Raw genomic sequence first — 112368 nt, forward strand, 5'->3', positions numbered from 1 at the left:
GGTCCTTCTTCACCGTGTCGCCGACGGCGACCAACACTTCGATCACCGGCACATCGCTGTAATCGCCGATGTCGGGAACCTTGACTTCAATCGTGGCCATGGTGGGTTTTCCTCGTGCCCGCCCGGCGGCGCCGGCGGGCTGTCACTGCATCTGTTCACGCGGCCGCGCCAGGGGCTGCGGCCGCACGGTGGGGGCGAAGCGGTGCCTTACAGCAGCACGCGGCGCATGTCGGCCAGTACCTGCGACAGGTACGTGGTGAAGCGTGCGGCCAGTGCGCCGTCGATGACGCGGTGGTCGTAGCTCAGCGACAGCGGCAGCATCAGCTTCGGTGCGAATTCCTTGCCGTTCCAGACCGGCTGGATGGACGACTTGGAGACGCCGAGGATGGCCACTTCCGGTGCGTTGACGATCGGGGTGAACGCGGTGCCGCCGATGCCGCCCAACGAGCTGATCGAGAAGCAGCCGCCGCTCATGTCCGCCGGGCCCAGCTTGCCGTCGCGTGCCTTCTTGGCCAGTTCGCCGGTTTCCTGCGCGATCTGCACCACACCCTTCTTGTCCACGTCGCGGATGACCGGCACGACCAGGCCGTTCGGCGTGTCGGCGGCGAAACCGATGTGGAAGTACTTCTTCAGGGTCAGGTTTTCACCGCTGGCATCGAGCGAGGCGTTGAATTCCGGGAACTTCTTCAGCGCTGCGGCGCTGGCCTTGATCAGGAAGGCGAGCATGGTCAGCTTGATGCCGGCCTTCTCGTTCTCCTTGTTCAACGCCACGCGCAGGCCTTCCAGGTCGGTGATGTCGGCCTGCTCGAACTGGGTGACGTGCGGGATCATGGCCCAGTTGCGGGCCAGGTTCGCACCGGAGATCTTCTTGATGCGCGACAGCGGCTGGACTTCGGTCTCGCCGAACTTGCTGAAGTCGACCTTCGGCCACGGCAGCAGGTTCAGGCCACCACCAGCGGCGACGGCGCCACCGGCAGCGGCCGGCACGCCACCGCTGAGCGCGGCCTTGACGAACTTCTGTACGTCACCCTTGGTGATGCGGCCACCCTTCTCGGTGCCGTTGATCTGCAGCAGGTCCACGCCCAGCTCGCGGGCGAACACGCGCACCGCCGGGGTGGCGTACGGCACCTTGGCCGGCAGCACGCCATCGGCATTGAACTGCACCGGCGGGCTGGACGGGGTACCGGCCGAGGCGATCTCGCGGGCCGCCAGCTTGTCCGGCTGCGCCGGCACAGCGACCGGCTCGACCTTGGTGGCGGTCTCTGCGGCCGCCGGAGCGGCAGCAGCAGCGGCCTTGGTCGGCGCCGGCGCGGCAGCGCCCTCGGCTTCGATGATGGCAACCACGTCGCCTTGCGACAGATTGTCGCCCACCTTGACCTTGATCTCCTTGACCACGCCGGCCACAGACGACGGCACTTCCATGGTGGCCTTGTCGCTTTCCAGCGTGACCAGGCCCTGGTCCTTCTTGACCGTATCGCCCACGGCGACCAGCACTTCGATGACCGGAATGCCGGCGTAGTCGCCGATGTCCGGCACCAGGGCTTCAACCGCACCACCGCTGGCAGCCGGAGCGGCCGGCGCAGCTGCGGCCGGCGCGCTCTGGGTGGCGGCAGCCGGGGCAGCGGCCTTGGCCGGTGCCGGTGCCGGTGCGGCCGGCTTGGCGGCTTCGGCTTCGCCTTCGGCCACTTCGATCAGGGCCACGACCTTGCCTTCGGACAGGCTGTCGCCCACTTTGACCTTGAGCTCCTTGACCACGCCCGCCACCGAGGACGGCACTTCCATGGTCGCCTTGTCGCTTTCCAGCGTCACCAGGCCCTGGTCCTTCTTGACCGTGTCGCCGACGGCGACAAGCACCTCGATTACCGGGATATCGCTGTAGTCACCGATATCGGGGACAAGTGCTTCCTTGATTTCGGCCATGGGGATAACTCCGGCAATCTGGTGTAGGGAAACGTCTATTGTGCGGCCAGCGGGGTCCAGCGCCAACCGTTACAGGTGTTTTCAGTACGCACGCAGCCGGGACAGGCTGTTGCCCATGGGTCGGGTGCGCGACCAGTCGGTAGCGTATTGTCCAGGCGATGTCCGCTTCATGTCGCCCGCGCGTCGGCCACCGGCTGCCAGGCCTGGCGCAGGCGCGGCAACGACCACGCCGCATTGGCAGGGCTGGTCGACGGCAGCGCGACCACCTTCGGCGGGGCCTCCAGCCGCGGCAACACCCAGCGCTGGAATGCCTGCAATGACGCGCCGCCATTGCAGCCGATCAGCGTCAGCTCAGGCAACGTGGCGATCAGTTCCGGCAGTGCATTGGCCACTTCCGTGCCACGCACGATGTCCGCATCCAGGCTGCCGCGCCGCTCGCAGCGCCCGATCACATCCCACAGGCCGATGCCTGCGGCCTTCAACGCCTGCAGCCGTTGCGCATAGGGCAGATCCGCGTCGAAACCGCAGATATCGGCCATCAGCGGCCAGAAGCGGTTGCGAGGATGCGCGTAGTAGCGCTGCTCCTGCAGGGATGCCACGCCTGGCATCGAGCCCAGCAGCAGCACCCGGCATCCCACGTTCACCTGCGCTGGCAGGCCAATGCACAACGTTGCTGCGCTCACATCTTCTCCAACTGCATGAATGTCGGCGAGAGCAGAAAACGCCATGAATAAAGGCATTCCGCACCCGTCGCTGAACAAGGAAAACTATTTTTTAACGTGCGTCGGATTCGATTCATGTTGGGGCGACTACGGTGTGCTCGCCCCGCAACCGGGGGCCCAAAACAAGAAACATTAGGAGATACCCCCATGCGCTCCATCCGTATCCTGAGTCTCGCCCTGCTGACCTCCGCCGCCTTCGCGCCGGCCGCTTTCGCCCAGGACAGCAGCACCACCGATACCGCTTCGGGCAAGCATTTTGCCGTTGTTGGCGGCATCTCGCTGCTGGAGCCGAAGAACGACCCGATCACCGGCGTGAAGAAGACCGACGGTGGCCCGGCGCCGACCGTCAGCTTCAGCTACTACATCAACGACAACTGGGCCGTTGAGCTGTGGGGCGCTGCCGACAAGTTCGACAACAAGTTCAAGGGCCCGAACAACGCCCGCCTGGGTTCGGTCGAGCAGCAGCCGGTCGCGCTGAGCGGCCAGTACCACTTCGGCCAGGCTGACAACGTGTTCCGCCCGTTCGTGGGCGTGGGCTACTACCAGTCGAGCTTCAGCAACGAGAAGCTGGGCAACGGCGCTGACACCGACATCCGCTTCAAGGATGCCAAGGGCGTGATCGGCACCGTCGGCGTCGACATGAACATCAACTCCACCTGGTTCGCCCGCGCTGACGCCCGCTACATGCGCGCCCGCCCGGACATCAAGGTCGGCGGCGAGAAGATCGGCGAAGCCAAGATGGATCCGTGGACCGTCGGCTTCGGCATCGGCGCCCGCTTCTGATCCAGGCAGCACCTGCTTCACTGATGCAACGCGACGGGCCCTTCGGGGCCCGTCGTCGTTTCCGTCACCCGCGTTCCGCGTGTAGAGCCGAGCCCATGCTCGGCTGCTTTTTTGTAGAGTCGAGCCAAGCCCCCTATTCCGAGTCGAGCGGCGGGCTCCGCGCGCATTGCGATGCGTTACGTTCAATGGCGCCCACGGTCAAGGGTGGCGCGGCTCGGCTCTACAGACACAGGACGCGGAGACACGATGGACGACGTCGACCTGCTGGTGATCGGTGGCGGCATCAATGGCGCCGGCATCGCCCGTGACGCCAGCGGTCGCGGCCTGCGCGTGCTGCTGTGCGAACAGCATGACCTGGCCGCGCACACCTCCAGCGCCAGCAGCAAGCTGATCCACGGCGGCCTGCGCTACCTGGAGCAGGGCGAGTTCGGGCTGGTGCGCAAGGCGCTGGGCGAACGCGAGGTGGTGCGCCGGCAGGCGCCCCATCTGGTCCATCCGCTGCGCTTCGTCCTGCCGTGGGAACCGCACCTGCGCCCGCGCTGGATGCTGCGCGCGGGGCTGTGGCTGTACGACCATCTGGGCCGGCGCAGCCCCGCCTTCCCCGCGTCACGCGCACTGGAACTGCAACACGATCCGCTCGGCCAGTGGCTCTCCCCGGCGCTGCGGCAGGCCTTCAGCTACGCCGATGCGCAGGTCGATGACGCGCGGCTGGTACTGCTCAACGCCCTGGATGCCGCGCAGCGGGGCGCACAGGTGCAGGTGCGCAGCCGCTGCATCGACCTGCACCCCGTGCAGGGCCGGTGGCGGGCCGTTCTGGAATCCGCCGATGGCCAGCGGCACCCCGTGAATGCCCGCGCCGTGGTCAATGCGGCGGGCCCGTGGGCCGGGGGCCTGCTGGAACGGATGCAGGCGCGCAGCGGCGGCCCTGCGCTGCGCCTGGTGCAGGGCAGCCACATCGTGCTGCGCAGGCCCTGGCCCGATGACAGCGCCTGCCTGCTGCAGCAGCCCGACGGGCGGGTGGTGTTCCTGCTGCCTTTCGCCCACGACCACCTGCTGGTGGGCACCACCGATACCGACTATCGCGGTGACCCGGCGCGCTGCAGCGTGCTGCCTTCCGAGGTGACCTACCTGTGCGAAGCGGCCAATCGCTACCTGCGTGACCCCATCGCCCCGGACGAGGTGGTCTGGGCGTTCGCCGGTGTCCGTCCATTGCTGGCCGACCCGGATCCGCGCGCAGCGCAGCTGAGCCGCGACTACCGCCTGCAGGTGCAGGTGGACCCGGCACCGGCGCTGCATGTACTGGGCGGCAAGCTGACCACCTACCGGGTGCTGGCCGAGGAGGCACTGGACCTGCTGCGCCCTGCCCTGCCACAGATGGGACCGGCCTGGACGGCGCGCGGAGACCCGCTGCCGGGCAGCGACTGGGGCGACGCCGCACAGGCGTGCTCGCGCCTGCTGGCGCTGGCACCGTGGTTGCCCGCAGGTATCGCGCGACGCTGGGCCGGGGCCTATGGCAGTCGCGGCGCGGAACTGCTGCAGGGTGTACACGGCCTGCACGATCTGGGCGAGGACTTCGGCGGTGGCCTGCATGCACGCGAAGTGGACTTCCTGCGCGAACGCGAGTGGGCGTGTGACACCGACGATATCCTGTGGCGCCGGAGCAAGCTGGGGTTGCGCCTGGATGCTGCGCAGGTGGCACGGCTGCAGGCATGGATGGAGGGTCGGATCCCTTTCCCACGGAAAGGGCTCTGACCCCCGTGATGCCACGTGTGCCAACCCAGGTTGGCAGCTACCAGGGCAGCCGCGCGCGACGCGATCGATGCATTAGGATTTCCCCATCGCCATTGGAGACGCTGCATGACGCCCCGCTACGTGCTGGCCATCGACCAGGGCACCACCAGTTCGCGCGCGATCCTGTTCGACCGCGCCGGCGACATCGTCGGCAGCGCGCAGCGCGAGTTCGCGCAGATCTTCCCGCAGCCCGGCTGGGTCGAGCATGACCCCCGCGAGATCCTTACCAGCGTCTATGCCACATTGACCGAACTGCTCAGCCGCGGGCAGATCGACCCACGCCATATCGCCGCGCTGGGCATCACCAACCAGCGCGAAACCACCGTGGTCTGGGACCGTGCCACCGGCCAGCCGATCCACAACGCCATCGTCTGGCAATCGCGGCAGAGCCACGCCATCTGCGAGCGGCTGAAATCGGAGGGGCATGAAGCACTGATCCGCGAGCGGACCGGGCTGCTGATCGACGCCTATTTCTCCGCGACCAAGGTGCGCTGGATCCTCGACCACGTGGATGGTGCGCAGCAGCGCGCCGAACGTGGTGAGCTGCTGTTCGGCACCATCGACAGCTGGCTGGTGTGGAACCTCAGCGGTGGCCAGGCACATGTGACTGACTACAGCAATGCGGCACGCACGCTGCTGTTCAACATCCACACGCTGGACTGGGATGACGACCTGCTGGCCCTGCTCGACATTCCGCGCGCGATGCTGCCGCAGGTGCGCGACTCCAGCGCGGTGTACGCACACACCCGGCCGCAGTTCTTCTTCGACCATCCGATCCCCATCGCCGGCATCGCCGGTGACCAGCAGGCGGCGCTGTTCGGCCAGGCTTGTTTCCAGCCGGGCATGGTCAAGAACACCTATGGCACCGGTTGCTTCATGTTGATGCACACCGGCGCGCAGGCGGTGCGGTCGCGCAACGGCCTGCTGACCACCATTGCCTGGGGCCTGGACGGCCGCGTGGAGTACGCGCTGGAGGGTTCGATCTTCATCGCCGGCTCGGTGGTGCAGTGGCTGCGCGATGGACTACGCATGATCGAACGCGCCAGCGACAGCCAGGCGCTGGCTGCGCAGGTGCCCGACAGTGGCGGCGCCTACCTGGTGCCGGCGTTCGTCGGCCTCGGCGCGCCCTATTGGCGCAGTGATGTGCGCGGTGCGATGTTCGGCCTGACCCGTGGCACCCGCAAGGCGCACTTCGTGCGCGCCGCGCTGGAAGCGATGGCCTACCAGACCCGCGATGTACTCGATGCGATGCAGTCCGATGCGGGTATCGCGCTGACCGAGCTGCGCGCTGATGGCGGTGCGATCGGCAACGACTTCCTGGCCGGTTTCCAGGCCGACATTCTCGGTGTGCCGCTGCTGCGGCCGCGACTGACCGAGACCACCGCGCTGGGTGCGGCCTATCTGGCCGGCCTGGCAGTGGGGTTCTGGAACAGCCGCGAACAGATCGCCGCGCAATGGGGCCTGGACCGGCGCTTCGAGCCACGGATGGAGGTGGCCCGGCGCGAGAAACTGTATGCGGGATGGCAGCAGGCGGTGGCCGCCACCCTCGCCTTCCACGTCGATTGAAATGGCAATGCCCTGCCCTGCTGCGGCACGTGGAGTGACACTGTAGAGCCGAGCCATGCTCGGCTGCTGCTGGCGGGATACCGCAAAAAGCAGAGCCGAGCATAGGCTCGGCTCTACAGGCGAATGGGCGCTGGCGTCAGAACGCCGGCAGCACCGCGCCCTTGTACTTGGTCTCGATGAACGCCTTCACCTGCGGGCTGGTCAGGGCCTTGGCCAGCTTCTGCACGCGGGCGTCGTCCTTGTTGTCCGGGCGCGCGACCAGGAAATTCACGTACGGCGAGTCCTTGCTCTCGATCGCCAGCGCATCCTGGGTCGGGTTGAGGCCTGCGTCCAGCGCGTAGTTGGTATTGATCAGGGCCAGGTCGACCTGGTCCAGCACGCGCGGCAGCATCGCCGAGTCCAGCTCGCGGAACTTCAGGTTCTTCGGATTGGCGATGATGTCGCGCTGGGTCGCCAGTGCGTTGGTCGGGTCCTTCAGCTCGATCACGCCGGCCTTGTGCAGCAGGATCAGCGCGCGGCTGTTGTTGCTCGGGTCGTTCGGGATCACCACGTCGGCGCCTTCGCGCAGCTCGGCCAGCGACTTGACCTTGCGCGAGTACGCACCGAACGGCTCGATGTGCACGCCGATCACCTTCACCAGGTCGGTCTTGCGGTCGCGGTTGTAGGCATCCAGGTAGGGCTCGGTCTGGAAGTAGTTCGCATCCACCTGCTTCTGCACCAGCTGGTCGTTGGGCTGCACGTAGTCATTGAACACCCGCACGTCCAGGTCCACGCCTTCCTGCTTGAGGATCGGCTTGACCACCTCGAGGATCTCGGCATGCGGCACGGCCGTGGCGGCCACCACCAGCTTCTGCGAGGGCTCGCCGGACTTGCCGCAGGCGGTCAGGGCCAGCGCAGCGGCGAGCAGGGGCAGCAACAGGGTCTTTTTCATGGGGGATTGAATTCTCGGGGGAGTGTCAGGAGTTTTCGTAGTTGCTCAGGGCCAGCTCAAGCAACGCCTTGGCCTGCTCGCGCAGCATCATGGGCTCGACGATCTCGGCATCCGAGCCGTAATGCAGCACATCCATCAGCAGCTCGCGCGAGACGCTGTACGGCACCTTCAGCTCATAGCGGCCGTCGGCCAGGAAGCGGCCCTGCTGCTTGGAATGCCAGTGCTCGTCGGCCACCCAGCGCGCGGCCTTGGCGCTGAACAGGATGGTCGCCCAGCCCTTCGGCGCGCCAGAGAAGATGCCGTAGCTGGCGCCGAGCTGCTCGTCCAGCTCGCTGTCGGCGACGTCGCGCGCGGTGCTGTCGACCACCCGCGCCTTGTGGATGCGGTCGACCGCGAAACTGCGCAGGGCGTCGCGGTCATGGTCCCAGGCATCCAGGTACCAGTTGTCGCGATAGTGGGTCAGGCGCTGCGGCGAGACGGTGCGCTTGGTCGGCTCGTCGGTGGAACGGGCACGGTACTCGAACGCCAGCTGGCGGCGCTCCAGCACGGCCGATGCGACGCTGCGGAAGCTGCCTTCGTCAAACTTGCGGCCACGGTGCGGAATCACCCGCACGCGGTCGACCGGCCAGCTGGACACGCCGGCCTGGGCCGCCAGCAGGCTCTCGATGCGTTGCTGCAGCGGTGCCAGCACCGACGACAGCACACCACCGCCGGTCCGCGCCAGCAGGTGCTGCGAGGCCAGCAGGGCATGCAGCTCCTCCGAGCTGAGCCACAGGCCGGGCAGCTCGAAACGGTCGCTCTCGTCAGCCTGGTAGCGGAAGCCCGCCTCGCCGTCGCCCTCGATCGGTGCCATCAGCGCATCGCGCAGGAAGGCCAGGTCGCGGTAGACGGTGGCGCGGGAACAACCGAGCTTGTCCTGCAGGGTCGCCACCGTCACCGGATAGCGCGCGGACTTGAGCAGACGATGCAGGGCGGTGATGCGTTCGTATCGGTCCATACCCCCGATTATGTCCGAGTCGCGGGTCTTGTGTGGGACGTTTGGGCTATCGTGGTCGCCCCCACCCTCATGGAATGCCCGATGCGCCGGTTGCCTGCCCTGTCCCTGCTGGCCTGCCTGCTGCTGGCCGCCTGTGATCGCGCGCCGGCGCCGGCCGGCGCCGAGCCCCCGGTACCCGTCGCCGATCCGACGCAGGCGGTGCTGGGCGCCAGCCAGCGTTTCGCGGCCCTGCGCAGCTTCCACGCCGAACTGGAGGTGCTGGGCGCACCACAGCCGGTGCGCAGCGCCATGGACTTCGTCGCGCCCGATCGTTTCCGGGTGGAGACGCCGGCGGGGCCGCAGACCATCATCGGCGACACCATGTTCCTGCAGGCCGACGGCGCGATCCGCCAGGTGCCGACCCCGCCCGGCCTGCTCGAGCAATGGCGCAACCCGCTGCCCGCCGATGCCCTGCCCGCCGAACTGAAGGCCGAAGATCTCGGCAGCCAGTCGCTGGACGGGGTGCAGACCCGGCACTACCGGCTGCGCGGTGCCCAGCCCGGCGAACGCCTGGAGTACTGGGTGGATGCCCAGGGCCTGCCACGCCAGATCGTACGCAGCGGCAGCAGCAATGGCCGCAGCTTCCAGCTGCGCCTGCGCTATTCGCGCTTCAACGACCCTGAGGTGCGCGTCGATCTGCCCTGAATAGGCGACCGCGCCAACGTTCGCTGAAGCGCGCATTGGATCGATTCGGACCGCCATCACGCTTCCAGTATCATCACCGGCTGTCAACCGTTCCGGAGAAGCCTCGATGTCCCTGCGCGTGTCCCTGCTGATCCCCCTGCTGCTGTGTGCGCCGCTCGCATACGCACAGGATGCCTCCGAACTGGCGGCGATGTCCTCGCCGTGGAGCGGCAGTGGTGGCGAGCTCGGGTTTGCCTCGGCACGCGGCAACAGCAGCACCGAGAGCTTCAACGGCCGCCTGCGCCTGCGCTACACCGACGGTGACTGGGTGCACAGCATGGACCTGTTCGGCCTGCGCTCCAGCTCCAAGGTGACCGAAACCAACGACGACGGCACCACCACCCGCCGCAACAACACCACCGCCAACCGCTACACCGGCAGTGCCGGCAGCGCGCTGCAGCTGGGCGAACACCGCCAGCTGACCGCGACGGTGCGTACGGAACGCGACGACTTCGCCACCTACGACCGCCAGAGCTCGTTCGGTCTGGGTTACGGCACCCGCCTGTGGAACACCGAGCGCTTCTCGTTCGACGCGCAGATCGGCCCCGGTGTGCGCCGCACCCACAGCACCGAGGACGACCGCACCCGCACCGGCCTGATCGGCCGTGGCCTGTTCGACATGAAGTATTCGCTGACTGACAACACCGACCTGGTCAACACGCTGCTGGTCGAATCCGGTTCGTACAACACCTTCGGCCAGAACGACTTCGGTGTCTCGGTGAGCATGAACGAGCACCTGGCACTGAAGGCCGGCTGGCAGGCGCGCTACAACAGTGACGTGGCCGAGGACAAGCGCAAGACCGATACGCTGACCACGATGAACGTGGTCTACAAGTTCAAGTAAGCAGAACGGGCGCCCAGGGCGCCCGTTCTTCTTCCGGTAGTGCCGGCCGCTGGCCGGCAACTGCATTCAACTGGGCACGCGGTTGCCGGCCAGCGGCCGGCACTACCGGCGGTAGCTCAGACGTTCAGCAGTTCGCCGGCACCGGCTTCCAGCAGCATCTTCGCCACGCGCTGGCCCAGCGCCTCCGGATCCCGGGCCGGTCCCACCGCCTCGGCGCGCACCGCACGACCATCGCTGGCACTGCCGACCAGGCCCTGCAGGTGCAGGTCGTCGCCCTGCCACTGCGCGATGGCCGCCACCGGCACGTGGCAGCTGCCATGCAGCGCGCGGTTCATCGCCCGCTCGGCTTCCACGCAGGCGCGGGTAGCGGCGTCATCAAGCCTGGCGAACAGCGCCATCAGGCGCGTATTGCCACCGTCGCACTCCACCGCCACCGCGCCCTGCGCCGGTGCCGGCAGCCACTGCGGCGGCTGCAGGCGCGCGACGATGCGCCCGCCCAGGCCCAGGCGCTCCAGGCCGGCCACGGCCAGCACGATGGCGTCGTAGCCACCATTGTCAAGCTTGGCCAGGCGGGTGTTGACGTTGCCGCGCAGGTCCAGCAATTCCAGATCCGGGCGCAGCGCGCGCAGCTGGGCCTGGCGGCGCAGCGATGAGGTGCCGACCCGCGCACCGATCGGCAGCGCGTCCAGCGAGGCGTACAGGTTGGAGACGAAACCATCGGCTGGATCGTGGCGGGTCAGCATCGCCGGCAGCGCGAAGGGTTCGTCCAGTTCCATCGGCACATCCTTCAGCGAGTGCACGGCGCAGTCGGCCTCACCGCGCAGCATGGCCAGCTCCAGCTCCTTCAGGAACAGGCCCTTGCCACCGATGGCGGCCAGCGAGCGGTCGAGCACCTCGTCACCGCGGGTGCTCATCGGCACCAGTTCCACATGCAGCCCGGGATGGGCCTGGCGCAGGCGGTTGGCGACGTGTTCGCTTTGCCAGAGGGCGAGCGGGCTCTTGCGGGTGGCGATGCGGACGGTTTCCATCCGGTCATTATCGCGCCTTCGGCGCGGATACGGCCAACGGCGGAGCCCCTCGTGGCTGGCGGCGGGGTCGTGAAAGCAACAGCCGCGCTTGGCCGGGCGGGGTGGGTTCGCGGGGGACGCCGTGAATCCGTCCGTGGAGGCTTGGCCGCGGCATCCATGCCGCGGACACCCCCGCGAACCCACCCCGCCCGGCCTCTGACAGTTTCCGTGTGCGCCAGCCACGGAAGATCAAAAAAAAGAGTGCAGAAGCAAAGGCAACAGCCGACGGCTTCCGGGGTCAGATCCCTTTTCCGCAGGAAAAGGGATCTGACCCCTCTCCCCCCACCCGATAACAACAATGCCTTTGCCGTCCGACGCGGGAAAAACGAGAGGGTTGGGCCGGGGCGGGGTGGCGGGACCGTTGGCGCCATGGATGGCGCCATCGAGCTTACATGGATGTACTTGCAGCGTGTCCCGCCGCCCCACCCCGGCCCGGCCCAGCACGTAGAAACAACGAGCCATGACCCGCTGTTGCTGTTGCTGTTGATTTCATAGCAGTCGCGGCCGCAGGCCGCGCGGGACCACTCACAGATGCCGCAGTTCCTGCTTCAGCGTCGCCACACAGCGGCGGCTGACTTCCAGCGGCTGCCTGCCATGCCGCAGCACCGCCTGCACCTGCCCGCCGGAGCCGCGGCGCAGCTCCACCAGCTCGTGCCGCGCCACCAGGCAGTTGCGATGGATGCGGATGAAGCGGCTGGCGAACTCTTCCTCCAGCGACTTCAGCGATTCCTCGATCAGGTCCTCGCCGCGCGCGTGGTGCACCACCACGTACTTCTCTTCGGCCTGCAGGTAGTGGATGTCGTCCAGCGGAATCAGCCGCAGGCTGCCGCGCAGGCGTGCGCACAGTACGCTGCGTGCCTGCTGCCCGCTGTGCGCCTGCGGCTGGCCATCGCGACCGGCCAGGAACGTGCGTGCCCGTGCAATCGCCGCTGCCAGGCGTTCGGCGCGCACCGGCTTCATCAGGTAATCGATGGCTGCCGCTTCGAAGGCCGACAGCGCATGCGCATCGTAGGCAGTGCAGAACACCACCGCCGGCCGCGGTTCGAAGCTGGCCAGGTGGCGGGCTGCTTCCAGGCCGTCCAGCCCAGGCATTGCGATGTCAAGCAGGACCAGGTCCGGCTGCAGCTCCGCGCACGCGTGCAGGGCCTGCTCGCCGTTGCCGGCCTCGGCCACCACGTCCACGCCGTCCTGTGCGGCCAACAGGCTGCGCAGGCGCTCACGCGCCAGTGGTTCGTCATCGGCGATGACTACCCTCACGATCGTCCCCTCACTGGATCGGCACTGTCACCTGGCAGGCATAGTAGCCCTCGCTCCAGCCAGCCGTCATCCGCGCGGCACTGCCAAAGCGCCAGGCCAGCCGATGGCCGATGCTGTGCTGGGCATGGCCAGCCCCCCGCGCCAGGGCCAGCCCGGGCGCCTGCGGATCAGGCGCGGGATTGCGCACGCGGATCTGCAGATCGTTGCCCTCGCGCAGCAGCTGCAGCTCGATGGTGCCGCCCTCGGGCAGGCGCGAAATGCCATGCAGCACGGCGTTTTCCACCAGCGGCTGCAGTACCAGCCTTGGCAATGGCAGGTCCCACGGCAGCGGCTCGTCACGCTGCCAGCGCACCTGCAGGCGTTCGCCCAGGCGCAGCGATTCGATCGACAGGTAGCGCTCGGCCAGTTCGCATTCGTCGCGCAGGGTGGAATCGCCCTCGCCTGCACCGAGCGCAGCACGGAACAGATCGGACAGGTCGAGCACGGCACGCTCGGCCACCGCCGGGTCCCGATGCAGCAGGCTGGCGATGAGGTTCATGCTGTTGAACAGGAAATGCGGGCGGATGCGCGCCTGCAGCGCATCGGCCTGGGCGCGTGCATTGGCCTGCACCTGCGCGGCCCAGCGGTCGCTGACATAGAAGTAGCGCAGCGCCAGCGCGGTGATCAGCGCGGTGGTGGCGGCGCTGCCGAGGGTGAAGCGCCAGAAGCTGATGCCGTTGGCGAAGCTGTCACCCAGCACCGCGTACAGCGCGTGCACGATGCCGGCGCAGACGACCGCGATCAGGGCCGCCAGTGCGATGGCAGCGACCGCCCCCATCACCTGCGGCAGCCTGGACAGCGCCTGCCGCAGCAGGCACAGGCTGGCGGTCACGGCCAGCGCCAGCCACAGCGCGAAGCCGCTGGCCGACAGCAGCTCGCCAACGGTCCAGTGGCGGCTGCCATCCGGGGCCAGGGCCAGCACCACCACCACCAGCTCGGCCAGGCCCAGCATCGCCGCCAGCCGCGGCAGGCGGCACAGTTCCGGCATCCACGGCGATGGGCTGGCCAGGGGCATGGCTCAGGCCGCGCCCAGCCGTTCCTGCAGCCAGTCACCCAGTGCCTGGATTTCCTCGGCACAGACCTGGTGGGCCATCGGGTAGCTGTGCCACGCCACGTCCAGGCCCAGCGTACGCAGCGCCTGTGCGCTGTGGGCCGCCACGGCCTGCGGAATCACCGGGTCGCCACTGCCATGGGCCATGAACACCGGCACCTGCACCGCGCCTTCAACGCGCGTGGCACTGTCGGCTTCGGGCAGATAGGTGGACAGGGCGATCACGCCGGCCAGCGGCGCGGTACGCGACAGCGCAGCAGTCAGGATGATCGCACCACCCTGCGAGAAGCCGGCCAGGAAGATCTTCTCCGCCGCGACGCCACGCTCGATCTCGCGCGCGATCAGCGCGTCCAGCTGCACCACCGATTCCTGCACGCCGGCCATGTCGGCACGCGACCGGAAGTCCATGCCGACGATGTCGTACCAGCCGCGCATGGGCACGCCGTTGTTGATCGTGATCGGCCGCACCGGTGCGTGCGGGAACACGAAGCGCAGCGCCGGCCAGTGCGGCCGCACCAGCTCCGGCACGATCGGCGCGAAATCATGGCCATCGGCGCCGAGGCCGTGCAGCCAGATCACCGACCACTGCGGCGAGGCGCCGGTTTCCTGTTCCACCGTTTGCAGCATGATGCGGCTCCTTCAAGTTCGAGCCGCATTATGCCGCTGGCGTGGGGCAATCAGTACAGCGGCGGTTGCTCGGCCGCTTCGCGCCGCAGCTGCGCGGCGCGGACCAGTACCGGTGGCGGGATGTTCTCTTCGGGAATGTCCAGCAGGCCCAGGCGATGCAGGAAGGCGCCCGGACCACGCGAGGAGGTCAGCGCCACCACCGGAATGGCCAACACCATGCCGATCACCACCGGCGCCATCCACGCCGCCAGCGACGGCGACACGGCCCAGGCCAGCACGCCCATGAAGGCGCCGAACACACCCAGGCCACCGTAGCCGCGGATCAGTGCCAGCCACGAGATGCCGCCGTCGTCACGCTGCTGCGCATCCCAGCCGGAATCGCGGCCGGACAACACTTCGGCCACGCCCCGCGACTGCACGTACATCACCACCGGCGCCATCAGCGCGGCCAGCACGGTTTCCACCAGCATCGACACGAAGGCACGGATCGCACCGCCGCAGCCACGGCGGTCGACCGGGTCCAGCAGCATCGCCAGGTAACCGAGCACCTTGGGCAGCAGCAGTACCGCCATGGTGGCGGCGAACAGGCGCACCACCTGCTCTTCGTCCTGTGCGCGCCAGTACACGCTGGGCGACAGGTGCAGCAGGGCATTGAAGTCGATGCCCTCCTGGAACAGCGGGATGGCGATGCCGATCAGCATCAGCATTGCCCACATCGGTGCGGTGAAATAGTGGCCGATGCCGATCAGCATGTGCGTGCGGCTGATCCAGTGCAGGCCGCGGCTGCCCACGACCTTGCCGTGCTGCAGGTTGCCCTGGCACCAGCGGCGGTCGCGTACCAGCAGATCGGTCAGCGTCGGCGGGCCCTCTTCATAGCTGCCACCGAGGTAGGGCACCATGTGCGCGGCCCAGCCGCCACGACGCATCAACGCTGCTTCGACGAAGTCATGGCTGAGCACGTGGCCGCCGAACGGCTTGCGCCCCGGCAGCGCCGGCAGGCCGGCGTGGTCGGCGAAGGCGCGGGTACGGATGATGGCGTTGTGGCCCCAGTAGTTGCTCTCGGCGCCATGCCACCAGGCCACGCCACGGGCGATCACCGGCCCGTACACGCGGCCACCGAACTGCTGCATGCGTGCGAACAGGGTGCGGCCGCCGATCACCGACGGCAGGGTCTGGATCAGGCCGACGTCGGCGTTGTGCTCCATGCCGGCCACCAGGCGCACGATGCTGTCGCCAGTCATCAGGCTGTCGGCGTCGAGGATCAGCATCTGCGGGTAGGCACCGCCGAAGCGACGGACCCAGTCGGCGATATTGCCGGCCTTGCGCCCGCTGTTGTCACCACGGCGGCGGTAGAACAGGCGGATCTGCCCGTCCGGCACCCGCTCGCGCAGCTCGCCGAACACCCGCTCCTCGGCAGCGGCGATGTCCTCGCGACGGGTATCGCTGAGCACGAAGAAATCGAATCGGCCGAGCTGGCCGGTGGCCGCCACCGACTCGTAGATCGCCTGCAGGCCCGCCAGCAGGCGGCGCGGGTCTTCGTTGTAGGTCGGCATCAGCAGCGCGGTGCGGCTGTGCACGGTCGGCAGCGGCTTGTCCGGGTCGATGCCGAGGCGATAGCCACGGTCGAACACGGCGGTCAGGAAGCCGGCCAGGGCGCTGGCGAAAGACAGCGCGATCCAGGCAAACAGGCCAACGAACAGCACCAGCAGGCAGGCTTCGAGCACGCTGATGCCATTGGCCGACAGCACCCGCCACATCATCCGCGTGGCCACGGCGGTCATGCCGAGCGTGCCACCGAAGATGTACAGCCGGCGCAGGCCGATCAGGCGCGGCGACGTGCGATGCCGCCGGACCTTCAGTGCACCTTCGCGCAGGGTCTGTTCGGGCATCTGCAACGGAGATTCAGCGGGCAGCAGCGCCCAGCCGGCGTCGAGCCGGGGCGCTTCTGCTTCCGCATGGATGGTCTGCACCCCCATCGCCGCCTACTCCGCGCCGTCGGCACGGCCGGCCATCCCGGCCGGGCTGCATGCACCAAGGTTCCCGGCGCGCTTTCCCGGCGCCCGCACTTGTCCAGACTGTGTCGGCTTCAGGCCGCACAGTCGATGTCTGTCACTACCGGAACCCACACGATCTCCAACGGGGCGGAATCGAAAATGCGGCCCAGTCTAGGGCGCTGAATGTAAGCCGGGTGCGAAGGCCTACGCCGGGATTTATCCCCATTCAGCAAATAGCAGGCGATCACGTCGGGGGATGGCCAGATGTCATTGCATCGCCCCGGGTACTGGATCGTATCAAACGCGAACGGTTATCATTTCATTAACCAGGCAGGTCACCGTCTTCGCACGGCCGCGACCCACCCAGCTGCGCCGGTCCACACCGCGCGCACCGACGACCCACGGAAGGGTGGCTGCCTGCTGTCTGCCTGCGCCTGCTGCTTCCACCGGGTCACCCCACCTCCCATGGAAGCCGCCATGTCCCCATCGTCCCGTTCCCGTTCCGCGCGCCTGCCGCGCACCCGTCTGGCCCATGCCCTGACCTCCGCCTGCCTGCTGGCCCTGCCAGGCCTGGCCGCTGCAGAGGCCGGCACCGATGCCTCCACCAAGGATCTGGATACCGTGGTGGTCACCGCCTCGGGCAGCCAGCAATGGATCAAGGATGCCCCGGCCAGCATCAGCGTGATCAGCCGTGAGGACATCGAGCGCCAGCCGGTTCCCGACTTGGCCACCCTGCTCAGCCGCGTGCCGGGCGTGACCGGCGGCCTCAGCGCCGTCGGCGAACAGTCCAAGATCAAGCTGCGCGGCATGCCGTCCAACTACACGCTGGTGCTGGTGGACGGCAAGCGCATGGGCAGCTCGGCCGCGACCAACTACCGCCCCGACCTCGGCCGCCAGGACCTGAACTGGATCTCGCCCGACCAGATCGAACGCATCGAAGTGGTGCGTGGGCCGATGTCCTCGCTGTACGGCTCCGACGCCATGGGCGGGGTGATCAACATCATCACCCGGCGCATCGGCGACGAATGGAACGGCAGCGCCACCCACAGCTACACCCGTCCCGGTGATGGCAAGCGCGGCGATACCCAGCAGATCGGCGCGACCTTCTCCGGCCCACTGGGAGAACGCTTCGGCCTGCGCATCGGTGCCAACAGCATGCGCCGTGATTCGGACCAGTCCAACCACGGTGTCTACGGCAATGCCTACGCCGGCGAGAAGGACCGCACTGTCGATGCGCTGCTGCAGTGGAAGCTGAGCGACGCACAGGAACTGTCGCTGGAAGCCGGCCATGGCGTGCAGCAGGCCTTCATCGATGCGTCGCTGGAAAAGCAGGACGAAGGCGCCTGGGGAGCCAGTGAGCTCAAGCGCAGCTCGCTGGCGCTCAACCACGATGGCACGTGGAGCTTCGGCACCTCCAGGCTCAGCGCGTACTGGACCGAATACAAGAACGACATCGGCGCCACCGGCCGCTCAGAGGCCACCGACACGATCATCGAAGGCAGCCTGACCACGCCGTTCACCCTGGGCGTTGAACACCAGTTTGCCGTGGGTGGGCAGTGGAAGCGCCAGGAACTGACCAACACCGATACCATCGGCCGCGCGCCGATCGACTACGCCGGCAACGCCGTCAGCGGCTCCAGCCTGGAAGTGGATACTTGGGCGCTCTTTGTCGAAGACGAACTGAAGCTGCACCGCACCCTGGCCCTGACCGTGGGCGCGCGCCTGGACCACCATGAGAAGTTCGGCGGCCACGTCAGCCCGCGTGCGTACCTGGTCTGGCATCCGGCCGAACAGTGGACCATCCGCGGTGGCGTCTCCAAGGGGTTCCGTGCGCCCAGCCTGACCGAGAATTCGGCCACCGCTGCCACCCAGTCCGGCGGCCGTGGCTGCACCTCGCTGATCCCGCTGGGTTATACCCGCGGCGGGTGCTACATGGCCGGCAACCCGGACCTGGATCCGGAAACCAGCACCAACCGCGAGATCGGCATCAGCTTCGACAATGACCTGATCGATGTTGGCGTGACCTACTTCCACACCGACTTCCGGAACAAGATCGAATACGCACCGCTGGGCCGCTTCAACGGCATCTGGTGGACGCGCATGAGCAACGTGCAGCGCGCGCGCACCAGCGGCATGGAAGGCAACTTCAACGTCCGCTTCGGCGAGCAGTGGCGCTGGCGCACCTCGGCAACCTGGATGAAGGAAGCCAGGAACCTGACCACCGGCCGCAACCTGATCGATACGCCGGAATTCTCCGGCTACTCGTCGCTGGACTGGACGCCGAATACGGTGTTCTCCGGCAGCCTGTCGGCGCAGTACACCGGCAGGCAGACCGGCACCGCCACGACCTTCCTCAAGGCCTACACCCTGTATGACCTGACCGTGGCATGGAGCGTCAACGAGGTGCTGACCCTGCGCGGTGGCGTCAGCAACCTGGCCGACAAGAAGCTGTATGCGGAAGGCTCCACCGACTACTTCGTCGCCGGGCGCAGCTACTTCCTCAGCATGACCGCGCGCTTCTGACCGGCGGCACGCGCCGTGATCGCGCTGGCGACATGCCAGCGCGATCGACGGTATTGCGGGTTACTCGCTTTCCAGCGCGGCCGGTGCCGCGTCCCGCGTGGCGGCCGTGCGCGCACGGTCCATCGCCACCGCCAGTTGCTGGCGTGCGAGCAGTTGTTGTGCCTGCACCACTTCAGGTGTCGGCAGGAGCACCGGTCCCGGTGCGTTTTCCGGTGTAGCAGGTGTGGTCATGCAACCTCCATGGACATCCCGCCGCCGCACGGGTCCAACCGGGGCGGCAGCGGAACTGCGCACCCTATCCTAAAAACAAGGCGGGCGGGTGACGGTGCGGCACCCGGCCGCAGCACGTGGAACACGGCACGCGTCACATTTTTGACGGCAGCCCTTGGATCCTGAATAGGACTTGCCTTATCATGAAAACGTTTTCTCACAGGGATGTTTCCCCCAAATGAATACCACTGACCTGTCCCAGTTCAGCCCGAAGTGGCAGTTCCGCTTCAACTTCTTCCGCCAGCATGGCGCGCCCAAGAATCCCGGTTTCAAGCAGGCCTGGAAGGCGCTGTCGTTCGGTGACCGCCTGAAGATCAACCTGAACTTCTTCGCGTTGTTCTTCGGTGCGATCTACCTGTTGATCCTGGGCATGTGGCGCAAGGCGCTGGTGGTCATCGGCATCAACATCGCGCTGGCCATCGTCAGCATGTTCCTTCCCGACGTCGTCGGGCGCATGCTGTTCATCGCGATGAATCTGCTGGTCGCCTCCAGCACCAACTACAGCTACTACCTGGAGAAGGTGGAAGGTCGCGCCAGCTGGAACCCGTTTGAAGGAATGTTCTAAGCCATCAGACCGGCGCAGGGATGCGCGGCAAGGATGCAACCGACGCCCGGCCCCCGCCGGGCGTCTTCATTTGCGCGATCAGGCCGCGCGGCGTGCCACGGCCGCCGGCTCGGCCTGCAGGCGGAAGCGCGACACCGCCACCGCCAGCTGCTCGGCCTGCTCCTCCATCGCGCGCGCGGCGGCACTGGCTTCCTCCACCAGCGCGGCGTTCTGCTGGGTGGTTTCGTCCATCTGCACCACAGTCTGGTTGACCTGCTCGATGCCCGCCGATTGTTCGCGCGACGCGGCCGAGATCTCGGCCATGATCTCGTTGACCCGACCGACCTGACCGACGATGTCCTGCATGGTGCGCCCCGCGCCGTGCACCAGCTGCGCACCGGCACCGACCTGGGCCACCGAGGCGTCGATCAGCTCCTTGATCTCCTTCGCAGCACCCGCCGAACGCTGCGCCAACGCGCGCACTTCACTGGCAACCACGGCGAAGCCACGGCCCTGCTCACCGGCGCGCGCCGCTTCCACTGCCGCGTTCAACGCCAGGATGTTGGTCTGGAACGCAATGCCATCGATCACCGAGATGATCTCGGCGATGCGCTGCGAAGACGCCTCGATCTGCTCCATGGTGTGCACCACCTGGCTGACCACCTGGCCGCCTTCGCTGGCCACGCCCGCCGCGGAACCGGCCAGCGCGTTGGCCTGCAGCGCGTGGTCGGCGTTCTGGCGCACGGTGGAGGTCAGTTCTTCCATCGACGCGGCGGTTTCTTCCAGGTTGGCAGCCTGCTGTTCGGTACGGCGCGACAGGTCGCTGTTGCCGGCGGCGATCTCGCCGGCGGCCAGGCGGATGCTGGCTGCCGACTGCTGGATCTGGCCGACGATCTGGGTCAGGTGCTGCACGGTGCTGTTGGCATCGTCGCGCATCACCGCAAATACCCCATGGAAGTCACCCTGCATGCGGGTACTGAGGTCACCGGCGGCGATCGCGCGCAGCAGCGTCGACAGTGCGGCCAGGTTGTGGTCGCTGACTTCCATCATGGTGTTGAGGGTCTCCACCATGCGGCGGAAATCGTGGTCGAAGCGCAGTGCATCACCGCGCACGGCGAAGTCACCGGCGGCGGCCGCAGCGGCAAGCTGCTGGATCTGCTCGTTGATCGCGGCCAGGTTGCGCTTGGTGGTCGCCATCGCAGCGGTGAACACCGCCTTCTCGCCCGGCAGCGCCTCCATGTCCACGCTGAGGTCGCCGACGGCATAGCGCTGCATCACTTCAACCAGGCGCTGGGTGACCGCGTTGCTGGAGGCCACCAGCTGGTTGCTGTCGGCCACCATGCGGCCGTACTCGCCCGGGAACGCCGCGGCATCCATGCGGTAGCTGAGTTCACCGGCATCGTGGCGGCGCGCCATTTCGGCCTGCGCAGCCATCACCGCCTGCAGCTGGCCGCGCATGCCCTGCATCGCGTCCAGCAGGCGCCCCACTTCGTCGTTGCTGCGCGCCGGCAGGGTGCTGTCCAGCTTGCCGGCGGCGACGTCACCGGCCACGCGCACCGCTTCGGCCAGCGGGCGGATCGCCAGGCGGCGCAGCAGTATGTAGACACCGGCGCTGAGGGTCAGCGCGGCGATCACGCCGACCAGCAGGGTCAGCCACAGCAGCTGGCGCGCTTCGGCCACGATCACCGCATGCGGCATCACCACGCCCAGCGCGAAGCGCTGCGGGGCATCGCCCACGCGCAGCGGCACATACACGCGCACGTTGCCGGCCGCATCGGGGCTGAAGGCCTCGAAGGGGCGGTCGGCGGCGATCTCGGCCAGCATGCTGCGGGTCAGTGCGTCGTTGCGAGGCTTGCCGATTTCGGCGGCATTGGCCGAGGCCAGCACCACGCCCTTCGGCGACAGCAGTTCGACGCGGCCGGCCCCCATCGGCTTCAGCGTGGCCAGGTGCTTCTGCAACGCTGCCAGCGAGAAGTCGACGGTGAAGACACCGAGGAACCTGTCGTTCTCGATGATCGGCGTGCTCAGCGTACTCATCAGCACCTGCTGCCCGGCGATGTCATACGCATACGGTTCGCTCACTTTCGGCAGCTTGTCGCGGCTGGGCACCATGTACCAGTCACCGGAACCGCTGGCGGTCTCGGTGTAATCGGTCATCACCGACTGCTGCGGCTTGCCCTCCTGCCAGGCCCAGTAGCTCATGTAGCGGCCGGTGGCATCGTGCGCCTCGGTGTTGACGAACTCGGCATCCTTGCCGTCGAAGGCATCGGCCTCCCACATGGTGCTCTTGCCCAGCCATTCGGGATGGGCGCGCAGCTGCTCGCCCAGCACCGCCGCCAGGCTGGCGCGGTCGGGCACGTCACCACGGGCGCGCTGGGCCAGCACGCTTTCAACCATGGCATCGTTGCTGGCAAAGGCGGTGCCCAGATCGGCCGCCACCTGGCGCGCCTCAGCGGTCGCCTCGCTGGTCATGGTCTGGCGTGAGGCGCTGATCAGGCTGGCGCTGGCCTGGCGATAGATCAGGAACGCGGTCAGGCCGAAGCACAGCAGCGCGATCGCGGCGGTGCCCAGCATCAGCTTGTGGGCGATGCTGCCCGGGCGGCGGGCAGCGGCGGAACGGGAAGAAGGCATGGGAGGGTCCGCAAGGCAGTTCAGGACGACCGGCACCACGAAGGCACCGCGCAGGCGCGCGATCCGTCGCGCAGGCCACCGGCCGCCGGGCGGGCCCGGCGCTGGAAGCGCACCGGGTTAGCGGCCGCCCGCCAACGAGGTTGAGGCGACCGGCCTGCACATTCCTGAATCTGCTCAGGGTCGGGTCAGCCACCCGCCCGTCGCGATGGCCTCACTCGGCCACGCGGTCCTTGATCCACTGCGCGCGCGGCAGTACCTCGATGCTGCCGACGGCATACTGCTGCAGCACGTCGTCCGGCCCGAAGCACGGTTGCCAGCCCAGCTCACTGCGCAGGCGGGCACTGTCGTAGACACGGTCGATGCTCAATGGCAGCGGCCAGCCACGGCGTTCGAACTCGGCCAGCAGCTGCGGCGCGCGACGGGCCAGCACGCTGCGCGGGTGGGTGGCCAGTTCCAGGCAGTCCTCGCGCCGGAACGGCGTCGGCGCACAAGCAAGGTAGCGGGCGAATCGGGCGCCTTCGTCGAGCAGCAGTGCAGCATGTGCGCTGGCCACATCGCGGGCGTCGATGCCGCGATGCAGGCGGAACATCGCCATGCGCTCGGGCGGTTCCGGGAAGCACCGGCCCATGCGCAGCACGCGAACGCTGAAGCCCGGCGTGGCGGCAGCTTCAGCCAGGGTCTCGGCCTGCAACTTGGTGCGGTGGTAGATCGTGCGCGGCAGCGGCTCGGTGTCTTCATCGATCCAACGGCAGCCACCGGCTACCACGGCATGGCCGTACAGGGCGGTGGTGCTGGTCAGCACGAAACGCCGTGCGCCGGCTTCGCGTGCGGCCTGCAGCAGGTGCGCGGTTGCCTCCACGTTGATCTGCTGGAATACCGCGTCCGGCACCAGGCCGACATGCGGAGCATGCAGGGCCGCGGTATGGATGACCGCGTCCACGCCCTGCACCGCACGCGTGACCGCCTGGCGATCGGTGACATCGGCAATGATGCGCGTGGTGGCGAACGGGCTGCGGTCCAGCCCCACCACTTCGTGGGCGGCCGCCAACGCACCGAAGATCGCGCGCCCGATGCGCCCGGAACTGCCGGTCAACAGAATCTTCATTGAGTCCATTCACTCGAAGCGCCCGGGAACTACCGGGATGCTTCGATTCTAGGCATGCATTCGCGCATCTGCGATAGGACAGCCATGCAATCGTGCGTTCATCTTGACGACTTCGCAGGCGCCAGCAGTTGCCGCGCGATGAACAGCGGATCGTCGCCGCCGGCCACATCAGGCCTCACGCCGGTGCCTTCCCAATTGCCGCCGGTGCGCAGATTGATCGGTTGCCGGTCGGGAATGCTGATCTGATAGCCATCGGGCAGCAACACAGGATCACCAAACATATGCGCGGCACCGCCACTGCGCGTGCCGACAATGCGCGCGCGGCCCAGGGCCTGCAGCGAATAGGCGACGAACTCGGCCGCCGAACCGGTACGCCGGTCGATCAGCACCACCAGCGGCTTCGGGTACACAGGCAGGCTGGCAGGCGGCAGCGGTACCGGCGTGCGCCGGCCACGCTGGTCCAGCTGCTGCACCGCGCCGATCTTCGCGTGCAGCAGCGTGCGCACCAGCAGGTCGGCACTTGCATCGTCGCCTCCCCCGTTCTGGCGCAGATCCAGCACCAGGCCATCGGTGTCGGCCAGCAGCGTGAAGGCCGCAGCGAACTTCGGCCGCGCCAGATCCAGCGGGTAAAAAGTACTCAACCGCAGGTAGCCAATGTTGCCTTCCAGCACCCGCACCTCGCGCACACCGGCACCATTGCTGCGGGCATCGGCACGCCAGGCCATCAACCAGTCGTCCTGGCCGGCAGCTGCGTCCACGCGCTCAACGTGGAAGTGGCCATCGAACATGTCCAGGTCCTGGTTCAGGCGTGCGCTGAACGCAGCAGGATCCGAACAGCTGTCCGCATACCGCTGCTGCGCCGACCAGCTGCGCAGGGCATCGGCGATGCGGGCGGCCTCCGCCTCGTCCAGGTACTGCGCCTGCACGGCGCTGGCGGCCGCCTGCAGCACCGCATCCTGCGCCGGGCAGGCCGTCGCCAGCAGCGCGCCGAGCATCCAGGAGACCGCCATCATCCACCCCGCATTGAGGATATATAAGCGCTTATATATCATCCCGCTCATGGATCTCCAACACGCCACACTGGGTACCCTGCTGCGCGCACTGCTGGACCAGCTGGACCCGGCCGTCGAGCAGGCCTACCGGCACCTCCACCTGGACTACCGGCCGCGCTACACGCCGGTGCTGCGCACGCTGATGGCGCAGGGCCCCTGCCGGATCAAGGACCTCGCGCTGGCCTGCGGGCTCAGCCATTCGGCGCTCAGCCAGACCGTGGCGGCGATGGTGCGCGATGGTTGGCTGCACACTGCCAATGGTGACGACGGGCGCGAACGCATCCTGCAGTTGAGCCCGCGCGCGCAGCGCGCGATGCCTGTGCTGCAGGCGCAATGGCAGGCCACCGCAGTGGCGGCACGCAGCCTCGATGCCGATCTGGGGCAGTCGTTGGAGCAGGTGCTGCGCAATGCACTGGTGGCGCTCGAACAACGGCCCTTCGCACAGCGCCTGCAGGACGCCCGCCGGCGCTGAGGCGTTACTGCTCTGCAGCCATCTCGATCTCGCTGAGGAAGGTCCAGCTGCCGTTGGCCACGCGCAGCTCCAGCGTGCGGCATTGCGCAGCCAGGGGGGCTGCATTGCCGAGCACGTACTCCTCTTCGGTCGAGCCCATCACGCCGGACTGGGTGAAGGGTGCCGACAGCGTGCCGATGGTTACGGCGGCAGTTCCGGGCTCGGCGCACATCACCTCCACCGAAGTCGGCGTGACGATGCCCCAGGCCGGGCGGGTCATCGTATGCAGGCCGATCCAGTCCACCCGTCGGCGCTGGCCCAGGTCGATGGTGATGCTGACGTTGCCGTGCACGCCTACCCAGCCCGCGTCCATCGGATTGCGCGGGTCGCCTACCCGGCGGTCGAACAGCTCATGGCCGCTGCCGTCGGGATAGCTGGTCGCCGGCGCCACGCTGTAGTGATAGGTGGTCTGCACCGGATCGACGAGGTACGAGGCACCCAACCCGTACAACCCGCGATAGGTGTTCATCATCCGCGGCGCCTCGCCGTAGCCCTGGCCGGGGCCGACCACTTCGGACATGTGGTACTGGTTGAGCCAGGCAACGCGCTTGCCAGCCGAACGCGCGCTCCACAACTGCTGGTTGATGCGCTGCACCGACGCCGACCGATATGCACCGGACAGGCCGTTACCGACATCAAGGAACAGCGGGCTGCCATGGTTGAACAGCTCGATGTCGGCCCACACAGCGCTGGCGCCCAGCTGCGCCGACAACGCCTGGTAGTACTGCTCGGTGGAATAGCCCGGTCGATCCCACTGGAACAGTTTCGCGTGCGACGCCGCGCCGATGCCGTCCTGCCAGATCTGCACGTCGACCCCCGTGGCAGAGCGAAACCGTAGCGCAGCACTGGCCACGCTGGCCGGGTCGACGCTGGAGGATGCCAGATAGGGCGCCACCATCACCGGCCTGGACGGCGTCGCCGCTTTCAGTGTCGAAACGATTGAACGATAGAACGACGCACGCTCGTCCGGTACCTGCGCGGGCTCATCGGTGATGTACCAGCCGGCGAATGCCGGATGCATCGCGTACTGCTGGGCCAGCTGCGCCATCGACTGCGCTGCGTCCTGCGCCACCGCTGCAGCGTTCGAGCCCTGCCAGAATGCCGCACACTGGCCCGAACTGTAGGTGGTGCCGACCACGACCTTCATCCCACGCGCTGCGGCCGCGTCCAGCACCGTGCCCAGCTTGGCCGGGAAGCCGGCGATCCATTCGAAATCCTGCGCGCTGCTGGCGCAGCCCACGCCGGCACGGGTGGCGCGGGTCTGGCCGATGATGAGCGTGTCGTTGCCCAGGTCCCGCAGTTCGTCGAGGAACAGCGGCAGCTGCGCCGCTGGCAGCTGCTCATCGGTGGACGAGTAACCGAAGTGAACGAAACTGCCGCTCAGCAGCGCAGTGTCCGCATGGGCCGGTGCAGCGCAGGCCAGCAGTACAAGCCATCCGAATCTGTCCATGGCGTCCTTTCCTGTCTGGGCGGTCATCCGCCATGCCGGTCCATCCTAGCCAAGCGGCGCTCATCGCGCAGCGGCGTAGTTGCGCCGTGAAAGCCGGTGCGGCGTGGCGTGAGGGCAGCACCGCCGGTGCGGACACTGCCTTAGCCGGGCACACGCAAGGATGAGCTCCCCTTCCATGCACCGGGAGCCTTCACATGGCTGACCAGCATCACGGCACCTCCCATCGCGGCTTCGCTTCGATGGACCGGGACAAGCAGCGCGCGATTGCCGCAAAGGGTGGACGCGCCGCGCATGCGTCCGGCAATGCACATGAGTTCAGCCCGGCCGAGGCACGCGTGGCAGGCCGCAAGGGCGGCGAGGCGATCAGCCGCAATCGCCAGCACATGGCAGCGATCGGCCGCGAAGGCGGGCACGCGCGCCACGCCAATGCACGGCAACAGCGGCAGCACGCGACCGAACCCGCGCCGACGAAGGAAGGGCCGCAACGCCAGCAGGGCTGACCGCAGCGTGCTCAGGCGCGCCTGCACTGGCGGTACAGGGCGAGCGCCGCCAACAGGGCCAGCACGCCGGCGACAGCCATCGCCCAGCCGAAACCGCTGGCCATCGCGCCGCGGTACCAGGCCAGTATCTGCGTCCCCGGCAGCAGTGACGACGGCTGCAGGATCAGCGTGCGCGCCTGTGCGGCCACTGCGGGCTGCCCTGCCGCCTGCGCGGTCGCAGTGAACTGGCGTACCGCGCGCAGGCCCATCAGGCTGCCCAGCAGCGCGATCCCAAGGCTCATGCCCGCCTGGCGCAGCGCGTTCATCGTGGCCGACGCAATGCCGGCACGCTCGGCCGGTACGCATGACATCACTGCCATGCCGGTCGCAGGTACCGCCAGCCCCATGCCAGTGCCGAGCAGCATCAGCAGTGCGCTGGCCTGGCCGTGCGCTGTAGTCGGCTCGAACGTGGCAATCGCACACAGCGCCATGCCTGTCATTGCATAGCCCGTCACCAGCGCGGCATGCAGCCCGAACCACGCCGCCAGACGGCCGAACAGCAGCGACACCACCGCCATCAGCACGAACTGCGGTACCAGCTGCGCACCGGCCTGCGCAGCCCCATGTCCCTGCGCCTGCTGGAAGAACAGCGACAGGAAGAACAGGCTCGCATAAGCGGTGAATCCAAGCACGAACGAGGCCAGGTTGAGCATGCCGAAACCCGGCTTCGCCAACAGGTCCAGCGGCAGCAGCGGCCGCGCCACGCGGCGCTCGACCCACGCAAACAGCGCCAGGCCGGATGCTGCGATGCCGAGCGCCAGCAGGGTCGAAGGTGCCAGCAGGCCGTGCTCGCCGATCGCGATCAGGCCGTAACTGAGTGCACCCAGCGCGACGATGCTGAGCAGCTGCCCGGCCGGGTCCAGCGCGGCGTGCTGCGGATGCCGTCGCTCAGGAATGCCCCAGGCCCCCAGCGCGAGTGCAAGCAGGCCCAGCGGCAGGTTGATCAGGAAGATGCTGGGCCAACCTGCGCGCTGCACCAGTTCGCCTCCCAGCAGCGGCCCCAGCACCAGCGCCAGCGCGCTGAACGCCGACCAGCCCCCGATCGCGCGTGCACGCTGGCGCGGATCAGGGAATGCATGGCTGAGGATCGGCATCGCACTCGGGATCAGCAGGGCGCCGGCCACCCCCTGCACCGCCCGCCCCGCCACCAGTGCGGAAAGACTGCCTGCGCAGGCACACAGCAGCGAGCCCACGGTGAAGGTCGCCACGCTGAGCAGCCACATGCGGCGGTGGCCATAGCGGTCACCCAGCGGCCCCGCCGACAGCATCACTGCGGACAGGGCGATGGCATAGGCGTTGATCACCCACTGCAGCCCGGCCATGTCGGTGTGCAGTGCCTGCTGCAGCGTCGGCAGCGCGACGTTGACGATGCTGATGTCCAGCGAGGCGAGGAAGGTGCCCAGGTAGGCCGCCAGCACCAGGGCCGGCCGTCGGAAGCGTTGCATGTGCGGATGCCGGGAGGGAGCGTGCGCGCATCGTAGTTTGCTGACTGACCGTCAGTCAATGACCGGCGGTCAGTCATTGCCGGAGGAAGCTAGAATGGCGACCGTCGCACCCGGACCCCGCCCCATGCAGATTCCCGCAGTCGCCAGGCCCCGCACCAAACCCGCTGAAACCCGCCAGGAAGAGCTGATGGACGCCGCGCAGGCGCTGTTCCTGTCACAGGGCGTGGAAGCGACCACCATCAGTGACATCGTGGCCGCCGCCGACGTGGCCAAGGGCACGTTCTATACCTACTTCGCCTCGCGCACCGAGATCCTGCAGGCGCTGGCGCAGCGCTACACGCTGCAGTTCATGGCCGAGGTCGACCATGCCGTTCAGCAGCAGCCTGCCCACGATGGCGTGGCGCGCCTGTGCGCCTGGATCCGCGCCAACATCGAGACCTATGTGCGCACGCACGCACTGCACGACGTCGTCTACGCCAACCATCACCACCACCAGCGCGGCAATGCCGAGCGCAACGCCATCCAGCAGCAGCTGCTCGACATCCTCGAGGCGGGCACCCGTGCAGGCCTGTGGCAGCTGCCGGCACCGCAGGTCACGGCCTCGCTGATCTATGCCGGCGTACATGGCGCCACCGATGACCTGATCGCTGCGCCCACGCAGGACGCCGACACCTTCATTGCGGCGGTGGTGGCCGATTGCCTGCGCATGGTCGGCGTGTCGCCGGCGCCGAAGCGTGGCGGCACCCGTCGCTGAAGCGCCCGCCGTCGCTCAGGCGTGGGCGAGGATGTTCAACAGCCGGCCGAACGGGTCGCGGACGAAGAAGCGCCGCACGCCCCAGGGCTCGTCGGCCGGCCCATAGTCCAGCGCGATGCCAGCCGCGTGCATGCGTTCCAGCACCTCCTGCAGGTTGTCCACTTCGATAGACAGGTCCGGCACCGGTGCGCCGGAACCCCCTTCGCTGGCGAAGCTGACCTGCGCCAGCGCACTGCCCTGCCCGCCATGGGTGACGATCCAGCCATGGTCCATCACCACCGGCATGCCGAGCAGCTCGCCATAGAATGCAGCGGCGCGGGCGGGATCAGACGTGGCGATGTTGGCGACGACACGCATGACGGCCATGTTCCACTCCACCAGGAAGAATGCGCCGAGAGTGCCCGACCCTGCGCACAAACAGAAGAGCCCCGTCATGGACGGGGCCCGTCATCAGCCGATCATGGCTGGGCTTACACCGCGCCGCAGCGCTCCATGACGCATCGATCGTATTCGTACTGGCATTCCATGGCATCACCCCCACCGGCTACACACGCCTGGTAGGCCTTCCAGCAGGGAAAATCGCAGGGCTGGACCGGTCCGGCCACGGCCACCGACCCACTGCAGGCCAACGCGAACACAGCACCGGCGATCACTTTCCTGAAAGTACGCATCGACATCACTCCTTGATAAGCCTGGTGAGCCCAGGCCGGGCCACCTTAGCGCTGCACCCGGGACGTTGGGTGAAGGCGGATGCGGCTGGACTCAGTGTTGCAGCATTCCCAGGACACGCAGTTGCCCGGCCAGCTCATCACTGTTGCGCCACGGCAGGATCGGCGAATTGCCGCGCTCGTCCGGCGGGGTGTCCGGCAGCGCGTCGGACCCGCCACCTGCCCCTGCAAGCGGCAGCAGCGGCCGCTTGTGCAGCCAAACCTCCGAGATCGTGCAGGCGCGCCCACCGCTGACGATGCAGGCATCACCGGCAAGGGCCATGATCAGGTTGCGCGCATCCCCCATGCCACAGGGCACCACCACCGTGGCCGGCCAGTCGGCCGGCGGCATGCTGCCTTCCGGGATGACGCTGGGCACCTGGCCACCAGCTGCGCGCTCGAACGCGTCGCTGCCAGGATCGGCACCGCCCAATATCGCCAACGGTGGTTTACGGAATGCGGTACGCATGGGCGGTTCCGAAGCCTCGGAAGGAAGGGTCACGTTGCCCTGCCCGCTGGAGCCGCACCATGCACCGATCACAAAACATTAACACGTTCATAAAATTCCCTTCACATTACTGGGGGATATCGCCATGCCTTGGCGTTAACGGCCTTGTTGTCCGTCAACCAAGGAAGTTGTCCGATGAATCACCCGCTGTACGGCCGTTCGTCCCGCTCCCTGTCGCATCGCCCGCTGGCGCTTGCCGTCGCCAGCTCGCTGCTGCTGGCCACCGCACTGCCAGCCATGGCCAGCGAATCACTCGAGGCCTGGCAGCAGCAGCGCCAGCTGCAGGCCGCGTGGGCGCAGCCCGCTGCCAGCACCGCACCTGCAACCACGGCCACGGCAGCTGCCGCCAGCAGCACCGCCGTTCTTGGCAATCCCGGCGATCCGGCCAGCTGGCGCAGCGACGAATTCAACGCCGATTGGGGCCTGGGCGCGATGGGCGCGGACTACGCCTATGCGCGCGGCCTGACCGGCAAGGGCGTACGCCTGGCGCTGTTCGACTCGGGCTCCGCACTGGCGCATCCGGAGTTTGCAGGACGCAATACCTCCAGCATCACCATCGGTGCCGACTGTGCGACGCCGGGCGTGGTCGCAGGGGCGGGCGCCTGCGGGCAGACCCGCGGCGAACAGCCCGGCTACAACTACTACGGACTGGGCGCCGGCGTTCCGGCCTCACTGGCGGCACGCCTGATCGCCGCCGGCCAGCCCTACGGCTTCAGCTACGCCGACCACGGCACGCATGTGCTTGGCACCATCGGCGCCAACCGCAATGGCACCGGCATGCATGGCGTGGCCTTTGGTGCGGATCTCACTGCCGCCCGCGTGTTCGGTGACACCTACTACGAGTGGCGCCTGGACCCGGACAGGTTCTATCGTCCGCGCGCGGTGTACCGCACCGATCCGGATGATGCCGCCACGCTGGACATGTATGCGCAGATCCAGGCGCAGGGTGTACGCGCCATCAATCACAGCTGGGGCATTTCCACGCGCAACATGACCGCCGCCGCGCTGGACCAGCAGTACGCCAGCATTGGTGCCGACTACGGCGTGTACGGCAGCATCTACGCCAACAACGGCGATGCCCCGGGCTCCACTCTCATCCAGGTGTGGTCGGCTGGCAACGGCAGCGGTGCGGTTGCCGGCATCACCGCCTCGATGCCGCGCTGGAAGCCCGAACTGGAACCGTACTGGCTGGCGGTCGCCAATGTCCGCCGGCCCGACGCCGCCGCAGGTGAAACCGACTACGTGATCGATGGCAGTTCCAGCATCTGCGGGGTTGCCGCCAACTGGTGCATCTCGGCCCCCGGTACCGATATCGTCAGCACCATCGTCTCCGGCGATATCCAGGGCCGCATCGAGAACACCTCCGCCTACGTGCGGCTGATCATCGACAGCGAGAACACCAACTACGTCTACGGCACCAAGACCGGCACGTCGATGGCCGCCCCCCATATCACCGGCGCCCTCGGCCTGCTGATGGAGCGCTTCCCGTACCTGGACAACGCCCAGGTCCGCGACGTGCTGTTGACCACCGCACGCGATCTCGGCGCGCCAGGCATCGATGCAATCTACGGCTGGGGCATGGTCGACCTGCGCAAGGCCATCGAGGGCTATGGCTCGCTGCGCGTGGACACCAACGTGGTGATGAACCAGAGGGCCGGCGGCCTGAAGGTCTGGGAAGGCGATGCGTGGGACAACTGGACCAACGACATCGGCGGCCCCGGCAAGCTGACCAAATCCGGTATCGGTTGGCTGCGCCTGAGCGGCAACAACAGCTTCAACGGCGCCGTGGTGCAGGACGGCATGCTGGAGTTGAACGGCGCCAACACGCTCACCTCGGCGGTCGAGGTCCAGGGTGGCCGGCTGCTGCTCAACGGCAGCCTGGTCTCCACCGCCCTGACCACCACCGGTGGCGTCAGCACGGTCAGCACCAGCGGCGTGCTGGATAACAGCAACCTGGTGGTCAACGGCGGCGTGGTGTCCTTCAACGGCACGCAGGCCGGTGGCACCACCACGGTCGGCGCCAATGGCCTGCTGAAGGGCGTCGGCACGCTCGGCAACACCCGCGTGGACGGCATCATCGCGCCGGGCAACTCGATCGGCACGCTGACCATCAACGGCAACTACGTGCAGGGCGCCACCGGCGTGTATGCGGCGGAGCTGGCACCGGGTAGTCGCAGTGACCAGCTGCACGTGACCGGCACCGCGACCCTCGGCGGCACCCTGGTCGCCCTGCCGGAACCGGGCGTGTATTACCTCGGCGAACAGTTCAACGTCCTGCGTGCCGACGGTGGCATCAGCGGCCAGTTCGCCAAGACCGACTTCAGTGCGTTCTCGCCCTTCCTGCAGTTCAGCCTGGCCTACGGTGCCAATGGCACGCGCATCGACGTTGCCCGTGGCGCTTCGCTGGCCACGGCTGCCAACACGCCCAACCAGCGTGCGGTGGCGGCCGCCGCCGACCTGCTGCCGATCGCCCAGGGCCTGCCCAAGCCGCTGACCCAGCTGTTCCCGCAGCAGGTCGGTGGCGTGCTCGATGGCCTCAGCGGCGAGCTGCAGCCGGCCACGGCCATCGCCCTGGTCGAGGGCAGCCGCTACGTGCGCGATGCCGCGTTGTCACGCCGTGCCGGCGCCACCGCGCCCGGCAGCGACGTGGGTGATGCGACGGGTGCATGGGTGCAGGCCATCGGTGGCAACAGCAGGCTGGACGGTGACTTCAACACCGCCCGCACCGAGGCCAACAGCAACGGCCTGCTGGTCGGCATCGACCGCGAGTTCTCCGGCTGGCAGGTCGGCGTGCTGGCCGGTACCGGCCGTACCGACGTCAAGCAGCAGGACCGCCGCGCCAAGTCGAAGATCGACAACACGCACTTTGGTGCCTATGCCAGCCACACCTGGGCCGGCTTCGGCCTGCGCGGTGGTGTGGCGTGGAGCAAGCACGAGGTGAAGAGCACGCGTGAAGTCGCCTTCGCAGGTTTCAGTGACAGCCTGAGCGCGCGTTACGACGCCCGCACCCGCCAGGCCTTCATCGAAGCTGGTTATCGCTTCGGTGGCCCCGAAGCCGGGCTGGAGCCGTACCTGCAGGTGGCGCGCGTGGAAGTGGACCTCAAGCGCATCAGCGAACGCGGTGGAGCAGCGGCGCTGCAGGGCAAGGTGGACGACACCGGGACCACGATCGCCACCGCCGGCGTGCGCTTCGACAAGGGGCTGAAGGCTTCGTTCCAGCAGGACAGCTGGCTGCACCTGCGCGGGGGCGTCGGCTATCGTCGTGCCTCGGGGGATCGCAGCCAGGTCGCCAACCTTGCGTTTGCCAATGGCAGCTCCACGTTCGCGGTCAACGGCGCGCCGATCGCCGACAACGCGGTGGTGGCCGAACTGGGCCTGTCGGCGTGGCTCACCTCGCGCCAGCAGCTGGAGCTGGGCTACAGCGGCCAGTTCGGCAGCGAGAGCCGTGACCATGGTGCGAATGCACGCTGGTCCGTGCGTTTCTGATCTGTGCCTGCAATGCGATGAAAACAGGAGGGGCGGCCGATCGGCCGCCCCTTCTGCTTGCGGGTGACGCTCTTTCAGCTCAGGCGCACAGCGCCTGCATGGCCTGCGCTGTGACCTCGACGATCTGCCCATCCACGATGTGGACGCTGCGACCCGCGCACGCCGCCAGCTCCTTGTCATGCGTCACCATGATGATGGTCATGCCGCCCTGGTTGAGCTCACGCAGAATCTCCATGACCCCTTGCGACATCTGCGAGTCCAGGTTTCCGGTCGGCTCGTCAGCCAGCAGCAGGGCCGGCGTACCCGCGATGGCGCGGGCGATCGCCACGCGCTGCTGCTGCCCGCCCGACAGTTCGCCGGGATAGTGCGACATGCGGCTGCCCAGTCCGACCTGGGCCAGTGCCGAGACCACACGCTGCCTGCATTCGGCTGCCGCCATGCCACGGTAGCGCAGGGGCACCTCCACATTGGCCTGGATGGTCAGATCCGGAATCAGGTTGAACGCCTGGAACACGAAGCCGATCTTCTCGTTGCGCAGCGCGCTGAGCGCCGCGTCGCGCATGCCGCCAACATCCACGCCACCGATCGCGTAGTGGCCGCCGGAAAAGCCCTCGAGCAGACCGAGGATGTTCAGCAGTGTGGACTTGCCGGAGCCGGAAGGGCCGGTAATCGAGAGGAAATCGCCCTCCTGCACCGACAGGTCGATGGAGCGCAATGCATGGGTCATGACTTCACCCACCTGGAACACTTTGCTGACGCCTTGCATCCTGAGCATGGGAATTCTCGCTTTCAGATGGAAGCAGCGACCGGCCAAGGCCGCTGCGGGACTCACAACGAACGGATGGCCGACACCGGCGCGATGGCCGCGGCACGCAGCGCCGGCAGCAGTACCGCCGCCTGGCCCAGCAGCAGCAGGATCACCGCACTCACCGGCAGGTACAGCAGTGGCAGGCGCGGCAGTTCGTAGAAGCGCATCAGGGTCAGGTTCATCGCGTAGGCCAGCAGAGCCCCGGCCGCGATGCCGATGGAGACAATCAGCAGGTTCTCGATCTGGAAATAGCGCATCACATCGGTGCGCGTGGCCCCCAGCGCGCGGCGGATGCCGATCTGCTTGCGACGTTGCTCCACCCAGTAACTGGCCAGTCCGACAATGCCCAGGGCAGTGGCAGCCAGCAGTGCGATGATGACACCGCCCAGCAGCCCCATCATGACCCGGTCACCTTCGAAATGCCGCTCGCGCAGTTCGGAGATCCGCCGGCTGCCCTCGACATCGAACACCACGTCCGGCGCGACACGGCGGATTGCCTGCTGCGCATCGCGCATTACGCGGTTCATGTCGCCGGCCTCGGCGCGCACCAGATAGCGGCCGGTCAGGCGCGGCCCCTGCGATGCGGGCACGATCACCGACCAGTCCGAGCCCTTGGCTTCACCGCGGCCGGGGCGGGATACGGCCATGTGCTCGACCACGCCGATCACCCGCAGCCGGGTGTCCATCGCCCACAGGCTCTTGCCCACGGCGTTTTCGCCGGGCCAGTAGCGTTGGGCCAGCTCCTGGGTGACCAGCGCCGGGGGATTGGCCGGCACCAGTTCATCGGTCGGTGCGAACTCGTCCGCACCGGGCATGCGCCCCCCCACCAGGTGCAACTGCAGCGCGTCCAGGGCCACGGCATCGGCCAGGTAGAAATCCAGAACACCGCCGGGCACCTGCTGGTCCTCGTCCAGGTTGACGCCGGCGCGTATGCCCGGGCTGCCGAACGGCATGGCACTGACCAGCCCGGCCGCCGTCACGCCGCTCAGCCCCCGCAATGCACCAACGACCCGCGCGTTGACATCGTTGGCGCGCTCGGCATCGATGCCGTCGAGCTGGATCACCCCCAGCCGTGACTCGTCCAGGCCACTGACCAGCTGCATTGCAGCGTTCCGCTCGATCATCAGGAAGATCGCGTTGCACAGCACGGCGCAGGCCAATGCGATCTCCATCGCGATGAGGAAGGTCGCCAGGCGGTGCCTGCGCAGGGCCGAAAGTACGATGCCGATCTGCATGGTGGTTCCTCTACAGAAGCTTCAGTTGGGCGATGGGCTGGACCGCACTGGCACGGATCGCGGGAATCAGGCTCGCCAGCAGGCTGGCCAGCACCGACAGCGCCAGGGTGAACAGCAGCATGGTGGTATCAAGCCGCGCCAGGTCCGCATAGGCCACCGGCTGGCTGCGCACCGCGCTCAGGCCGAGCCAGGTCAGCAACAGGCCCAGCGTGCCACCCAGTGCCCCCACCAGCGCGGCCTCGACCACGCACTGCAGGAAGATCGCCGCGCGGCTTGCGCCCAGTGCGCGACGCAAGCCGATCTCGCCGCTGTAGCGCAGGAACTTCGCCAGCAGCAGACCGACCACATTGGCAATGCAGATCCCGAGGAAGGCGAAGGCCAGGATGGCCTGCAGCTTCACGTCGCTGGGTACCACCTGGTTGAAGTCGAGCCACTGCATCAATGAGCGCAGCCGCGTGTTGTCGGCGTGGCTGATCCGGCCCAGGGCCTTCTGCTCAGCGGCATAGTTCTGCAGGAACCGCTGATAGGCGGCCACCTTGGCGGCGCTGTCCAGCTTGACCCACAGGTGTACCCAGACACACGGCGCGGTCTGCAGCCGGCCGCGCTCCTCCGGCGTGGACCAGCAGGTGAACGGCACGAAGTCGCCGTCATTGATCTCCAGGCTGGAGGTCAGCGGCATGAACAGATCATCGGCCGAGGCGAAGAAGCCCGACGTGTTGCCGCCGCTGAAGCGGCCGCCCCGCACCTTGTAGAACAGCGGCGAGGGTCGCCAGGGCGCGAGCACGCCCACGATGCGCATCGCGGTGTCCTTGACCCGCAGTGTCTGCCCCACACTGTCGCCCCCACCGAACATCTGCTCGTTGAGCTCCGACGAGATCACCACCACACGTGCGCGCGCGTCATCCTCCTCGCGCGACCACCAGCGTCCATGCGCCAGCGGCACCGCGAACATCGTCGCGAAGTCGGTGGTGGTGGAGATCGATGAGCGGATGACCGGTGGCGCGCTGCCCTGATCGGGCCGCAGCTTGACCGGATTGGCAACCACCAGTGTCTGCTGGTCCGCGCGCCCGGACGACCACAGGTCGAAGGCCGAGCGATAGTCCAGCACGTCGTACGGTTCGCGGCCCTTCGAGTTCGGATTGGCATCCAGCTGGGGGTAGTAGAGGTCACCGCTGCGCCCGGGCAAGGGATCGCCGGACAGCAGGTAGACCACGGTCAAGGTGGTCATGCTGGCTCCAATTCCCACCGCGATGGCCAGCACCATCAGGGCGGTGATGGCCTTGCTCCGCAGTGTATTGTGCAGCGCCACCTGCGCGCAGTAGACCAGTCTGCGCATGCCCGCACCCTTTTCTGCACCCTGTATCGACTTCATGTCATGCCTCTCCCCGGACGTGCACGGGCGTGACCCGTGCCGGTTGCCACATGGACCTGCCAAGTTCGTGTACGTGATCGAATCGGGCGCGGTAGGCCTCGGCGCCGTGCATGATCATCACCAGCATGCGGCCATGGCTGCGTGCGAAGATCGCGTCCATCGCAATCTCGCGGCTGGCCGTATCGAGGTTGGCGACCGGCTCATCAAGAATGTAGAGGTCGGCATCCTCGCCCAGCACCATCGCCAGGGCGATCTTCTGCTGCTGCCCTGCCGACAGGGTTTCCGGCAGGCTGTCGGCGATCCCGTCGCCGTCCATCCCCAGTCGCGCCAGCAGCACCGGATCGGCGCCGAGGTCGCGCACCTTCAGCGGAGGGAACTGCAGAGGAAGCGTGATGGCGCGGATACGCGCCGGTCGCAGCAGCTGGCCGGCGACGGGCTGGAAGTACCCGGCCAGGACGTTGGCCAGGGTCGTCTTGCCGCTGCCATTGTCGCCAATCACCAGTGCACGTTCACCGGGTGAAAGGGCCAGGGTGAAATCCGAAAACACGGGAGTAGCGCCGTACCCGTAGCCGATCGACGTCGCCAGCAGACCACCCTCGATGTGCGTGGCCGACGCCGCGGCTGCCGGCGCGGTCATGAACTCCGCCACCCGCACCACCACCACACCGTGGCTGTGCATCTCGGCAATGTTCTTGAAGATACCGATGAGCGTCGTGGCTGAGCGCCAGAAGGCGTTCATGAAGGCGATGAACGAACCCAGTGTCATCTGTTGGCGGAACACGAACAGTGCGCCGACGAAGATCGAGCAGACATCCGAGATCACCATCGTCAGGTCGCTCGCACCCTGCAGGGTCCTCACCACCCTGAAGCGCTGGTAGGTCGAATCCAGCACCTCGCGCAGGCTGCGGTCATGGGCCTGCACCGTCCTGGGGCCCAGGCCGAACGTACAGACCATCTTGAAGGCAGACACGGCCCGGGTCAGCAAAGAAACCAGTTCGGCCTCGCGGTCACGCTCCACCACGGTCAGCTCGCGGATGCGTCGGCCGACCAGCACGCTGACCGTGGTGGCGATGGGAATGATGGCCATCAGCACCAGGAACGCACGCCAGGAGATGATCAGCAGGGCTGCGATCAAGGCGACGAATGTCACCGCCTGGGTCAGGGTGGTGCGTGCGACCGACAGCATCGGCACCACGCCATCCTTCACGTCCGAGCGGATCCGCGCCACATAGTAGCCAGCCCCCTTCTGCACCACCTCGTCATAACTGCGGCCATAGTAGGCGGTCAGCAACGAGGTCCCGATCCGCTCCACGATGCGGTTATCCACGCGCTGCTGCCACAGCGCGCAGCTGTAGTTGCCCAGGTTGGTCACCAGGCACAGCAGCAGATATGCACCGGTAAGCAGCAGGAAGCGATTGAAATCCTGCCGGCTGGCGGCCTCGTCGAAGATCGCGCGGATCAGCAGCGGATGCAGCAGCCCGCCCAGTCCGCCGAACATCGCGGTGGTGGCGGCCACCGCAAGGTAGCGCCCGCGGAGGGGGCCGAGCAGGATCGCGAAGCTGGCGAGGATGGCGCGCACACTGTGCCGCTGCGCGGTCTGCTCGCGCTGAAGTGGCTGTCCGGCCGGGTGCGGGCGCGCATTCATGCAACCGCCGCCTGCCCCACCCCAACTCCGTCCACTTCCCGTACCACCGCGCCATGCACATCGAGTGCATCCAGGAAGAACTCATCCGGCGCCAGCGTGTCGTACCGATGCAGGGCGCGGATCACTCCGGCGATGCCGGTACCGTGGTCGAAGGAAATGCGGAACAGATTCTCGCCCGGCACCGCCGCCATTCCCTCCTCCTCCTCGAACAGATACAGATCGACGATGCCCTGGTACGGTCGCTCCGCCATCTGCAGGTACCTAGGGTCACCGGAGTAGAGATGGGCGTCGACAAACACATCCAGCATGCCCGACAGGCCATACAACAGGCCGCAGAAGCCGGAATACTTGCGATGGAAGTCATCCACCAGCCGATTCACGTCCTGCCACAGGCCGTAACGGATCGCGACCTTGGCGATGCCCGCAGTCCCCTGCTCCAGATAGGGTTCATAGGTGTTGACCTCTTCCGGTGAGCTGGGGAAGGTGGTCACTCCGGTCTCCAGCTCGAAGCCGTAGGAGAGATCGTGTCGCAGTGCCTGCTCGCCAAGCACGCGCCATGCCGGATCACCACTGAGCTGCGACAGCCTCAGCAGGAACAGCGCCACGCCGGCCTGGCCGTAACCCATGCCGATGCGGACGCCACCTTCGTCCTGCCAGTAGGCACCCCGCTCTCCGTGGTGGACGGTGTCTGCAAGCCGCCGCGCCAGCGACAGCGCCCTGTCGAGATGCCCGGGCAGGCCGGTCGCGTGATGCATGGCCAGGTGCGCCATTCCAATACCCGCCATGCCGTGATAGAGCGAGTGATGCGCATGCAACAGGTCACTGCCGTCAGCGCTGTCGAGCAGGCTGCGGGCCAGTTCCACCTCGCCACGCAGCAGCGCCGACCAGGCGATGCCGGCAAGGCCGGTGAGGAACCCCGGCGGTAGCGATGTGCGATCCAGGGCCTGCAGCTCCTGCGCATAGCGCTCCATCACCGCCGGCGACGGCTGATGACCCACCCCATGGAAGGCGTGGATCACACCGGTCGCCCCCAGACCAAGGCTCATCGTGTTGGTGGAGTGCGAGAACGGGTCAAGTGGGAACAGCGTCCGCTCCGGCTGCAGCCGGCTGTGTGCATCCATGAACGCGAGCAGCCGCCGGATACACTGGCGCGGCGCCGGTAACGGGCGCTGCGGCGACGAGAACGGCGCCTGCAGGGTCGCCGGCTGCTGCAGCAGCTGTGCGGCCTCTTCCAGGCCGATACGGTCGTCCACCAGCGCCTGGATGACCTCGGCCACTGGCGTATGCTGCCAGCCGATGTCCTCCATCATCACCGGCAGCACCTTCTCGAACAGGTCGGTGCGGATGTAGGCCATGGCCATCAGCGGGAACAGGCAGTAGAACATCACCACTGCGGTCGCATAGCGGTCATCCCTGAAACAGCTGGCGCGCTTGCGCCCCTTCATGATCCGGCGGAATCCGGGCGTGTGGATGTCATCCCACTCATCGCTGCCGTCCAGGAACGCGGCCTCCAGATCGATCAGGCGCACACGCATGTCGCTGCGGTCGACCATGATGTTGGACGGCGAGATGTCACCGATCACCACTCCCACCTTGTGTGCGCGGTCGACCGCGCGAAGCAGACCGGTGAAGATGGTCACGCACATCCCGTAGTAGTCACTACCATCGCGTGCGCTGGGACGGGCCTTCATCAGCGGCGAATGCTTGAGCATCAGCTCGCGAAGATCGAATGCATCCAGGCGCTCTTCCACCAGATAGCTGTTTTCCCAATCGGTGAATGCATCCAGGCAGCGCGGCGAGGCGCCCACCGGGCCCAGCAGTTCCAGATTGCGTCGTTCGCGTGCCAGGCGGCTGGTGGCGTCGAGCCCTTCCCCGTGCATTTCCACATGGGGCCGCGCCTCCTTGATGACCACTTCCTCCCCGGTAACCTGATCCAATGCCAGGTAGACCCCGCCCGTGTTGGAGAACCCAAGCGCGGCCTGCACCTGATAGCGGCCCTCCTTCAACGTCATCTCGCCGGGATCATCCTCGCTGGGGAACGGGTCGGTTTCCCAGGCAGGCACCTCGAAATAGGGATTGCGCAGGTCGGGAACATGGCTGCCGTCGGGCGCGACCAGCATCGGCACCTTCTGGCCGATGAAATCAAGCCGGTACACCTGGCGCATGCCGCCATAGCGGTAATACAGGCAGCGGCAGTCCTTGTAGCGTCGATCGGACAGGATGTACGAGCCATCTTCGTCCTTCAGCGCCCCATGCAACTGCTCGATGAAGCGCGTGAAGACCGCAAGGTCCAGCGGATAGAGCGTGATGAACTTGCCTGAGCCACCGCGTGGCCAACGCTTGGAGCTCATCATGCGCATCGTGTTCATGTCATTGGCGAACTTGAACTTCACGCGCTCGGCCAGGGCCATCCGGGTGACGGTGCGCAGCACCCGCTGGCAGTTCTCCTGCGTGGCTGAAACGTGGATCTTCCAGCCTTGCGGCGGCAGGTTGCCGGCGACCGGGTCGCCATGCGTCGCCAGGTGCGACCAGACACCGATGCGATGGATCGTCCACGCCATGCCGGCCGCCTCGATCTCCGCTTCAACGATACTGCGGAAATCTTCGCTGGGCCGGTACTGGTTGTAGCTCAATTCGTAGAACCGCTCGTCGCCCCCCACATAGGCGGCCTTGTCCATGTGGCGTGCTTCACGCAGTGATCGTTGACGCGCTGACATCGTCTCTCCCTGGTCGGTTCCACGGCTCGTTTGCCCGGTGCACACATCCGCGAACGCCTCGCAACGCCTCGCACATGCGCGATGGATGCATTGCGGGCGCTCCAGCCTGCAGGCATCGCAAAATGCGGAATGCGGATTCCCTGCCTGCTTCATTCGTAAGCACGGCGTGAAATTCGCCGGCTATCGCTGCAATGCAGCCGCCCGGAATGTCCCTGCAGATCGATGATTGCCACCGTACCTTGCCGCTACATTGCGCAGGCGATTCTCATTCCACAATTGACTTGACTCATTCCAATCGGCAATGCCATTTTCCATCCGCCACGTATAGACCGGGGTTCTTCAGCAACTGCAACAGGGCTTTGAGATTGCGTGGTGCAATCGCGCAGTGAATCATTTCATTGCGTAACGCGTGGGAGGCACGCATGCCTCCCGATCCCATGTACGACTAAGGAGAGTTGATATGAATCGCGTCCTGAATCTGCAGCGCCTGATGATCGAAAACCAGCAGGAAAACCTGGGCAACAGCTGCAGCAGCTCCGACAGCAACTGCTGCAACGGCTAAGCCTCTCCGGCTTGCCTGAGGTGGTGGTGCGCGCCCACCACCTCGACATCTGCCACAGCGTGATGCACCGCCACGTGGCAGGTCTCCATACGACGTAGAGATCGCTTGGCAGGCAGCCGTCCGCTGCCCGCGCTGCGCGTCCTGCATCTGCCAATGCCAGGACAGGCATCCCGGGGGGGGATGATCAGCCAGCTGCAGCACGTGCTGCAGCCGTGACCATTGCTCGGCCCCGCTGCGACCTCACCACCATGACGGACGCTACGCAGTGCGCCTGCACGCCCGCCGGATCCAGCAATCAGGAAAAGACGCAGCATGCGCATCCTCGTGGCCATGGACGACGCCGAACTTGCACAGGCGCTTCGCAACGTATTGCAGAGCCGCAACATGCTGGTGGACCTCGTGGCAACCTGGTCACTGGCCAAGGCCGCGGTACAGGCCGTGGAGTACCGCGCCCTCATTCTCGACCGCTGGCTGCCCGAAGGCGATTCACTGAAGCTGGTGCAGATCGTGCGCGGCTTGCGTACCTGGCTGCCCATTCTGCTGTTGGGGCGCCACAACCACGCTGCCGACTGCATCGCTTGCCTGGATGCCGGTGCCGATGACTACCTGCCCACGCCGTTCGAGTTCGACGAACTGGCCGCGCGGCTGCGCGCGATTACCCGGCGCCTCGACGCTGATGCCGGCCACATTCTGAGAATCGGCAATTTCACGTTCGATTTTTCCAACCGCATGGCATTGGTAGGCGGTGCGCCCCTGAGCCTGCCACGCAGCCAGCTGCTGCTGCTGGAAGCGCTTTGCGCCCGCCAGGGCCGGATCGTCCGCCATGAAGTGCTGAGTGCTGCCGTGCACCTGGCCGGCGCCGACGGCGGTACCACCGTGTTGGATCCGCACGTATCACGCCTGCGCCGTGCCCTGCGCTCGGCCAGTGTCAGCATCGAGTCCAAGCGTGGGCTGGGCTACATGCTGAACGACGACGCGGCCTGATCAAAGGCCATCGGCGCGGGCCGCAAATGCAACAGCCGGGGCGGTAAACCGCCCCGGCTGCCAGTCCCGCTGATTGGGCCGACCGCTGCGGTCAGGCGGCCTTCATTGCGTGCTTTCGCGCACGCATGACGTTGTGGCACTCCTGCACTTCCGGCAGCAGCTGGGTCACTTCCTGGCGCACGGCCGGCGGCAGCTCGTTGTCCTGCAGCACATCCTTGAACGCGCCCAGCAGGCGGTCCTCGGATTCTTCAAGTTCAGCCACGTAGCCATAGTTGGTGTCACCGAAAGCGGCTCGAACCTTGCCGTAGAACTGCTGCATCGAACCGACCACGGTGCCATGTTCGGCCGGCTTGCCACCGCTGGCGGCCACTGAGCCGCTCAACGCCGCCACGATGCGGCCCTTGACGCCAGCGATGCGGGTGAACAGTGCCGACAGCTCGGCATCCTTGACCTTGGTGGCCGCTTCTTCATAGAACGACTTGCCATCGCGGGCGATTTCGATCAGGTCGTTGAGGCGATGTTCGATGGTGGACTGGGTGCTCATGGCGTCGCTCCTGTGTGCTCGAAAGTCAGTGGAGAATGGCAGTGCATCTGCATTGCCTTCGACCCCACTGTGTGCAATCGCGTGTGCCAACCAGGTGAGCACGAATTGATGCACGCATCACCATGCGAAACACCTGCTGACTTCGTCATTTCAAACATCGTCGGCTTTCACGGAATCTGAGCGCGTTGCACGCGTTACCACGGTGCGGTGACGATGATCAGAGTGACCAGCAGCGCGATTGCCAGGATCACCAGCAGCACGTGCCATTGCTTCCAGGTGGGTCTCGGCTTTCCAGGCGTATTCATCGATGGGCTCCTGCGCGGGCGGGGAATGGGGTTGCCAGACTGAAGCGCAACGGCATCGCACAACGTCGACGTGAGGTGCACGTTTCGTGCAGACCTTGCTGGAATATCGGGCCGCATCGGCCTTCCGCACCCGTGCCTGGCGGCATATTCAGCAAGTACCACACCCGACACCGCCAGCAGGCTGCCACCCAGCACCCCATCCGCTGAGTGACTCACCCAGCAGCAGCACCGCCAGTGCGGTGGTCACGATCGGCACCAGGCTGAAGAATCCCGAAACGCGCGCCGCGCCCAACCGCGAAAGACCGGTCATCCAGCTGAGGGGCGCAAGGATCGATGCACACACCGCAGCGAAACCGAAACAGCCCACCGCGGTCAGGTTGTTCACTCCGGCAGCTGCAGCAGCAGCAGGATCAGCGACGCCGCCGTGGCCTGCAGGAACAGTGACTCCGGCACCGTCAGCGGAATCTTCCGGCGCCGCATCAGCACGATGCAGGCGGCAAATGCACGGCCGAATCCGTGGCCGAGATCGCGCAGCGGCCTCACATGAGCGTGCGCACGCTGGAGCGCATGGCGCGCAGTGAACTGGGCATGTCACTCGGCGACTGGCGTGGGCGTGTGAAGTTCGTGCGCGCCACCGAGGCGCTGTGCACACGCAAGCCGATCAGCCGCATCGCCGGGGAGCTTGGCTATTCAGGCGTCAGCGCGTTTGCCGAAATGTTCAAGCGGCACGCGCAGTGCACGCCCGATCAGTATCGGGAGCAGCATCGGGCCGGGTGAAGGCCGCATCGAGGGCTGTCGATTTCCCGCCCCGTCGCTCGTCGGAACAGGAAAGGCAGGCCCATCGGCCTGCAGGAGCGCTCCAATGCCACCGATCCTCACCGCCTTCGCCACCTCCCCCGACCGCGGCCAGGGCCTGGCCCGTGACATGCGCGTGCGCTGGGCGCTGGAGGAACTGGCCGTGGCCTATGACGTACAACTGCTCAGCTTCGCCGAGCTGAAGCAGCCCGCGCACCTGGCACGGAATCCGTTCGGGCAGATTCCCACGTGGCAGGAGGGCGACCGGACCCTGTTCGAATCCGGCGCCATCGCCCTGCACCTGGCCGAACAGCACCCCGGCCTGCTGCCGCGCGATCCGGACGCCCGCATGCGCGCGATCATGTGGGTGTTCGCTGCGCTGAACACGGTGGAGCCCCCCATCGTCGAGCGCTCCATGGCCTGGGTGCTTGAGCGCGAGCAACCCTGGTACGCGCAACGGCTGCCAATGCTCGATGAGCGGGTCCGGACGCGGCTGGCCCAACTATCGACGTGGTTGGCCAGGACAACGTGGCTGGACGGCGAATTCAGCGTGGGCGACCTGATGATGGTCTCGGTGCTGCTGCGCCTGAAGAGCAGCGGCCTGCTCGACGAGTACCCACAGGTCGCCACCTATGTGGCCCGGGCCACGCAGCGGCCCGACTACCAGCGTGCGTTTGCTGCGCAGCTGGCGGTTTTCCAGGACGCCTAGCGCTGCGCCTCCTCCCAGGTAACAAGGGGCCAGCAGTCACGCAGGCCCCATGCGTTACTTCAATCGACGCGATCTCCAGTTCAGGTAACCCCGCCAGCCAAAGGGAGCACTAAAAAGCGCAACCGCACCGCACGCCAGCAGGCCGTTGAACATCCAAGGGGTCAGCTCCGGGGAACCTGCCGACATGGATGGAAACACGAACCCGCATAGCAGTGCTCCCACAAAGGAAGTACCGAATATGACCGTGGAACCCAGGCCTGGTGAAACTCGCATCGATCTATTCCTCATCAGTTCCGGTTGCAGGTCACCTTGACCTCGGTGAGCCTGATCGTGCTGGTGCAGGTGACAGACTGATTGCCCGCCCCCGTCACCGGGACACCGATGTTGTTGAGCGCATTGACGAAGCTTCCCATATCGGTGGCATTCCCATTCGGGAATTCGAAGCGATGCGTAACGCCGCCTCGCCCCTCGCTCAACTGTGTAACGCTAAGCGGAATGGAGTTACCGAACCTGTCCTTGTAAAGGAGGGCGTTGGGCTCCCAGCGACGGTTGATCATGCTGTAGTTGTAGGAAGCGGTAGACCCGTCAGCATAGCGGATCTTCTGCGGCGCCCAGACATCGATGCCAAGCGAGTACGCGCCGGAAGCCAGGTAGATGTAAGTCTCGAAACGCTGCCCCAGATGCTGGCTGACCGCATCCCTTCTCTGCGGATTCTGGATGTCATCGTACACATTGGTCGGGTAGCCGGGCTCAGACAGGCTGATCACCGATTGAGCGACTATGCGCTTGAACTGAAGATAGTTGATCGCCGGTTGCTCGACCGGGAGCTCGTCGATGATGACGAAGGGTTCGCAATCCATCGCGCCGGGTTCCATTTTGTCGCAACGGATGCCGCCTTCACGATCACGCATGACGCTGAACTTTCGTGCCATGTTGCCCGATGGATTCAGTATGTAGAGGATCCTGTGCGACGGCATACTTCATGAGCATCGCGCGCCACACGCGATGTCACTACCACTTTGAAGGATTGAGAGCGCTTGCCATACCCGGCACTTCTCCCGCAGCGACGACACTGTCAGTGCAACCTGCGCCGGCAGGCGGCCTGCACCAGCATCAGCTGCGCCACCAGGACCAGCATCGCGCAGCCCGACAGCAGCCACGGATCGATGTACCACTGTTCGTTGAAACTGAAGTCGCCGGCGGAAATGCGCTTCCAACCGTTGAAGTGCTGCATCGCCGCCACCACGAACGCGAAGGCGCCCGCGCTGTACGACAGCCAGGGCACCACGATGCCGCCCGGGCGCGCGAACAGCGTCAGCAGGCCCAGCACGCCGATGACCGTGCGTTGCACGCGGCAATATGGGCAGACATAGGCCATCCCGCTCCATTCCACCGCCCAGGCCAGCAGGCTGACCAGCACGGCCGCGGCCGCGGCGGTATACAGCATCGTGGGCGTGATCGTCCTGCCTGCATCGTGTGCCATCCCGCGCTCCTTCGTTCAAAGACCCCGGCAGGGTAGCAGCGTGGCAGGTTCAATCCTTCTTGAAGACCGTGCGCTTGCCGATCGGGCTGCCCTTGCGCGCCGTCGGTCGCGCCAACCCGGGAATCAGGAAGTCGGTGACCTTGTGGCCCTTCTGGATCCTGGAAGCGAGCCAACGCGGCATGCGCCCGCGGCCGGACCAGGTCAGCCGCTTGTATTCCGGGTCTCGGTATTTGGCGGCCACTTTGCCGGTTCTGCGCCGTGCCGGTTTCCGGCTGGGTGCGCCCGCTTCGATGGCTTCATCGCCAAAGAGTTCTTCGAGGGTATATCCCGCTTCCGCCGCGGCGGCTTTCAGCATACGCCGCACCGCGCTGGCAGGACGGCGGTTGGAAATCAGCTGCTTCCGCTGTTCAGCGGCAACCACCAAGGCGCCCAGCTCCCGCAGGCTGAGCGATTCAATATCGATCGTCATGCTGGAAAGGTCTACTGCCGCGCGGCGCCTGTCAAGGCGGCTTGCCCCCGCGTAGACACGGGCTTCACTGCGGGTGGGCTCCGATCGCCTTCGTCGGCCATCCCCGAGGACATCCCTGTGAGCACCTCATCGCATTCGCTTGCCTACCTGCTTGCGCGCATCCTGCTGATGGCGCTGTTCCTGGTCGCCGGGCTGGGCAAGCTCGGCGATCTCAGCGGCACCCAGGCCTATATGGAAGCCATGGGCGTGCCCGGCATCCTGCTGTGGCCAACGGTCGCCTTCGAGATCGGCAGTGGCCTGTGCATCCTGCTCGGCTTCCAGACCCGGCTGGTGTCGATCGTGCTGGTGGGCTTCAGCCTGGTCACCGCTTTCATCTTCCACCACAACTTCGCCGACCAGACCCAGCAGATCATGTTCCTGAAGAACCTGGGGCTGGCCGGTGGGTTCCTGCTGCTGGCCTGCACCGGGGCCGGGCGCTACAGCATCGACGGGCGCGGTCGGCGCGGGTAAGCCTCGATTCGGAGTGTGCACGCGCTAGCGGCGAAGTTCGGCCTCTGGCGCCAGCGTGTGGATCACCTTGCCCTGTGCATCCAGGAACTCGATGGCACCGTAACCCTCGGCTGTGAGGGTCCGGCCACATTGAAGGCGCGCTTGTACTGCAGGCCATCGATGATCGGCGCCGGCGTCTTGACCTGGGTGATTCGCCAGCGTCGGACGCGAATGCCCGAACGCATTGCGATGCAGCCAGAACGAAGGACGCACAAGCACTGCGCATCATGCGATCTCCTGTCGGGATCGGAATAAACATCCGCACGCCCAGCATGCCTGTGGTCGACAACTCCGCGCGGTGACACCGGCATGCTGGCGATGGATCGACACCATCCCGTCAACCACGGCCCCCCGACGTCGGCCTTCCCCCTGTGCACGCCGCCGGATACGGAAATGATCCCGGCATGCGGACGGGGACATGCCGACAATGCCCTGGAACGCCTTGCGGAAGGCGCTCACGTCGTCGTATCCAACTCTCACCCGCGCGGCGTTGGATTACCTGTCCCGCTGCGAGTCCGCACCGTCACTCGAATTCTTAACTCTTCAGAATTCGACCAAGCCACCTTTGTCCCAGATGGCCCACAAAACAGCATGATGGCGCCCTACGGATTCAGGGATTTCGTTCATCTTCATGCGTGACATCGGACAGTTCTACGTAATCAGCGTCGAGGGAGTGACGCGGGCAGACGGCACCCTGCTGCAGGTCACCCGAATCGATTGCTCCTGCATCAAGTGTTCCTGGCAGTTCAGGGCCATTCCCAACCATGGCCTTGTCGATCTCGACGGTGCGGCTGCCCTCAGTTGCCCAACCTGTGGCAATCACCAGTCAGTCAGCCGCGCACGGCTTGAAGAGCTCAATCGACGCAGCGACGAATAGCCTGCACTTCAACCATCCATCAACACAGCACCGACACGACCGATACCCGGTGGGCCCTATCGTTCGTCAACAAGCACCCCCCGGCATTCCCATGAGTCATACCGGCATTTTTCAGATCACCGATCTCACCTACAAGGCTGGGGAGCAGGGCGACCTGGCCCGCGCACTGCAGATCGTCGCCACCTGCACCGCCTGCGGATCGACGAGCGTGTGGGACGAGCATGAGATGGAACACGTTGCCGGTGGAACCGTGCTGTCATGCCGTGGCTGTGGTGTCCGCCAGGCCATCAGCAACGCGCGCCTTTCTGGCTGCACTTCCGACATCCGCCATCCGCGCCGCTGAGCGGCGCGCAGTTCGTACTGCGTAGCCGCCGGCAGGGGCAGTCGTTCACTCGGCTTTTACAACGCTGCGACGTTTCAAGCGACAACGCGCACTGATGCATCTGCCTGCATCCAAGGGCCGCGCCAGCGCGTATGTAGGATGCCCGCGCCTTGCGGGCATCCTATAGAGGAACGCGCCGTGAAAGCCCTTCAGCGGATAGCCGCCACAGTCAGCTTCGCCGTACTCGTCTCAGCCACTTCAATGAGCTTCGCCGCCAGTACCGTGATGGTCGGCGGAGCGGAGATGTATCCCACCAGGACCATCGTCCAGAACGCCATCAACTCCAAGGACCACACGACCCTGGTCGCTGCGGTCAAGGCAGCGGGCCTGGTCGATACCCTCAATGGCGCCGGCCCCTTCACCGTCTTCGCGCCGACCAATGCAGCCTTCAGCAAGCTGCCCGCAGGTACGGTCGATACGCTGGTGAAACCTGAAAACAAGGCACAACTGACCAAGATCCTGACCTACCACGTGGTGCCAGGCAATTACAGTTCAGCGCAGCTGATGGCCGATGCCAGGAAGCACGGCGGCAAGGCCACGCTGAAGACCGTTGAAGGTGAATCCCTCACCGTCGCACTGCATGACGGCAAGCTGTGGGTCATCGATGCCAAGGGCGGCAAGGCGGGGATCAGCATTGCGGACGTCGGCCAGTCCAATGGCGTGATCCACGTGATCGACACGGTGTTGATGCCGAAGTAGTTGCAAGCAGCAGGACGTCCACATGAGCGGCAGCCGCATTGCGGCTGCCGCCGTCTCCTCCCATGAATCAGCATCGCGGTTGCGGGGCGATGACGCGCTACCTCATGTATCAGGAGCGTGCAGCGGCGTTGGGGCCTTGGTATCCCTGTCAGTCAGAAGGGGGCCTTGGATTCCAGGTGATTGCCTGACGTCGTAGATCTCGCATTCGGTTGGGTCCATCGGTTCCCAATGCTCGCTCGCCAGCTCAAAGAAGGCAGCGGGTACCTCCATGGGGAACGTTGCGCCTTTCTCGCGATTGCGCTGGCGGACGCGATCACGACGAATGCCATGCGGGGTATCCAGGAGATGCACCACCAGATCGTGGGCTGCCGACCACTCAAGAAAGGCACCGAGACCGAAACCCAAGTGCCACCTTCTTTCTGGCCCCATCAGAATTCGAATCAGGAACCAAGGAATTTTGAGGCTTCCAGAGGGCTTCCACGCGTCTCCACAGACCTTCCCGCTGCAAACCAAGCCGCTGATTCTTCCAAGCCGCGCGACCATCTTCGCTCATTATCGTCCACCTATTTCCGCTGACAGAAGGTCGCCGAGCGGTCGCCATTGGGCGCAATGAAGGGATGCTCAGAGACAACGAACTAGCCACCTTACCGATCGGCCAATAGGCCGCAGATCCAGCATCGCACGGTGTGGGCTGACCGGATGTACGAAGCTCGCGGGCGCCGGGCTGGAGCTCCACTACAGATACACCAAGGCCAACGATAAACACGACCGCGTCGCGGCCGCATCAGGAGGGAGGGCGCAACCTTCGCGATGAGATCGCAACTGCGGCGGCCGCCGCCCGGCGAACGAGCTAAAGAAGCCAAGTGCTACCGCGGCACGGAATGGCCATTTTGCCACTCATGCGCTTGCCACCCCAAGCAGGGCATTTGTCGCTTTAAGTCCAGTGATGCGTGACTGAGAACACGCAAGAAGCAAGTGCAGCCAGCTGCAACGAATTTCTGGTTGACATTGAATGTCAACCCGCAATATGAAATTCCGGGAATCGGGAGGCAGGGGATCAGGCCTGAAATCCGTTATCACCACGGCCGGAGGTCCAGTCCATTGCAAACCTCCGCCACGACAAGGGAAAGGAATCAGGTGAAGATGAGTAGGAGTCTCGTATATGGAATGGTCGTCATCGGCGCAATCGCAACCATTTCCTGGTTGGCCTGCAGACCATCCGACGTCACAGGAAACAAAGGAGATGGGGTTCCTCGCAGTGAAAGAGGCGCTTCGCCAACGGATGCCGCATCTGAATTAAGCATTCACCAATCCTCGCGTTCGCCGCCCCAATCCACCGAATCAAGGTTGGCTTTGGGTGGCAAGGCATTTCTGCTCAAGATCGATGCGCCTCACTACGAAGGCGATGCCTCGGAATACATTGACATACGCATCGCGGCTGCACGGTCGGGCAATGCCCAGTCGAGCTATGAGATCCACAACCGCATTGCCAGTTGCAAGCGGGCGCTTAACTCAGGTGATGCCGATGAGTACAAGGCCTACGCATCAGTTGGCCTGGGGGAGCAGTACTCAAGGAAGATCGAACAGGAGATTGACCACTGCCAAGGACTGATAGGGCGAACGGAACTCGGAGATGAGAATTGGCTCTCTCTTGCTGCCGCCCAAGGATCGGTCGAAGCGAGACTGATTTTCGCCAAAGACCCGAAAGCCATCATTGGCGACTTGACTGAGGCGCTCAAGGATCCGGAGCGAATAACCAATTATCGAAGGGATGCGATTGATTACCTAAATGAGTCGGTATCACTGGGAAGCGTCGACTCGATTGAAGCCCTTGCTGACATCCATGACAGAGGGATCATTACCGATAAATCCCCTGAAAAGAGCCTTGCATACTGGCTCGCATATCAGCGCGCGCAACCCAACAGCCATTCGGCGGCGTCCATTGCGAGGCTCTCCAAACTGTTACATCCCAACCAGATAGAGCGATCCAACGAGATGTCTGAGGCTATATACAGATCCTGCTGCTTGTAATCCAACAGAAATTTCCTACCCACCCAACGTGGCGCACGATGAAAGCAATGATTCCGAAGAAATGGTTGATTGCAACTCCCCTGGCCGCCGCAATCGCAGCCCTTCCCATGGCTTATGCGATTTGGCCCTTTGATCCTGCCCTCACCGTCTTTGGTCCAGTTAACTGTAGTACGTGTCAGTTGCAGGCTCGAATTCCAGACAACGCCACGAAGGCGTTCCTTAATAGATACAGAGATGTCGTAAACCAGCAAAGGAAGGGGGGGTTCGAATACTCAATACAGGCAGGCTCCAAGGTCATCGTCTGCAACTCGACGCACTGCGCCACCTATGAGTTGACGGACAGCTATGACTGGAATGGAACCAACCAAGAGCCCATTACGCGTCCGCCCTCCAGTGGTGGCGGCGCTGGCGGCGGCAGTGGAGGAGGTAGTGGTGGCACGGGCGGAGCCAATCTGGGTGGAGGCTGCCACGGTAACTGCGGCGGTAGCGGCAACGGAAGGGTAACGATCAAACCAATTACTCCTATTCGCCCGAAGTAGCATTGGAAGCGTAGAACAGATCAGGCAAGCGGGAACAGCACCTCCCGCTTGCATGAACAGCAACGTTCATTCTGCAACTGCGAGAAGTAGTAGAAGCGCGACTACCGGATCCCGCATCGAGCCGACCCGGATCTGCAGCAGTGGGCACCCAATGAATGGTCATCCCCAGGGGCCTGCCTCGACTGAAATATAGGCGCCGCATAGGCATTGAACGCGAAAGGCACTGCATAGCGGTGCCTTTGAAATGATGCAAGCCATTGGATGAATTGGTGGGCCCACCAGGATTCGAACCTGGAACCAAGGGATTATGAGTCCCCTGCTCTAACCGTTGAGCTATAGGCCCTGTAAGGGTTTCAGGCGGTTTTGCGCGGTCGCCGTTGAAATTTCGGTGTAATCGCGTCGCCGGAAAGCTGTTTCTGTAGGGCCGCCATAGCGTCCTGCATCGAAGCCGCGTGAGTGTACCTTTCGGCCATAGCTCTTGTCTTCCAGCCGCCCATTGCTTGGATGGTGGCCGCATCGAGCCCAGCATGCGCAGCGTTGGTGGCGGCGGTGTGCCGCATCGTGTGCGGGGTCACATGCTTGGCGATGCCCGCGCGCTGCACGCACCGGCCGAACACGGCGTTCATCTGATAGGCCCGGCCACTGCCCGCGCGCTGTGATGGGAACAGGTAGGCCTCAGCCTCCATGCCCTTGATGACTTTGCCCAGGTACTGCGCGAGCACCTGCGGCATCGGCTGCTCGCGCCGGCCAGCCTTGTCCTTGCCGATCCACAGAATCCTGCGTTGCACGTCCACGTCGCCAGCCCGCAGGTTGAGCGCTGCGCTGTGCCGCAGGCCGGTGTAGAGCGTCACCATCACAAACCGATGCGCCAATGGCGACACGTCCTCCTGCGCGGCCAGCAGCAGCCGCTGCGACTCTTCCGGCGTCAGGTACACCAGCTTTCCCTGCGGCTCGCGCTGGCGGGCCAGCAGCGGCGCGGCGTTGAGGATCTTCCGGCGCCGCATCGTGTTGAGCATGTGCAGCAGCGCAGAGCGCTCACGGTTGATCGTGCCCGGGCTGGCGCCCTCGCCCTTCCGGGTGGCCACGTAGGCGAGCCAGTCATCATCGGTCAGCCGGGCCACCGGCCGGCGCCCGAGGTGGGGCTTGATGTGATCGCGGAACCGCCGCTCCTTGGTGTCGATGTCCTTGCCGTCATGCCGGCGGAGATAGTCCAGGTAATCGTCAGCCGCCTGCGCGACCGTCTGCGAGGCGTTGCCTTTGCTCCCCTGCACCCCGTGGGACGCACTGCGTTTTGCGGCCTTGAGCGCGGCCACCACGTCCTCCGCCTGCGTACGGGTGTACCCCTCCGACTCCAGGCCCACCACCTGGTGATGCCGGCGCCTAGCCACCATCACGTTGACCGACCAGCGCCCATCGCCGCTTGCGGTGCGGGTGAAGGTGATCCCGTGTTCGCTGATCGACTGCCCGGGCTTCAGCGCGCGCTGTGCCGACCTGGTGAGCTTGACGTAGGCAGCCACTACTTAGCCTTCTTCACGTCCAGTTCGTGAGTGGTTTCAGCCAAGCGCAATTCGAGCAACGCCTTAAGCGTTTCCAGTTCTTGCATGCTCTTTTGCACCTTCTCCATGTTCTCCTGGACTTGGCGCGCATTGCGCTCAACAGCCTTTCGATAGGCCACCAGGTTGGCCGCAATGTCCTGTGCGAGACCGCCGTCCGCAGCCTCGCCGGCTGAGTACGCCTCGGTGAGTCGAAAAACAATCTCTGCCGACAACGAACGGCCGGAGCGCTCAGCTTCCTCTTCGACCTTCCGCATGAGATCGACCGGAAGCCGCAGTTTGAATTGGTGAAATTCGGGTGCCATGGGCGAATGATGGACCAAAATTGTCCTTGACGGCAACGGACAACAATGGTCCACTGCACTAGAGGGACAACAATGGTCCCTCAATGGACCATCCAACCATGAGACGCCAAATGACCACAAAAGAAACTGCAATCGCTCCGCCAGCCGCAAGACTCGACGCGGCCTCCGCAGCGGAATGGCTGGGGTTGAGCAAGAGCACGCTGGACAAGATGCGATGTGAGGGGCGCGGCCCGCGATACCTGCGGGTGGGCAAGCGCTGCTTTTACCGGCCCGCCGATCTGGACGCCTACCTGGAGGCCGCAGTTGTGGAGACGGCGGACAGCCGTGCGCTGCCCCGCTGAAAGAAAAACGGCCCACCCGGTTGCAGCCGGAGTGAGCCGTGAAAGCCACGTCCGAACCGACCAAGGAACGAACTGACCATGACGCCCATCGTACACCAACCCCTGCCGGCCGCAATCGGGCATTTCCCCGATGCGCTGCCGGACTTTTCTGACACCGCGCGCTGGGCCCAGGTGCTGGTACAGGACAACCTCAACGCCCCGCGCTATGAGCCGGGCGACCTGCTGCATGTGGACCTGCGCCGCAACTACTTCGCCGGCGACGCGTGCTATGCGGTGGAGATTGCTGGGCAGCAGTCGATTCGATTCATCCAAGCCCGCCCCGGCGGCTTGCACGTCTACACACGCAGCAATCCCGGCGCTGCCTACCCGATCCCTCCCGACCTGCTGGTAATCCTCGGGATGGTCATGTACGCCACCACGACGCGGAGGGTCGGATGAGCGCAACCATCATCCCCTTCCCTGCACACCGCATCGTACGGACTCCGCCGCTTTCCGCGCTGTCTGAGGCCCGCCTACAGGCACTCGCCGAGCGCCTGGCAGCTGCCATCGATCGCGCCCCACCCCGCCTACAGGAGCGCGCACCATGAGCCGCCGTCCTGCGGTTGAACCCATCGCATGCGACTGCTGCGGCAAGCCGCTGCTGCCGGTGTTCGGCACGTTCCATCGTGTGGAGCGGGAGTTCGGCTGGGCCTCCCTGCCCTACGTGCTGTGCGGTGACTGCGCCCTACAGCACAGGGGCAACCCGTCCGAGGCCCGCGTGCGCGAGTGGATCATGACGCGCGCGGCGCGCGCTGGGGCGGACTGGTTGCGCGCGGTCACCAACGTGGTCACGCCTCATGGCAGCTGAGAGGAACCGCCGCAAGATCACAGGCCGGCAGTCGAGCGACACGTTCGTTCGGTTGCCCCACTCGATGATGCGGCATCCAGCCTTCTTCGCGCTCAGCGGGGCAGCAATGAAGATGCTCCTGTTCTTGGCCGCGCAGTACAACGGGCGCAACAACGGCGACCTCAGCGCCACAAAGGCGATGGTAGAAGGCGCTGGCGTGTGTGCTGCGAGTAAGAGCAAGGAGCTGCTGGCCCAGCTGGAGGAGGCGGGGTTCATCGTGCAGACGCGACACGGCATCAAGAAGCAATGCCATCTGTACGCGCTCACCTGGGTAGGTATTGATCGCTGCCCCGGCAAGAACCTGGAGATCGCTGCGGGCCCACCACGCAACGACTGGCGAAAAACGCATCTTCAACACCCCTCAGGGGTGCAAACAGAATCGCAATCTCAACACCCCTCAGGGGACCACGTAACACCCCTGAGGGGTGCAAAAGCAGCATGAGCCAGTCGATAAACACCCGTGAGGGGTGCAAATACAGGCAAATCGCCCGTTTTTTACACCCCACAGGGGACCCCCTTATAGATATCTACCAAGCGGGAGCGCAGCGGACGCTTGGCGCTGTTGCTCCTGCGCTGTTGATTCACCCGCTCTCCGCCTCACTGCACCACCGAGCGAAAGGGAACGGGGCGCACCCCATGCGCCCGATGCACCCCATGCACCAGGTTCACCACCAGACATACGGTGATCGACATGGACCGTAGGGGGAGGCGGAAAGTTGAAGCGTCTGCCAGCTCGACACGCGCGCCCCCCTTTCTTCGCGCTTCCGCAGAATTTGAATTTCGGTGCGAGGTCTGTGGTGGACCGCTCCGCGACCAGGCGACCGGCCGACCACGGCGCTACTGCACCGATGCGTGCAGACAGAAGGCACATCGAATTCGGCGCGCGCTGAATTCCGCGTAACGAAACAGGCATCGCCAAGCAACAACAGCGATAAACTGAGCGCGTCCAAGACAGACTGCCCCACGGGCAAACCTGACACTGGGCCGACACTGCGGCAGAGGCAACGCCAAAGCGCGCTCTGAGACCACTTCACCATGGTCCGGGCGCGCTTGTGCGTTTCTGGACCCCAAATAGGGACTATCCAATGCCTCACCACAACGATTACCAGCAGATGCGAGACCGGCACGCAAACCGCAAGGCCGAGGTCTTGGCCAAGGCGGAGCTGGGCAAGCTCGGCGTCAGAATTGACGAGCCAACTACAGACAAGCCGCTGAACCAGATTCCGCGCGCTGAAGCCCTGGCCTATCGAAGCAGCCTACGCCGCGCATCCAATGCATTGTCGGCACACATTCGCGAGAAAGATGGGAACCTCAACGACGCCACCGCTGATGCGATGGACTACATCCACAATGCCATCAACATGGTCAGCGCTGCCTTGGACCATCAAGAACAGATGGACCTGACAGCTGCAAACGCGATGGGCACCATGACCGACGGCGAGCGCCTGCGCGACACCGAAGGCCGCCAGATCGGCACGCTGCTCACCGCATCCGACCTGCAGAACCAGGCAACGATTGCGCGCCGCCTGAACGCGATGCGCGCGGACGGCGACGGCTTCAACAACGGCGACGAGCAGGTAAGCCTGTCAGATTTCATCCGGGGCGTTGCCAACATGCGCACCAGCGATGGTGTACGCGCGGCTCTGAGCGAAGGCACGAACACCGCAGGCGGCTACACCGTGCCGACCGTGCTGATGCCGGGCATCCTCAACGCCCTGGTGCCCGCCTCGTCCGTTCTCAGCGCAGGCGCCAACGTGGCCGTGCTGGATACCTCGGCCAGCTCCTTCAGCATCGCGGCAGTGGACACCATCCCCACCCCAGCCTGGCGCCAGGAACACGGCCAGGTGGCTGAAAGCGAGCCGGCGTTCCGCGCGGTCAAGGTCACCCCGCGCAGCCTGGCGTTCCGCTTCAAGATCTCTCGCGAGCTGCTGGCCGATTCGCTGGGCGGCCTGGACGCTGCGCTCCGCACGGCCATTGCCCAAGCGTTCGCCAAGGAGATCGACCGCGCATCCCTGATGGGCAGCGGCACCGAGCCGGAGATTCGCGGCTTGCGCAACATCCCGGGTATCAACAAGCTGCCGATGGGCACCAACGGGGCGCCGATCACCGACTGGCGCCAGTTCATCCGTGCCCGTCGCCTTATCACCGAGGCCAACGCCCCGGCGCCGGACGTGGCCATTCTGTCGCCGCGCGAAGACGAAACCATGAGCCTGCTGGTGGACACCACCGGCCAGCCGCTGCGCCGGCCGGAAGCCCTGAGCAACTGGAAGTTCCTCACCACCAGCCAGATCCCGACCAACGAGGATGTGGGCACTGCCACCAACGCGGCCGCCATCTACGTGGGCGGTTTCCAGATGTTCACCATCTACATGCGCGAGTCCGTGTCGATCCAGCTGCTGAAGGAGCTGTATGCCGAGACTGGCGAGGTTGGTTTCATCTGCCACACCCGTCTGGACGTGGCATCGGCCTACCCCAAGGCGTTCACCGTCATCGAAGGCGTGACGGACACCGAGTAAAGGGCGGGGCCAGCCGGCGGTGCCCCTGACAACACCGGCAGCCTGGGCGGCGCCAGCGCGATGCGCGTCCTCAGCGTCGTGACCAGGCAACGGGAGGGGGGAGGTCGAAACTTGGAAGGCCTCCCCCCTCGACACGCGCGCCCCCTTTTCTTCGCGCTTCCACAGAATTCAAATTTCAGGCCGGGACACCCATGAGCCTCTATACCCTCACCGTCGACCTGCTGATGAAGACGGGTTCGTTTGAAACGGGCATGACCAAGGCCGAGCGGCTGGCCAGCCAGAAAGCCACGCAGATCCACGCCTCCATGACTCGCGTCGCTACCGTGGCGGGCGCGGCGCTGGGCACCGCTGCCGCTGCTGTTGGCACGGCCGTGTTCACCTGGACCAAGCAGGTTGGGCAGCTGGCCGTGGAGTACGACCGGCTGGGCAAGCTTTCCGGCACCACGTCGCAGGACTTCCAGCGCATGGCCGCAGGCGCCCGCACGGTAGGTATCAGCCAAGAGAAGCTGGCCGATATCTTCAAGGACGTGCAGGAGAAGATCGGCGACTACGCCCAAACGGGCGGCGGCGAGATGAAAGACTTCTTCGACAACATCGCCAAGGGCAGCGGCCTCACCGTCGAGAGCTTCCGCAAGCTGTCTGGCCCCGACGCGCTGGGCCTGTACTTCAAGAGCCTGGAGAAGGCGAACCTCTCGCAGTCGGAGCTGACCAGCTACATGGAGGCCATCGCCAGCGATTCGGCGATGCTGATCCCGCTGCTGCGCAACAACAGCGCCGAGTTCAACCGCATGGGCAACGCGGCGGAGGCCGCAGGCAGCATCATCGACGTGCAGCTGACGCAGGCAATGCTGGGCATGCGTGATGTGACCAACCGGGCGGAGCTGTCCCTGCAAGGCATGAAGGTGCAGGTGGTATCGGGCATCATGCCTGCCCTGCAGGACTTCACCGACCAGCTCGACGCGGTGGCAGTCAACGGCAACTTCGCAAAGGAAGCGGCCGACGCGCTCTCCGGTGCCATCCGGGGCGTCACCGACGCGGTGCGGGACGGCGGCGCCGTCGTGGACTTCTTCGACCGCATCCGGGGCGGCCTGGTGGGCGTCGAGAAGCAAGGCCATGCCGCGTTCAAGCTGGCGACCGGCCAATACGCGTTCGGCGGTGGCGGCTGGGAGGGCTTCAAGAGCGAGTACGCACAAGGCACTGCCTATGCCGACAACGGCTGGAAGGCGATGCAGCCCAAGACCACCAGGCGGCCCAGCGTCACTGTGCTGGAAGGATCGGAGCGCATGCCCGAATGGGCGTTGTTGCCGGCCACGCCGGACGCCTACGAGCCACGCAAGCCAGCGAGCAAGGGCAGCGCAGCGAAGACCGGGAGCGCGGCGTACGACCGTCAGGCCGAGCTGCTGCGCCGCTACACCGCAGAGGCGGACATGGCTGCTGCCACGATGGCCGGCCCGCTGGCCGAGGCCGAGCAGAAGCACAAGCAGCGCCTGGCCGAACTGAACAAGGAGCTGGCCGCCGGCAACATCACGCGCGCTGCCTTCAACACGCTGGAGAAGGAATCAGCGGCACAGGTTGCGGCCACCACCGCCGAGCTGGACAAGCGCAAGCGGGCGCCGCAGGCGCTGCTGGACACCATGAGCGGCGAACTCGACATGCTGCGCCTCATCGGGCCTGCACGGGAGCGCGCGCGCCGGGAGATGCAGAACCAGCGGGACATGCAGGAGGCCATCAACGAGGCGAACGCGGCCGGCGCGGGCATCACCGCCGACCTCAGCGCCTCGCTCATGGCGCAGGCGCGCGCTGCGGCTCAGGCCAGCATCGACGCGGATAAGTACGCCGCCAGCCTGCAGCAGTGGGCCGACGTGGGTACTTACCTGGTCAGCGACACCGCCGACGCTATGGCCAACTTCGTCGCGGGCGGCCTGCGCGATTGGTCGGGCATGTGGGACGACATGAAGGACGTGGCCAGGCAGGGGCTGCGCGACATTGCTCGCCAGCTGCTGGAGCAAAAGCTGGTGCTCCCGATTCAGACCCGCATCATGGACGGTATCAATGGACTCGGCAGCGGCAACGGGCTGAGCCTCAACAGCATCCTGGGAATCTTCGCGGGCAACGGCACCGCCGCAGGCGGCCAGAACGCCGGCAACATCGCCAGCCTGCTATCGAAGGGCCAGAGCGCTATCGGGTTCACTCCCGGCGCCGCAGCCGCGGCGGTTGGCTTCGGCCCGGACACCATGATGGGCTTCGGCAACAACGTGGCTGCACTGACGGGAGGTGGCACGGCCGCTGCCAGTGGGGCCGGTGCCGCAGGAGCCGCTACCGGTGCGCTTGGCGCCGTGGCGGCGTTCGCTCCCTACGCTGCCCTGATCGCGATGGGTATGCAGATGGCCGGCAGCGCCTACAAGGAAGGCTTCGGGCTGGAGAACCAGGACAAGTTCGACCTGCTCAAGCGCGGCCACTTCGCCTCCGGTGGCCTGCTGACGCCGGTCATGCTCGACAGCATGTCGCTGGACGTGATCGGGCGCGCGCTGGGCATGAACAGCAAGACGGCGGCGATCTTCTCGGGCAGCTCGCTACTGGGCAAGGCGTTCGGGCGCAGTGCGCCCAAGATCACCGGTCAGGGCATCACGGGTGATTACGGGTTCGGTGGACTGGACGGGCAGAGCTACGCCGACGTGAAGCAAAAGGGCGGCTGGTTCCGCTCCGACAAGAAGTGGACCCAATACGGGGCGCTGGATCCGGGCATCGATCGCACGTTCGACATGGCGGCCCGGCAGATTCGCGGGGCGACCATGGGCCTTGCCGACCAGCTCGGCGTGGACCTGAGCAAGCAGCTGGCCGGGGTCAAGGTGAGCCTGGGCAAACTGTCGTTGTCGGCGGATTCGGCAGAGGCGCAGCAGCAGCTGGAATCCTACCTCGCCGGCATGCAGGACCGGCTTTACACGGAGGCCGTCAAGGCGGCGGGTTTCGGCGGGCAGTTGGATGGCTACTTCGACTCGGCGGACGTGTTCGCGGCGCTGGGTGCATCCATCGAACTGGCGGTGGGCAATGCCGACGAGCTGGGCCGCGCACTCAACGGTCTGGAGATCGACAAGGTGAACAAGGCCGTGGACTACTTCCAAGACCTGGCCGGCGTCGCCGGTACGGACCTGTCCACGCAGATCAACAAGGTGTCGGGCCTGCTGGGCAACTACTCGACCCTGATGGCCGACGTGTCCACGCAGCTGCTCACGGGCGACCTGACCGCCTACCAGCAGCAGGCACTGAGCATTGAGCGCACCTACCGCCAACAGGTGAAGTCCGCCAACGACTACGCCAAGGCGCTGGGCCTGTCCGGCGCGCGCGCTGAGGACCTGGCCAAGATCGAGGCACTGCGCGCCACCAACATGGGCAAGCTGCAGGCCCAGATCTACAAAGACAAGAAAGCCATTAGCTACGGGCTATCCGTGAGCGACCTGTCGCCGCTGACCGATCAGGAGAAGCTACAGAAGACCATGCAGGAGCTGGAGCGGGCCGTGTCGGGTGGCGACAGCAGCGCGGCGCAGGCGGCCGCACAGGCGGCGCTGGGCTTCGGTCGGAACCTCTACGCCAGCGGCCAGGACTACAACAGCCTCTACGGACAGGTGACGGGCCTGATCGACGGCATGAAGGTGGGCGACCTGGACAAGGGCGGCATCGGCATGGGCGAGCTGGCCGACACCATCGAGGCGCTGCCGGACAACTTCGCGCGCGCTGTGTTCGACCTGGTGGTGGACAACAAGGCGCAGGCCGCGACCACGGCGGCGGTGCAGCAAAGCAATGCTCTGCTCGCGCAGGTGGTCGATCGGTTGGACCGGCTCGAGGCCGTCACGACGCAGGGTATACGCAACACCAGCAGCAGCGAGCTCCGCAAAGCACTCAACGCCAAATAAGGGATCGGGTGCATTATCTATTTGCACCCTTGAATTTGCGCAGTAGCAAAATAATACCACTCACAAAATCATAGGCAAAAAATATATAAACCAAGCCAGATCAACAACTTAAAGTTGTCAAAATCCAGACAAAGGAGATAATAACTTAACAAGTTTGAACTTTCATTTGCACCACCTTTAAATGCGCCATCCGCACGGCGACAGACAGGTAGCAAATGAACTTCCAGACCAATCTAAGTTATCGATCAAGCTCCATGAAAATATCCGCAGGGGCTCATGAACACCGCTTCGCGGCGCGATGCCGCAGCGTTGACCTATCCGCCACGTGTAATTTCAGTGTAACCGTGTCGGAAATTACACAGTGCATCTGGCGACTGGGAGCAATCGCGAGCAAGCCGCTCCTGCTGAAAATCGCCTATTTTTTGGCTCACTTGCTACATGCGGGTGATGGCTGATATGCGCGGCTGGTGGATTATGAGTCCCCTGCTCTAACCGTTGAGCTATAGGCCCGGCGCAGCGTCACAGTGTAGTGGAGGCCGCGCCCGATCGGCTACCCGGCGGCGGCAAGCGCCTCCGAAATACGCCCCAGCCGCCTCTCCGCCGCTTCCGCGAGCCATACCTGCCGCCTCAGGCATGCCTGGAACAACGCAACCATCCTTCTGATCTGCTTCAGTCCCTGTTGGTTGTCGCCGCTGAAGCCGGCAAGCAATCCGGCCTCCGACAGCGTCAGCAGCGCATACGTCGTACGGCGTGCAAATCCCAATCGATCCTCGCACTCAACCCGCATCACCTCATCCCAGTCCAGCAGCGGCGGGAAATCGGTTTGCACGGGCTCGGGAACATCGTGCTCCACATCATTCATGGCGTGACTCCAGATGCATGACGAATCAATGCCGCAGGCCGTACGAGCTGCACGTGACCTGCCGCGCGCTTGCATCGGCGCCGGTGATGACCGGCCCGCCTACGGGATGTGTTGAGCATCTGCGCGATCAGCGTGCGACCGTCGCAGGAAAAATTCAAACGGCAGATGCGTCATCGGCAAGCCCCGTCGGGCATGTCCAGGCACCCCAAAAAGAAAAACCCCGCGCCAGGCGGGGTTTCTCTCAACGCTTCACCAGCCGCTGGAAATCAATCGATATCCAGGAAGCTGCGCAGCTGCTCCGAGCGGCTCGGGTGACGCAGCTTGCGCAGCGCCTTCGCTTCGATCTGGCGGATGCGCTCGCGGGTCACGTCGAACTGCTTGCCGACTTCTTCCAGCGTGTGGTCGGTGTTCATGTCGATGCCGAAGCGCATGCGCAGCACCTTGGCTTCCCTCGGGGTGAGGCCGGCCAGCACGTCGCGCACGGTTTCAGACAGGTTGATGTTGGTGGTGTTCTCGATCGGGGACTCCACGTTGGTGTCCTCAATGAAGTCGCCCAGATGGGAATCCTCGTCGTCGCCGATCGGGGTTTCCATCGAGATCGGCTCCTTGGCGATCTTCATCACCTTGCGGATCTTGTCTTCCGGCATGTCCATTTCCTTGGCCAGCTCCTCCGGCGTAGCCTCGCGGCCGTACTGCTGGAGCATCTGGCGGGAAATGCGGTTCAACTTGTTGATCGTCTCGATCATATGCACCGGAATACGGATGGTGCGCGCCTGGTCGGCAATCGAGCGGGTGATCGCCTGGCGGATCCACCAGGTGGCGTAGGTCGAGAACTTGTAACCGCGGCGGTACTCGAACTTGTCCACGGCCTTCATCAGGCCGATGTTGCCTTCCTGGATCAGGTCGAGGAACTGCAGGCCACGGTTGGTGTACTTCTTGGCGATCGAGATCACCAGGCGCAGGTTGGCCTCGACCATTTCCTTCTTGGCCTTGCGCGCCTTGGCTTCACCGTAGGCCATGGCACGGCTGATTTCCTTCAGCTCTTCCAGGTCCAGCTGGGTCAGCTTCTCGATGTCGATCGTCGCCTGCTGTTCGGCGATGATCTGGTCCTTCACTTCGCGCAGGGCCGACGACCACTTCTGCTTGCGCTTCAGTGCGTCTTCCACCCACTCCAGGTTGGTCTGGTTGCCTTCCCAGGAGCGGATGAAGTCCTTGCGCGGCATGCGCGCAGTGACGGTGGCCAGGTTCAGCACGCGTCGCTCATGGGCCTTGATCGACGCCATGGTGTCGCGCAGCTGCTTGGTCAGCACGTCGGTCAGCGGCAGCGGCAGCTTCAGGGTGACGAACACCGCCGACATCTCTTCGCGCAGGCGCGGCAGGTTCTTCTTGTCGCCCTTGGTCGCCGCCTTCTTGAAGGCATTGAAAGCATCGCTCAGCGCCTGCATGCGCGCAGCGACTTCCTCCGGATCCGGACCGGTCGGTGCGGCTTCTTCCTCGCCACCCTCGACGTCATCGTCCTCGTCCTCGTCGCCTTCTGCGTCGGCATCGCTGCTGTCATCGGCAGCGACCGCCGGCGGCGCCGGCTCTTCGTCGGCCAGGTCGTTGAAGCCGACGATCACTTCGGCCAGGCGCTTCTTGCCTTCCTTGTGGGCCTCGTAGTCGGTCAGCAGCGATTCGACCGAAACCGGGAACTGGCCCAGGGCGGCCTGGACCTGCGAAAGGCCTTCCTCGATGCGCTTGGCGATGGCGATTTCGCCTTCGCGGGTCAGCAGCTCGACCGTGCCCATTTCGCGCATGTACATGCGCACCGGGTCGGTGGTACGGCCACCTTCGGTGTCGAGCGCGCTCAGCGCGGCGGCAGCTTCTTCGGCCGCGGTGTCATCGACTTCGCGGTTACCGGTGTTGCCGTCGTTGAGAAGCAGGGTTTCCACATCCGGCGCAACTTCATGGACATCGATGCCCATGCCGTTGATCATGCCGATGATGTCTTCGATCTGTTCCGGGTCGACCATGTCGTCCGGCAGATGGTCATTGACTTCGGCGTAGGTCAGGTAGCCCTGTTCCAGGCCCTTGCTGATCAGTTGCTTGATTTCGGATTGGGCAGGACGTTCGTTGGCCATGTAGTGCTCGCGCCACCGGCTAGGGAGAAATAGGGAACGTAGCATTATACCAGCCCGGGGCCCTGCCTGCCGGGCGGTGGTCCCGGCGGCCTAGGGCCTGAGAAGGAAGGTCACGGGACCGTCGTTGACCAGGCTGACGACCATATGGGCACCAAACCGGCCCGTTTCCACCCCTGGCGCATGATTTTCACGGCAGATGTCGACAAATCGATTGAACCCGCGTTCAGCCTCGTCCGGCGGTGCGGCGCTGGTGAAACTCGGCCGCATGCCCGAACGGGTATCGGCCGCCAGGGTGAACTGGCTGACCAGCAGCAGGCCGCCACCGGTGTCGCGCAGCGACCGGTTCATCTTCCCGGCCTCGTCGGCGAACACCCGGTAACCCAGCAGGCGTTCGGCCATCCGCCGCAGCTGGGCCTCGCTATCCCCCGGTTCCATGCCGACCAGGGCCAGCAAGCCGGGGCCGATCTGCCCCACCACCTCCTCGTCGACATGGACGGCGGCCTGGCTGACACGCTGGATCAGGACGAGCATCGTGGGCTTCCAATGAACGGGGCCGGCCACGATAGCAGCGCCCTTGGCTAAACTGGCGCCGATGAATCCGCAACGCAAAGCCCGGCTGGTCTACCGCGCCACCACCCTGTTCGCCCGCCTGCCCTGGCCGCTGCTGCGGGGGGTCGCACACGCCCTGGCGTGGACGTGGGTTCGTGTCAATGCCCGTGAGAGCCGCGTTACCCGGCGCAACCTGGAACTGGCCTACCCGGAGCTGGACGGTCCTGCACGCGACCGCCTGCACCGCGAACTGCTGCGCTCCACTGCGCTGCAGGCCATCGAGACCCTGCGTTTGTGGAGCCGGCAGCCGGCCGACAACCTGCGGCTGCACCTGAAGCAGCGCCACGGCGAAGCCCTGTACGACGCGGCCCTGGCCAGCGGCAAGGGCGTGATCGTGGCCGCACCGCACTTCGGCAACTGGGAGCTGCTGAACCAGTGGCTGGCCTCGCGCGGGCAGATCGCCATCGTCTACAAGCCGCCGGAAGACGAGGCCAGCGACGCCTTCCTGCAGCTGGTGCGCGGCGGCCAGAACGTGCAGCAGGTACGCGCCGAGGGCCCGGCCGTGCGCCAGCTGTTCAAGGTGCTCAAGGACGGCGGCGCCACCGGCATCCTGCCCGACCAGCAGCCCAAGGCCGGCGATGGCGTGTTCGTGCCGTTCTTCGGCGTGCAGGCGCTGACCATGACCCTGGTCAACCGGCTGGCCGAGCGCACCGGCGCCACCGTGCTGTATGGCTGGTGCGAGCGCATCGGGCCGGACATGGAATTCGCCCTGCACATCGAGCCGACCGACCCGGCCGTGGCCGATCCGGACCCGCAGGTGGCCGCCACCGCGCTCAATGCCGGCATCGAGCGCATCGCCCGCCGCGACCCGTCGCAGTACCAGTGGACCTACAAGCGCTATACGCTGCGGCCACCGGGCAGCGGCGAGGAAGATCCGTATGCGACCGAAGAGCATCCGCACTGACGGCCCCCACGCCCAGGCCCATCCGGCCCCTGCGACCGGCGGCCGCACCACGTTGAATACGACGCCGGCGCCCCCATAGAGACTGCGATGTCCGCCTCCCCCGGTCCCGCCATGCCTGCTGCCTCTTCCCTGTTCGGCGACCCCGCCGCGATCCGCTGCGAACGCGCGGTGGCCGAACTGCGTGCCGGTCGCCCGGTACTGCTCCACGATGGGCAGGGCCAGCGCCTGGCGGTGATTGCACTGGACAGCGCCACTGCCAGCAGCTTCGCTGCCTTCGCCGCTGCCGCACGCGAGCGCCATTACCTGTTCCTGACCGCCACCCGCGCCCGCGTGCTCGGTGTGGAGGCACCGGCAGGCGCGCGCCTGCCGCTGGCAGGGGTTGCCTTCGATGCCCTGCCCTCGCTGGGCTACCTGCGCGAGCCCGGCCCGATGCCGGACGACTGGACGGCCGGCGACGCCTTCGATGCCGGCGCGGTGGAGCTGGCCCGCCTGGGCCTGCTGCTGCCGGCGATGGTGGCGGTGCGCCTGGATGCAGCTGACCGCACCTTCGAGGGTGCTGCTGAAGTGGCGCTCTGCGATCTGGCCGAAGGCGCGGCCCACGCCGCCCACGATTACGAACTGGTCGCCCGTTCGCCGGTACCGCTGCGCGACGTCGGCATGACCACCTTCGCGGTGTTCCGCGGCGGCGTGGCCCAGCGCGACCAGGTCGCGATCATCGTCGGCGAACCGGACCTGTCGGCGGTGGTGCCGGTACGCGTGCACTCCTCGTGCCTGACCGGCGACCTGTTCGGCTCACTCAAGTGCGACTGCGGCGACCAGCTGCGGCGCGGCCTGCGCAAGCTGAAGGAACTGGGCGGCGGCGTGCTGCTGTACCTGGACCAGGAAGGCCGCGGCACCGGCATCGCCGCCAAGATGCGCGCCTACGGCTACCAGCACGACGGCCTGGACACCATCGATGCCGATGCACAGCTGGGCTTCGGTGCCGACGAGCGCCGCTACGGCAGTGCGGTGGCGATGCTGCATGGCCTGGGCATTTCGCGCGTGGCCCTGCTCAGCAACAACCCGACCAAGGCACAGCGTCTGCGCAATGCCGGCATCGAGGTGCTGGACTGCATTCCGGTCACCGGCGAGATCACTGCCGAGAACGAACACTACCTGCGCACCAAGGCCGATCGTGCCGGCCACATGCTGGATGTGGACGCGCTGATCCAGGCTGCCCAGTAGCGCGGTCGACCTGCTACCGTCTGCGCGGTGCGGCCCTGCCGCCACCGCCCGCCCTGCCACCTGACGGAGCCTGCGTGATCGACGTTCCCCTGACCTCCCCGCCTGCCGATGCCTGGCAGTCGCTGCCGCAGCGCGCCGCCCGCCTGGCCGCACTGGAAGGCGCCTTCGGCGGACTGTTCGTGCCGGGCCTGCCGCTGGCCGCGGCCGCGTGGTTCTTCGAGCTGCCCGGCGGCCTGTGGACGGCCGCCCTTGGGCTGCTGATCGGCATCGTCTTCGGCGCGTGGCTTGGCCACCGGCGTTTGACCCGCACCCGCTGGCGGCTGGATACCCAAGGGCTGGGCCTGCGCCGCGACCTGATGTGGCAGCTGGAAACGCGCATCCCCATTTCGCGCGTGCAGCACCTGGACCTGCGCCGCGGCCCGCTGGAACGCCGTGCCGGCCTGGCCACGCTGATCGTGCACACCGCCGGGACCCGCATGAGCGCAGTGACCGTGAGCGGCCTGGACGAGGCCGACGCCGAGCGCCTGCGTGACACCCTGTCCCATCAGCTCGACCAGGACGCCGACGCCCTGTGAGCCTGCCGCCGTCCCTGCCCGCATCGCTGCCTGCCGGTGGCGAGGACCATCGCCTGCACCCGTGGTCGTGGCTGTTCGTGCTGCTGATGCAGCTGCGCCACTACTTCCTGCCGCTGGTGGCGCTGCTGGTGTTCGGCCAGCGCGGTGACCGCGACCCGATGTGGGCGCAGCTGATTCCGCTGTCGGCGATTGCCGCGCTGGTGCTGGTCTCGGTGCTGCAGTACCTCAGCTACCGCTACCGCATCGGCAGCGACGCGATCACCGTGCGCAGCGGACTGCTGGCGCGCAACCGCCGCGAGATCCCGTTCGCCCGCATCCACAACGTGGAAGTGCGGCAGAACCCGCTGCACCGCCTGTTCGGCGTGGCCGAGCTGCGCCTGGAATCGGCCGGTGGCGTGCGTCCGGAAGCCGAAATGCGCGTGCTGAAGCTGGACCAGGCGCTGGCGCTGGAACGACTGGTGCGCCAGCGTGGGCAGGCACCGCAGGCCGCCGACGTCGTGGCCGCCCACTCGATCACCGACGCCGACACCGAACAGGTGCTGCTGCGCCTGTCGAGCTGGGACGTGGTGCGCATGGGCCTGCTGTCCAACCGCGGCTGGGCATTGGCGATCGCCGCCTTCGGCGTGCTGTTCCAGACCGTGCCGCGGCCGGTGATGGACGCGGCCATCCAGCGTGGCGGCCGGGAAGCCTTCGGCTACGCAAGCCACCTGCATCCCGGCGTGGCCGGCGCCTTCCTGCTGCTGGCCGCAGCCTTGCTGCTGGGCTGGCTGGCGCTGCGTGCGCTGTCGGTGGTGCTGACCCTGCTGCGCTATCACGGCTTCACCCTCAGCGAGCAGGACCGCCGCCTGACCGTCTCGGCCGGCCTGCTCAGCCGCACCCGCAGCAGTGTCGCGCGTCGCCGCATCCAGGCCTGGACGCTGCGCGAAACCACCCTGCATCGCTGGTTCGGCCTGCGCCAGCTGCGCATCGACAGCGCTGCCGGCGGGCCCTCGCGCGACGAGGACCGCGCCCTGCGCGAGCTGGCACCGCTGGCACCGGCAATGCGCTGCGAGCAGCTGGTGCAGCACCTGTTGCCTCAACTGCGGTGGCCGCCAGCGCAATGGCAGTCCATTCCGCAGCGTGGCTGGTGGCGGCTGTGCCTGGGCGCGCTGCTGCTGGTGCCGTTGCTGGCAGCGGCCGCGTACTGGCGCTGGGGATCATGGGGCCTGATCGTGCTGGCCTGGCTGCCGGTGGCGCTGCTGGTGGCACATCGGCAGATGGCGCGCATGGGCTGGTATCTGGATGCCCATTACGTGGCCGTGCGCGGCGGCTGGTGGAAGCGCTGGTGGCGCTGGGCCGAGCTGGACAAGGTGCAGGGCCTGCGCCTGCAGCGTTCACCGCTGGACAAGCTGCTCGGCACCAGCAGCCTGCAGCTGGATACGGCCGGTGCGCACGGTGATGTGGCGTTGACCCTGCGCTACCTGCCGCAGGCACAGGCGCAACACGTGATGGAGCAGCTGGCCGCGGCGCTGGCGCGGCGCAAGTTGCGCTGGTAAGCAACACCGGTAGTGCCGGCCGCTGGCCGGCAACCGCAGACATTCCCGAGGTTGCCGGCCAGCGGCCGGCACTACCGCGAGCGGGGTCGGCGAGGCATCAGCGCTGCGACGGCCCCCAATATCCCAGGTCCTTGCGGATCTGCAGGTCGCGCACCCAGCTGCCAAAGGGCTTGCGCCGCAGCACGCCCATTTCACCGGACAGGAAATCCTCGGTGGCGGCGATCACCCGCTCGCTGGACAGGCCATCGCGGTACGGATGGATGGCGTCGGCGTAGCGCACGATCTCCGCCTGCAGCGCGGCGTCGGGATGCAGCGCGCGCTGCAGCATCGCCGGCAGCTGCGCCGGGTCGTCGAAGTCGATCATGTGCGGCTTGGGCACGCGGTTGCGGAAGGTCACCACCGGCTTGTGCTGGACGATGAACTCCGAAACGATCGACGAGGTGTCCGACACCAGCACATCGGCGGCGCGCTGCGCGGCCATCACCTGCTCCGGCTCGATGAAGCGGGCATGGGCACCGGCCAGCGCGCGGTAGCGCTCGAAAAGTTCCGGTGGGCACTTCGGGTGCAGGGTCAGCAGCCAGTAGCGCTCACCGCCAGCGATATCGGCGGCGACCTGCGCATGCAGGTGGGGCGCTGCGCTCAGGCGCTCGGTGAAGGTCGAACCGAACAGGATCACCGGGCGCCCGCCCGCCGCTGCGCGCAGCGCGGCGCTCTCGCCACCGTCGTCGCGGAACAGCGGGTCGAGCTTCGGCCAGCCGGTCTCGGCTACGGCGAAGTGGCCCTGCAGGGCGGCGATCTCACGGAACGGAGCGGTGGTGGCCGGCCCCTGCGTGCAGTACAGGTCGAACATGCCGCGCACCCGGAAGTGGCCGCGCGCACTGTCGCGCTTCTCCACGTTGAAGCCATGGAACAGCTGTACCTTGGCGCCGGACAGGAAGGTCGGCACCCAGTTGGCGGCGCTGAACACGGCACGCGGCCGCATCGCCAGGGCCTGTTTCAGTCCGATGTTGGGCACGCCCGGCAGGCTGCTGGCGGCCGCGCCGTCCTCGAACCAGGCCGCCACCTCCTGCCCGGAGGCGTGCAAGGCCTGCGCCAACGGGGCGAGAATAGGCAGCGCATAGCGCTCCGTCGCAAACAACAGGTACCCGGCCATCATGTCCTCCACGACCGCTCCCATCGAACGGCCTCGCATCTCGGCCTGCATTATCGCGTTCAACGAGGCCGGCCGCATCGGCGACTGCCTGGCCTCGCTGACCTTCTGCGACGAAATCATCGTCGTGGACTCGTACTCCACCGATGCCACCCTGGCCATCGCCGAGGCCGCAGGCGCCCGCGTGCTGCAGCGCGCGTTCGATGGCTTCCGTAGCCAGAAGGCCTACTGCGTCGAGCAGGCAAGCCACGACTGGGTGCTGTGCCTGGACGCCGATGAGCGGATCAGCCCGGAACTGCGCGCAGCCATCGAACGGGCCCGCGACGATGGCTTCGCCGGCCATGCCGGCTATCGCTTCGCGCGCCTGTCGGAGTACTTCGGCAGGTTCCTGCGCCATGGCAACGCCTACCCGGACCGGGTGATGCGCCTGTTCGACCGCCGCCGCGGCGGCTGGCGCGGCAAGCGCGAGATCCACGAGGCGGCCAGCGTCGACGGCAGCGTCGGCACCCTGCGCGGCGACCTGGTCCATTACCCGTACCGCTCCCTGCAGCAGCAGCTGGCCAAGACCGAGAAGTACGCGCGGATGATGGCCGAGCACGAGTTCGCACGCGGCAAGCGGGCCACGCTGGGCAAGCTGGTACTGGCGCCGGCCTGGCGGTTCTGGCGCGGCTTCGTGTTCCGTGGCGGCTTCCGCGATGGCTGGCACGGCCTGGTCTACGCCTACGTGCGCGCCAACTACGTGCGGCAGAAGACCATCATGCTGTGGATGCTGGGCAACGGCCAGCCCGTGGCCGACCCGCCGAACCCCTGATCGCCGGGGCCCGCCCGGCGCGCCGACGCATCACGAGCCGGTGATCGCCCGGTGGCGCGCGCCTTCGACGATCGACAGGCCGGTCAGCAGCCCGACCAGGGTCACGTAGAAACTGGCCGTCATCTGGTGCGCGAACATCGACTGGGTCAGCCCGCACAACGCGTAGGTGATCACCAGCATGACGCCGGCAGCGGCCGGCCCGCGGAAGGTCGCCCGTCCGCTGCGGCGATGCAGGCGCACGAACAACCACAGCGGGATGCCATACACCGCCAGCAACAGCAGCAGGCCCGGTACACCCTGGGTCGCCGCCCATTCGGCCACGTCGTTGTGGGCATGCCCCAGGTGGCAGCGCAACTCTTCCGGGTTCTCCCGGCAGACCGGCACGCGCTGCATCGCGCTGTCGAAATGACCGATGCCAACACCCACCAGCGGATGATCGAGGAAGGTCTGCCAGGCTACCTGCAGGCGCTCGACGCGGGCACCGGCGGAAGAATCACTGTCGCCCAGCTCCATCCGCTGCACGTCGCTGTGCAGCTCGCTCAGGCGGACCTGGTGGCGCAGCTCCGGCACCGACAGCAGCAGCGTCGCACCGATCGCCAGCATCCCGGCCAGCACCGACAGGCGCGCCGCACCGGTACGCCAGCGCAGGCTCAGCGCCAGCACCACCAGCAGCGCCAGCAAGGCGGCGAACACACCGCGGCTGCCGGTCAGCACGATGGTGCCGCAACCGGCGGCCATGCCGAGGATCACCAGCGACCAGCGCCGCGACGGCCGGCAGAACACCAGCAGCACCATCAACACCATCACGATGTCGGCCAGCACGATGGCGTTGGTGAACAGCTCCGCGCGCGGGGCGCCGCCCAGCACCTGCCACAGCGACATCACGAAGGTGGCGAGCAGGCCGGTCAACGAGCCGTACCAGAGCCACCGCAGGCTGGGACGCAGCGCGCAGATCCACAGCGCGATCCATGGGATCACCACGAATCGCGAACGGTTGTCGACGTCACGCAGGCCCTGTTCGAACAGCACCACCGACAGTACGCCGAGCGCCAGCACCGCCAGCATCAGCCAGACCAGCACTTTCACCGGCTGGCCGGCCATGCCCCGCGCGCGCCACAGCAGCTCCGGCGCCAGCAGGGTGCTGAGCAGCAGCAGAAGACCATACGGCAACAGGTTGATCGGCACGGTCAGCACCAGTGCCGGCAGGCAGAACAGCCCCAGCTGGGCCAGCCCGTGTGCAACCCCGTGACGCCCACCGACGGGAACGCCCAGCGGGTCGCCGGCCATGAGGTTCAGGTTGTCCGGTGAAGCTGGCACGTCGGGAAGTATCGCTGCAATCTGCTGGAAGAATGGGACGGGCCAACGCGGCCCGTCCCAGCCTGCTGTTTTACTGCCTTTGGACCCGCTTGGGCAGACTGGACAAGCGGAAATCGTGCTGGCTAGTCATGTTCCTGCAAACGCCGTTCACGTTCCCGCTCCTCGGCAGTGACCACGCACGGCACCGTCACCGCCGCCGCCGGCACCAGCCACCAGCGCCGCCGGTTGGCCACGCCGGCCAGTTCGGAGCGGTTGCGGTCGACGCACGACAGCATCGCGTACTCGTGGACCAGCAGCCAACGGCGTCCGGGCGCCAGCCGCTGCCAGCGCGTGGCCGCCACCAGCTGCTCGTCCCAGTCAGTCTCGAAACCGAAGGTCGCTGCGGGACGGTCGGCCAGCAGCAGGTGCTGTTCCTTCCAGGCCACCAGCCCCAGCTCGGCATCGGGGCCCAGGCGGGTACCGACCGCGCGCATCAGGCCACGGGCCGAACTGGAATCGTTCAGCAGCGGGTAGCCGACCAGGCTGTACAGCACCCAGACCACCGCCAGGGTCGACACCAGCGCAAGCTGCCGGCGACGGCCACAGGCCAGCAGGCTCAATCCGCCCCACAGGCCCATCGCCAGGATCGTCCACGCCAGCGCGTCGACGGCCCCGGGGGCGAGCCCGCGGCTATGGGTCAGGCGCAGCTCGAAGGCCGGGTCACCCAGCACCGCCATCGCGCCAGCCACGGCCAGGCCCAATGACAGCAGGCCGGTGAACAGCCCCACCACGGCCTGCACATCGCGTCGCTTCAGCAACCCCGGCAACAGCGGTGCCAGCACCAGGCAGAACATCGGCAGCGCCGGCAGGATGTAGACGTCGCGCTTGCCGGCGGGAATCGAGAAGAACAGCACCACCATCAGCCACCAGGCCAGCGGCAGCAGATAGCGCGCGTCGCGGCGTTGCAGCCGGCGGCGCCAGGCCGGAATCGCCCAGGGCAGGGCCAGGAATGCCGGGATCCACATCAGCGGCATCGTCGCCAGGAAGTACCAGGCGGGCTGGTGGTGATCCCAGGAATGGGTGTAGCGCCGCGCCGTCTGCTGGAACAGGATATCGTCCATGTAGGCGCGATATTCGTCCGAGCCGGTGGCGAAGCCGGCCAGCAGCATCGGCGCCAGCCACAACGACACCGCCAGCAGGAAGGCCAGCGGCGCCAGCCAGAAGCGCGCGTCGCGCGCGTGCAGGCCCACCCGTGGCCACCGCAGCGCCGTGGCGACTGCCGCGGGCACGATCATCAGCAGCGCCAGCATGCCCACGCCCTTGGTGATCACGCCGATGCCGGCGAAGAACCAGCCCAGCCACCACCAGCGCCAGGCAGGCCCCAGCAGCAGGTGGCGCAGCAGGCCGTAGTTGGCCAGGGTGACGAACAGCAGCAGCAGGGGATCGATCTGCGCCTTCTTCGCCTGGAAGGTGAACTGCAGCGCGAACAGCAGCGCCCAGCCGGCATACAGCCCCACCCGCCGCGTCCACAGCCGCCGGCCCAGGTCGACCACGCACCACAGCGTGCCCAGTGCCGCCAGCAGCGACGGCAGCAGGAAGGCCACGCGCCACTGCCCGACCAGGCTGTACAGCGTGGCCTGCCACCACATCAGCATCGGCGGCTTGTCCGAGTACAGCTCGGTCCCGCGGTGCGGGAACAGCCAGTGGCCGCTGTCGAACATCTGCTTGGCCACCAGCGCGAAGCGCGGCTCGTCCGACGGCCACGGATCACGAAGGCCCAGCCCGGCCCCCAGCACCAGCAGGGCCATCACCACGAACAACCACGTCTCGCGCGACGCGCGGGATTTCAGCATGGGACTCGCAACGTCAGCGGGGGTCAGGCCGTTTTTAGCAGACGCGCGTAAAAGAAACCGTCAGCATCGCTGTCACCCGGCAGTCGCTGGCGCGCGATCCCCTCGCAGTCCAGGCCGAATCTGTCATCCAGCGGCTGTGCCACCGCGTCCGGATGCCACTTCAGGAAGGCCCGCACCTGATCGATGTTCTCGGCGCGCAGGATCGAACAGGTGGCGTACAGCAGCACGCCGCCCGGGCGCAGCATCGACCAGCAGGCCTCCAGCAGGCGGGCCTGCACGCCGACCAGCGCATCGATATCCTCGGCGCGGCGGTGGAACATCACGTCCGGCTGGCGGCGGATCACGCCGGTGGCCGAACACGGCGCATCCAGCAGGATGGCGTCGAACGGTGTGCCATCCCACCACGCACCGGGGTCGCTGGCATCGGCCACCCGGGTCTGCGCGCCCTCACCTACACCGGTGCGGGTGTAGGTATCGCGGGCACGCGCCAGGCGACGCGCATCGATATCCAGCGCCAGCAGGCGCAGGCTCGGGTCACGCTCCAGCAGGTGCGCCGACTTGCCACCCGGTGCCGCGCAGGCGTCCAGAACGCGGGCGCCGGACACCGGTGCCAGCGCGTCCGCCGCACATTGCGCCGACAGGTCCTGCACCGACAGCGCACCGTCGGCGAACCCCGGCAACTGGTTCACCGCGATGGGCGCCACCAGGCGCAGCGCGTCGGCGCTGAGCGGGCTGGCTTCGGCAGCAATGCCGGCCTCGGCCAGCGTGGCCAGCGCCTTGTCACGCCCCCCCTGCTGGCGGTTGGCACGCAGCCACAGCGGCGCCGGCTGCAGGCTGGCAGCAAAGATCGCCTGGGCCTGGGACGGCCAGTCGCGCTCGACGGCATCGGCCAGCCACGCCGGAAAGGCGTCACGCGCAGGCTGCTCCGGGAACCCCTCGCGCTGCGCGCGGCGCAGGATCGCGTTGACCAGCCCGGCCTGGCGCTCACGGCCCAGCGCGCGGGCGGCGTCGACCGTGGCCGACAGGGCCGCATGCGCCGGCAGTTCCAGCACGTCCAGCTGCGCGAAGCCCACCATCAGCAACGTGCGCAGGTCGGCATCACGCGCCGACAGCGGCTTCTGCATCCACGACTGCAAGGCAGCGTCGTAGGTACTGCGGCGGCGCAGGACTGCAAAGCACAGCGCTTCCAGCAAGGCCCGATCACGACTGTCGGCCAGCTTGGGCAGTGCCCAGGCCAGTTCCGCCTTCAGCGAGCGGCCACGGGTGAACACCTGCGCCAGTACGCGTGCGGCCAGCATGCGGGTGGCCGCGCCGGGCGCCGCCTTGGCGACGGAGAAATCATTCTGCTTCGACACCGCTTATGCCCCCACGTGCAGGTCGCGGCGGGCATTGAGGTAGTCGGCGGCGGTGATCGCCTTGCCGCCTTCGCGCTGCAGCGTGCGCAGCCGCAGCGCGCCCTGGCCGCAGGCGATGTCGATACCATCGCGGCTGGCCGCCAGCACCGCCCCCGGCGCCTGGCCGTGGGCCAGGTCAAGAGCGACCGCGCCGTGGATGCGCACGCGCTCGCCGGCCAGCGTGGCCTCGGCGATCGGCCACGGATTGAAGGCGCGCACGGTGCGCGCCAGTGCATCGGCGTCCTGTGCCCAGTCCAGGCGGGCTTCGGCCTTGTCCAGCTTGTGCGCGTAGGTCACGCCCTGCTCGGGCTGCGGCCGCGCGATCGGCTTGATGCCGGCACGCAGCAGGCCCAGGCCGTCTGACAGCACCTGTGCGCCCAGTTCGGCCAGCTTGTCATGCAGCTGGCCGCCGGTATCGGTGGCCGCGATCGGCAGCTCCTGGTGCAGCAGCACCGGGCCGGTATCCAGGCCGGCTTCCATCTGCATCAGGCACACGCCGGTCTTTGCGTCACCGGCCTGGATCGCGCGCTGGATCGGCGCGGCACCGCGCCAGCGCGGCAGCAGCGAGGCATGCACGTTCCAGCAGCCGTGGGTCGGGATCGCCAGTACCGCCCTGGGCAGGATCAGGCCGTAGGCGACCACCACCATCAGGTCCGGCTGCAGGTCGCGCAGCTGCCGCTGGGCAGCTTCATCCTTCAGCGATTCGGGCTGGTAGACCGGAATGCCACGGGCCACGGCTTCGAGCTTGACCGGCGACGGTGCCAGGCCACGGCCGCGCCCGGCCGGGCGATCAGGCTGGGTATAGACGGCCACGACCTCGTGGTGGCGCGCCGCGGCGCGCAGCGACGACACCGCGAATTCCGGCGTACCGGCAAAGACAATCCTCATGGCTACCCCACTTGCAGGATGGATTCGTGCAGGAAAGAAAACGGCGCCGTCGGCCGGCGCCGTACAGCCCGCGCGCGTCGCGCAGGCACGGGCCACCCGGAGGGCGGCCCGGATTGGCGATCACGCCACGTGCTTGCGCTGCTTGGCCAGCTTCTTGCGGACCATCTCGCGCTTGAGCGGCGACAGATAGTCGATGAACAGCTTGCCGTCCAGGTGGTCCATCTCGTGCTGGATGCAGGTGGCCAGCACTTCACCGGCCTCCAGCTGCTGCTCCTGGCCGTTGCGGTCCAGGTACTTCACGGTAATGGTGTCAGCGCGGGTCACGTCGGCGAAGATGCCCGGGACCGACAGGCAGCCCTCCTGGTACACCCGGCCCCCGTCCTTGGCGACGATTTCCGGGTTGATGAACACATGCGGTTCATTCTTCTCTTCGCTGACATCGATGACCATGAAGCGCTTGTGCACGTCCACCTGGGTGGCGGCCAGGCCGATGCCCGGGGCGTCGTACATGGTCAGGAACATGTTGTCGATCAGTTCCTGGAAGGCCGGCGTGGTGACTTCGGCGGCGTCGATCAACGCAGCCTTGGTACGCAGGCGCGGATCGGGGAACTCGAGAATGGGGAGAAGGGCCATGGCTGTTTCCGGATAGGGGGCCGGCACGCCGGCATACGTCGCAGATTCTAGCTCCAACGCTTGCCTTGCGCCCCGGTTTCTGGACTATAGTGCGTGGACCTGTTGGGGAATCAGGGCTTCACACCTATGTTGCTTCGTTTTCGTACGGTCGTCGCCGCGGCGATGCTGACCGTGGCTGCCTATGCTACCGCCGTGGAAGTGAATGGCGGGCACCCGGACACCTATGTGGTCCGAAAAGGGGATACGTTGTGGGATATCGCCGCACGTTTCCTGCAGAAGCCTTGGCTGTGGCCGGAGATCTGGCAAGCCAATCCGCAGATCGCCAACCCGCACCTGATCTATCCAGGTGACGTGCTGAGCCTGGCCTACCTGGACCGGGTGACCGTGTCCCAGGCCGGTCCGCGCCAGGAGGCCCCGATCGACGCCATTCCGCTGGCCCAGGTCGAGCCGTTCCTGAAGCAGCTGAGCGTTGTCGACAGCGTCAAGCAGCTGCCCTACGTCGTCGGCCTGGAGGACAGCCGCCTGCGCGTGTCCGGTGGCGACACCGTCTACGTGCGCCTGGCGGATGCCCAGGTGGGCCAGCGCTGGGCCGTGGTACGCCCGACCGTGCGTTACGCCCAGCCCAAGCCGACCGAGGACCTGACCGCCAATGGCGACGTCACCCCGGGCAGCGGCAACCTGTGGAAGGCCTACAACGCACCCAACGCACGTCGTGGCGTGCTCGGCTATGAACTGGCCCAGGTCGCCACCGGCACCATCACCCAGATCGCCGGCGGCAAGGTCGAGGCCTCCACGCTGGTGCTGGACAAGAACGTCGGCGGCCGCGAAGTGCGCGCCGGCGACCGCCTGGTGCCGGTCGAAGCCCGGCCGTACGACCTGCAGTTCGTGCCCCACGTACCCGCTGCGGGTGTCGAGGGCGTGGACGTGCGCGTGCTGGCGGTCACCGACATGTTCACCGCCGGTGGCCCACGCGACGTGATCGCGATTTCGGCCGGCCGTGCCCAGGGCGTGGACAACGGCACCGTGTTCTCGCTGTGGCGCCCGGGCCGCCATGTAGCGCACCGCATGAAGTACCCGACCTCCTCGCGCATGGACGACTCGCTCAGCACCGGCGCAGGCCGGGTCTCGCTGCCGGATGAATATGCCGCGCATGCGATGGTGTTCCGCACCTTCGACAACGTCAGCTACGCGCTGGTGATGCAGGGCGTGAAGCCGGTGCAGGTGGGTTACAACGCGCTGCACCCGGACGCGAAGTAACGGTTGCCGGACTGCCCCGGCCACCACTGGAGTGCCGGCCGCGGGCCGGCAGGCACCTCCGGCAAAACCTGACAGCCACATGCGAAGGCGCCCTAGGGCGCCTTTGTTGTGTGCGGCCGATAGTGGGGGATGACCACACATGCATACGAGGCGCTGCTGCGCCTGTTGATGGCGGGAGGCGCACTGGCGTCCCGACGGGCCCTGCTGCAGGCCGCGGGCGATGCGGAAACCGCCATCGCGCAAGGCACTGCGACCTGGCGTGCGCACGGTTGCACGCCGGAGCAGTGCGCCGCCCTGGAACGCCCCGATACCCGGGCCTGGACATCCGCCCGGCGCTGGCTGGAACAGGACAACCATCACCTGCTGCCGTGTACCGATCCGGCCTTTCCGCCATCACTGCTGGAGGTACCCAACCCGCCGCTGGCGCTGTTCGTGGCCGGTGATCCCTGCCTGGCCTGGCGCCCTTCGGTGGCGCTGGTCGGCAGCCGCTCGCCCACCCCGGGCGGGCGTGCACTGGCCGCGCGTTTTGCCGGCTGCTTCGTCGAGGCCGGCCTGGCGGTGACCAGCGGCCTGGCCGCAGGCATCGATGCGGCCGCGCACCAGGCTGCGCTGGAGGCCGGCGGCTGCACCATGGCAGTGATCGGCACCGGCCCTGACCGGGCCTATCCGGACAGCCACGCGCGGCTGCAGGCGCGGATCGCCGCCGAAGGCGTGGTGCTCAGCGAGTACCTGCCGGGCACGGCTGCCCGTCCCAGCCACTTCCCTGCGCGCAACCGGCTGGTGGCCGGACTGGCGCTGGCCACCGTGGTGGTCGAGGCCGCGCAGCGCTCGGGCGCGCTGATCACCGCGCGCCTGGCCGCCGAGGCAGGCCGCGAGGTCTGTGCCCTGCCCGGGTCGGTGCTCAACCCGCGCGCGACCGGCTGCCATCGCCTGATCCGCGAGGGCGCGGCGCTGGTCGAGCGCCCCGAGGAGGTCCTGGAACTGCTCGCCCCCGCCCTTCGCCAGCAGCTGCCGGGCTTGCAATCGCGGTTGGCCACCCCCACTGAACAGGCACCGCCGGCGCTCCTGCCGGCGCGCTGGGCCGACGACCCTGACTACCAGTGCTTGTGGCGGGCGCTGGACCACAACCCAAGCGGTATGGATTCACTGATCACGCGTTGTGGATTGACGGCGTCACAGGTGTCCTCCATGCTGCTGGCCATGGAACTGGCGGGAATCGTGGTGTGCGTACACGGCCGCTACTGTCGAACTCCCTAGTTTCTTCACCTCCACAGCGTCGCGCGACGCAGGCCGAGGGGCAATGAAAGAGAGCATCCTGGATGTACTGCTGTACCTGTTTGAACACTATTTCAGCGAAGATGCGGACCTGATCCGTGACCGCGATTCGCTCCAGAACGGCCTGATCCAGGCCGGTTTCAGCCCCACCGAGATCAACAAGGCGTTCGACTGGCTCGATGCCCTGGCCGCGCAGCGGCCGAGCGTGGCCCAGGCGCGGGTCGATGGCCCCGTGCGCATCTACCACGGCCCCGAGCTGGACAAGCTGGACGTGGAATGCCGCGGCTTCCTGCTGTACCTGGAACAGCACGGCATCCTCGACGCCGACCAGCGCGAGCTGGTGCTGGACCGGGCGATGGCCCTGGACCAGGACGAACTGGACCTGGACGACCTGAAGTGGGTCGTGCTGATGGTGCTGTTCAACCAGCCCGGCTCCGAAGCGGCCTACGCCTGGATGGAGACGCAGATGTTCATGGACGAGCCAGAACCCCTGCACTGACCGTACACTTGGGGGCATAGCGCATTCAGGAGCGTCCCCGTGAGCGAGTGGTTCCACGCAGAAGGCAACCGGCAGCAAGGCCCGCTGCCGGCGGAACAGTTGGTCGAGTTGTTCCGCAACAACCAGATCTCCCTGGACACCCTGGTCTGGCGCGACGGCCTGCCGCAATGGCAGCCGTTGCGCAGCGTGGTCGATGAGCTGGGCCTGATCGTGCCGGCGCTGGACGTCGCCGCGCCGGCCGTGGAACCCGAGCCGGAGCCCGAACCGGAACCGGTTGCGCCGCCGCCGCCGCAACCACCGGTGCTGCCGCCGTCCACGCCCTATGCCACGCAGACCCCGGCCGGGGTGCTGCCGCCGCCGAAAAAGAAGCTCTCCGGCTGCGCCCTGACCGCGATCATCGGCGGCGGCCTGCTGCTGGTGCTGGTGCCGGTCATGGCCATCCTCGCGGCGATCGCCCTGCCTGCCTACAACGACTACACCGTGCGTGCCAAGGTTGCCACCGCGGTCAATGCCCTGCAGCCGCTGAAACAGCAGGTGCAGCACTTCGCCGACGACGAAGGCCGCTGCCCCGGTGCCAACGATGCCGGTTTCCCGGCGCCGGGTGATTTCACCCAGGCCGGCCTGTCGGCGGTGAACATCGGCCGCTTCAACAACGGCCACTGCGGCATCGAAGCAACGCTGGCCGTGCCCGGCAAGAGCCTCGATGGCGACCTGCTGTGGCTGGAATATGATCGCGACAGCGGCCGCTGGGAATGCAGCGGTGAAAGCGACGACAAGTACCTGCCGCCGTCGTGCCGCGGCTGAGCCACGTGCACGGCAGCACCTCCAAGGACGATCCAACAGGGAACATGCAATGACCGAGTGGTACTACGCCGAAGGACAGCAACGCCAGGGCCCGCTGCCGGTCCAGGAAATCCGCCAGCGCTTCCAGCGGGGCGAACTGAACCTGGACACCCTGGTCTGGCGCGAAGGCATGGCCCAGTGGGCTGCACTGCGCCAGGTGGTCGATGAGCTCGGCCTGCAGACACTGGCCGATGCCAGCACGGCCACCGCCAGCGGCGGCTTCGACCTGCGCGGCGACTACGCCGCCATCGACAACGGCACTGCACCGCTGCCTGGCACGGGTGCGCTCAGCAGCTCGCCCTACAGCGCCCCGGCCGCTTCCGGTGCCGGTGGCCCGCAGCCGGTGATCGGCGGCGAGGTGGTCTACGCAGGCTTCTGGAAGCGCGTAGCGGCGTACATGATCGACTACTTCGTGCTGGCCATTCCGGGCGGCATCATCGGCGCCATCATCGGCGTGGTGCTTGGCGCCAGCATGGGCGCGGTGGGCAGCGGCGAGACCTCCATCGAAATCGTCGCGCAGGTGGCCAGCGCGCTGATCAACATGGCCATCGGCGTTGCCTACTACACCTGGTTCCATTCCTCGCAGGGTGGCGCCACGCTGGGCAAGATGGCGGTCGGCATCAAGGTCGTGCGCAGCAACGGCGATCGCCTGACCAAGGGCCGCGCCTTCGGCCGCTACTGGGCCATGCTGCTGAGCAGCTTCACCCTCGGCATCGGCTTCCTGATGGCCGCCTTCACCGAGCGCAAGCAGGGCCTGCACGACATGATCTGCGACACCCTGGTGGTCGACCGCTGGGCCTACACCGACCAGCCGCACCTGCAGCGCCATGAGCTGGGCACGGTCACCATCGTGATCCTGGTGCTCACCGGCCTGCTGGTGCTGGCGGGCCTGGTGGTGCTGGTGGCCGCGGTCGGCTTCATCGCCAAGATGGCCTCATGAACGGCCATCCTCACGTCTGGCTGCTTGACAGGGGCTGGCCGGGCGTGATTCCTCTAATAAGGTGAAACCTGAACGCCCGGCACACTACCGGGCGTTCAGCGTATTGATTTGTCCGTGGCCGCTTCACTAATGCGGCCGTTTGCTCCACCCTAGCGGCCCCTCCCCTGCGGCTCGCCCCACAGACACTGCTGCCATGCCCAAGCACCTGCTCATCGTCGAATCGCCGGCCAAGGCCAAGACGATCAACAAATACCTCGGCAAGGACTACACCGTCCTGGCCTCGTATGGGCATGTGCGTGACCTGATTCCGAAGGAAGGCGCGGTCGACCCGGACAACGGGTTCGCCATGCACTACGACGTGATCGACAAGAACGAAAAACATGTCGACGCGATCGCCAAGGCCGCCAAGGGCGCCGACGACATCCTGCTGGCGACCGACCCGGATCGCGAAGGTGAAGCGATCAGCTGGCATATCGCCGAGATCCTGAAGGAACGCGGGCTGGTCAAGGACAAGCCGATGCAGCGCGTGGTGTTCACCGAGATCACCCCGCGCGCCATCAAGGAAGCGATCAGCCAGCCACGCGCGATCGCCAGCGACCTGGTCGATGCCCAGCAGGCGCGCCGCGCGCTGGACTACCTGGTCGGCTTCAACCTGTCGCCGGTGCTGTGGCGCAAGGTCCAGCGCGGCCTGTCCGCCGGCCGCGTGCAGAGCCCGGCGCTGCGCATGATCGTCGAGCGCGAGGAAGAGATCGAAGCCTTCATCGCCCGCGAGTACTGGTCGATCGCCGCCGAGTGCGCACACCCGTCGCAGCACTTCAACGCCAAGCTGATCAAGCTGGACGGGCAGAAATTCGAGCAGTTCACCATCACCGACGGCGACACCGCCGAAGCCGCCCGCCTGCGCATCCAGCAGGCCGCGCAGGGCTCGCTGCATGTCACCGACGTGGCCAGCAAGGAGCGCAAGCGCCGCCCGGCGCCGCCGTTCACCACCTCCACCCTGCAGCAGGAAGCCTCGCGCAAGCTCGGTTTCACCACCCGCAAGACCATGCAGGTGGCGCAGAAGCTGTATGAAGGCGTGGCGATCGGTGACGAAGGCACCGTCGGCCTCATCTCGTACATGCGTACCGACTCGGTGAACCTGTCGCAGGACGCGCTGGCCGAAATCCGCGACGTGATCGCCCGTGATTACGGCATCGCCTCGCTGCCCGACCAGCCGAACACCTACCAGACCAAGTCCAAGAACGCCCAGGAAGCGCACGAGGCGGTGCGCCCGACCTCGGCCCTGCGCACCCCGGCCCAGGTGGCGCGCTTCCTGACCGACGACGAGCGCCGCCTGTACGAACTGATCTGGAAGCGCGCCGTCGCCTGCCAGATGATCCCGGCCACGCTCAATACCGTCAGCGTCGACCTGTCCGCTGGCAGCGAGCACGTGTTCCGTGCCAGCGGTACCACCGTGGTGGTGCCCGGCTTCCTGGCCGTGTACGAGGAAGGCAAGGACAACAAGAGCGCCGAAGACGAGGACGAAGGCCGCAAGCTGCCGGCGATGAAGCCGGGCGACCGCGTGCCGCTGGAACGCATCCAGGCCGAGCAGCATTTCACCCAGCCGCCGCCGCGCTACACCGAAGCGGCGCTGGTGAAGGCGCTGGAAGAGTACGGCATCGGCCGTCCGTCGACCTACGCCTCGATCATCCAGACCCTGCTGTTCCGCAAGTACGTGGAAATGGAAGGCCGCAGCTTCCGCCCGTCCGACGTCGGCCGCGCGGTGTCCAAGTTCCTGTCCAGCCACTTCACCCAGTACGTGGACTACGACTTCACCGCCAAGCTCGAAGACGAGCTCGACGCCGTCTCGCGTGGCGAAGAAGAGTGGATCCCGCTGATGGCCCGCTTCTGGGAGCCGTTCAAGGAGCTGGTGGAAGACAAGAAGGAATCGGTGGACCGCGCCGAGGCCAGTGGCGCGCGCGAGCTCGGCACCGACCCGAAGACCGGCAAGCCGGTCAGCGTGCGCCTCGGCCGCTTCGGGCCTTACGCCGCCATCGGCAGCACCGCCGAGGACGCCGAGGAGAAGCCGAAATTCGCCTCGCTGCGCCCCGGCCAGTCGATGCACACCATATCCTTGGAAGATGCGCTGGAACTGTTCCTGATGCCACGCGCGCTGGGCGAGGACAACGGCGAGCCGGTCAGCGTCGGCATCGGCCGCTTCGGCCCGTTCGCCAAGCGCGGCAGCACCTATGCCTCGCTGAAGAAGGAAGACGACCCGTACACCATCGACCTGGCCCGCGCCGTGTTCCTGATCGAAGAGAAGGAAGAGATCGCGCGCAACCGGATCATCAAGGAGTTCGAGGGCAGCGACATCCAGGTGCTGAACGGCCGCTTCGGCCCGTACATCAGCGACGGCAGGATGAACGGCAAGATCCCCAAGGATCGCGAGCCGGCATCGCTGACCCTGGCCGAAGTGCAGCAGCTGATGGAAGAAACCGGCAAGCCCGTGCGCAAGGGCTTCGGCGCCAAGAAGGCTGCCGCGAAGAAGGCACCGGCCAAGAAGGCGGCGGTGAAGAAGGAAGCGGCGCCGAAGAAGGCCGCAGCCAAGAAAGCGCCTGCCAAGAAGGCGGCGAAGAAGGCCGTGGTAAAGAAGGCCGCTGCAAAGAAGGCACCGGCGAAGAAGGCCGTCAAGAAAGCCGCGAAGTAGATTCACGCCATGCGTGGATAAGGGGTAGTGCCGGCCGCTGGCCGGCAACATCCAGAAGCACCCGATGCCGGCCAGCGGCCGGCACTACCGGGCCAGGGTCCACCCCTTCTGCACGCCGCAGGGGGATAATGGGGGCCCACGTCGGGCCGGTCGCCGCCATGAAAGAACTCACCCTGGACTCTGCTGTCGCCATGCTCCGCGCCGGCGGCGTGATCGCCTATCCGACCGAAGCGGTCTGGGGCCTGGGCTGTGATCCCTCGCATGAGGCGGCGGTGCACATGGTGCTGCGGCTGAAGCAGCGCCCGATCGAGAAGGGCATGATCCTGGTCGCCGCCGAATTGTCGCAGCTGGAGGGCTGGGTGCGCCTGCAGGCGTTGCCCGATGCCCGCCAGCGCGCGGTACTGGCCAGCTGGCCGGGTGCCAACACTTGGATCCTGCCGGCCGGTCCGCGCGCCCAGCCCTGGATTACCGGCGAGCACAGCGGCATCGCCGTGCGCATCAGCGCGCACCCGCTGGTCGCCGCCCTGTGCCGCGCCTGGGGGGGGCCCCTCGTCTCCACCAGCGCCAACCTGGCCGGTGAACCACCGGCACGCAGCCGTGCCGAGCTGGATCCACGCCTGCTGCGCCTGCTCGATGGCATCCTCGATGGCGAAACCGGCGGCCTGGCCCAGCCCACCCCGATCCGCGACGCGCTCAGCGGCAACGTGCTGCGCTCCTGAGCGGACGATTGCACTGCCACGCACAATCACGCACCCTGCCGCCATGAACCTGCTGCGCACCGCCCTGGGCCTGTGCCTGCTGCTGCCATGGACCGCACCGGCCGCCGAGGACGTGCGCGTCTACCGCTGCGTCGCCAGCAATGGCGCCGTGGCCCTGCAGGACAGGCCCTGCAGCAGCGGCCGGCAGGAGGTGCGTGACCTGCAGCGCCCGCGCGATCCGGCACCCCGGGTGGTGCGCAGTGACGCCCCTCCCGCGGCGCCCAGCGAGGTTCCGGTGATGCGCGATCGCGAAGTCCGCCACGTCTACATCCAGCCGCCACAACCGTTGTACGAGTGCGTGAGCGACGACGGTCGCCGCTACACCAGCGACAGCAACGAGGGCAATCCGCGCTGGGTACCGTTGTGGACCAGCGTGTGGCTCCCGCACGGGCACCACGGCGCGGTCCATCCCGGTCCACGCCCGGGCTTCGGCACGCCGGTCGGTGCGCCGATCGGTGAAGGCACAGGCTACCGGCCGCCTGCGGTGGGCGTCGGCGTGCAGGTGCCGGCCGGCAGCGTGCTGGTCCGTGACAGCTGCCATGCGCTGCCGCCGCAGGACGTCTGTGCGCGCCTGCGTGACCGCCGCTGGGAACTGGACCGCCGTTACAACAGCGCGCTGCAGAGTGAGCGCACCGCCATCAGCAATGAACAGCGTGGCATCGACGCGCGCCTGTCGCGGGACTGCGAACGCTGAGCGCGATGCCTGCCTGGGCATGTACGCTGTGCGCATGAAGAACCTGATCTGGCTGGCCCTGGGCCTGTTCGCCGGCAACGCGTTGGCCGACGACGGGGTGATCTACCGTTGTACCTCCAGCAGCAGCGATGTGCCCACCCTGCAACGCACGCCCTGCCCTGCCGGCAGCAAGCAGCAGGTGGTGAGGGTGCCGGCCAGTGCTCCGCCGGCGCCGGCGTCAGCGGCACCCGTGCCGGCCGCGCCCGGACCGGCCGCGGCCACTGCGCCGTCCGTTCCCGCACCCGCGCCTCGTCGCCCCGGCGAAGGACGCACGATCATGGAGGCTGGCATGGTCGAACGCGAAGGCGGCGATCTGATACTCGACAGTGCATCGCTGCCACGCCAGGCCGATGCCGCGCCGGACAGCAATGCGCCGCCGAAGCCGCCGCTGCCACCGATCTTCCAGTGCACCGACAGCCAGGGCGGTGGCTACCTGCACGAATACGAAGCCGCCCCCGGGCGCTGCGAACTGATGACCGTGCAGGGACTGGGCGGCGCCACGCCGGTCAATGCCGCCGGCTGCGAAGTGGTGCGCGACCGCTGCGAGGAACTGCCGGACGCGCAGCGCTGCAGCAGCTGGCAGCAACGCTTCCGCGACGCACGTGGCCGTGAGCGGTTCGCCTCGCCGGAAAACCGCGACAATGCCCGTGCGGAACGCGAACGGCTGCAGGGCGTGCTGGAGGCCAGCAACTGCCCGGTACCAGGGTGACGGCCACCCGGTAGTGCCGGCCGCTGGCCGGCAATCGCAGGATCTTCAAATGATTCCAGTTGCCGGCCAGCGGCCGGCACTACCCTTTGGAAGATCAGAACCCGTAGCGCAGGAAGCCGCCATCCACCGCGATGCATTCGCCGGTGACATAGCTGGCCGCCGGCAGGCACAGGAAGCCAACGGCTGCGGCCACTTCCTCCGGCTCGCCGATGCGGCGCATCGGCGTGCGGTTGATCACTTCCTCGTAGTAGTCCGGGTCCGACAACGGACCGGACGTGCGCCGCGTGCGGATGTACCAGGGCGCCACCGCGTTGACCCGGATGCCATCCTCCGCCCACTCGACGGCCAGGTTGCGGGTCATCTGGTGCATCGCCGCCTTGGTCATGCCATAGACCACGCCACTGCGCACATGGGTCAGCCCGGACACGCTGCCGACATTGACGATCGACGACGACGCGTGCCGGGCCAGCAGCGGATGCGCGTAGCGCGACAGCTCGAAGGCCGAGAACAGGTTGGTCTCGAAGATCTTGCGCCATTCGTCCTCGGAATATTCCGTGGCCGCCTTGGTGACGTTGCCACCGGCATTGTTGACCAGGATGTGCAGGCCATCGCTGTGATCTTCCACCCAGTCCAGGATCTGCCGACGGTCCTCGTCATCGGAGACATCGGCCGCCAGCGCGTGCACCTGGTGCTGCGGATAGACATCCAGCAGTTCGTCGCGCGCCGTTTCCAGCATGTCGATGTCGCGGCCGACGATCATCAGGTCGGCGCCGAGGCCAGCCAGTTCGTGCGCAATGGCCAGGCCAATACCGGCGCTGGCACCCGTGATCAGGGCCGTCTGGCCGTCCAGGCGCCACCGTTGCTGGGTCATGAGTCCTCCGGGGCCGCGCCCGCTGTGTTTCGATGCCGCAAGGATACGCGCTCACGGCAGCGCTCGGCCGGGGATGCGACACTTGCCATACGCCCACCGCGGAGAGCCGCCATGCGCATCCTGATCCAGTCCACGTCGCTGCTGGCCAGCCTGCTGCTGGCGGCCTGCCAGCGGCCGCCCACGCCGAACCCGGAGAAGCCACCGGTGCCACGAGCGATGTCGCGTGCGATCAACGACCCGCTGGACCGCGCCAAGGACGTGCAGAAAACCGTCGATGATGCCGCTGCGCGTGAGCGCAAGGCCGAAGCCGACGCGACGCAATGACCTGTGGGGTCAGAGACCTTTGTGCTGCCAAGGAATCCGACCCCATGAACGAAAACGCCCGGCCAGAGCCGGGCGTTTTCATTCGGTACCGTTGCCGATCAGAATCCGCAGAAGCAGTACGCCAGCGCCTTCACCGGAGCGCCATTGCCCTTCTCGCGGGCCGCGTTCTCGACGAAGCGCAACTGAGTGTCCACTTCCGGCATCGTGCGTGCCAGCATCATCCGCGCCATCCCCGAATCGGACAGCATCCAGGCACCGGCGCGGCTGCCGGCGAAACCGCTGACGAACTGTGCGAACGGCGTGGCTGCCTTCTCGATGTAGCGCACGCGATAGGCATCGGCCTTGCCCAGCTTGGCGCGGCTGGCCGCATCGGCCACCGCGTCCTTCAGGCCACCGAAGGCGTCGACCAGGCCGCGTTCCTTGGCCTGTGCACCGCTCCACACGCGGCCACGGGCGACCTCGTCCACGGCCTCGACCGGCTTCTTGCGGGCGTCGGCGACACGGCCGGTGAAGTCCGCGTAGCCCTTGTTGATCACCGTCTGGATGACCTGGCCGACGGCCGGGTCCATCGGGCGGGTGACATCGAAGGCGCCGGCGAAGCGGGTGGTGCCGACACCGTCGGTGTGCACGCCGATCTTGTCCAGCGCGCGGCTGAAGTTCGGCACCATGCCGAAGATGCCGATCGAACCGGTGATGGTCGACGGATCGGCATAGATGCGATCGGCGTTCATGCTGATCCAGTAGCCACCGGAAGCGGCCAGATCACCCATCGACACCACGACCGGCTTGCCAGCGGCCTGCAGGGCTACCACTTCACGACGGATCTGCTCGGAGGCGAACACTTCACCGCCCGGCGAATCCACCCGCAGCACCACCGACTTCACGTTGTCGTCGTCGCGCGCGGCACGCAGCAGCGCCGAGGTCGACTCGCCACCGATGCGGCCGGCCGGCAGGTCACCGCCACTGATTTCGCCGGCGGCCACCACCACGGCCACCTGCGGACGCGAGTCCACCGGGTTGCGGCGCGCGTCGAGCAGGGCCAGGTAGCGGCCGAAGTCAACGTTGCGGAAACCACCGTCGGCATCCTCGTCGGCCACGCCGCGCTCGATCATCAGATCCTCGAATTCCTCGCGGGTCGTCAGCGCGGTCACCAGCTTCTGCTGCAGGGCGAACTTGGCCAGGTCACCACCGGCGGCAGCGATGCCTTCCGGCAGGGTGTCGATGCCGGCGGCCAGCTGTGCCGGATCCAGGCGGCGGGCCTTGGCGATGTCGCCCAGGTAGCGCTGCCACACGTCGTTCATCCAGAACAGGTCGGCTTCCTTGGAGGCCGGCGACGCCGCGTCGAGCACGTACGGCTCGGCCGCGGACTTGTACTCGCCCACCTTGAACAGGTGCACGTCCACGCCCAGCTTGTCCTGCAGGCCGGTGCGGAAGTACTGGCGGTAGCGGCCGAGACCTTCGAGCACGACCGAACCCATCGGGTCCAGGTAGACCTCGTCGGCCTGCGCGGCCAGCAGGTACTGCGACTGGCCCATGCTCTCGCTGTAGGCCACCAGCTGCTTGCCGGAGGCGCGCAGGTCCTGCAGCGCGGCGGCCACCTCACGCAGCGAGGCGAAACCGGACGGCTGCAGCTTGTCCAGCTCCAGCACCACGCGTTCGATCTTCTTGTCTTCCTTGGCCGACTCGATCACCCGCAGCAGATCGCGCAGCTGGATCTCCTCGGCGCCGTTGTCACCCACCGCCTTGGCCAGCGCGCGGCTGACCGGGTCGGCGCTGAACTGCTCGACCAGGCGGCCTTCCGGCGCGATCACGAGCGTCGTGCGGTCCTGCAGCGACTTGCTGGCACCGGCACCCATGCCGGCGGCGATGACGAACATCACCAGCAGCAGGAACAGCAGGCCGAAGAACACCAGGTTGAGGATCAACCGGCGGGTGAAGTTCATGACGTCCCACAGCCCGATGAAGAAACTGGCGACGGGGTTGCGACGCGCCGGGGGCAGCGGGGGCACGGGTTGATTCATGGAACGCTCCGGATGGCTTCTTGCCGTGGTACCAGCATAGCCGGTGCCGCGTGATGCAGCATCGGACACAAGTCAGGGGATCGCCCGTCACGGGTGAACGTGGCGGGCGGGAAGATCAGGACAGCGCGGATTGCCCGATGCGCTGGCTGCTGCGGCGCAGGCGCCAGCCCATCAGGATGGCAGCGGCGGTCAGGCCGACGATCAGGCCGATCCACATGCCCTGCGGGCCCATGCCCAGCCCCAGGCCGAGCCCGGCGCCGAGCGGCATGCCCAGGCCCCAGTACGCGAACATGGCGATGAACATCGGCACGCGGGTGTCCTTCAGGCCGCGCAGCGCGCCGGCCGACAGCACCTGGATGCCGTCCGGGAACTGGAAGGTGGCCGCGTACAGCAGCAGGGTCGAGGCCAGGCCGGCCACTGCCAGGTCGTTGGTGTACACACCGACGATGGCATCGTGGCCGAACAGCAGCACTGCCGCCGACAACGTCTGCGTGCCCATGATGATCGCGTAACCGGCCCAGGCCGCACGCCGCACGCCGAAGCCGTCACCACGGCCGACCGCATGGCCGACGCGCACGGTGGTGGCCTCGGCCACGCCCATCGGGATCATGAAGCACAGCTGCGCGACATTGATCGCGATCTGGTGCGCAGCGGCTTCGTTGGCACCAAGGCGGCCGATCAGCAGCGCGGTGACGATGAACAGGCCGCCCTCCATCAGCACGGTGATGCCGATCGGCAGGCCGGTGCGCAGCAAGTCCCAGATCGCCTTCCAGCGCGGCCCTTCGAAATGCGAGAACAGCTGCAGATGGGCGAAGCGCCTGGTGAACCACAGGTAGGTGGCGAAGGCGATTGCCTGCAGCCACATCATCACCGCCGAGGCGATGCCCAGGCCTTCGGCGCCCATTTCCGGGAAGCCGAGCTTGCCGTTGGCCAGCACATAGCCCATCGGTGCCAGCACCAGCAGGCCACCGAAGCCGAGCAGCATGGTCGGCAGCGTCCAGTGCATGCCTTCACTGAGATAGCGCATGCAGAAGTACAGGGTCAGCGCAGGTCCGCCCCAGCGCACCGCATGCAGGAACGCGGTCGCCCCCGGCACGATGTCCGGCGCGATGCCGAACGACGGCAGCAGCGGCGGCACCACGGTGAGGAAGGTGAACATGATCAGGCCCAGCCCCAAGGCCAGCCACAGTGCCTGGCGGAACAGCGGGCCGATCTCGCGCTCGCGGCCGGCGCCATGCAGCTGCGACACCGAGGCGGTGAGCGAGATCAGGGTGCCGATCGGAATCAGCATCGGCAGCCACAGCAGCGCCGTACCGATGGTGACGGCGGCCAGTGTGGCCGTGGCGTGGTGGCCGGCAATCACGTTGTCGACGAAGGAGATCAGACCGGTGGACACATGGCCCAGCACAAGCGGCAGGGCGAGCAGACCGGTGGCGCCGACTTCCTTGCTGAAGCGCGGCGTGGAGGTTGCAGTAGACATAAGGTGCTTGACGCGAACTGCGGTTGCGCGCGAAGGGCACAGGCACCGGGTTGCGGGCGCCCATCTTACGCGGGCGGCGCCAGCATTCCCATGACATGGCGTGAATGCTGGGTTTCAGCCGCCCCACACAAAAAGGGGACGGAGGGGATTAAGTCGTTTCAGGCCCGCTAGTGCCGGATGCGACTTAATCCCCTCCGTCCCCTTTTTTACTGGCCGGCCTGGCGCTTGAGCCAGCTGTCGCGCTCGGCGGCGGGCACGGCGAGGAAGGCGCTGCGCACTGCGTCGCGTTCCTGCGGTGGCGTTCGCTGCGCGACCAGAGTCAGCTGGGCCAGCTGCGCCGGGCTGAGCTGGCGCAGTACGGCCAGCGCGGTCTCGCGCTGTTCCGGCGGCACGAAGCCGAACAAGCCATGCAGCTTGGGGAATTCCAGGCCCAGTTGCGGGCCCAGCCGCCACCCGTCGCGGAACGCCTGGTCCTGGTCGCGGAACTGTTGGCGCAGGCGCTGCTGCTGGTCCGCAGGCAGCGCATTGAATCGCGCAGCCGCCTGGCGGATGCGCTCGCGCTCTCCTTCCGGCAGCGCGCGCCAGGCGGCGTAGTCGGCGCGGCGCTGGCGCTGCTGCTGCGCATCGAGCTGGGCGAAGCCAGAGGGTGCTGCCGTCGACGGTGCTGGCGAAGCCACCGGCGTGGCCGGCGACGTCGGTGGCGGCAACGGCACGTTCAACGATTGCGGCGCGGCAGACAGCGACAACGGCAGGGCCAGCAGCAGGCTGGCGAACACGGACTTATTCATCGGCAGCAGCGGTTTCCAGCGTGGCACTGGCCGGCTCCGGCCGGCTCGGCCTGGATTGCGATTCATCCACCGGCAGCGGGCCGCCCGCGGCAGTCCACGCGTACAGGTCGGCATCGGCAACCAGCGGGTAGTCACGATCGGCCAGCATCGCTGCGTCGTCCGTGGCCTGGGCCGTGGTCGCATCCGGCGTGGCGTTGACCTTGCTGGGTGGCAGGGCTTCCACCGTCACCGGACCGGCTTCGCCCACCACCCCCTCCGGCAGCGGTGCATCACTGCCGAAGGAATGCCCCTGCCAGTGGCGCCAGCCCAGCGCTGCGGCCAACAGTATCGCCACGGTCGCCAGCAGGATCAGCGGACCGCGCCAACGTGGCTTGGCGTTCGTGCGACGGCGCTTGCCATTGGCGGCCGCCCGCTCATCGCGCTGCGGTGCGCGCCAGCTCGGGGTCGGGGCTTCATTGTGGGCGGTCGCGGCGGCGGGTTGCTGCAGCTGCTGCAGGCGCGCGGCCGGCAACTCACGGATACGCGCCTGCACCTGTTCGGCCAACTGGCGCCAGGCCGAGGCATCCGGCTGGCCGTGGGCATCACGCGGGCAGGCGTCGGCCAGCAGGTGCTGGTAGCCCGCCTCGTCCTGGTCGAGCACGCGCATGGCGATGCCCTCGTCCAGGCTGCCACCCACCCGCAGCAGCAGCGCAAGGCGCGGCAGCGGCGGCATCGCGCCCAGCACGGCCAACGGCGGCAGCCACTGCCCGCCCACCGGCTCGCGCAGCGCCTGGCGCTGGCCCAGAAGGGTCCAGAAGCGGGTCGGCCACTGCGCCATCGGCAGGTCGCTGGCCACTGCGGCAAAGGCGCGCATCACCGCCACCAGGGTCTGCTCGGCGCGCGCGGCATCGCCGCACTGCAGTTCAGCGACCACCAGGGCACGGCGCTCGACGCCACGCAGGAACGCCGACAGCGCGCCGGCCGCGGTCGAGGAAACAGGGGCGGGCACAGCCGTCATCGGTCACTCCAAAGGTCTGCCGGCATGATAGCGGCAGGCCATCGACGCCCGTAGGACTTGCGCCCACAGGCACTTCGTGCTGCAGGTTGTGCACAGCACCACGCAGCCTCCGGCGAAAACTGTGGCTTCGGGCTGAATTCACTCTGTTTCAGCATTGTTTCACACTTAAGATATTGATTTTATTGTCTTTTGTTGTGTGGCGATTTTTTGACCAACCCAAGCGTGAGGCCGTCGCCATCGGCCTTCTACGTTTCCGATGGCCGTTAACGCACAACGTTATCCACAGAACATGTGGATAAGACTGAATCTCCAATGGACACCGATATTTAGGTGACATTTATGATTCAACGGGCGCCGCCCCGCCGCTCCCGCTGCTGCCGTTCGCGCGCGCATGGCCCGTTACACTGGCCCGATGCTTTCACCGATTCCGACCCTGCAGGTCGCCCTGCCTGTCCCCCTGCCCCGCCTGTTCGACTACCTGTCGCCGGAGGGCGATGCACCGGCGGTCGCGGTCGGCTGCCGCCTGAAGGTGCCGTTCGGCAACCGGGAGCTGGTCGGTGTGGTGGTGGGGCACGGCCAGACCGACGACGGCCAGGGACTGCGCCAGGCCCTGGCCTGGTGCGACCCGCAGCCGCTGCTGCAGGGGGAGCTGTGGCAGAGCCTGCAATGGCTGGCGCGCTACACCCATGCGCCACTGGGCGAGGTGCTGAGCACCGCCCTGCCCGGCCCGCTGCGCCATGGCGAGGCCCTGCCCGACACCCACCATTGGGGCTGGCAGCTGACAGCCGAAGGCCACGCCCAGCGTGAAAAGCTGCGCGCCGGCAGCCGTCCACGGCAACTGGCCGAGCTGCTGGCCGAAGCCATCGTGGATGAGGACGTGCTGGGCGAACGCATGCAGGACTGGCGCACCGCCGCGCGCAGCCTGGCCAAGCGCGGGCTGGCCGAGCGGGTTGCGCTGAGCGTGGCCCCCAAACACGCGCAGCCACTGCCCGGTCCCACGCTCAACCCGGACCAGGCCGAGGCGGTGGCCGCGATCACTGCCGCCGACGGCTTCCAGCCGTTCCTGCTGGATGGCGTGACCGGCAGCGGCAAGACCGAGGTCTACCTGCAGGCGATCATCCATTGCCTGGCGCAGGGCAGGCAGGCGCTGGTGCTGGTGCCTGAAATCGGCCTGACCCCGCAGACCCTGGCACGCTTCCGTGGCCGCCTCGGCATCGCCGTGCATGCGCTGCACTCGGGGTTGAACGACAACGAGCGCGCGCGCGTCTGGGCAGCGGCCTCACGCGGCGAAGCGCGCGTCATCGTCGGCACCCGCTCAGCGGTGTTCACGCCGCTGCCCCAGGCCGGCCTGCTGATCGTCGACGAGGAACACGACGGCAGCTACAAGCAGCAGGACGGCATCCGTTACCACGCGCGCGATTTCGCCCTGGTCCGGGCCAAGTCGCTGGGCGTTCCGGTGTTGCTGGGCAGTGCCACGCCCTCGCTGGAAACCCTGCACAACGCCTACGCCGGGCGTTACACCCACCTGCGCCTGAAACAGCGCGCCGGCGATGCGCGGCCACCGCGCGTGCGCATCCTCGATGTACGCAAGCGCCCGCTGCATGACGGCCTCTCGGCCGATGTGCTGGCCGGCATCGGGGAGCATCTGCAGCGTGGCCAGCAGGTGCTGGTGTTCAAGAACCGCCGCGGCTACGCACCGGTGCTGCTGTGCCACGACTGCGGCTGGACCGCGCCATGCCAGCGCTGCGATGCGCCGATGACCGTGCATGGTGGCGGTCGTCGCCTGCAGTGCCACCACTGCGGCGCGCGGCAACCGGCGCCGCTGGCATGTCCGGCCTGCGGCAGCCTGGCGCTGCAACCGCAGGGCATCGGTACCGAACGCCTGGAAGAACATCTCACTGCGGCCTTCGCCGACTTCCCGGTGGTGCGCATCGACCGCGGCACCACCTCACGGCGCGACGCGCTGGAACAGCAGCTGGCGAAACTGGGCGACCAGCCCGGCATCCTGGTCGGCACGCAGATCCTGGCCAAGGGCCACGACCTGCCCAAGCTGACCCTGGTGGTGGTGGTGGGTATCGATGAGGGCCTGTTCTCGGCCGACTTCCGCGCCAGCGAAAAACTGGCGCAGCAGCTGATCCAGGTGGCCGGCCGCGCGGGACGTGCGCGCGACCCGGGCGAGGTCTGGCTGCAGACCCATCACCCCGGGCACCCGCTGCTGGAAACCCTGGTGAGCGGTGGCTACCATCCGTTCGCGCAAGCCGAGTTGAACCAGCGCCAGGCGGCCGGATTCCCGCCCTTCGCGCATCTGGCGCTGATGCGCGCCGAAGCGCAGCAGGTGGAGCATGCCAATGCATTCCTGCTGGCGGCCCGGCACCTGCTGGGCGAACAGAACGTGGTCGAGGCCTACGGGCCGATGCCGGCGCCGATGCCACGGCGGGCCGGTTACCAGCGCACGCAGCTGCTGCTGTCTGCGGTGCAGCGGCCGCCGCTGCATGGCGTGCTTTCGCAACTGGTTCCGCAGCTGTACGCGCTGCCGGAAGCACGCAAGGTGCGCTGGTCGCTGGATGTGGATCCAACGGATCTTTATTGAGGGGTCGGATCCCTTTTCGCAGAAAAGGGCTCTGACCCCGGACGCCTTCGCTTACGTCAGCGGCGACATCACGCCGCGCTGGTAGGCCGGTCGCTCACGCAGGCGCGCATACCACTCGGCCAGGTGCGGCAGGTCCGGGCGCTGGATCGGCAGTTCATACCAGGCGTACACCAGCGAGCCGAGCGGAATGTCGCCCATGGCGAACGTCCCGCCCGACAGCCATGGCTGCGTGGCCAGGGTGGCATCGGCCATCGCCAGGTAGTCACCGGCACGGACGATGGCCGCGCTGATGCGCGCTTCGTCACGGTCGGCCGGCGCGGTGCGCATGATGCCCCAGACCAGGTCGCTGTACAGCGGCGCCATCCGCGAGGTGCTCCAGTCCATCCACTTTTCGGCCTGCGCGCGCTCCATCGGGTCCTCGGCGTACAGCGTGCCCAGCGCATAGCGCGCGCTCAGGTAACGCACGATGGTGTTCGATTCCCACAGCGGCAGGCCGTGGTCCTCGATCACCGGCACCAGGCCGTTGGGATTCATCGCCTGGTACTCCGGCGTCTGCGTGCCGCCATGGCTGCCGCCGACTTCGATGGATTCGTACGGCAGGCCGATCTCCTCGGCACACCACAGCACCTTGCGGACGTTGCTGGAATTGCGGCGGCCCCAGATCTTCAACATGCGGGTTTTCCTTGCTGGCAATGCGAGCGGCAACGATACGCCTGATTGGAGTGGAGATGTGCGTGCCGGATGCGGGATCGGGCGCCTGCGCGCTGCCGGCCAGCGGCCGGCACTACCGGTTCTTTTTTGGCAGCGCGCGCACGTAGGACGACTTGCCATCCTTCTTCAGCTCGAACAGGCCGATCGCCGCCAGCAGATCGCTGAGTTTGCCGTAGCCATAGTTGCGCGGATCGAACGAGGCCTGGTTGCCGATCTGGCTGCCGACCGGCCCCAGGTGCGACCAGCCATCCTCGCCCTCGGCCGAGGACACCGCGCGGCGCAGCATCTTCACCAGCCGGGTGTCGCTGCGCATCTCCGCCCCGCTCTTGCGCGGGCGTGCATCATCATTGGCGACGGGCTCGTTCGATGCCTGTTCGCTCGATGCCTGCTCGGCATCCGGCACGCTGGCGTGGGTCTGGCCCAGCGCTTCCAGGTAGGTGAACTTCGAGCACGCGTTGACGAACGGTTCCGGCGTCTTCTTTTCGCCGAAGCCATACACCTTCACGCCGTCGGTCAGCAGGCGCATCACCATCGGGGTGAAATCGGCATCGCTCGACACGATGGCGAAGCCATCAAGGTTGCGCGCGTACAGCAGGTCCATGGCATCGATCACCATCGCCATGTCCGACGCATTCTTGCCCTTGCTGTAGGCGAACTGCTGGATCGGGCGGATCGCGTATTCGTGCAGCACCGCTTCCCAGCCCTTCAACCGCGGGCTCTTCCAGTTGCCGTAGGCACGGCGCACGTTGGCCACGCCATAGCGGGCGACTTCGGCCAGGACCTCGTCGATCTTCGAGGCCGGCGCATTGTCGGCATCGATCAACAGGGCGATGCGCTTTTCCGGTTCGCTCATGGATTCCTCGCGGGCGGTTGCCTGAACCCGAGTATCGCCGATCCACCCAGGCGCTGACGTGACAGGTGGCCGCCGTGCGAAGATGCCAGGCGCTTCCCCCAATGCCCCCACTGGAGTGAGTCGATGAGTCGCGAGCGCGTTCCCCACCTGGTCGTTGTCGGCGGCGGTTTTGCCGGTCTCTGGGCCACCCGTGCCCTGGCCCGCGAGCGCATACGCATCACCCTGGTCGACCGCCGCAACCATCACCTGTTCCAGCCGCTGCTGTACCAGGTGGCCACCGCCGGCCTGTCCGCGCCGGATATCGCCGCACCGCTGCGCCACATCCTCGGCCACCAGCGCAACGTGGAAGTCCGCTTCGGCGAAGTGGTGGCCATCGACAAGCAGGCACGGCAGATCGGCATGGCCGATGGCAGCACGCTGGACTACGACAGCCTGCTGCTGGCCACCGGCGCTACCCACGCCTACTTCGGCAACGACCAGTGGGCCGAAGATGCCCCCGGCCTGAAAACGCTGGACGATGCCATTGCGCTGCGCCGCAAGCTGCTGCTGGCGTTCGAGCGTGCCGAGGCCGAACCGGACCCGACCAGGAAGGCGGCGTGGCTGAGTTTCGCCATCGTCGGTGGTGGTCCCACCGGCGTCGAACTGGCCGGCACGCTGGCCGAGATCGCGCGCCACACGCTGCGCAACGAATTCCGCCACATCGATCCGGCCAGCGCCAAGGTGCGCTTGGTCGAGGCTGGGCCGCGCGTGCTGTCCTCGTTCCCGGAAGTGCTTTCGCTGAAGGCGCGCCGCCAGCTGGAAAAGCTGGGCGTGGAAGTGCTGACCGGTACCCCGGTGAGCGACATCGACAGCCAGGGCTTCAAGCTCGGTGAGCAGTTCGTGCCGGCCCGCACCGTGGTCTGGGCCGCCGGCGTGGCCGCTTCACCACTGGCGCGCACGCTGGACGTGCCGCTGGACCGCGCCGGCCGCGTGCAGGTGCAGCCGGACCTGACCCTGCCCGATCACCCGGAGCTGTTCGTGGCCGGCGACCTGGCCGCACTGAGCCAGGCCGACGGCAAGCCGGTTCCCGGCGTGGCGCCCGCGGCCAAGCAGATGGGCAAGTACGTGGCCGAGGTGGTCCGCGCGCGCCTGCATGGCAAGGCGGCACCGGGGCCGTTCAAGTACGCCGACTACGGCAACCTGGCCACCATTGGCCGCATGGCCGCGATCGTGCACCTGGGCCGGCTGCAGCTCTCCGGCGTGCTGGCCTGGTGGTTCTGGCTGGCCGCGCACGTGTTCTTCCTGATCGGCTTCCGCAACCGCATCGTGGTGCTGCTGAACTGGGCGGTCGCGTACTGGAGCTACCAACGCAGCGCGCGCATCATCTTCGGTGATGATCAGGACGACCGGCGGCCGAGGCGGTAAGGCCGCACGCAACAGGGGTCGGATCCCTTTTCCGCGGGAAAGGGCTCTGACCCCGTCAACAAACATGGAGCGCCATCCACGCATGGCGTGGATCTACTTCCGGCAGAAGTCCTCCTTCCTCGCGGTGTCGGCAATCTGCGCGGTACTCCAATGCCGGGTGATCCAGATCGCCAACGCGGTGCTGCTGAGATGCCAGCGCAGCATGCCGCGCCGAGGTTGCCGCCACAGGTGGCGCCGGGCAATCCAGAAGGCCTCCCGCTCCACTTCAGGCACCTTGTTCTTCATCCCGTCCTTGTCGAAGAACTGGGCGGTGAAGCGCCAGGGGTTCATCGGCTGGTATCCCGCCCGTGGCTCACCGCTGCACGCAGCCACACCACTGGGCGCGCGGTCGGCCGGCTTCGGCCGACCGTCCACCAATGCCAGCCCGAGCAGATACAGCAGGCCAGGCAGCAGCGCGATGCCGGCGACCAGCACGACGACGGAGATCCATGCGTTGCCGGCGGCACGCATCGCTCAGTGCGCCTTCGGTTTCGGGTACCACAGTGCGTTGACGATGACCCAGCGCTGGTCGAAACGCCCCATGTGGAAGTAGTCGACGAACCACGGGGTTTCCAGCCGCACCGAGGCCGCGTTTCCGGTCACGTCCAGCACCGTGCAGCGGCGATCCCATTGATCCTTCGGGGTCTTCAGCGCGCCCTGTTTCGTCAACGAGACCAGCTCTTCCTTCGACATCCGGCGCAGGCCCAGGCGCTCGTCGGGTGTATCGCCGAGCACAGCGCGCTTGGCCAGGTCCGGATGCAGGGAACGGGCGACGCGCTGCGGGTCGGCCTCCAGCTGGCCATCGACGTAGTCGTGGCAGGTGGCTTCGATGGCCGCGATCGTGGCGGGGTCGGCGGCAGGGCTCGTTGCTGCGGAAAGCGCGAACAGCAGGGCAATCGTGGACATCCGGGTCTCCGGCTCTGGGCGCGGGCGGATCATCGCATGGGCCGAACGGCCCATCCACGCATGACGTGGATCTACTGTAGAGCCGAGCCCATGCTCGGCTCCCGCATCGGGCAGACGGAACAACAGCCGAGCGTGGGCTCGGCTCTACAGAAGCGCAGGATCCGTTGCCTGCAGCCAGGCCAGCTTGCGTTCGCGGGGCTGCTGCTTGAGTTGCCACTCGGCCCGCGAGGCGGCGGCCCGGTCCGGGTATTCGCGCACGGCCAGCACGCGCAGCGGCGGCCGGGCCCGGGTGTAGCGCGCGCCCTTGCCGGCCTGATGGGCGGCGAAACGCGCCTCCACATCGGTGCTGATGCCGGCGTAATAGCTGCCATCGCGGCATTCGAGCAGGTACAGGAACCACGGGCGGAGGGATGGGGCCATGCCTGGATTATGCCGTGCTGCACTGCAGCGGATATACTGGCGACCGAATGCAGGAGAGAGGCGCCGCGCTGGCGCCCGCCGAAGGCGCAGGCTCCCATGATCGCTCAGGCCGGTGGGCTGGAATCCCACCAACCATGCATTCGACTCGCCGAGCTGGAGAGAGGTCACCGGGCACGCCCGGGACGATCCGCCGAAGGGGCACGCGGCCCATGCCGCTGAACTCTCAGGCAAAAGGACAGCGGGAGCGGCACCGGTCATCGTCATCCCGTCATTGCGCAGGCAGTGGCGGTGTAGGCGCATGGCCGGCCCCACCGCGCCCGGAGCCTGTCCCATGCTGCTGTCCATCATCTACCTGATCGCCATTTCCGCCGAAGCCATGACCGGCGCACTGTCCGCCGGCCGCCGACGCATGGACCTGTTCGGTGTGGTCATGATCGCCTGTGTCACCGCCCTCGGCGGCGGCTCGCTGCGCGACATCCTGCTCGGCCACTACCCGCTGGGCTGGGTGAAGCACCCCGAGTACCTGGGCTTCACCGTGTGCGCGGCGCTGATCGCCACCTGGGTGGCGCGCTGGATGCATCACTTCCGCCGCACCTTCCTGGTGCTCGACGGGCTGGGCCTGATCGCCTTCACCCTGATCGGCTGCTCGATCGCGCGCGAGGCCGGCCATGCGATGCCGATCGTGCTGATCGCCGGCATGCTGACCGGTGCGTTCGGCGGCGTGCTGCGCGACATCCTCTGCAACGAGGTGCCGCTGATCTTCCAGAAGGAGCTGTACGCGATCATCGCGCTGCTGACCGGCGCGGCCTACCTGTTGCTGCTGCACTGGGGCGTGGCCGACGCCACCGCGATCCTGTGCTGCCTCGGCGGCGGCTTCGCGCTGCGCCTGCTGGCGATCCACTACCGCTGGGAAATGCCGAAGTTCGTCTACCACGACGAAGTGCATTGAACGATGGCGTGTTCGCCGGGCATGGCCCGGCGCTACAGAAGAGCGGTATCCACGCATGGCGTGGATCTAGAGCACGAACTCCATAGGGCTGCCCCCCGCGCGTATCCGCTCTGGATAGTCAGCCGACGGATACCGTTGGGGTCCGCATCCCCAATCGCCGTCGGAATCGTCGGCTTTCAGCAACACGGGATCGATCCATTCGCACAAGTAGTCGCTATCAGATCGTCTTTCGTAGCCTGGACAGTTCACTTTGCCCTCCACGTCAATGGAGTTGTGGGTGCTGCCGAGGTAGCTAGCGGTCAGGTGCCCCGCCACTTGTGTGTAGGTGCCGGTCTCGAGGAAGGTCTGAACAGTCATGTTGCCACCTACGGACAGAATCCCATCATTGAGTGAGCACGCGTACAGATGATCGCATTCCAGCTCATCACGCACGAACACCCAACCACCACAGTCGAGATTCCGGGCCCTGAGGCTCCCCAGTACGATCACGCAGAGCGTCTCGCTCAAGTCGTTCAGTATCAGCGTGCCGTCTGCGATCAGGTCACCATCGACAATCACGCAGTCGGTCTCGCAGTCGGATTTCCAGTCGCCACCTAACGTCGTCGCAGGCACTACTTTGAATGAAGGCTCGTAGTCATCGGGCGCGGGCTCGGGAGATGCCGCGATCACCGCCCGGGCCTTCAGCGCAGGCCGCAGCAGCCCCTGGTCCCCTTCGCTGCTGTGGATCCTGATTCTTTCATCAAGATCCGCCAGCAGGCGCGCCTTCTCGAGGGACGGCTCAAACCAGTCTTCGATGACAGATACGGCATCTTCAGCGATTCGCCCGCCTTTCAAGCTCACGAGCGCCTTGGCAGCTTCACCGGAAATCGACCGACAAGCTGAATCCAGAAAGTTGTCATCCGGGAAAACACGCATCGGCGGGGTCCAGTCAGGCGAGGAACCCCATCTTCGGCCGAAATCGCAGGAGGACTCCATACAACTCTTCCGAAATCCTGCCGTGTGGCTCGCTGATATCCACGCATGGCGTGGATCTACGTCTCACACCACCCCGGCGATGTACCTGGCGCTGTCGCTCATGCGCAGCGCCAGGCGCATCGCCGGTGCAGATGGGCCGGCCTCCAACTCCGACCGACCCTGATCGCGGCCGCACCCCCGCAGGCGCTGGCCGCCATCCACACACGTGCCGCACTCAGGCGGCTTCGATCAGGCTGCTTCGGACACCTTCACGTCGCGACGGGCGCGCACGGCCGCAGCCAGACGCTCCAGCACCGTCACGGTGGTGTCCCAGTCGATGCAGCCATCGGTGATGCTCTGCCCGTAAACCAGCGGCTGGCCTTCCACCAGTTCCTGGCGGCCACCGACCAGATGGCTCTCGATCATCACGCCAACGATGCGCTGTTCGCCGTCTTCCAGCTGAACAGCAATGTCTTCGATCACCTTCGGCTGGTTCTCGGGGTTTTTCAGGCTGTTGGCGTGGCTGGCGTCGATCATCAGGCGCGTCGGCAGCTTGGCCTTGGCCAGCACCTGGCAGGCGTCGGCGACGCTGCCGGCGTCGTAGTTCGGCTGCTTGCCGCCCCGCAGGATCACATGGCAATCCGGATTGCCGGTGGTCGACACGATGGCGGTGCCGCCCTGCTTGGTGACCGACAGGAAGTGATGCGGATTGGACGCCGCACCCACCGCGTCAGCGGCGATCTTGACGTTGCCATCGGTGCCGTTCTTGAAGCCGACCGGGCACGACAGCCCCGAGGCCAGCTCACGATGCACCTGGCTTTCGGTCGTACGCGCGCCGATCGCGCCCCACGCCACCAGGTCGGCGATGTACTGCGGCGAGATCACATCGAGGAATTCGACACCGGCCGGCAGGCCGAGCTTGTTGATGTCGCGCAGCAGGCCGCGGGCAATGCGCAGGCCCTTGTCGATCCTGAAGCTGCCGTCCAGGTCCGGGTCGTTGATCAGGCCCTTCCAGCCCACCGTGGTGCGCGGCTTCTCGAAGTACACACGCATGACGATTTCCAGTTCGCCGGCCAGCGCGTCGTGCAGCGGCTTCAGGCGCTGGGCGTATTCGATGGCGGCCTTCGGGTCGTGGATCGAGCACGGGCCCACCACCACTGCCAGGCGGTCGTCACGGCCGTGCAGGATCTGGTGCAGGGCCGCGCGCGAGGCGCTGACGGTGTCGGAGGCTTCATCGTCACAGGGCAGCATCGCCAGCAGTTGGGCAGGCGGTGTCAGCGGTTCGATGGTGCGGATGCGCAGGTCGTCGGTGTGCGGGGGCATTGCAGGAGATCTCCGGAACGTTGGGGTCCCCAGCGTGGCGGCATGAAAAAAGCCGCCAGGTTCGCTGGCGGCTTTCGGGAATGCGTCTGAAGCTTTCTTCAGGGTGAGCGCAGTCCTTCCTCCGCCAGTGGCTTCGGAAAGTAATACCAGTAAAAGCGGGTGGCGGCTGCGTTCATGGGGTGTATTGATAGCACAGCTTTTGCGCAGTGCAAAATGTTTCATCCGCAACCGCGGGTGCGGTTCAGCGAGGCGCGCGCCGGCGCTGCCCACGCGGCAGCAGCCACGCAAAGCTGCTCATTTGCCATGCACTTCCACGTCCAGCAACAGGCCTTCGTGGATGTCGGCCCAGCGCTCCAGCACGCGGTCCAGCTCCTGCCTGGCCTCGTCCAGCTGCTCGGGATTGAGCAGGGAACGGGTGGTGTAGAGGTCGGAGACCAACCGCCGCAGGGCCGCCTCCGGGATGGCCACCGACGGCCCTTCCCGCCCCGGCAACTGCAATGCCGGGCTGTCGCCAAGCGGGCCGAACAGCGTGACCTGGAGCGTGCTCTGCATGATCAACTTCCCTGCGGATGGACATGGGCAATGTCCTGTTTACCGCGTCCGGGTGACAGGCGCATGTGCCATGCGCGTCCGGAGACGCTGCTACAAGGCGGCCAGGTCGGCAAGGTGCTGCCCCATCCCATCGTCTGCGCCGACGGCGTTGATGGTGGCGAAGTACTGATGCCAACCGGTGGCGGCAATGCCGGCCACCAGCGCATCGGCGTCCGCGCGGCTTGCACAGCGCCAGACCGCATAGAACTGCTCATCGCTGCCGTGCTGTACGCCCCTGGCAATGCGGCCCATCGCCAGCAGTGTGATGCGGACTGGATCGAACTGCTGCATGCCTGCACCGATACGGGCGAAGAAGGCATTCCGCTGCTCGGGCTGGAGCGTGGCCCAGGCGGGGGTGGCGGTGTAGAGCTCGATGAAGGTGTGCGACATGCTGCTTCTTCCTTGAAGGTTTGGGGGGTTGCCGGCCAGCGGCCGGCACTACCGGAGCGAGCGCATGGCGCGTTTGCGGATGTAGGCATTGGCATCGCCACGGTGCTGCTGTTGCCAGCGCGCGCACAGCGCACGCAGCCACTGCGGCTGTGTCTTGCCGGCATCATTGAGCCAGTTGCCGACCGAGTCCTGCACATAGCGCTCCGGGTCGTCGGCGAGTGCCTCCAGCATCGCCTCTGCAAGTTCCGGCTGCCGCTTGAACAGCGCGACATGTGTGGCCCACACGCCGCGCGGGCGCAGCGCTTCGCAGGCGAAGCGGCGCAGGTACGGCGATCCTTCCTGCGTCCATGGTTGCAGGTACTCCAGCGCCTGCAGTGGTGCGGCAACAATGTCGGCACGCAGCGCCAGCCACGCCCATTCGCGCACGCCGAAGTGCGGGTCGTCAGCCAGTGGCCGCATCGCCTGCAGCTTGGCCGGCAGCGCCGCGTCGGCGTCGCCGCCGATCAGGTAGCAGGCCCAGCCACGCACCGTGTCTGACGCATGCGCCTGCCAGCGCGCAGGCTCCCCCTGTCCGGCTTCGTGCAGCAACCGCGCCGCCAGCGCCATGCGCTGGGTGATGCCCTTGCCTGAGGCATCGCGCATGCATTGCAGCGATTCCGGCTCAAGGGCAGGCGCCACCACCTGCAGCAGCGCGGTGAAATCCACGGCCAGGCATTCGGCCAGATGGGTGGCAGCAGCGCTGCCACTGTTGAGTGCATGCAGCCTTTGCGCAGGAACGGGCGTGCTCATGCTGCCGATTCCCGCCCGCCGTCCGTGTGCTGCCAGACCTTGTGCAGCAGCTGCGACAGCTGCTGCTGTTCACCCGCATCCAGGTCGTCGAACAGGCCGCTGATCCATTGCGTGTGCTGCTCGAACAACGACTCGGCCAAGCGCTTTCCCGGTGCGGTCAATACGATCTGCAGACGGCGGCCATCCCCGTCATCGCTGCGACGCTGCAGCAGGCCTTCACGCTGCAGGCCATCGAGCAGGCCGCTGATGGTGGCACGGGTCACGCCGGCACGCTCGGCCAGCAGGTGCGGCGGCAGCGTGCCACCGGCCCCGTGCAGCAGGAACAGCACGATGAAGCGGCCCTCGCTGAGCCCATGCGGTGCCAGCCGCGCGGCGCAGTCGCGATCGATCGACGAGGACAACGAGAGCAGCTGGAAGCACAGGCGCAGTTGCGCGATGTTGGCGTGGCCGCGTCGCTGCGATTCCTCCAGCAGGGCCTGATGCTTGGCTTCGATCATCTCACGAACACGATATGGTTAGGCGCCTAATCATATCACCGGATAGCCGCTACCTGTAAATCACAGCCGATATCAGGGGAGCTTTCCCAGCAGCAGGCGCGCGATCAGCCCGCCGCCCTCGCGGTGCAGCAGCTGCAGTTCGCCTGCGTGACGCCTGGCCACGTTGGCGGCCATGGCCAGTCCCAGCCCGGTCCCACCGGTAGCGCGACTGCGCGAGCTTTCGCTGCGCTGGAACGGTTGCAGCAGGCGGACACGATCAGCTTCGGCGATGCCCGGCCCGCGATCCATCACATCCAGCTGCACCCCATGTCCCCACACGGCGACATGCAGCTCCACGGCGCCCGCGTAACGCTCGGCGTTGTCGATGAGATTGTCGACCGCGCGCCGGAGCAGCAGCGCATCGCCATGCCACGGCAGCGTATCCGGGCACTGAAGCGAAATGTCGACCCCGCGCAGCAGCGCCCCTTGCAGGCATTCCTGCAGCAGGGCAGCCAGATCCAGCGAGCGCATCTGCAAGGGCTGCAGCTCGCCGCGTGCATAGTCCAGCACCTGCTCGATCATCGCGTCCATGCGTTCGATGTCCGCCACCATCCGGGCGGCCTGTGGTGCGGGAGCGAACTCGGCGCGCAGGCGCAGGCCGGTCAGGGGCGTGCGCAGGTCATGCGCCACTGCCGCCAGCATATGGGTCATGTCCTGTGCCTGGACCCGCAGGCGTTCGCGACCGGTGCTGATCGCGGCGGCCAGCATCTGCACTTCGCGTGGGCCATCGTCGGGCAATGGCGACTCGGCCTGCAGGTCGACGCGTGCGCTCGCTTCGGCCAGGCGCCGCAGCGGGCGCCCCAACCGGATCGACGCCCACGCCGCCAACGGCGCCAGCAGGATCGCACCGCCCAACAGGGCGAGCATCACCTGGCGGCGCCAGGCCGCCAGGTCACTATGGTCGCTGCCGACCACCCGCCAGCGGCCGTCGGCCTGGCGCATCCCCAGTTCAAACGGCGGCCACTGCATCGCGGTCAGCAGCGCGGCCTGTGATTTCAGCACGCCAGCACGACCGGAGGCGTCCAGTACCGCGCCACCCTCGATGACCTGCACATCGGGCGCCCTGCCCTGCCCCGTCCATGCCAGGCGTACATCCTCGGCCGGCATGCCCATCTGCGCGGCCGCCAGCTGCGCGAGCCAGTCGCTGGCGCTACCTTGGGGGGGCGCGTCCTGCGTCGCCCTGCGCAATCCCAGTGACGCCGGCGCCTGTTCCCCACGCAGTACCTGCATCGCATGGTCCAGCCGCATCGGTGGCGGCGCGGGCCGAGGCATCCAACCCACCACTGCAACGCTGGCCAGGGTTGCCAGCAGCAGGCTGGCCAGCGCCAGCATCGCGATCCAGCTAGTGGTCGACCACCGGCTGCTCACAGCACCTGTACCTCAGCGTCGAAGCGATACCCTTCCCCGCGCAGTGTCTGCACGAGGGCTTCTGCCCCGGACGCGGCCTGCCCGAGCTTGCGGCGCAGGCGGCTGATCGCGAGGTCAATGGCACGGTCCACGCTGTCACTGGCTTCTCCGCGACTCAACTGCAGCAGCTGCTCACGCCCCAGCACCCGCCCGGGACGTTCGGCCAGCGCCAGCAACAGAGAAAACTCGCCACGACTCAGCACCAGCTCGGCACCGTCCGGTGCGAACAGGCGACGCTGGTCGGGCAGCAATCGCCAGCCATCAAACCGCAGTTCGCTGGCCACCTGCGTGCGCAGCTTGTCCTGACGGCGCAGCAGTGCGCGTACCCGCGCCAGCAGTTCACGCGGATCAAAGGGTTTGGCCAGGTAGTCGTCCGCGCCCATCTCCAGGCCGATCACGCGGTCCGGTGCAGCCCCCATCGCCGACAGCATCAGGATCGGGATCGCCCTCGCCTGCAGCCTGCGGCAGACCGACAGCCCATCCTCACCGGGCATCATCCAGTCGAGGATGATCAGGTCCGGTCGTTCGGCCTGCAGCAGCAAGTCCAGTGCCGCCGCATCCGCCGCCAGGCGTACCTGGTAGCCGTGCAGCAGCAGGTGGTCGGCGATGGCGTCGCGGATGCTGGCATCGTCGTCGACGACGATGACACGGATGGGAGTACTCATTCGGACAGTATCCAGCACCTGTGTATCAGGACGGTATCAACGCCGATATTCCGGCGATACGCCGCCGTGCGCCAATGGTCACCCACGATCACTGCGGAGTCTTCCCTTGCGCCTCTTCCTGTTGCCCCTGTTCGCCGCTCCCTTGCCTGCGCTCGCCTCCAACGCCGCCGCGCACATCCTGCCGATGTGGATGCAGGGCGGTCATCCGGCGGTGGCCGTCTCGCTGGACGGGCGCGCCGAACCGCTGCGCTTCGTGGTCGACAGTGCCGCGGGGGCAACGCTGGTCGATGCCCGCGTCGTGCGGCGCTATGGCCTGGAGGACGCGGATGCAGAGGTATCACAGGCGCAAGGGGCGAGTGCAGCTTCGGCGCGGTTGCAGCGCATGCGCAGCACGTCCTGGCAGCTGGGCAGCTGGCAGCTGCAGGCCCAAGCCATGAACGTCGATCTGTCATCGTTGCCGAAGGATGATGATCCAGCCATCGACGGCTTGATCGGCAACGATCTGACCGGGCGCTGGGACACCCGTTGGGACTTCGGCCGCAATCTACTGGCGCTGTGGACACCCGGCGGATTGAACCTGGAAGGACCGGGTTGCCAGCCCAATGCGCTGCCCGGCCGCACTGGCGGCCTGCGCCAGTTCGGCTTCATCACGCTTGCACTGGGCGCGCCCGCGGTGGACGCCATCGCCGTAGTCGACACCGGTGCCGCACAGACCGTCCTCAACGCCGAAGCCGCCCGCGCACTGGGGCTGCGCACCGACGGCAGCGACGCGCGGGTGCGGGTGCGTGAAAAGGGCACCGAAGGCCTGGGCGGCGGCAAGCAGGCAACCTGGCTGTACACCCTGCCCGGCATGACCGGCGGCGGCTGGCAGCACCCGTCGATGGAGGTCCGCATCAGCGAACTGCCGGTGTTCAAGGCGATCGGCCTGGAGGGCCGGCCGGCGCTGATCCTCGGTGCCGATGCAATGCGCGGCGGCCAGGTGGACATCGGTGCCGGCGCAGCACGGATCTGCCTGCGCCGGCCGCAGGCCGGCTGACAACTGGCGATGACGCCAGCGGCAGCCCGGCGTAGCATCACCGTGCGCCCCACCAGGAGTTCCACGCATGTGCCGTGCCACCCTGATGTTGCTGACGCTGCTCCCGCTGGCGGTACTGGCCGCGCCGCCACCCGTGCCCTCGCCCACTCGCATCGATGCCGAAGCACGGCGGCTGATGCAGGCGGCCCATGCGCGCGGGATGGCGCTGGCGGTGATCGATGACGGCAAGGTGGTGCATGTGGCCGCCTACGGTGAACGCAACGCCGCAGGCGAGCCGCTGCGCACCGACACCGTGATGTATGCCGCATCGCTCACCAAGATGGCCTTCGGCCACCTGGTCGCACAGCTGGCGCAGGACGGGGGGATCGATCTGGATGCCAGCATCGCCACAGCTCTGGACGTGCCGCTGCCAGACTACCCGCCCGAACCGAAGAAGTACGCCGACTACAGCGTGCTGGCGAGTGATGCACGCTGGCGCCGGCTCACGCCGCGAAAGCTGCTGAATCACGCCAGCGGCTTTGCCAACTTCGGCTTTCTCGAACCGGATGGCCGGTTGAAGTTCCACTTCGAGTCCGGCAGCCGCTACGGCTATTCCGGCGAGGGCCTGATCCTGCTGCAGTTCGTGATCGAACGTGGGCGACTGGGCGAGGATGTGGGTGCGTTGATGCAGCAGCGCGTGTTCGATCGCTTCGGCATGGCGCGCACCAGCATGTCGTGGCGCGCGGATTTCGCCGGCAACCTGGCCGATGGCTGGACCGTCGAAGGCAATACAGAGCCGCACGATCAACGCAGCCGTGTGCGGGCGGCAGGATCGATGGATACCACCATCACCGACATGGCCCACTTCGCCGCCGGTTATGTGCGCGGCGATGGGCTGTCTGCGGCAATGCGCAGGGAACTGGTGCGGCCGCAGCTGCCGATCACCACCGCCAGCCAGTTCCCAACGCTGCAGCCGGAGCTGCCCGTTGCGCAGCAGCACCGGGATCTGGCCGCGGGCCTGGGCGTGGTGACCTTCCGTGGCCCCCAGGGTGCAGGCTTCTACAAGGGCGGCCACGACGATGCGGTCGGCAACACCCTGGTGTGCATCGAGCGGCACAAACGCTGCGTGGTGATCCTGGGCAACGATGTACGGGCCGAGGCCACCTTCCCGGCACTGGTGGCGTTCGTGCTGGGTGATACCGGCGTGCCATGGCAGTGGGAGTACGGCGCGGCGAAGGCCTTCGTCGAATGACGGTGCGATGATCCCTGGGCGGGGAGTGCGGATGGGAGCAACCATGCATGGCGTGTGGATCCACCTCACGCGTGGATGCCTGCTCCGCTCAGCGCGCCTGCTCGAAGAACATCAGGTACACCAGCCGGCCATTCTCCGGGCGGTCGCCGAACGCTGGCCCGGCGGTATGCCAGAACCAGGGCCGCAGCAGCACCAGCCGGTTGAAACGCATCGGGATGCGCATGGTCATTTCCCACTGGCTGTCGTCGTTGCTGTCGCGCTCGATGATGTCACGATGCATGTCGCCGCCGTTGGCATAGCCCAATGCGGCCAGCTCCGCTGCATCCAGGGCCATGCGCTCGGTGCCGGTACGGCGGTGGCGGAAGAACTCGGTGCCGCCCTCGCAGTGCTCCGGTGCACTCAGGTAGAGGATGCCCGACCAGTGCGAGTGATCGGCGTGCACCTTGGCGCGGCCGGTGTCACCGGCCAGGGTAAGGCGGAACTTGCCGTGCGACTGCAGTGGGTTGACCGGCCGCAGCGGTTCGTTGACCAGCCGCGAGACCGCGCCGGACAGCCCATCCAGTTCCAGCCGCTGCTGCGAATTGCGGCCGGGGAATGCACCCTCCTGCACCGGATAGGTCAGGCCCAGCGCCGCCTGGCGCAGCCCCTGCGCATCGGCAGGAGAAAGGAAGTCGTCGACGACGATGAAGGAGGTAGGCATGGCCACCGAGCGTAGCGATGCGCTGCTGCGGCGGCAACCGGGCAACGAAAAACCCCGCCTTGCGGCGGGGTTCTTCCTTGCATCGGGAGGGCGTGCCGACCAGGGTCGGCAACGACCGCCGGGGGACGTGGACTTAGAAGTCCATGCCGCCCATGCCACCCATGCCGCCCATGCCACCGGCGCCACCCATGGCCGGCTCGTCCTTCTTCGGAGCTTCGGCAACCATGGCTTCGGTGGTGATCATCAGGCCAGCGATCGAGGCGGCGTTCTGCAGCGCCGAACGGGTCACCTTGGTCGGGTCCAGGATGCCGAACTGCAGCATGTCGCCGAACTCGCCGGTGGCGGCGTTGTAACCGAAGCTGCCGGTGCCTTCCTTGACCTTGTTGATGATGACCGACGGCTCGTCACCGGCGTTGGCCACGATCTCGCGCAGCGGGGCTTCCATCGCGCGCAGGGCGATCTGGATGCCGTGGTTCTGATCTTCGTTGGCGCCCTTCAGGCCGGCCAGCGCGGTGATCGCGCGGACCAGGGCAACGCCGCCGCCCGGAACCACGCCTTCTTCAACGGCCGCACGGGTCGCGTGCAGGGCGTCGTCGACGCGATCCTTCTTTTCCTTCATTTCGATTTCGGTCGAGGCGCCGACCTTGATCACGGCAACACCGCCGGCCAGCTTGGCCACGCGTTCCTGCAGCTTCTCGCGGTCGTAATCCGAGGAGGTGTCCTGGATCTGGGTCTTGATCTGCGCCACGCGTGCATCAACGTTGGCCTTGTCGCCGACGCCGTCG

General features: G+C 66.8%; 106 protein-coding genes, 1 tRNA gene, 1 pseudogene and 2 riboswitches (2 of these 110 cut by a window edge). Of the genes and pseudogenes, 46 read left to right on the plus strand and 62 right to left on the minus strand.

Features of this window, described 5'->3' with window-relative positions; genetic code table 11:
* From lpdA to AC5P7F_RS05680, 3 genes are all read right to left on the minus strand, one after another.
* Positions 1-100: the start of a dihydrolipoyl dehydrogenase gene (gene lpdA / locus AC5P7F_RS05670; protein ID WP_126411382.1), read on the minus strand. The gene continues 1703 nt to the left of window position 1, outside the view; 100 of the gene's 1803 nt are visible here — the first part of the coding sequence; its start codon is at positions 98-100; the stop codon falls past the left edge of the window.
* Between the two features lie 107 nt (positions 101-207).
* Positions 208-1920 carry a dihydrolipoyllysine-residue acetyltransferase gene (gene aceF, locus AC5P7F_RS05675; RefSeq protein WP_075077125.1) on the minus strand — a complete coding sequence of 571 codons (1713 nt, stop codon included), beginning with the start codon at positions 1918-1920 and terminating at the stop codon, positions 208-210.
* Positions 1921-2087: 167 nt separating this feature from the next.
* On the minus strand, positions 2088-2603 hold the full coding sequence (locus tag AC5P7F_RS05680) for a DNA-deoxyinosine glycosylase (protein ID WP_134809325.1): 516 nt from the start codon (positions 2601-2603) through the stop codon (positions 2088-2090).
* Positions 2604-2789: 186 nt separating this feature from the next.
* Between AC5P7F_RS05680 and AC5P7F_RS05685 the strand changes: the two genes are divergently transcribed.
* From AC5P7F_RS05685 to glpK, 3 genes are all read left to right on the plus strand, one after another.
* Positions 2790-3425, plus strand: a complete 636-nt coding sequence (locus AC5P7F_RS05685) for an OmpW/AlkL family protein (protein WP_014648503.1) — start codon at positions 2790-2792, stop codon at positions 3423-3425.
* A gap of 246 nt (positions 3426-3671) precedes the next feature.
* The gene (gene glpD / locus AC5P7F_RS05690) at positions 3672-5177 is read left to right on the plus strand and encodes a glycerol-3-phosphate dehydrogenase (RefSeq protein ID WP_164077340.1); all 1506 of its coding nucleotides are present in this window, start codon (positions 3672-3674) and stop codon (positions 5175-5177) included.
* Between the two features lie 105 nt (positions 5178-5282).
* Complete coding sequence (glpK, locus tag AC5P7F_RS05695) at positions 5283-6782, plus strand: glycerol kinase GlpK (RefSeq protein WP_014648505.1); 1500 nt, start codon at positions 5283-5285, stop codon at positions 6780-6782.
* A gap of 136 nt (positions 6783-6918) precedes the next feature.
* Here the strand turns inward: glpK and AC5P7F_RS05700 are convergent, their stop codons facing one another.
* Both AC5P7F_RS05700 and AC5P7F_RS05705 read right to left on the minus strand, forming a co-directional pair.
* The gene (locus AC5P7F_RS05700) at positions 6919-7713 is read right to left on the minus strand and encodes a MetQ/NlpA family ABC transporter substrate-binding protein (RefSeq protein ID WP_014648506.1); all 795 of its coding nucleotides are present in this window, start codon (positions 7711-7713) and stop codon (positions 6919-6921) included.
* Between the two features lie 25 nt (positions 7714-7738).
* Positions 7739-8710, minus strand: a complete 972-nt coding sequence (locus AC5P7F_RS05705; RefSeq protein ID WP_014648507.1) for a helix-turn-helix transcriptional regulator — start codon at positions 8708-8710, stop codon at positions 7739-7741.
* An 81-nt stretch (positions 8711-8791) separates the two neighbouring features.
* Here AC5P7F_RS05705 and AC5P7F_RS05710 point away from each other — a divergent pair, with 81 nt between their 5' ends.
* Together AC5P7F_RS05710 and AC5P7F_RS05715 are read left to right on the plus strand one after the other, a co-directional pair.
* Positions 8792-9394, plus strand: a complete 603-nt coding sequence (locus tag AC5P7F_RS05710; protein WP_032961274.1) for a LolA-like protein — start codon at positions 8792-8794, stop codon at positions 9392-9394.
* A gap of 106 nt (positions 9395-9500) precedes the next feature.
* Positions 9501-10277 carry a DUF481 domain-containing protein gene (locus AC5P7F_RS05715; RefSeq protein WP_032961276.1) on the plus strand — a complete coding sequence of 259 codons (777 nt, stop codon included), beginning with the start codon at positions 9501-9503 and terminating at the stop codon, positions 10275-10277.
* 116 nt (positions 10278-10393) lie between these two features.
* Here AC5P7F_RS05715 and hemC read toward each other — a convergent pair whose 3' ends face one another.
* The 5 genes from hemC to mdoH form a co-directional block, all read right to left on the minus strand.
* Entirely contained in the window at positions 10394-11305 is a 912-nt protein-coding gene (gene hemC / locus AC5P7F_RS05720) for a hydroxymethylbilane synthase (RefSeq protein ID WP_164077342.1), read from the minus strand.
* 564 nt (positions 11306-11869) lie between these two features.
* Positions 11870-12601 carry a LytR/AlgR family response regulator transcription factor gene (locus AC5P7F_RS05725; protein WP_014648511.1) on the minus strand — a complete coding sequence of 244 codons (732 nt, stop codon included), beginning with the start codon at positions 12599-12601 and terminating at the stop codon, positions 11870-11872.
* 10 nt (positions 12602-12611) lie between these two features.
* Positions 12612-13655 (minus strand): sensor histidine kinase, encoded by a 1044-nt coding sequence (locus AC5P7F_RS05730; protein WP_414615637.1) that lies wholly within the window; start codon positions 13653-13655, stop codon positions 12612-12614.
* Between the two features lie 3 nt (positions 13656-13658).
* Positions 13659-14318 carry an alpha/beta hydrolase gene (locus AC5P7F_RS05735; protein ID WP_046432661.1) on the minus strand — a complete coding sequence of 220 codons (660 nt, stop codon included), beginning with the start codon at positions 14316-14318 and terminating at the stop codon, positions 13659-13661.
* Between the two features lie 50 nt (positions 14319-14368).
* The gene (mdoH, locus tag AC5P7F_RS05740; RefSeq protein ID WP_164077940.1) at positions 14369-16294 is read right to left on the minus strand and encodes a glucans biosynthesis glucosyltransferase MdoH; all 1926 of its coding nucleotides are present in this window, start codon (positions 16292-16294) and stop codon (positions 14369-14371) included.
* Positions 16295-16789: 495 nt separating this feature from the next.
* Between mdoH and AC5P7F_RS05745 the strand changes: the two genes are divergently transcribed.
* Positions 16790-18835: a TonB-dependent receptor domain-containing protein gene (locus AC5P7F_RS05745; protein ID WP_164077941.1), complete on the plus strand. Its 2046-nt coding sequence runs from the start codon at positions 16790-16792 to the stop codon at positions 18833-18835.
* A gap of 60 nt (positions 18836-18895) precedes the next feature.
* Here AC5P7F_RS05745 and AC5P7F_RS05750 read toward each other — a convergent pair whose 3' ends face one another.
* Positions 18896-19066: a hypothetical protein gene (locus tag AC5P7F_RS05750; RefSeq protein WP_005419553.1), complete on the minus strand. Its 171-nt coding sequence runs from the start codon at positions 19064-19066 to the stop codon at positions 18896-18898.
* A 217-nt stretch (positions 19067-19283) separates the two neighbouring features.
* On the opposite strand from AC5P7F_RS05750, the gene AC5P7F_RS05755 reads away from it, so the two are divergent.
* On the plus strand, positions 19284-19670 hold the full coding sequence (locus tag AC5P7F_RS05755; RefSeq protein ID WP_014648516.1) for a DUF2628 domain-containing protein: 387 nt from the start codon (positions 19284-19286) through the stop codon (positions 19668-19670).
* 78 nt (positions 19671-19748) lie between these two features.
* On the opposite strand, the gene AC5P7F_RS05760 is transcribed toward AC5P7F_RS05755, so the two are convergent.
* The 3 genes from AC5P7F_RS05760 to AC5P7F_RS05770 all read right to left on the minus strand — a co-directional run bounded on the left by AC5P7F_RS05760 (position 19749) and on the right by AC5P7F_RS05770 (position 24395).
* Positions 19749-22280 carry a methyl-accepting chemotaxis protein gene (locus AC5P7F_RS05760; RefSeq protein WP_053495245.1) on the minus strand — a complete coding sequence of 844 codons (2532 nt, stop codon included), beginning with the start codon at positions 22278-22280 and terminating at the stop codon, positions 19749-19751.
* Between the two features lie 211 nt (positions 22281-22491).
* Positions 22492-23385, minus strand: coding sequence for an NAD-dependent epimerase/dehydratase family protein (locus tag AC5P7F_RS05765; protein ID WP_014648518.1), 894 nt, complete (start codon positions 23383-23385; stop codon positions 22492-22494).
* A 98-nt stretch (positions 23386-23483) separates the two neighbouring features.
* Positions 23484-24395: a S41 family peptidase gene (locus tag AC5P7F_RS05770; protein WP_164077946.1), complete on the minus strand. Its 912-nt coding sequence runs from the start codon at positions 24393-24395 to the stop codon at positions 23484-23486.
* A gap of 49 nt (positions 24396-24444) precedes the next feature.
* Here AC5P7F_RS05770 and AC5P7F_RS05775 point away from each other — a divergent pair, with 49 nt between their 5' ends.
* Positions 24445-24909, plus strand: a complete 465-nt coding sequence (locus AC5P7F_RS05775) for a MarR family winged helix-turn-helix transcriptional regulator (protein ID WP_164077942.1) — start codon at positions 24445-24447, stop codon at positions 24907-24909.
* 4 nt (positions 24910-24913) lie between these two features.
* On the opposite strand, the gene AC5P7F_RS05780 is transcribed toward AC5P7F_RS05775, so the two are convergent.
* On the minus strand, positions 24914-26398 hold the full coding sequence (locus AC5P7F_RS05780) for a DUF4434 domain-containing protein (RefSeq protein ID WP_197602985.1): 1485 nt from the start codon (positions 26396-26398) through the stop codon (positions 24914-24916).
* A 194-nt stretch (positions 26399-26592) separates the two neighbouring features.
* Here AC5P7F_RS05780 and AC5P7F_RS05785 point away from each other — a divergent pair, with 194 nt between their 5' ends.
* Positions 26593-26898 (plus strand): KGG domain-containing protein, encoded by a 306-nt coding sequence (locus AC5P7F_RS05785; protein ID WP_164077944.1) that lies wholly within the window; start codon positions 26593-26595, stop codon positions 26896-26898.
* An 11-nt stretch (positions 26899-26909) separates the two neighbouring features.
* Here the strand turns inward: AC5P7F_RS05785 and AC5P7F_RS05790 are convergent, their stop codons facing one another.
* The gene (locus AC5P7F_RS05790) at positions 26910-28382 is read right to left on the minus strand and encodes an MFS transporter (RefSeq protein ID WP_049404761.1); all 1473 of its coding nucleotides are present in this window, start codon (positions 28380-28382) and stop codon (positions 26910-26912) included.
* 124 nt (positions 28383-28506) lie between these two features.
* Between AC5P7F_RS05790 and AC5P7F_RS05795 the strand changes: the two genes are divergently transcribed.
* Positions 28507-29136: a TetR/AcrR family transcriptional regulator gene (locus AC5P7F_RS05795; protein WP_032958354.1), complete on the plus strand. Its 630-nt coding sequence runs from the start codon at positions 28507-28509 to the stop codon at positions 29134-29136.
* Between the two features lie 15 nt (positions 29137-29151).
* Here AC5P7F_RS05795 and AC5P7F_RS05800 read toward each other — a convergent pair whose 3' ends face one another.
* From AC5P7F_RS05800 to AC5P7F_RS05810, 3 genes are all read right to left on the minus strand, one after another.
* Entirely contained in the window at positions 29152-29502 is a 351-nt protein-coding gene (locus AC5P7F_RS05800; protein ID WP_032958352.1) for a VOC family protein, read from the minus strand.
* 104 nt (positions 29503-29606) lie between these two features.
* Positions 29607-29807 (minus strand): hypothetical protein, encoded by a 201-nt coding sequence (locus tag AC5P7F_RS05805; protein ID WP_032958391.1) that lies wholly within the window; start codon positions 29805-29807, stop codon positions 29607-29609.
* 91 nt (positions 29808-29898) lie between these two features.
* On the minus strand, positions 29899-30312 hold the full coding sequence (locus AC5P7F_RS05810; protein WP_049439235.1) for an SLOG cluster 4 domain-containing protein: 414 nt from the start codon (positions 30310-30312) through the stop codon (positions 29899-29901).
* Positions 30313-30486: 174 nt separating this feature from the next.
* On the opposite strand from AC5P7F_RS05810, the gene AC5P7F_RS05815 reads away from it, so the two are divergent.
* A complete protein-coding gene (locus tag AC5P7F_RS05815) occupies positions 30487-33837 on the plus strand; it encodes an autotransporter domain-containing protein (protein WP_164077784.1) in 3351 nt (1116 codons plus the stop codon).
* 79 nt (positions 33838-33916) lie between these two features.
* Here AC5P7F_RS05815 and AC5P7F_RS05820 read toward each other — a convergent pair whose 3' ends face one another.
* Genes AC5P7F_RS05820 through lanKC form a run of 5 tightly spaced genes read right to left on the minus strand, consistent with a single transcriptional unit; the run spans position 33917 to position 41614 of the window.
* On the minus strand, positions 33917-34612 hold the full coding sequence (locus AC5P7F_RS05820) for an ABC transporter ATP-binding protein (protein ID WP_032958346.1): 696 nt from the start codon (positions 34610-34612) through the stop codon (positions 33917-33919).
* 53 nt (positions 34613-34665) lie between these two features.
* On the minus strand, positions 34666-35880 hold the full coding sequence (locus tag AC5P7F_RS05825) for an FtsX-like permease family protein (protein WP_032958343.1): 1215 nt from the start codon (positions 35878-35880) through the stop codon (positions 34666-34668).
* 10 nt (positions 35881-35890) lie between these two features.
* On the minus strand, positions 35891-37216 hold the full coding sequence (locus AC5P7F_RS05830) for an ABC transporter permease (protein WP_049439340.1): 1326 nt from the start codon (positions 37214-37216) through the stop codon (positions 35891-35893).
* Between the two features lie 37 nt (positions 37217-37253).
* Positions 37254-38897 (minus strand): ABC transporter transmembrane domain-containing protein, encoded by a 1644-nt coding sequence (locus AC5P7F_RS05835; RefSeq protein ID WP_014648531.1) that lies wholly within the window; start codon positions 38895-38897, stop codon positions 37254-37256.
* Positions 38894-41614 (minus strand): class III lanthionine synthetase LanKC, encoded by a 2721-nt coding sequence (gene lanKC, locus AC5P7F_RS05840; protein ID WP_164077783.1) that lies wholly within the window; start codon positions 41612-41614, stop codon positions 38894-38896. The genes AC5P7F_RS05835 and lanKC overlap by 4 nt, the downstream gene beginning before the upstream one ends.
* 460 nt (positions 41615-42074) lie before the next feature.
* Between lanKC and AC5P7F_RS05845 the strand changes: the two genes are divergently transcribed.
* Together AC5P7F_RS05845 and AC5P7F_RS05850 are read left to right on the plus strand one after the other, a co-directional pair.
* Positions 42075-42176: a class III lanthipeptide gene (locus AC5P7F_RS05845; protein ID WP_014038605.1), complete on the plus strand. Its 102-nt coding sequence runs from the start codon at positions 42075-42077 to the stop codon at positions 42174-42176.
* 312 nt (positions 42177-42488) lie between these two features.
* Positions 42489-43160, plus strand: a complete 672-nt coding sequence (locus AC5P7F_RS05850; protein ID WP_032958333.1) for a response regulator transcription factor — start codon at positions 42489-42491, stop codon at positions 43158-43160.
* 91 nt (positions 43161-43251) lie between these two features.
* Here the strand turns inward: AC5P7F_RS05850 and AC5P7F_RS05855 are convergent, their stop codons facing one another.
* A complete protein-coding gene (locus AC5P7F_RS05855; RefSeq protein WP_014648535.1) occupies positions 43252-43704 on the minus strand; it encodes a PA2169 family four-helix-bundle protein in 453 nt (150 codons plus the stop codon).
* Between the two features lie 453 nt (positions 43705-44157).
* Positions 44158-44394, minus strand: coding sequence for an EamA family transporter (locus AC5P7F_RS05860; RefSeq protein WP_232017591.1), 237 nt, complete (start codon positions 44392-44394; stop codon positions 44158-44160).
* Positions 44395-44516: 122 nt separating this feature from the next.
* On the opposite strand from AC5P7F_RS05860, the pseudogene AC5P7F_RS05865 reads away from it, so the two are divergent.
* Both AC5P7F_RS05865 and AC5P7F_RS05870 read left to right on the plus strand, forming a co-directional pair.
* Positions 44517-44786 (plus strand): annotated as a pseudogene (locus AC5P7F_RS05865) (helix-turn-helix domain-containing protein); the annotation flags it as partial.
* Between the two features lie 85 nt (positions 44787-44871).
* Positions 44872-45513: a glutathione S-transferase family protein gene (locus AC5P7F_RS05870; protein ID WP_197641395.1), complete on the plus strand. Its 642-nt coding sequence runs from the start codon at positions 44872-44874 to the stop codon at positions 45511-45513.
* 287 nt (positions 45514-45800) lie between these two features.
* On the opposite strand, the gene AC5P7F_RS05875 is transcribed toward AC5P7F_RS05870, so the two are convergent.
* The 3 genes from AC5P7F_RS05875 to AC5P7F_RS05885 all read right to left on the minus strand — a co-directional run bounded on the left by AC5P7F_RS05875 (position 45801) and on the right by AC5P7F_RS05885 (position 47465).
* Positions 45801-46424: a hypothetical protein gene (locus AC5P7F_RS05875; RefSeq protein ID WP_227864596.1), complete on the minus strand. Its 624-nt coding sequence runs from the start codon at positions 46422-46424 to the stop codon at positions 45801-45803.
* Between the two features lie 164 nt (positions 46425-46588).
* The gene (locus tag AC5P7F_RS05880) at positions 46589-46996 is read right to left on the minus strand and encodes a hypothetical protein (RefSeq protein ID WP_014648538.1); all 408 of its coding nucleotides are present in this window, start codon (positions 46994-46996) and stop codon (positions 46589-46591) included.
* A 49-nt stretch (positions 46997-47045) separates the two neighbouring features.
* The gene (locus AC5P7F_RS05885) at positions 47046-47465 is read right to left on the minus strand and encodes an H-NS histone family protein (RefSeq protein ID WP_041863852.1); all 420 of its coding nucleotides are present in this window, start codon (positions 47463-47465) and stop codon (positions 47046-47048) included.
* 117 nt (positions 47466-47582) lie between these two features.
* Here AC5P7F_RS05885 and AC5P7F_RS05890 point away from each other — a divergent pair, with 117 nt between their 5' ends.
* From AC5P7F_RS05890 to AC5P7F_RS05900, 3 genes are all read left to right on the plus strand, one after another.
* Positions 47583-47975: a DoxX family protein gene (locus AC5P7F_RS05890; protein ID WP_495204166.1), complete on the plus strand. Its 393-nt coding sequence runs from the start codon at positions 47583-47585 to the stop codon at positions 47973-47975.
* 1007 nt (positions 47976-48982) lie between these two features.
* Positions 48983-49234 carry a hypothetical protein gene (locus AC5P7F_RS05895; RefSeq protein ID WP_164077781.1) on the plus strand — a complete coding sequence of 84 codons (252 nt, stop codon included), beginning with the start codon at positions 48983-48985 and terminating at the stop codon, positions 49232-49234.
* Between the two features lie 177 nt (positions 49235-49411).
* Complete coding sequence (locus AC5P7F_RS05900) at positions 49412-49972, plus strand: fasciclin domain-containing protein (RefSeq protein WP_032958323.1); 561 nt, start codon at positions 49412-49414, stop codon at positions 49970-49972.
* Positions 49973-50074: 102 nt separating this feature from the next.
* Here AC5P7F_RS05900 and AC5P7F_RS05905 read toward each other — a convergent pair whose 3' ends face one another.
* Complete coding sequence (locus tag AC5P7F_RS05905) at positions 50075-50377, minus strand: hypothetical protein (protein WP_164077780.1); 303 nt, start codon at positions 50375-50377, stop codon at positions 50075-50077.
* A 738-nt stretch (positions 50378-51115) separates the two neighbouring features.
* Here AC5P7F_RS05905 and AC5P7F_RS05910 point away from each other — a divergent pair.
* Together AC5P7F_RS05910 and AC5P7F_RS05915 are read left to right on the plus strand one after the other, a co-directional pair.
* Positions 51116-52003, plus strand: coding sequence for a hypothetical protein (locus AC5P7F_RS05910; RefSeq protein WP_164077779.1), 888 nt, complete (start codon positions 51116-51118; stop codon positions 52001-52003).
* 38 nt (positions 52004-52041) lie between these two features.
* Positions 52042-52542 carry a hypothetical protein gene (locus AC5P7F_RS05915; protein ID WP_164077778.1) on the plus strand — a complete coding sequence of 167 codons (501 nt, stop codon included), beginning with the start codon at positions 52042-52044 and terminating at the stop codon, positions 52540-52542.
* Positions 52543-52809: 267 nt separating this feature from the next.
* On the opposite strand, the gene AC5P7F_RS05920 is transcribed toward AC5P7F_RS05915, so the two are convergent.
* From AC5P7F_RS05920 to AC5P7F_RS05930, 3 genes are all read right to left on the minus strand, one after another.
* Positions 52810-52885, minus strand: a tRNA-Ile gene (locus AC5P7F_RS05920).
* 10 nt (positions 52886-52895) lie between these two features.
* Complete coding sequence (locus AC5P7F_RS05925; protein ID WP_481462510.1) at positions 52896-54059, minus strand: tyrosine-type recombinase/integrase; 1164 nt, start codon at positions 54057-54059, stop codon at positions 52896-52898.
* On the minus strand, positions 54059-54400 hold the full coding sequence (locus tag AC5P7F_RS05930; RefSeq protein ID WP_481462511.1) for an Arc family DNA-binding protein: 342 nt from the start codon (positions 54398-54400) through the stop codon (positions 54059-54061). The genes AC5P7F_RS05925 and AC5P7F_RS05930 overlap by 1 nt, the downstream gene beginning before the upstream one ends.
* Before the next feature lie 110 nt (positions 54401-54510).
* On the opposite strand from AC5P7F_RS05930, the gene AC5P7F_RS05935 reads away from it, so the two are divergent.
* The 6 genes from AC5P7F_RS05935 (at position 54511) to AC5P7F_RS05960 (ending at position 62054) form a co-directional block, all read left to right on the plus strand.
* Positions 54511-54741 (plus strand): helix-turn-helix domain-containing protein, encoded by a 231-nt coding sequence (locus AC5P7F_RS05935; RefSeq protein WP_134735049.1) that lies wholly within the window; start codon positions 54511-54513, stop codon positions 54739-54741.
* A gap of 78 nt (positions 54742-54819) precedes the next feature.
* Positions 54820-55179, plus strand: coding sequence for a hypothetical protein (locus AC5P7F_RS05940; protein ID WP_473823366.1), 360 nt, complete (start codon positions 54820-54822; stop codon positions 55177-55179).
* Positions 55180-55324: 145 nt separating this feature from the next.
* Complete coding sequence (locus tag AC5P7F_RS05945) at positions 55325-55588, plus strand: hypothetical protein (RefSeq protein WP_414611674.1); 264 nt, start codon at positions 55325-55327, stop codon at positions 55586-55588.
* A 106-nt stretch (positions 55589-55694) separates the two neighbouring features.
* The gene (locus AC5P7F_RS05950; protein ID WP_481462512.1) at positions 55695-56069 is read left to right on the plus strand and encodes a hypothetical protein; all 375 of its coding nucleotides are present in this window, start codon (positions 55695-55697) and stop codon (positions 56067-56069) included.
* Between the two features lie 610 nt (positions 56070-56679).
* Complete coding sequence (locus tag AC5P7F_RS05955; protein WP_495204167.1) at positions 56680-58143, plus strand: phage major capsid protein; 1464 nt, start codon at positions 56680-56682, stop codon at positions 58141-58143.
* Positions 58144-58334: 191 nt separating this feature from the next.
* Entirely contained in the window at positions 58335-62054 is a 3720-nt protein-coding gene (locus AC5P7F_RS05960; protein WP_495204168.1) for a phage tail protein, read from the plus strand.
* Positions 62055-62604: 550 nt separating this feature from the next.
* Here the strand turns inward: AC5P7F_RS05960 and AC5P7F_RS05965 are convergent.
* The 3 genes from AC5P7F_RS05965 to dtd form a co-directional block, all read right to left on the minus strand.
* The gene (locus AC5P7F_RS05965) at positions 62605-62916 is read right to left on the minus strand and encodes a hypothetical protein (protein WP_126411400.1); all 312 of its coding nucleotides are present in this window, start codon (positions 62914-62916) and stop codon (positions 62605-62607) included.
* Positions 62917-63182: 266 nt separating this feature from the next.
* Positions 63183-65036 (minus strand): RNA polymerase sigma factor RpoD, encoded by a 1854-nt coding sequence (gene rpoD / locus AC5P7F_RS05970; protein ID WP_014648552.1) that lies wholly within the window; start codon positions 65034-65036, stop codon positions 63183-63185.
* A 90-nt stretch (positions 65037-65126) separates the two neighbouring features.
* Complete coding sequence (gene dtd, locus AC5P7F_RS05975; protein ID WP_014648553.1) at positions 65127-65567, minus strand: D-aminoacyl-tRNA deacylase; 441 nt, start codon at positions 65565-65567, stop codon at positions 65127-65129.
* 61 nt (positions 65568-65628) lie between these two features.
* Here dtd and AC5P7F_RS05980 point away from each other — a divergent pair, with 61 nt between their 5' ends.
* From AC5P7F_RS05980 to AC5P7F_RS05995, 4 genes are all read left to right on the plus strand, one after another.
* A complete protein-coding gene (locus tag AC5P7F_RS05980) occupies positions 65629-66549 on the plus strand; it encodes a lauroyl acyltransferase (protein ID WP_134809342.1) in 921 nt (306 codons plus the stop codon).
* A gap of 87 nt (positions 66550-66636) precedes the next feature.
* Positions 66637-67773, plus strand: a complete 1137-nt coding sequence (gene ribA / locus AC5P7F_RS05985) for a GTP cyclohydrolase II RibA (RefSeq protein WP_041863895.1) — start codon at positions 66637-66639, stop codon at positions 67771-67773.
* 74 nt (positions 67774-67847) lie between these two features.
* Positions 67848-68348 (plus strand): PH domain-containing protein, encoded by a 501-nt coding sequence (locus tag AC5P7F_RS05990; RefSeq protein WP_014648556.1) that lies wholly within the window; start codon positions 67848-67850, stop codon positions 68346-68348.
* Positions 68345-69883 carry a PH domain-containing protein gene (locus AC5P7F_RS05995; RefSeq protein WP_164077777.1) on the plus strand — a complete coding sequence of 513 codons (1539 nt, stop codon included), beginning with the start codon at positions 68345-68347 and terminating at the stop codon, positions 69881-69883. The genes AC5P7F_RS05990 and AC5P7F_RS05995 overlap by 4 nt, the downstream gene beginning before the upstream one ends.
* Positions 69884-69980: 97 nt before the next feature.
* On the opposite strand, the gene AC5P7F_RS06000 is transcribed toward AC5P7F_RS05995, so the two are convergent.
* Complete coding sequence (locus tag AC5P7F_RS06000; protein WP_126411403.1) at positions 69981-71039, minus strand: CDP-glycerol glycerophosphotransferase family protein; 1059 nt, start codon at positions 71037-71039, stop codon at positions 69981-69983.
* Here AC5P7F_RS06000 and AC5P7F_RS06005 point away from each other — a divergent pair.
* A complete protein-coding gene (locus tag AC5P7F_RS06005; protein WP_164077609.1) occupies positions 71038-71844 on the plus strand; it encodes a glycosyltransferase in 807 nt (268 codons plus the stop codon). The genes AC5P7F_RS06000 and AC5P7F_RS06005 overlap by 2 nt on opposite strands.
* A gap of 30 nt (positions 71845-71874) precedes the next feature.
* Here AC5P7F_RS06005 and AC5P7F_RS06010 read toward each other — a convergent pair whose 3' ends face one another.
* From AC5P7F_RS06010 to def, 5 genes are all read right to left on the minus strand, one after another.
* The gene (locus AC5P7F_RS06010) at positions 71875-73131 is read right to left on the minus strand and encodes an O-antigen ligase family protein (RefSeq protein ID WP_014648560.1); all 1257 of its coding nucleotides are present in this window, start codon (positions 73129-73131) and stop codon (positions 71875-71877) included.
* Between the two features lie 152 nt (positions 73132-73283).
* Positions 73284-74993 carry a glycosyltransferase family 39 protein gene (locus AC5P7F_RS06015; protein ID WP_164077608.1) on the minus strand — a complete coding sequence of 570 codons (1710 nt, stop codon included), beginning with the start codon at positions 74991-74993 and terminating at the stop codon, positions 73284-73286.
* Between the two features lie 23 nt (positions 74994-75016).
* Positions 75017-76348 carry a 16S rRNA (cytosine(967)-C(5))-methyltransferase RsmB gene (gene rsmB, locus AC5P7F_RS06020; protein ID WP_164077607.1) on the minus strand — a complete coding sequence of 444 codons (1332 nt, stop codon included), beginning with the start codon at positions 76346-76348 and terminating at the stop codon, positions 75017-75019.
* 3 nt (positions 76349-76351) lie between these two features.
* The gene (fmt, locus tag AC5P7F_RS06025; RefSeq protein WP_014648563.1) at positions 76352-77275 is read right to left on the minus strand and encodes a methionyl-tRNA formyltransferase; all 924 of its coding nucleotides are present in this window, start codon (positions 77273-77275) and stop codon (positions 76352-76354) included.
* Positions 77276-77395: 120 nt separating this feature from the next.
* Positions 77396-77908 carry a peptide deformylase gene (gene def / locus AC5P7F_RS06030; protein WP_014648564.1) on the minus strand — a complete coding sequence of 171 codons (513 nt, stop codon included), beginning with the start codon at positions 77906-77908 and terminating at the stop codon, positions 77396-77398.
* A 126-nt stretch (positions 77909-78034) separates the two neighbouring features.
* Between def and AC5P7F_RS06035 the strand changes: the two genes are divergently transcribed.
* The 9 genes from AC5P7F_RS06035 (at position 78035) to AC5P7F_RS06075 (ending at position 87608) form a co-directional block, all read left to right on the plus strand.
* Positions 78035-79165 (plus strand): LysM peptidoglycan-binding domain-containing protein, encoded by a 1131-nt coding sequence (locus tag AC5P7F_RS06035; RefSeq protein ID WP_032958270.1) that lies wholly within the window; start codon positions 78035-78037, stop codon positions 79163-79165.
* A 129-nt stretch (positions 79166-79294) separates the two neighbouring features.
* The gene (dprA, locus tag AC5P7F_RS06040; protein ID WP_014648566.1) at positions 79295-80422 is read left to right on the plus strand and encodes a DNA-processing protein DprA; all 1128 of its coding nucleotides are present in this window, start codon (positions 79295-79297) and stop codon (positions 80420-80422) included.
* A gap of 43 nt (positions 80423-80465) precedes the next feature.
* The gene (locus AC5P7F_RS06045) at positions 80466-80939 is read left to right on the plus strand and encodes a DUF494 family protein (protein WP_005419622.1); all 474 of its coding nucleotides are present in this window, start codon (positions 80466-80468) and stop codon (positions 80937-80939) included.
* A gap of 39 nt (positions 80940-80978) precedes the next feature.
* The gene (locus AC5P7F_RS06050; RefSeq protein WP_014648567.1) at positions 80979-81743 is read left to right on the plus strand and encodes a pilin; all 765 of its coding nucleotides are present in this window, start codon (positions 80979-80981) and stop codon (positions 81741-81743) included.
* 49 nt (positions 81744-81792) lie between these two features.
* On the plus strand, positions 81793-82722 hold the full coding sequence (locus tag AC5P7F_RS06055; protein WP_049408647.1) for an RDD family protein: 930 nt from the start codon (positions 81793-81795) through the stop codon (positions 82720-82722).
* Between the two features lie 193 nt (positions 82723-82915).
* On the plus strand, positions 82916-85408 hold the full coding sequence (locus AC5P7F_RS06060) for a DNA topoisomerase I (RefSeq protein ID WP_126411408.1): 2493 nt from the start codon (positions 82916-82918) through the stop codon (positions 85406-85408).
* Positions 85409-85536: 128 nt separating this feature from the next.
* Positions 85537-86127, plus strand: coding sequence for an L-threonylcarbamoyladenylate synthase type 1 TsaC (gene tsaC, locus AC5P7F_RS06065; RefSeq protein ID WP_164077605.1), 591 nt, complete (start codon positions 85537-85539; stop codon positions 86125-86127).
* 43 nt (positions 86128-86170) lie between these two features.
* A complete protein-coding gene (locus AC5P7F_RS06070; RefSeq protein ID WP_014648571.1) occupies positions 86171-86860 on the plus strand; it encodes a hypothetical protein in 690 nt (229 codons plus the stop codon).
* Positions 86861-86894: 34 nt separating this feature from the next.
* Positions 86895-87608, plus strand: coding sequence for a hypothetical protein (locus AC5P7F_RS06075; protein WP_049439342.1), 714 nt, complete (start codon positions 86895-86897; stop codon positions 87606-87608).
* 94 nt (positions 87609-87702) lie between these two features.
* Here AC5P7F_RS06075 and AC5P7F_RS06080 read toward each other — a convergent pair whose 3' ends face one another.
* Entirely contained in the window at positions 87703-88479 is a 777-nt protein-coding gene (locus AC5P7F_RS06080; RefSeq protein ID WP_014038643.1) for an SDR family oxidoreductase, read from the minus strand.
* A 111-nt stretch (positions 88480-88590) separates the two neighbouring features.
* Between AC5P7F_RS06080 and AC5P7F_RS06085 the strand changes: the two genes are divergently transcribed.
* Positions 88591-88803 carry a hypothetical protein gene (locus AC5P7F_RS06085; protein WP_126411411.1) on the plus strand — a complete coding sequence of 71 codons (213 nt, stop codon included), beginning with the start codon at positions 88591-88593 and terminating at the stop codon, positions 88801-88803.
* Between the two features lie 98 nt (positions 88804-88901).
* Here AC5P7F_RS06085 and sppA read toward each other — a convergent pair whose 3' ends face one another.
* The 4 genes from sppA to AC5P7F_RS06105 all read right to left on the minus strand — a co-directional run bounded on the left by sppA (position 88902) and on the right by AC5P7F_RS06105 (position 94089).
* Positions 88902-90824 carry a signal peptide peptidase SppA gene (gene sppA / locus AC5P7F_RS06090; protein WP_164077604.1) on the minus strand — a complete coding sequence of 641 codons (1923 nt, stop codon included), beginning with the start codon at positions 90822-90824 and terminating at the stop codon, positions 88902-88904.
* Between the two features lie 115 nt (positions 90825-90939).
* Positions 90940-92304 carry an MATE family efflux transporter gene (locus AC5P7F_RS06095; protein ID WP_046432753.1) on the minus strand — a complete coding sequence of 455 codons (1365 nt, stop codon included), beginning with the start codon at positions 92302-92304 and terminating at the stop codon, positions 90940-90942.
* A 206-nt stretch (positions 92305-92510) separates the two neighbouring features.
* On the minus strand, positions 92511-93092 hold the full coding sequence (locus tag AC5P7F_RS06100) for a DUF3106 domain-containing protein (protein ID WP_032958258.1): 582 nt from the start codon (positions 93090-93092) through the stop codon (positions 92511-92513).
* Complete coding sequence (locus AC5P7F_RS06105) at positions 93085-94089, minus strand: hypothetical protein (RefSeq protein ID WP_014648577.1); 1005 nt, start codon at positions 94087-94089, stop codon at positions 93085-93087. The genes AC5P7F_RS06100 and AC5P7F_RS06105 overlap by 8 nt, the downstream gene beginning before the upstream one ends.
* 412 nt (positions 94090-94501) lie before the next feature.
* Between AC5P7F_RS06105 and AC5P7F_RS06110 the strand changes: the two genes are divergently transcribed.
* Entirely contained in the window at positions 94502-96679 is a 2178-nt protein-coding gene (locus AC5P7F_RS06110) for a primosomal protein N' (protein WP_164077610.1), read from the plus strand.
* 51 nt (positions 96680-96730) lie between these two features.
* Here the strand turns inward: AC5P7F_RS06110 and AC5P7F_RS06115 are convergent, their stop codons facing one another.
* Together AC5P7F_RS06115 and AC5P7F_RS06120 are read right to left on the minus strand one after the other, a co-directional pair.
* On the minus strand, positions 96731-97351 hold the full coding sequence (locus tag AC5P7F_RS06115; protein WP_014648579.1) for a glutathione S-transferase family protein: 621 nt from the start codon (positions 97349-97351) through the stop codon (positions 96731-96733).
* A gap of 112 nt (positions 97352-97463) precedes the next feature.
* The gene (locus tag AC5P7F_RS06120; RefSeq protein WP_014648580.1) at positions 97464-98243 is read right to left on the minus strand and encodes an NYN domain-containing protein; all 780 of its coding nucleotides are present in this window, start codon (positions 98241-98243) and stop codon (positions 97464-97466) included.
* A gap of 123 nt (positions 98244-98366) precedes the next feature.
* On the opposite strand from AC5P7F_RS06120, the gene AC5P7F_RS06125 reads away from it, so the two are divergent.
* Positions 98367-99647 (plus strand): NAD(P)/FAD-dependent oxidoreductase, encoded by a 1281-nt coding sequence (locus AC5P7F_RS06125; protein WP_481462553.1) that lies wholly within the window; start codon positions 98367-98369, stop codon positions 99645-99647.
* 93 nt (positions 99648-99740) lie between these two features.
* On the opposite strand, the gene AC5P7F_RS06130 is transcribed toward AC5P7F_RS06125, so the two are convergent.
* The 3 genes from AC5P7F_RS06130 to AC5P7F_RS06140 all read right to left on the minus strand — a co-directional run bounded on the left by AC5P7F_RS06130 (position 99741) and on the right by AC5P7F_RS06140 (position 101012).
* A complete protein-coding gene (locus AC5P7F_RS06130) occupies positions 99741-100157 on the minus strand; it encodes a hypothetical protein (protein WP_049408667.1) in 417 nt (138 codons plus the stop codon).
* Positions 100158-100160: 3 nt separating this feature from the next.
* On the minus strand, positions 100161-100592 hold the full coding sequence (locus AC5P7F_RS06135) for a nuclear transport factor 2 family protein (protein WP_049408669.1): 432 nt from the start codon (positions 100590-100592) through the stop codon (positions 100161-100163).
* A gap of 144 nt (positions 100593-100736) precedes the next feature.
* The gene (locus tag AC5P7F_RS06140; protein ID WP_014648583.1) at positions 100737-101012 is read right to left on the minus strand and encodes a GIY-YIG nuclease family protein; all 276 of its coding nucleotides are present in this window, start codon (positions 101010-101012) and stop codon (positions 100737-100739) included.
* A gap of 40 nt (positions 101013-101052) precedes the next feature.
* Positions 101053-101142: riboswitch (glycine riboswitch) on the plus strand.
* 13 nt (positions 101143-101155) lie between these two features.
* Positions 101156-101259: riboswitch (glycine riboswitch) on the plus strand.
* Between the two features lie 84 nt (positions 101260-101343).
* On the opposite strand from AC5P7F_RS06140, the gene AC5P7F_RS06145 reads away from it, so the two are divergent.
* Positions 101344-101961, plus strand: a complete 618-nt coding sequence (locus tag AC5P7F_RS06145) for a trimeric intracellular cation channel family protein (protein ID WP_005411215.1) — start codon at positions 101344-101346, stop codon at positions 101959-101961.
* Positions 101962-102027: 66 nt separating this feature from the next.
* On the opposite strand, the gene AC5P7F_RS06150 is transcribed toward AC5P7F_RS06145, so the two are convergent.
* The 8 genes from AC5P7F_RS06150 to AC5P7F_RS06185 form a co-directional block, all read right to left on the minus strand.
* Positions 102028-102876, minus strand: a complete 849-nt coding sequence (locus AC5P7F_RS06150; RefSeq protein WP_164077603.1) for a hypothetical protein — start codon at positions 102874-102876, stop codon at positions 102028-102030.
* A gap of 288 nt (positions 102877-103164) precedes the next feature.
* Positions 103165-104238 carry a 3-deoxy-7-phosphoheptulonate synthase gene (locus tag AC5P7F_RS06155; protein ID WP_014648584.1) on the minus strand — a complete coding sequence of 358 codons (1074 nt, stop codon included), beginning with the start codon at positions 104236-104238 and terminating at the stop codon, positions 103165-103167.
* A 294-nt stretch (positions 104239-104532) separates the two neighbouring features.
* Positions 104533-104790 carry a hypothetical protein gene (locus AC5P7F_RS06160; protein ID WP_014648585.1) on the minus strand — a complete coding sequence of 86 codons (258 nt, stop codon included), beginning with the start codon at positions 104788-104790 and terminating at the stop codon, positions 104533-104535.
* Positions 104791-104880: 90 nt separating this feature from the next.
* Positions 104881-105219, minus strand: a complete 339-nt coding sequence (locus tag AC5P7F_RS06165; RefSeq protein WP_164077602.1) for a DUF6616 family protein — start codon at positions 105217-105219, stop codon at positions 104881-104883.
* A 48-nt stretch (positions 105220-105267) separates the two neighbouring features.
* Complete coding sequence (locus AC5P7F_RS06170) at positions 105268-106008, minus strand: DNA alkylation repair protein (RefSeq protein WP_164077601.1); 741 nt, start codon at positions 106006-106008, stop codon at positions 105268-105270.
* The gene (locus AC5P7F_RS06175) at positions 106005-106505 is read right to left on the minus strand and encodes a MarR family transcriptional regulator (RefSeq protein ID WP_164077600.1); all 501 of its coding nucleotides are present in this window, start codon (positions 106503-106505) and stop codon (positions 106005-106007) included. Before AC5P7F_RS06175 ends, AC5P7F_RS06170 begins: the two co-directional genes overlap by 4 nt.
* Before the next feature lie 72 nt (positions 106506-106577).
* Entirely contained in the window at positions 106578-107876 is a 1299-nt protein-coding gene (locus tag AC5P7F_RS06180) for a sensor histidine kinase (RefSeq protein WP_014648589.1), read from the minus strand.
* Between the two features lie 32 nt (positions 107877-107908).
* The gene (locus tag AC5P7F_RS06185; protein WP_164077599.1) at positions 107909-108616 is read right to left on the minus strand and encodes a response regulator; all 708 of its coding nucleotides are present in this window, start codon (positions 108614-108616) and stop codon (positions 107909-107911) included.
* Positions 108617-108722: 106 nt separating this feature from the next.
* Here AC5P7F_RS06185 and AC5P7F_RS06190 point away from each other — a divergent pair, with 106 nt between their 5' ends.
* Both AC5P7F_RS06190 and AC5P7F_RS06195 read left to right on the plus strand, forming a co-directional pair.
* On the plus strand, positions 108723-109652 hold the full coding sequence (locus tag AC5P7F_RS06190; protein WP_164077598.1) for an aspartyl protease family protein: 930 nt from the start codon (positions 108723-108725) through the stop codon (positions 109650-109652).
* Positions 109653-109719: 67 nt separating this feature from the next.
* The gene (locus AC5P7F_RS06195) at positions 109720-110883 is read left to right on the plus strand and encodes a serine hydrolase (protein WP_164077597.1); all 1164 of its coding nucleotides are present in this window, start codon (positions 109720-109722) and stop codon (positions 110881-110883) included.
* An 88-nt stretch (positions 110884-110971) separates the two neighbouring features.
* Here AC5P7F_RS06195 and AC5P7F_RS06200 read toward each other — a convergent pair whose 3' ends face one another.
* Both AC5P7F_RS06200 and groL read right to left on the minus strand, forming a co-directional pair.
* Positions 110972-111583, minus strand: coding sequence for a DUF6445 family protein (locus AC5P7F_RS06200; RefSeq protein WP_032958237.1), 612 nt, complete (start codon positions 111581-111583; stop codon positions 110972-110974).
* A 133-nt stretch (positions 111584-111716) separates the two neighbouring features.
* Positions 111717-112368: the 3' end of a chaperonin GroEL gene (gene groL / locus AC5P7F_RS06205; RefSeq protein ID WP_005411226.1), read on the minus strand. It continues 998 nt past the right edge of the window; the window shows 652 of its 1650 coding nt (coding positions 999-1650); the start codon falls outside the window, past its right edge — the gene reads right to left on this strand; it ends in the stop codon at positions 111717-111719.

The sequence above is a fragment of the Stenotrophomonas sp. YJH_SMC_105-26 genome, from assembly GCF_059368915.1.

What these genes read in the sequence shown, in the direction of transcription:
- AC5P7F_RS05915 (WP_164077778.1), top strand. Translation starts at nt 52,042, where the DNA reads ATGAAAGCAATGATTCCGAAGAAATGGTTGATTGCAACTCCCCTGGCC.
- AC5P7F_RS05875 (WP_227864596.1), bottom strand. Translation starts at nt 46,424, where the DNA reads ATGCGTGATCGTGAAGGCGGCATCCGTTGCGACAAAATGGAACCCGGC.
- AC5P7F_RS06015 (WP_164077608.1), bottom strand. Translation starts at nt 74,993, where the DNA reads ATGCTGAAATCCCGCGCGTCGCGCGAGACGTGGTTGTTCGTGGTGATG.
- sppA (WP_164077604.1), bottom strand. Translation starts at nt 90,824, where the DNA reads ATGAATCAACCCGTGCCCCCGCTGCCCCCGGCGCGTCGCAACCCCGTC.
- AC5P7F_RS06120 (WP_014648580.1), bottom strand. Translation starts at nt 98,243, where the DNA reads ATGAGCGAACCGGAAAAGCGCATCGCCCTGTTGATCGATGCCGACAAT.
- AC5P7F_RS05795 (WP_032958354.1), top strand. Translation starts at nt 28,507, where the DNA reads ATGCAGATTCCCGCAGTCGCCAGGCCCCGCACCAAACCCGCTGAAACC.
- AC5P7F_RS06140 (WP_014648583.1), bottom strand. Translation starts at nt 101,012, where the DNA reads ATGGCCCCATCCCTCCGCCCGTGGTTCCTGTACCTGCTCGAATGCCGC.
- dtd (WP_014648553.1), bottom strand. Translation starts at nt 65,567, where the DNA reads ATGCTCGTCCTGATCCAGCGTGTCAGCCAGGCCGCCGTCCATGTCGAC.
- AC5P7F_RS05940 (WP_473823366.1), top strand. Translation starts at nt 54,820, where the DNA reads ATGACGCCCATCGTACACCAACCCCTGCCGGCCGCAATCGGGCATTTC.
- AC5P7F_RS06165 (WP_164077602.1), bottom strand. Translation starts at nt 105,219, where the DNA reads ATGTCGCACACCTTCATCGAGCTCTACACCGCCACCCCCGCCTGGGCC.
- AC5P7F_RS06045 (WP_005419622.1), top strand. Translation starts at nt 80,466, where the DNA reads ATGAAAGAGAGCATCCTGGATGTACTGCTGTACCTGTTTGAACACTAT.
- AC5P7F_RS06150 (WP_164077603.1), bottom strand. Translation starts at nt 102,876, where the DNA reads ATGCGTGTTTTCCCGGATGACAACTTTCTGGATTCAGCTTGTCGGTCG.
- AC5P7F_RS05760 (WP_053495245.1), bottom strand. Translation starts at nt 22,280, where the DNA reads ATGCCTTCTTCCCGTTCCGCCGCTGCCCGCCGCCCGGGCAGCATCGCC.
- AC5P7F_RS05750 (WP_005419553.1), bottom strand. Translation starts at nt 19,066, where the DNA reads ATGACCACACCTGCTACACCGGAAAACGCACCGGGACCGGTGCTCCTG.
- AC5P7F_RS06110 (WP_164077610.1), top strand. Translation starts at nt 94,502, where the DNA reads ATGCTTTCACCGATTCCGACCCTGCAGGTCGCCCTGCCTGTCCCCCTG.
- AC5P7F_RS05800 (WP_032958352.1), bottom strand. Translation starts at nt 29,502, where the DNA reads ATGGCCGTCATGCGTGTCGTCGCCAACATCGCCACGTCTGATCCCGCC.
- aceF (WP_075077125.1), bottom strand. Translation starts at nt 1,920, where the DNA reads ATGGCCGAAATCAAGGAAGCACTTGTCCCCGATATCGGTGACTACAGC.
- AC5P7F_RS05870 (WP_197641395.1), top strand. Translation starts at nt 44,872, where the DNA reads ATGCCACCGATCCTCACCGCCTTCGCCACCTCCCCCGACCGCGGCCAG.
- AC5P7F_RS05820 (WP_032958346.1), bottom strand. Translation starts at nt 34,612, where the DNA reads ATGCTCAGGATGCAAGGCGTCAGCAAAGTGTTCCAGGTGGGTGAAGTC.
- tsaC (WP_164077605.1), top strand. Translation starts at nt 85,537, where the DNA reads ATGGGGGCCCACGTCGGGCCGGTCGCCGCCATGAAAGAACTCACCCTG.
- AC5P7F_RS05965 (WP_126411400.1), bottom strand. Translation starts at nt 62,916, where the DNA reads ATGAATGATGTGGAGCACGATGTTCCCGAGCCCGTGCAAACCGATTTC.
- AC5P7F_RS05825 (WP_032958343.1), bottom strand. Translation starts at nt 35,880, where the DNA reads ATGCAGATCGGCATCGTACTTTCGGCCCTGCGCAGGCACCGCCTGGCG.
- lanKC (WP_164077783.1), bottom strand. Translation starts at nt 41,614, where the DNA reads ATGTCAGCGCGTCAACGATCACTGCGTGAAGCACGCCACATGGACAAG.
- AC5P7F_RS05910 (WP_164077779.1), top strand. Translation starts at nt 51,116, where the DNA reads ATGAGTAGGAGTCTCGTATATGGAATGGTCGTCATCGGCGCAATCGCA.
- AC5P7F_RS05930 (WP_481462511.1), bottom strand. Translation starts at nt 54,400, where the DNA reads ATGGCACCCGAATTTCACCAATTCAAACTGCGGCTTCCGGTCGATCTC.
- AC5P7F_RS05715 (WP_032961276.1), top strand. Translation starts at nt 9,501, where the DNA reads ATGTCCCTGCGCGTGTCCCTGCTGATCCCCCTGCTGCTGTGTGCGCCG.
- AC5P7F_RS05810 (WP_049439235.1), bottom strand. Translation starts at nt 30,312, where the DNA reads ATGCGTACCGCATTCCGTAAACCACCGTTGGCGATATTGGGCGGTGCC.
- AC5P7F_RS05790 (WP_049404761.1), bottom strand. Translation starts at nt 28,382, where the DNA reads ATGCAACGCTTCCGACGGCCGGCCCTGGTGCTGGCGGCCTACCTGGGC.
- rpoD (WP_014648552.1), bottom strand. Translation starts at nt 65,036, where the DNA reads ATGGCCAACGAACGTCCTGCCCAATCCGAAATCAAGCAACTGATCAGC.
- AC5P7F_RS06005 (WP_164077609.1), top strand. Translation starts at nt 71,038, where the DNA reads ATGTCCTCCACGACCGCTCCCATCGAACGGCCTCGCATCTCGGCCTGC.
- fmt (WP_014648563.1), bottom strand. Translation starts at nt 77,275, where the DNA reads ATGAGGATTGTCTTTGCCGGTACGCCGGAATTCGCGGTGTCGTCGCTG.
- AC5P7F_RS06170 (WP_164077601.1), bottom strand. Translation starts at nt 106,008, where the DNA reads ATGAGCACGCCCGTTCCTGCGCAAAGGCTGCATGCACTCAACAGTGGC.
- ribA (WP_041863895.1), top strand. Translation starts at nt 66,637, where the DNA reads ATGTCCGCCTCCCCCGGTCCCGCCATGCCTGCTGCCTCTTCCCTGTTC.
- AC5P7F_RS05710 (WP_032961274.1), top strand. Translation starts at nt 8,792, where the DNA reads ATGCGCCGGTTGCCTGCCCTGTCCCTGCTGGCCTGCCTGCTGCTGGCC.
- AC5P7F_RS05765 (WP_014648518.1), bottom strand. Translation starts at nt 23,385, where the DNA reads ATGAAGATTCTGTTGACCGGCAGTTCCGGGCGCATCGGGCGCGCGATC.
- AC5P7F_RS06105 (WP_014648577.1), bottom strand. Translation starts at nt 94,089, where the DNA reads ATGACGGCTGTGCCCGCCCCTGTTTCCTCGACCGCGGCCGGCGCGCTG.
- AC5P7F_RS06195 (WP_164077597.1), top strand. Translation starts at nt 109,720, where the DNA reads ATGTGCCGTGCCACCCTGATGTTGCTGACGCTGCTCCCGCTGGCGGTA.
- mdoH (WP_164077940.1), bottom strand. Translation starts at nt 16,294, where the DNA reads ATGGGGGTGCAGACCATCCATGCGGAAGCAGAAGCGCCCCGGCTCGAC.
- AC5P7F_RS05755 (WP_014648516.1), top strand. Translation starts at nt 19,284, where the DNA reads ATGAATACCACTGACCTGTCCCAGTTCAGCCCGAAGTGGCAGTTCCGC.
- AC5P7F_RS05735 (WP_046432661.1), bottom strand. Translation starts at nt 14,318, where the DNA reads ATGCTGCAAACGGTGGAACAGGAAACCGGCGCCTCGCCGCAGTGGTCG.
- AC5P7F_RS06115 (WP_014648579.1), bottom strand. Translation starts at nt 97,351, where the DNA reads ATGTTGAAGATCTGGGGCCGCCGCAATTCCAGCAACGTCCGCAAGGTG.
- AC5P7F_RS06085 (WP_126411411.1), top strand. Translation starts at nt 88,591, where the DNA reads ATGCGCATCCTGATCCAGTCCACGTCGCTGCTGGCCAGCCTGCTGCTG.
- AC5P7F_RS05845 (WP_014038605.1), top strand. Translation starts at nt 42,075, where the DNA reads ATGAATCGCGTCCTGAATCTGCAGCGCCTGATGATCGAAAACCAGCAG.
- AC5P7F_RS06095 (WP_046432753.1), bottom strand. Translation starts at nt 92,304, where the DNA reads ATGTCTACTGCAACCTCCACGCCGCGCTTCAGCAAGGAAGTCGGCGCC.
- AC5P7F_RS06200 (WP_032958237.1), bottom strand. Translation starts at nt 111,583, where the DNA reads ATGCCTACCTCCTTCATCGTCGTCGACGACTTCCTTTCTCCTGCCGAT.
- glpD (WP_164077340.1), top strand. Translation starts at nt 3,672, where the DNA reads ATGGACGACGTCGACCTGCTGGTGATCGGTGGCGGCATCAATGGCGCC.
- AC5P7F_RS06130 (WP_049408667.1), bottom strand. Translation starts at nt 100,157, where the DNA reads ATGCGTGCCGCCGGCAACGCATGGATCTCCGTCGTCGTGCTGGTCGCC.
- AC5P7F_RS05815 (WP_164077784.1), top strand. Translation starts at nt 30,487, where the DNA reads ATGAATCACCCGCTGTACGGCCGTTCGTCCCGCTCCCTGTCGCATCGC.
- AC5P7F_RS06100 (WP_032958258.1), bottom strand. Translation starts at nt 93,092, where the DNA reads ATGAATAAGTCCGTGTTCGCCAGCCTGCTGCTGGCCCTGCCGTTGTCG.
- AC5P7F_RS06035 (WP_032958270.1), top strand. Translation starts at nt 78,035, where the DNA reads ATGTTGCTTCGTTTTCGTACGGTCGTCGCCGCGGCGATGCTGACCGTG.
- AC5P7F_RS05945 (WP_414611674.1), top strand. Translation starts at nt 55,325, where the DNA reads ATGAGCCGCCGTCCTGCGGTTGAACCCATCGCATGCGACTGCTGCGGC.
- AC5P7F_RS06125 (WP_481462553.1), top strand. Translation starts at nt 98,367, where the DNA reads ATGAGTCGCGAGCGCGTTCCCCACCTGGTCGTTGTCGGCGGCGGTTTT.
- AC5P7F_RS06080 (WP_014038643.1), bottom strand. Translation starts at nt 88,479, where the DNA reads ATGACCCAGCAACGGTGGCGCCTGGACGGCCAGACGGCCCTGATCACG.
- AC5P7F_RS05885 (WP_041863852.1), bottom strand. Translation starts at nt 47,465, where the DNA reads ATGACGATCGATATTGAATCGCTCAGCCTGCGGGAGCTGGGCGCCTTG.
- AC5P7F_RS05830 (WP_049439340.1), bottom strand. Translation starts at nt 37,216, where the DNA reads ATGCGCAGACTGGTCTACTGCGCGCAGGTGGCGCTGCACAATACACTG.
- AC5P7F_RS05935 (WP_134735049.1), top strand. Translation starts at nt 54,511, where the DNA reads ATGACCACAAAAGAAACTGCAATCGCTCCGCCAGCCGCAAGACTCGAC.
- AC5P7F_RS06180 (WP_014648589.1), bottom strand. Translation starts at nt 107,876, where the DNA reads ATGCTGGCGCTGGCCAGCCTGCTGCTGGCAACCCTGGCCAGCGTTGCA.
- AC5P7F_RS05855 (WP_014648535.1), bottom strand. Translation starts at nt 43,704, where the DNA reads ATGAGCACCCAGTCCACCATCGAACATCGCCTCAACGACCTGATCGAA.
- AC5P7F_RS06175 (WP_164077600.1), bottom strand. Translation starts at nt 106,505, where the DNA reads ATGATCGAAGCCAAGCATCAGGCCCTGCTGGAGGAATCGCAGCGACGC.
- AC5P7F_RS06075 (WP_049439342.1), top strand. Translation starts at nt 86,895, where the DNA reads ATGAAGAACCTGATCTGGCTGGCCCTGGGCCTGTTCGCCGGCAACGCG.
- AC5P7F_RS05950 (WP_481462512.1), top strand. Translation starts at nt 55,695, where the DNA reads ATGAAGATGCTCCTGTTCTTGGCCGCGCAGTACAACGGGCGCAACAAC.
- AC5P7F_RS06055 (WP_049408647.1), top strand. Translation starts at nt 81,793, where the DNA reads ATGACCGAGTGGTACTACGCCGAAGGACAGCAACGCCAGGGCCCGCTG.
- def (WP_014648564.1), bottom strand. Translation starts at nt 77,908, where the DNA reads ATGGCCCTTCTCCCCATTCTCGAGTTCCCCGATCCGCGCCTGCGTACC.
- AC5P7F_RS05730 (WP_414615637.1), bottom strand. Translation starts at nt 13,655, where the DNA reads ATGCCCCTGGCCAGCCCATCGCCGTGGATGCCGGAACTGTGCCGCCTG.
- AC5P7F_RS06185 (WP_164077599.1), bottom strand. Translation starts at nt 108,616, where the DNA reads ATGAGTACTCCCATCCGTGTCATCGTCGTCGACGACGATGCCAGCATC.
- AC5P7F_RS06160 (WP_014648585.1), bottom strand. Translation starts at nt 104,790, where the DNA reads ATGCAGAGCACGCTCCAGGTCACGCTGTTCGGCCCGCTTGGCGACAGC.
- AC5P7F_RS06145 (WP_005411215.1), top strand. Translation starts at nt 101,344, where the DNA reads ATGCTGCTGTCCATCATCTACCTGATCGCCATTTCCGCCGAAGCCATG.
- glpK (WP_014648505.1), top strand. Translation starts at nt 5,283, where the DNA reads ATGACGCCCCGCTACGTGCTGGCCATCGACCAGGGCACCACCAGTTCG.
- AC5P7F_RS05895 (WP_164077781.1), top strand. Translation starts at nt 48,983, where the DNA reads ATGAGTCATACCGGCATTTTTCAGATCACCGATCTCACCTACAAGGCT.
- AC5P7F_RS05770 (WP_164077946.1), bottom strand. Translation starts at nt 24,395, where the DNA reads ATGGCGGTCTCCTGGATGCTCGGCGCGCTGCTGGCGACGGCCTGCCCG.
- AC5P7F_RS05805 (WP_032958391.1), bottom strand. Translation starts at nt 29,807, where the DNA reads ATGCGTACTTTCAGGAAAGTGATCGCCGGTGCTGTGTTCGCGTTGGCC.
- AC5P7F_RS05745 (WP_164077941.1), top strand. Translation starts at nt 16,790, where the DNA reads ATGTCCCCATCGTCCCGTTCCCGTTCCGCGCGCCTGCCGCGCACCCGT.
- AC5P7F_RS06000 (WP_126411403.1), bottom strand. Translation starts at nt 71,039, where the DNA reads ATGATGGCCGGGTACCTGTTGTTTGCGACGGAGCGCTATGCGCTGCCT.
- AC5P7F_RS06070 (WP_014648571.1), top strand. Translation starts at nt 86,171, where the DNA reads ATGAACCTGCTGCGCACCGCCCTGGGCCTGTGCCTGCTGCTGCCATGG.
- AC5P7F_RS06135 (WP_049408669.1), bottom strand. Translation starts at nt 100,592, where the DNA reads ATGTCCACGATTGCCCTGCTGTTCGCGCTTTCCGCAGCAACGAGCCCT.
- AC5P7F_RS05980 (WP_134809342.1), top strand. Translation starts at nt 65,629, where the DNA reads ATGAATCCGCAACGCAAAGCCCGGCTGGTCTACCGCGCCACCACCCTG.
- AC5P7F_RS05775 (WP_164077942.1), top strand. Translation starts at nt 24,445, where the DNA reads ATGGATCTCCAACACGCCACACTGGGTACCCTGCTGCGCGCACTGCTG.
- AC5P7F_RS05780 (WP_197602985.1), bottom strand. Translation starts at nt 26,398, where the DNA reads ATGGACAGATTCGGATGGCTTGTACTGCTGGCCTGCGCTGCACCGGCC.
- AC5P7F_RS05850 (WP_032958333.1), top strand. Translation starts at nt 42,489, where the DNA reads ATGCGCATCCTCGTGGCCATGGACGACGCCGAACTTGCACAGGCGCTT.
- AC5P7F_RS06155 (WP_014648584.1), bottom strand. Translation starts at nt 104,238, where the DNA reads ATGCCCCCGCACACCGACGACCTGCGCATCCGCACCATCGAACCGCTG.
- AC5P7F_RS05835 (WP_014648531.1), bottom strand. Translation starts at nt 38,897, where the DNA reads ATGAATGCGCGCCCGCACCCGGCCGGACAGCCACTTCAGCGCGAGCAG.
- AC5P7F_RS06010 (WP_014648560.1), bottom strand. Translation starts at nt 73,131, where the DNA reads ATGGCCGGCGACCCGCTGGGCGTTCCCGTCGGTGGGCGTCACGGGGTT.
- dprA (WP_014648566.1), top strand. Translation starts at nt 79,295, where the DNA reads ATGACCACACATGCATACGAGGCGCTGCTGCGCCTGTTGATGGCGGGA.
- AC5P7F_RS05705 (WP_014648507.1), bottom strand. Translation starts at nt 8,710, where the DNA reads ATGGACCGATACGAACGCATCACCGCCCTGCATCGTCTGCTCAAGTCC.
- AC5P7F_RS06060 (WP_126411408.1), top strand. Translation starts at nt 82,916, where the DNA reads ATGCCCAAGCACCTGCTCATCGTCGAATCGCCGGCCAAGGCCAAGACG.
- hemC (WP_164077342.1), bottom strand. Translation starts at nt 11,305, where the DNA reads ATGGAAACCGTCCGCATCGCCACCCGCAAGAGCCCGCTCGCCCTCTGG.
- AC5P7F_RS05685 (WP_014648503.1), top strand. Translation starts at nt 2,790, where the DNA reads ATGCGCTCCATCCGTATCCTGAGTCTCGCCCTGCTGACCTCCGCCGCC.
- AC5P7F_RS05880 (WP_014648538.1), bottom strand. Translation starts at nt 46,996, where the DNA reads ATGGCACACGATGCAGGCAGGACGATCACGCCCACGATGCTGTATACC.
- AC5P7F_RS05700 (WP_014648506.1), bottom strand. Translation starts at nt 7,713, where the DNA reads ATGAAAAAGACCCTGTTGCTGCCCCTGCTCGCCGCTGCGCTGGCCCTG.
- AC5P7F_RS05785 (WP_164077944.1), top strand. Translation starts at nt 26,593, where the DNA reads ATGGCTGACCAGCATCACGGCACCTCCCATCGCGGCTTCGCTTCGATG.
- AC5P7F_RS05960 (WP_495204168.1), top strand. Translation starts at nt 58,335, where the DNA reads ATGAGCCTCTATACCCTCACCGTCGACCTGCTGATGAAGACGGGTTCG.